We start from the raw sequence: 81,915 nt of genomic DNA, 5'->3' as shown, positions 1-81,915 counted from the left end.
CTTATCTCTTATCTCTTATCTCTTATCTCTTATCTCTTATCTCTTATCTCTTATCTCTTATCTCTTATCTCTTATCTCTTATCTCTTATCTCTTATCTTTAAAATTAGCCATTTGTTTAATGCTTAGCATAGAGAAGAAATATAAATTATCAGGAATAGATATATGCTAGATTGAAGAATCTTTAGATAAAGAAATTTTATATTTCACGGAATTGTTAATGAACGTTCGACTGTGTTATGCCAGCCAACGAAACGAAAAAAATGAAGATTTACTGCAAGATTTACGTGATATCCTGACAGAAGCTCGAAATTTCAATGACTTGAATCAAATTTGTGGCGTGCTCTATTATGCTGATAATGCTTTCTTTCAATGCCTAGAAGGTGAACAAGAGTTAGTCGAGCGATTATTTGAAAAAATTAAAAATGATCAAAGACACTACAATGTTAAATGGCTATGTACATATTCCATTGAGAAGAATTCTTTTCAGCGTTGGTCGATGAAATATGTACAGCGTAATACAAATATTGAATCTTTCTTTTTAAGTATGGGAGAAACTAGTTTTAACCCCATTCGTCTTGATGAGCAGAATTTAAAAATTTTCTTAAATGAATTATCAATTGCTGAGCAAAGCAAAATTAATACTGTTAAGAAAGTAGGAATGGTTAAGCGTGGGGTGAACCCTTTCTAGCTATTTGGCTATCACCGCAATATGGATAGTCTTGAGTTTAGGAATTATTTTAGTCATAACAAGATAGACAATAACTGAACTTGCGAGCATTAATACCACTTCTAAACTTTGGCTAATAACAAACATTGCCCAGTAAAAAAAGCTAAATAAGGCGAGACATAGTCCGCTACCTTTGAAATACCAAGTAATAAATATTCCAAAAAGTGCAGAAGAAAGCAGAAGGTTGGTTGTCTCGTTCATTCCTAGGTAGTTAAAGAAAATAATCAGTAAGCATAAAGCTAACATTGATAGTAAATATACAAATATATTTTTTGCAATAAACATTTTCTATATCCTATCTGATGACCAAAAAAGTTATCTTTCCTCTGTTTCCAGAGGAAAGATAGTACATATTAATTTTTTGAGATTCTTTTTCTATTATTAGGAGTTTTTATATTAATAAAGATAATGTTACCGATTTTCCAGATCTCTTCATTAATATTCAGCTTTCTATTTAATAGTAAAGAGTGCTTATATGTACTGAAATTAATTATAGGAAAAACAACTGGTTATGTTGTAGGTTTTAACTTGCATGGTTGTGAGAAATTGCCTACATTTGTTTGAAAAATAGACAAAATTTACAGAATAATATTTAATATATATTTATATTTAACAATGGCTTATTTGGTTTTGTTGTTAGGTTGTTTTTTACATAAATAACAAAAAGTAACATGTGTTTTAGGGAGCATGTTTCTCAAAATAAAAAATATTAGGTCATTAAATGAGTATTCATTAAAAAGTTATTTTATGAAATTATAAGAATAAGTAGTTTTTAATATAGAAAATTAATAATAAAAATTTATATGACCTAATTTATACATTAAAAAGTAGATAGGACTGGCAACCATACAGAGATGAGTAGTGTTAGCGCCATCATTTTATTAAAAATGTTCATATGCTTTGTTTGTGAAAATAATCGATTGCTTAGCCTACCCGCTAAGGCCCACATGTAAAGGCAAGGAATAGCTATAACGAAAAAAATGAAGGATAAAATTGAGACATTTATCCAGATATCTTGCCCTTGTTTTGTGTAGACACTAATCACTGCAAAAGCCATCATCCATGTTTTAGGATTAATTGCTTGCATAAAAAAGCCAGTAATGAAACCAATCGGACCTTTTTCTTTGTCTTGTTCGAAATGAATAATTGGGTTGTAGTTATATAATTTCCAAGCCAACGAGGTTAGCCAGATTAAACCAATCACTGTCATTATTTTTTGAATAATTGGGTAAGCCAGAAGGGTTGAACCCAGCCCAATGCCAACGATGAGCACAAGTAGGGCAGCCCCGATACAAGAACCTAAAATGACAGGAAACGTTTTAGAAATTTTATAACGGCTACTTAGATTTAAAATTATAAAATTAGTTGGACCGGGAGTAATTGAGGCAACAATAGCAAATAATGAAAATGCAGTGAGGTTTTCCATCTTGTCTACTTGAGTTAATAGGGAGAGATAAGATGAAATAATTAAGGTTTTTAATCTTGAAGATTTGTGCAGATTTTTCTATAGGCCGCAGGTGTTAAACCATAGCAGCGCTTAAACCAGCGACTTAAATGACTTTGGTCAGCAAAGCATAAATCTGAAGCAACTTGTGCAGGAGATATGCTTCTGGCGAGTAAATCACGCGCTCGTGTAAGTCTGAGTTGAATGAGATATTGATGAGGTGCTAAGTGAAAAGTTGCTTTAAAAATGCGGTGAATATGGTATCTGTCTAAGCCTATCATGCGAGCGATATCTTCAAGCCCTATATCTTCAAATAGATGATCATGCAGAATATCTCTGATTTGGTATGCGATTCGAGGCGTGTGAGTACAAGACGATTGGTGAGCTTTCTTTAACCATTTTCCTTGTGCGATATGATGAATAAGTAGGTCTAGACTATTATCTTTGACAATATTCATTTCTTTATAGTGCAGATGCTGGAATGCTTGAGAAGTAATAATAGCCAGCTGTTCATCTGACTTTAATGGTGCATCAATCACTAACTCGTAGTGATCAGGGCTATTATGAAATAAACCTTGGATACGTTGTTTCAACCAGTCTGGATGTAGGTAGAGCATTTGGTAGGTAAAGCCATCAGACGCAGGAGCATGTCCATCATGGATTTCTTCTGGTTCAAGCATAAAGACTTGTCCCGCATGACTATTGATTTGCTTTTTACGACAATGAAATTGTTGAATGCCGGATTCAGTTACACCAATTAAATAGCTCGAATGCCAGTGGGGATCATAAGCATGACCAGTAAAATGGGCACGGATTGTTTCAATACCTGTATTGGTATCTTTTGAAATATCCACCCAGTTACCCATAAGAATCCACCCATAAATTTTTAAGTTTTGCCCTTAGAACGGTACAAAAGAGGTGAGTATAGTTCTAGAAGATTTGTGCAAAATCTTTAAGAAAATTGAGCAATTTTTTTGAACTCAATGCAATTTTATCTATGGATAAAATTTGCCAAGCAAGACACCAAACCAAATATCAAAGCACTCAGGCCAATAACTTGAAAGAAAGTTGATAAACTTGCATCAAAATATAGAACAGCGATACTTCCGATAATAGCTACAATAATCATTCTGATGGTACCAGCTAAGATAGGGCCTAATAATCGTTTTGAACCTTGGCCTGCAAAATAAAGAGCCATACCTATACCTATTGCTCCGTAAAAAGGCGCAACATGCTGCAAGTAATTTGTTCCAGTCTGAAGGACAGATGGATCATGACTGAAAAAACCAAGCCAAATGGAAGGGAAAATACTAAAGAAAAGTCCTATTGAGCCAGTGATAAGGAATGTAATAAAAACCCCGATCCATGTGATACGACGTGCTCTTTGAAATTGCCCAGCTCCATAATTAATACCTACCATGGTCATGATTGCTGAGCCGATACCGAACATAAGCGGAACTTGCACGTAGTCTAGTCGGGAAGCAATACCGTACCCCGCGATTGCATCAGAACCAAATTGACCAACTAAGGTTGTTACAATCACAACAGTTAAATTGAGTTGAATTATTCCAATAGCGGATAGTGAGCCAATACCAAGAATATCTTTGAAGAACTGAAAGTTGATAGGCTTGATCGATAATTTGATAATGCTATGCGTTGTTCGCATGTGCCTAATTAAGCATATGATGGCAAAAATATAATAACTTAAGACAGCGAGCCCAGCTCCAGCTACACCCAATGAGGGAATGAATCCCCAACCAAAAATGAAAATAGGTGATAGGGGTAAAAGTAGTACTCCACCTAGAAGCGTTATGCGGGCCGGAGTTTTTGTATCACCTGCACCACGTAATGCGGCTGAGAGTAGGGCTACAGCCCATATAAGGGGGGAACTTATAAAAATAATATTGGAATATTTTAGGGCTGCATCTAAAGCTAAGCCAGTAACGCCCATTAAGTGATATATCATCTGGGCTGAGGTGAGCATAACAATACTAAAAACACCTCCCAAAATGCCAGCAAGAATTACACCATGCCAGACAAGGGATTGGGCATCTTCTGATCGACCTGCTCCAGAAGCCCGAGCAATTGCTGAAGCTAGTCCTCCACCAAATCCACCATTCGCTAGCATTTGCATGAGCATAAGAATTGGGAACACTACGGCTACACCAGCTATTACATCAGTTCCTAGAGAGCTAACAAAATATGTTTCTAGTAATCCAATCAGGGTTTGTACGAGTAGAACAGCTATGGTGGGTAACGCCAGTTTTAGCATTACTTGGGGAATTGGTCCGTTTAAGATCGCATGATTTAAATCATGTGTATTTAACGGCTGGCGTACTGATTGTTCCCGCATAATAATTCTCGCTTTATAAACTGCTACAGCAGCAAGGGCTGAATCAGTTTGTACCTGTACTTTTCTATCCGTGAATTGCAAAGCATTAGCTCATATTGGTAAGACAACGAGAGTTTTAGACAATATATTTATCCAATGTTTTGAATAATTATTAATAGTGACTATATTATTATATGGTCACTATTTGTCAATAATAAATAGGTGAGTTAAACTGTCATTTTCAAAAAAAGGTCAAATAAAAAATATGAATCGGGAAAAGAGTAGTTATCTTCTCCCGACGGGAGGACCAGAAGATCATGAGGTAAGAGATCAAATCCTAAGTTCTGCTACAGAGCACTTCAGTCGCTATGATTATGAGAAAACTACAGTTTCTAGTTTTGCAAAATCTATAGATTCTTCTAAGCTTATTTATATAATTTAATTAATTTATGTTTTTTAATCAGTAATTTATTGCGAGATAAGAAGACAAAAAATTATTGCACGAAATGATGCAAGAACGATGTGGTTTTGTTTGTTTTAAAAGAAAGAATTGAGTTTTTAAAGCAGTCAAAGTGACTTTCCTAGTGATCAACTTATTTATATCCATTATTTTGTAATAGAGAATTAATCATCAATGCGAATGTACTAAGGCTACTTTTTGATCTTGTATTAAGAAATTTATCGCCTTAATCGGTTTGTGACTTATTATTGATTTGGTTATTTTTAAATAGTTTCTTAAAAATTTTACAGGACGTTGGTTCTAATATGCTTTAGTGCCTTATTCCATTTACTACAATATATTTAATTCGATTATTTTCATTAAGTTGTGCTGATAATACTAAACAATACACAAATGACCCATGCGCTTTCACTGATAATATATAAGTAGGATTGGAGAGTCTTAAATACATAAATCTAAAGATTTCTAAGGCCAAGAATTAAAGCAATTAATAAGCAGGACAAAACCGTGAAAGAACAAAGAATAAATTTAATAGACTGAGACCTGTACGTTACAGAACTCAGTCTAAAAAGCCGTTAAATCAAGCCAACTAACTTTTGGGCTCAGGTCATCTAAATGTTTTTTTAATATCAATCATTAGAACTTATAGCCCATTTTTAATCCATATGCGATAGCATGATTATCTTTAAACTCCGCAACATAATTTGGTGTATTAAATTGCGCACTAGTTTGTAAGTTGGCATCACCTAACCAGAAATATTTTACCCCACCTGAAATGAACGTTTGTGGTGTTGGGCTGAATTGAGCACCTAAGCCAAGATTCCAATATCCTTCTGTCGGCCCTAATGCAGTCACAAGGTTACCTGCCCCAGAATCCCAACCTACAGAAATATTTCCTGTCCATTGGTCATTTAATTTACGGCCTATACCAATATTTGCTGACCATTGGTCATCACTATAGGCAGCTAGATCAAATCCATTTGGTTTGCCAACTGAGGGGCCTGCGATTTCTGAAGCTACACCGAATGCATAAGGGCGGATTGTGAAATCTTTCCAGTTCACCCAGCGCGCATTTGCAAATGCAACTGTATTCGCCATGATACCTGTTTGAAAATCTAGATTAACAGATTGAGGCGTAGTAATTTTTGTTTGCTCCAAGCCATTATTCATATTAATAAAAGTGCCAATATTTTGCCCTAATGTTGCAATAGAGCTCTCATTAATTGTCATTTCATGATCAATTTCAGAGCGGTAAGTAACAGATGCTTTTAATGCAATTTCTGGAATTTGATATGCAATACCAACCAACCAGCCAACACCGTCAGTTTCTTTAATGTTGAGATTATATCCACCAAAGCTGTTATTCCCACCAAATGCTAAGCCACGAAATTGAGCATCACCTTCAATTGTTTGGTAAACGGGACCTGCATAAAAATTAAAATTTTCATTTGGTTGGTAGCCAAGCAACATTGAAATACTTTGGGTTTTTACTTCAACTTCCAGTGACTCTGTACCATTGTGAAATAGTCCTAAGCCACCTGCAGCAGCTGATGCTGGGTCAGAGAGCGAGTAAGTAACATCTGCGCCAAATGGTCGGTCATAAATTAGACCAAAAGAGAAGTTGTCTGTTACTTGTAGTTTTAGCGCAGCGCTAGGGGAGTAATAATCATCCCCCATGTCACTAATATTTGTATTTTGTAAACCAATCACGCTTGGTGGAGTTGCATTTGGTGAATATTCATTACGCACTTTACCTGAAACGTTTGGATCTAATATAGAAATACCCGCTTCAAAGTAATTACCTGGTTGCAAGAATGCAGAGATAGACTGACCTGAGCGGTCTAGAGATGCAGCCAAGGTCTCCGTCATTGGTAAAGTTACTAAAATAATTACTGTACTGAATGTTTTAAATTTCATTTGTGTCTTTCCTTGAAGTGAAAATATTTGTCGGACATTTTGTGTTTATGTTTCCTAGAGAATTTGGTTAATCGAAATGAAATCATTGCTCCTGTAGGTATGAGGTTAATCCACCATCTCATTCAGTGATTTTAAATTTTTGAAATTTCATATTAATAATCATTGGGTTGCCAGCCGCCACCCAGTGATTTATAAATTGCTACAGCAGCAAGGGCTGAATCGGTTTGTGCCTGTACTTTTCTATCTGTGAATTGCAAAGTATTTGAATCTGCTTGTAATACTTCTATTCGACTGTTAATTCCTTTTTGATAGGCAATTAAAGCGATTTTCTGTGCATGGTGTAGCGCATTTTCACCATCTTGAAGTGCTACAAGTTGTTCTTGTCGTTTAGATAAAGTTGATAATGAGTTCTCTACATCTTCCGCTGCATGTAAGACGGCTAATTGGTAGGCTGCAAGCTTTTCGGCTTCTTGTCCCTTAGCTAAGCGAATTTCTGCATTAATTCGACCAAAATCAAATAAACGCCAACGTAAGCCTAATAAGCCAGCAGCCTGATTGGCTCCACTTGAAAATAAGTTTCCACTTGCTGTGGTTGCGCTACCTATCAAACCGCCTAAAGAAACCTTTGGGTAATATTCTGCAATCGCACTGCCAATACGTGCATTTGAAGCTGCCAGTTGCCTTTCAGCCATGATGAGATCTGGTCGTCTACGTAAAAGATCGCGGGGTGTTCCTGTTTCTGTAATGTTAGGAATAACTGGAATTGGTTTTAGTTCTGTTAGTTCTGCTCGGTGAGTTCCTGGTACGGTTCCAAGCATGACGTCGAGTGCATTCATGGCAATGTCTAGATTCATTCCAAGTGCGGGAACTACAGCTTGAACTTGAGCAACATTCGCTTTAGCTTGTTTGACCTGAAATTCAGATGCCAATCCTTTGCTATATAAAAGTTGAATAATTGAAAGAAGTTTTTGTTGCGTTTGTAATTGTTGCTGGGCAATGTCTAATCGAGATTGTAATCCTCGAATATTAATATAAAGATTTGCTGTTTGCGCTGCGACCATTAAGCGAACTGCTGATGCTCCTGCATTCGAAGCCTGATAGTTTGCTAGAGCACTTTCACGGTCTCTTCGAAGGCCTCCGAAAATATCTAATTCCCAAGTGGCACTTAGGTTTGCCTCATAAGAACTACCATGTCGGTCAAAATTAGGTATTGAATTTAAAACTTGCCCCAGTGGAGTTTCAACGGATTGGTAAGCTTTAGCTGCTTGTGCGTCAACAGTACCTATTGGGCGTAAAGAAGCATTGACTGCCGATAAGCCTGCCTGAGCTTGAGTCACACGGGTATATGCTTGGGTCAGATCCAGATTTTGTTTTAATGCTAATGTGACATATCGAGTAAGTTGAGGGTCATTAAAACTTTTCCACCATACTTCAATATCTGCTTTGGTTTCGTCACTTGGTGACTTTAAGCGAGCGCCAAGATATTGCTCGGGTAGAGATATACTAGGACGTTTATAATTAGGACCTACGGTACAAGCAGCAAGAATGCTGGTGAGTATTGGTAGGAGAACGATAGATCTAGATAACATATTTTCCCCAAGGCGAGATTTTGAACAATGGCTTAATTGTGACTATAATACAATTTAGTCACTTGTTGTCAATATCAGGGGTCAAGAGTTAAACTACAACTTTCACACAAAGGTTTAAATTGAAAATATGAGTAAAGAAAAAAGTAGTTATCCTGTTTCAAAGCGAGGACCGGAAGATCATGAGGTAAGGGACCAAATCGTGGTTGCTGCTACAGAGCATTTCAGCCGCTATGGTTATGAGAAAACTACAGTTTCTGATCTTGCAAAATCTATAGGCTTTTCTAAAGCTTATATTTATAAATTTTTTGAATCTAAACAGGCAATTGGCGAGATGATTTGTGCCAATTGTTTACGTGAAATTGAAGATGAAGTTAATGCTGCCATTCAAGAAGCTGAATATCCTGCTGAAAAATTGAGAGTACTTTTTAAAGTAATTGTGGAAGGGAGCCTTCGTTTATTTTCTCAAGATCGTAAGCTCTATGAAATTGCAGTTTCTGCAGCCTCTGAGAAATGGGATGCTACGGTTGCTTATGAAAATCGAATTCTTAAAGTATTACAAAATATTATTCAAGAAGGTCGTCAAACTGGTGATTTTGAAAGAAAAACACCAATTGATGAAGCAGTTAAAGCTATTTATTTAGTTATGAGACCTTATCTACATCCATTACTTTTACAACATAGCATTTCATATAACGCTGATGCTCCAGTGTTGCTTTCTAGTCTTGTACTGAGAAGTTTATCGCCATAATAAATTTGTGACTATTGACTAAATTGGTCACTTGATTAAAAATGAGTCTCCTGATTAATTTCTTCAAGGGGGGGGACTCTAATATGCGTTATCGTCGCCTTATTCCATTTGCTGCAATATATTTATTTCCTTTTTTCTTGCTAGGTTGTGCTGAAAATACACAATCTGACCCCCGTACTTCGGCACCATTGGTACGAGTCGCAACTGTGCAAGAAGAAATTACTTCTGACTCAAGAGCATTTACAGGCACGATAGGCGCACGGGTAGAAAGTGATCTTGGTTTTCGTGTCTCTGGCAAAGTAATCAAACGGTTTGTTGAAGCCGGTCAGACGGTAAAACGCGGACAGTTACTGATGCGTATTGATCCGGTTGATTTAGAACTTGCTGCCAAAGCTCAGCAAGAAGCTGTAGGCGCAGCCAAAGCACGTGCTGAACAAGCAGAAAAAGACGAAGCTCGATATCGTGATTTGCGTGGAAGTGGTGCTATATCTGCTTCCGCCTATGATCAGATTAAGGCAGCAGCAGATACGGCGAGAGCACAACTAAGTTCAACGCAAGCTCAAGCTAAAGTCGCATTAAACGCCAGTCACTATGCCGACTTAATAGCCGATGGTGATGGCACAATTATGGAAACACTGGTTGAACCGGGGCAAGTTGTAAGCGCGGGTCAAACAGTAATTCGTTTAGCTCATTCTGGTCAAAGAGAAGCAGTTATTCAGCTTCCCGAGACTTTACGCCCTGCAATAGGAGCTATTGGTCAAGCCACTCTCTTTGGTAAAGAAAATATCAGTGTCCCAGCTAAGCTTAGACAGTTATCAAATACAGCAGATCAGCTCACTCGTACTTTTGAAGCACGTTTTGTATTAGACGGAGATTTGGCAAACGCTCCTTTAGGTTCAACCGTTACTGTACGTATTGGAGCTCAAAATCAGAGTTCACAACATTTTTTACAAGTACCGATTGGTTCACTACTTGATAAAGGAAAGGGAGCAGGAGTATGGGTAATTAATGGAAAAACTCAGAAAGTAACGTGGCGTTCTGTTGTTGTAAAACAGGTTGATGATGAATATGCGTATGTAACTGGCAATATTCAGAGTGGAGATCAAATTGTTGCTCTAGGTGCACATTTACTTCGAGAAGGCGAGTTAGTCCGTATTGCATCACAGGCAAATAATCCTTCAATTGGAAATGAAGGAGGACACTCATGAGTGAGAAAGGTTTTAACCTGTCAGCTCTTGCTGTTCGTGAACGGGGTATCACTCTATTCCTGATTTTTCTAATTTCAATTGCAGGCATTGTTGCATTTTTTAAGTTAGGTCGAGCTGAAGACCCAGCCTTTACAGTTAAGGTCATGACCATTGTGACTGCTTGGCCCGGTGCAACTGCCCAAGAAATGCAAGATCAAGTTGCTGAAAAAATCGAAAAACGGATGCAGGAGCTGCGTTGGTATGATCGAACAGAAACCTATACAAGGCCTGGGCTAGCTTTTACGACACTAACCTTACTTGATAGCACACCTCCATCTCAAGTTCAGGAGGAGTTTTATCAAGCGAGGAAGAAAGCAAATGATGAAATGAGCAATTTACCTTCAGGGGTAATTGGGCCACTTGTTAATGATGAATATGCGGATGTGACTTTTACTTTATATGCTTTGAAGGCAAAAAATGAAGCACAAAGATTGTTGGTGCGTGATGCAGAAACAATTAGACAGCAGCTACTTCATGTCCCGGGGGTCAAAAAGGTCAATATTATTGGCGAGCAACCTGAACGTATCTATATTGAATTTTCACATGAGCGCTTAGCAACACTAGGCGTAAATCCACAAGATGTGTTTGCTGCACTTAATAATCAGAATGTACTTACTCCAGCTGGTTCTATTGAGACCAAAGGTCCTCAAGTTTTTGTCAGATTGGATGGTGCTTTTGATAAGTTACAAAAAATTCGAGACACACCTATAACTGCTCAAGGTCGTACCTTGAAATTGTCAGATATTGCGACTGTTAAACGTGGTTATGAAGATCCTGCAACATTCATTATTCGTAATGATGGAGAACCTGCTTTATTGCTAGGTGTAGTCATGCGTGAAGGGTGGAATGGATTAGATCTTGGTAAAGCATTAGAGAACGAAGTTGGCTCAATCAATCAAGATTTACCCCTTGGTATCAGCTTAAATAAGGTGACCGATCAAGCGGTAAATATTAGCTCGTCGGTAAATGAGTTCATGATTAAGTTCTTTGCAGCATTACTTGTGGTGATGTTTGTAAGCTTTATCAGCATGGGATGGCGAGTTGGACTTGTTGTTGCTATGGCTGTACCACTCACATTGGCTATTGTTTTTGTGGCGATGTTGGCAACGGGCAAAAACTTTGACCGAATTACACTGGGCTCTCTTATTCTTGCCTTAGGACTCTTGGTAGATGATGCCATTATTGCCATTGAAATGATGGTCGTCAAAATGGAGGAGGGCTTTAGTCGAATAGCTGCATCTGCTTATGCATGGAGCCATACCGCAGCACCTATGCTTTCTGGAACATTAGTCACAGCTGTTGGATTTATGCCAAATGGCTTTGCCCGATCTACGGCTGGTGAATATACCAGCAATATGTTTTGGATTGTCGGCATAGCTCTTATTGCTTCATGGATTGTTGCAGTCGTTTTTACACCTTATTTAGGTGTGAAGATGTTACCTGATTTTAAAAAAGTCGAAGGTGGACACCATGCAATTTATGACACACCACGATATAACCGTTTCCGTCAAATTCTTGAACGTGTGATTGCGCGTAAATGGCTTGTTGCTGGTAGTGTTATCGGATTATTTGTTTTGGCAATAGGTGGAATGACATTGGTGAAAAAACAATTTTTCCCAATCTCTGACCGACCTGAAGTACTTGTTGAAGTACAAATGCCTTACGGTACATCGATTACGCAAACTAGCGCTGCTACAGCCAAAGTTGAAGCTTGGTTATCTAAGCAAAATGAAGCAAAGATTGTGACATCGTATATTGGTCAAGGCGCTCCTCGGTTTTATTTATCCATGGGACCTGAGTTACCAGACCCATCCTTTGCCAAGATTGTGATACGAACTGACAACCAAGAAGAACGGGAAGCCTTAAAACATCGCTTAAGACAAGCTGTTTCGAATGGGCTTGCTTCTGAGGCGCAGGTGCGTGTTACACAACTGGTCTTTGGGCCATATTCACCCTATCCAGTGGCTTACCGTGTGACAGGGCCAGACCCAGAAAAATTGCGTGTAATTGCAGCACAGGTTCAGCATGTTATGAATGCTAGCCCAATGATGAGAACTGTAAATACCGATTGGGGAACTCGTACACCAGCCCTTCATTTCACATTACAGCAAGATCGTCTACAAGCAGTTGGTCTCACCTCAGCTTCAGTGGCACAGCAACTACAATTTTTGTTAACAGGTATTCCGATAACATCTGTGCGCGAAGATATTCGTACAGTACAAGTTGTTGCTCGTTCTGCGGGTGATATAAGACTGGATCCTGCAAAAATTGGTGATTTCACACTCACTGGGGCAAATGGACAACGTATTCCTCTGTCACAAATTGGCAAGATTGAAGTACGGATGGAAGAGCCTGTTATACGCCGTCGAGATCGCGTACCAACAATAACCGTTCGTGGAGATATTGCTGAAGGATTGCAACCACCAGATGTATCTACAGCAATTACCAAACAGCTTCAGTCAGTTATAAAAAATCTACCGAAGGGCTATCGCATCGTTGAAGCGGGTTCTATTGAAGAGTCGGGTAAAGCCACTAAAGCTATGCTTCCTATTTTCCCGATCATGTTGGCAATGACTTTGCTCATTATCATTCTTCAGGTGAGATCTATAGCTGCAATGATTATGGTGTTTCTAACCAGCCCGTTGGGATTAATCGGTGTGGTACCGACGCTTCTATTATTCCAGCAGCCTTTTGGTATCAATGCCTTGGTTGGGTTGATTGCATTGTCTGGAATTTTAATGCGAAACACACTCATCTTGATTGGTCAAATTCAGCAAAACAAACAAGCTGGGCTCGATCCGTTGGATGCCGTTGTGGAGGCGACAGTACAACGTGCCAGACCCGTCATATTAACGGCTTTGGCTGCTATTTTGGCTTTTATTCCTCTGACTCATTCGGTGTTTTGGGGAACGCTAGCTTATACATTGATTGGTGGAACACTGGCTGGAACCATTTTAACTTTGGTTTTCTTGCCGGCTATGTACTCAATCTGGTTCAAAATCAGAGTCAAACCAACAGCTTAACTATCAGATTCTTAAGTTTAAAAATTATTCGGAGTTCATATGTCAAACTCACAAGTAGTGGTAATTACCGGTGTTTCATCAGGAATTGGTCAAGCCACAGCAGAAAAATTTGCTAAAAAAGGCCATAAAGTATTTGGAACAGTCAGAAATAAAGTCAAAGCCCAACCTATAGAAGGGGTTGAGCTCATTGAAATGGATGTGTCTGATGAGGACTCTGTCCAACTTGGGATTCATTCTATTATTGATAAGGCTGGGCGTATTGATATCTTAATTAATAATGCTGGGGCAAGCCTGACTGGGGCAATAGAAGAGACCTCTATAAAAGAAGCAGAATTTTTATTTAATACGAATGTATTTAGTATTCTCCGTACGATACAAGCGGTATTGCCATATATGCGAATACAACATTATGGAAGAATCATAAATATTAGCTCGGTATTGGGTTTTCTCCCTTCACCTTATATGGGGGTATATTCTGCAACTAAACATGCAGTTGAAGGATTATCCGAATCTTTAGATCACGAGCTTCGTCAATTTGGGATTCGCGTGACATTGGTGCAACCTTCTTTCACCAAAACCAATCTAGATAAAAACGCACCTGTAGTAAGTTCTAAAATTCCTGAATATGACAATGAACGTAATTTAGCTGCACAGGCCATATCGAATCAGATTAATCATGGATCCCAATCGGATGCTGTTGCAGATACGATCGTTACAGCGGCATTGAATGATTGGCAAATGCGTCGTACACCATCTGGACAAGCGTCTTTGTTAAGTAAGTTACGTCGTTTCATGCCAAGTGGCCCTGTTGATAAGAGCATTAGAAAGACTTTTGGGTTGAAATAACTTATTCATTATTTTTAATATAATAAAATCTAAGCATAAATTTTATGCTTAGATTTTATTACTTTGAGTCGCTATTTAATTTTTGATTTTTAAATTCTGCCCATTCAATAAGTGCTTCCATTGAAGGACCAAGTGCTAATCCTATTTCACTAAGCTCATATTCAACTTTAGGGGGAACTTGTGGATAAACAGTACGTTTAATAATCCCATCTTGTTCTAATTGTTTAAGCTGCTGAATCAACATTTTCTGATTAACACCTTCGATAAGTTTTTCTAATGCAGAGAAACGTAGGGGTTGTTTAGCTGCAAAAAGTTGACAAAGGATAATTATTTTCCATTTTCCTTCAATAGCTTTAAGGGCTTCAGAGGTGATTTTTGCCCATACTATCCGCTGTTGAGGATCTTCACAATTCCAGTCACGTGCTGCTTTCATACTTACCTTTTAGGAATATACTTACTTTTTTGTGTGTACTTCCTATTATCTCAGCTTGTCTTTAAACTTAAAAGTGTTAACTGTATTAAATTTCTCAAAAGGCTGATATATGAAAATAGGTATTGTTGGAGTTGGTAATATTGGAAAGACCCTTGCACGTCTTTTAAAGGAAGCAGGTCATACTATATATGTTGCGAATTCTAGAGGTGTGGACGGGGTAAGAAAAATTGCGGATGAAATAAACGTAGAAGCAGTCGATATATATGGAGCTGTTAATTCTTCAGATGTTATTATTTTATCAATTCCTTTCCCAGCTATAAAAGAATTACCAACAGATTTATTTTACTCAGCAGCTACAGACAAAGTAATTATAGATACCAGTAATTATTATCCTGATTTCCGTGATCCGCATATTAAAGAAATTGATGATGGAATGACAGAAAGTGTTTGGGTATCCAAGCAGATTAATCGTCCTGTTATTAAAGCTTTTAATAATATTTTAGCTTATTCACTTGCAGAATTAGGCCAAGTTGAAGGAAGTAAAAATAGATTAGCGATAGCTGTTGCTGGAGATAGTGTACCTTCAAAAGATGTTGTTATGAGCCTTGTTAATGACATAGGTTTTGACCCTGTAGATGCCGGTAGTTTGGAGGATTCTTGGAGACAACAACCATGTACGCCAGCATATTGCTGTGATTATGATCAGCAAATGATGAGGAAAGGACTCGCTATTGCTCAAAAAGGAGAGGCCCAAAAAAAGCGTGATCGTTTACCTGAACTCTTCTCAAGCTTAGGGGCTAATCCAACGCATCAGGATATTGTTCAAATGAATCGAGATTTAAATCCAATACTCGATTAACTTTTAAAGATTATTTTCTAAAACTTAATTTTAAAAATATAAAGGGCTTATTTTTTATAATTATTAAATAAGCCTAATTGTTTGAATTAATAAAAATTCTCTATTTAATGGAGTCTGGTGGTAACTATCTAAGAATTAAAAATTTATTGGTGGTAAAGTTTTGAATAAATAAAGATTTTTTAAGAGGGCAGATTAATGCTTTTCGATTCATGATTCCATAAATTAAATATACATATTCTTGTGATGAACCAACTAATGCAAAAAGTTGATCTTGCTGATCAATACCAATAAGAATTTCATTGGTTAATTTTAACATATCAAAAGGTGAGGCGTTTTTCTTGGCCTCAACAGATATATTGAAATTTTCAAAAGTTTTCTTGATATCAAGTAATGAATAATAGAAATTTTGCTGATTTCGTTGAGCTTGCAAATAAACAGCAATACGTTCTATATCTATTGGTTTATTGTGTTTTGCAGCAACTGCTGAAGCAAGAATAAAAGAAATATTTGAAGCATTTGAGTCTATTGAGCCCACTTTAAGTTTAGAAATAGAACTCTGGATATTATCAGGTATATGTTTGACGGAAGCTGAGCACATATTTATTGACCTATAGACTGTGGTAGCTTGGGATGTATTCAGCCCTGCTAATAGTGGTATGAAAACCATGAGTTGTTTTAATTTAAGCGTCATATAAAAGCTTGTATAAAGTTTTTACTTAGCAAAACTTTAAGTTCCCGTAGCAGTTTTTGATGCCTATCTGTCCAGAGTCAATAGGATTAATAATTAACTCTCGACCCACTAATCCTCCTAATGCCTCGCCAAGTCCTACATCAATCCGCTGTTGTGTTTCGATATCCGTGAGTAAAACTTTAGGTAAGGAAAGCCACCATCCAGGTTGAGCAGCTACAGTATTTTCGAAGCTACCAGAACTTATTTTTTGCCACTGGATAGCTTGTTTTTGTAAGGATAGTGATGTGTCACTAGTAGGAATTGTTCCTGCTGCATCTTGGGCTAGTAAAATTTCATGGAAACCAGACAGAGGATAATCTTTTAATGTGGCATTACTGAGAGTTAAACCTAAAGGTAGATCTAAGATACCTAATAGTTTTAGTGGACCAGTTTTAGCGACTACATTATCCAGCGTTGCTGTTGTAGAGCGGTTAAGAATAAGCGGTTTGTTATAATCATTAATATGTGCTTCTGTAGTGATTAATCCATTTTCAATCACTACATTCTTCAGAACAGTATTCGTAAGTGTTAAATTCAAATCACCAGATAAAGAGTTAATTCCTCCTGTGTCATCAGCTAATGTTGTTAAATCTGTATTTGATCCCAATCCAAGTTTGCCTAATATGCCTAATGCCCCAAGTCGAAAGCCAACAATTTCTCGAGTAGAAGCACTGTTCGGCGATTTGATAGCAAACTCGATAAAAGGATTAGTAATAACGGCATCTGATCCTGCATAGCTACCATTTACGGGGAGGACACCTGCTAAACTAATATTTTCAATATCAATGTCACAACCCACTCCTTTAGTCCCACCGCAACCTAACTGTAAACTTTTAATATTTGCATTTAACTCTACTTGTGCTTCCATTCCGAGACGATAAAAACCTACATCTGTATTTGGATTACCATTTTGATTAGCTGCAATATTGGTTAGATTAAATAATGCTTGACCAGTTACACCAGATAAACTCTTATCATCTAAGAGGTTGAGTTCTGCTTTTACAAGTGAACTGACCAACATCAATGGTATTGTAAATAACAAAGCCTGTTTTATACTTCTAAAATTGTTCATATCAGTTCCTTTGCTTAAAGATGATTTAGCTCAAAGGAAAGTTTGCATTTCTTTATAAGCTCAATACTCTTTTGTTTTCATAGGCCTAGTATTATTAATGTCCTTTCCTAGGCAATATGGATATTTATAAGCAGCTCTATTGAACGGGAATTATGATTTGCTCTTTTGTGTGAATTAAACAACAATAAAGCATAATGTGTTCGGTGCACACATTATGCTTATAATATGTGCGCGGTGTCAACATGTCTTCTATACAATCTCAAAAATCAAATTATCATCATGGAAATGTGCGTGAAGAATTATTAGATGCAGGATTAGCCCACCTAAAAAATAGTGATGCCGAGAGCCTTAGTTTTCGAGAAATGGCGAGACAAATTGGGGTAAGCGGAAATGCGGTATACCGGCATTTCGAAAATAAAGAGAGCTTTTTAGCAGCATTGGCAGCCAAAGGATTTAAGCTCTTGCAAGAGGAGCAAAGCCAAACGTTGCAAGATGCTAATTCTCAGCCAGAGGCGTTAAAATTATTTGGTTTAGCCTATATTAACTTTGCAAAAAATAATCGAAATCTCTTTGCCTTGATGTTTAATCCTGACTTACAAAAGAATGAAGCACTTGAGTTAAAAGAGGCAGTGGGTAATACATATACTCAGTTACATCAATTAACTGCTTCAATATTGGGTGTGGATGAAAATGACGCTCAAGTTGAAGTATTAGCAATGTTGAGTTGTAGCCTTGTACATGGTCTATCTCATCTTTTATTAGAAGGGCGTTTGGCTGAATCAGAAGAAAAAGCGAATAATTTAGTCTTATTAATTATGAATTATGCTACGAGTTTGCTTACTGGAGCTGGCGTGGATAAGCATTAAAATATTAAATATAAATTTATTTTTGCCACCTAAAATTTCGGGGAGAAATGCCTTTCCAACGTTTAAAGGCTCTGGAAAATGCTGAAACTTCGGAATAGCCCAACTGAATGGCAACTTCTTCAACTGTTAAATTGGTGGTTTTAAGTAAGTCTTCGGCTAAGTCTTTACGAATGTCATCTATAAGCTGTTCATAGGTAACTCCTTCAATTGCGAGATGACGTTGTAATGTTCTGAGGTTGACCTGAAGATGGGCTGCCATTTCATCAATTCTGGGCATTTGTGAGGGTTGTTGGAGTAAAATTTTTCTGACCTTTTGGCTATAGCTGCCTAGAGAACTTCTTCGCGTCCAAAGTTGTTGGCATTCTTCTTCATATCGTGCACGAATAAATGAGTCTGCTTGAGGTAATGGTAAATCAAGCAAACTGCTTTCAAAGATAATACAGCTACGTGGTTGATTAAATTGAATTGGATATCCCGTTAATTCGGGAAATTTATCGGCATACACAGGTGCAGGTAAAGCAATATTAATGCTCATTACAGGAAACTGTATAGGCAAGACATCTCGTTGAATTGATATAACAGTTATAAGATCTCTTTCAACCAGAAAACACGCTAAGTCATCAGGTAATTGACTATGATCAAAAATCAGTAATGTATGTATATCTTCCTGAATAACTTCTAAATTGCAAAAAATGGAACTAAGTTGAAAGTATCGCATAGCAAAATGTAAGGCTTCTTTCATTGTCTGACTACTAAGAATGGCAAAACCCCATGCACCAAATGTGGTTGTATGGTGCCTTAGACCTGCTTCTATACTCAAGGGAAGTGTAGGATCTAGTAGTTTAAGTAAGTTTCGAATAACTAAAAATTCTTGTTCTGCTTTTACCTCAAAGTTAGGTTGCGACAAATCATCCAAAGAAATATGCGTGTTTTCTATACAACTTTCAGGTGTTAAACCATGTTGCTGACCTATCATAAGCAATATGCGAATAGCACTGATACTGCGAGGAAAATCCCAATATAATTGTATAGACATGCTTTATGTGTCATGAAATGTCAAGTTTGGTAGTATAAAGTCATTCTGCTAATGTTCAAAACTTTATATCTTTTCGGATAGGATCAAATCCGATAGGGATATATAAAATGCTAAATAATAAAGACGGCAAGCACGAAAGTTTAACGGCAGCTTTAAAAGCTTTATATGATCAAACTAAAGCAAAAGTTGGTGATGCAGACCTAGAACATATCAGAAATGTTGCCGCTTACTCTCAAGCTATTAAAGCGCGTAGTAATGAGTTGATCCAACAAGGTGGAAAACGTAATGCCATAATGCGTGGCGCGATATTAGGTGCATTGCATACATTACTTGAGTTTTCTGAACTTGGTCATAACATCATGCATGGTAGTTATGATCATTTGCCAAATGCAGGGTCTTTCCATTCTGAACGTTGGGTTTGGAATTTTATGGTGGATCCTTATGAATGGCGTGTGATGCATCATCAAAATCACCATCCTTTTACTAATATTGTTGGCGTAGACCATGATTTGGGATATTCCTTTTTACGCATTAAACCAGGTCAGCCATGGTATGGTCACCATACTTTGCAACTTCCACTGTTGTGGGTTTTATTATTAACAACACCTAATCTTGTATTTTCTCTTTTTACTGGAGCATCAGCCGCTAAAACAGAAGGGCGTAAAGTACTTAGTCGAACAACCATTGAACAAACCTTAAAACTGACAAAAAAATATATTGCCCAGCATTTTTGGAAAGATCCTCTTTCGGTTTCTCCTCATCGGATATTGCCGACATTTTTTGGAAATTATCTGAGTACAGTTTTGGGATATGATTTGACGGTTGCAGTCTTATTTCTGGAACACCATTCACCCAATGTTGAGTTATTTAGTGACCCAGGATTGAGTGAAACAGAAGAAGAATATTTTCGCCGTCAAATTTTAGCAACAAGTAATTTTACGCCTTATGCCCAACTTGATAATTATTTTAAAACATTGTTGGAAGAGGAAGTTAAATTCGATAATCCACCTAAATTTGATGTGTTTTATGGTGGATTGGACACCCACTTAGAGCATCATTTGTTTCCAGACTTACCATGTAATCGTCAAAGAGAAATCCAGCCCTTTGTTAAGGAAATCTGTTTGCAGCATGGCTTACCTTACAATGTTATGTCTCTTGAAGATGTTGTGCCAGATATGATGGTCAATGTACTCAAATTGGCGAGCCCTGTAGGCGAGCAAGAAAGAGGAAATTTTTTTAAAATACTAAAAAATCCTAAGGAGTTATTACGTCGAGTTGTATATGGAGCCCGATATAAACTGCCAGATAATATGACGTATTTAAATAAGCCTCGTTTTTATAATGTACCTGTTAAGGTCCTCGCTGTTTTTCCGCAAGCAGGAAATCAGGCATTAATGATACGTTTTGAAAAACCTCAAGGATGGGAGGGCGTAACTTGGGAAGCTGGTGCATTTATTTCCGTACGGGTTGACGTCGAAGATGAAAGTCTGGTTCGACAATATAGTTTGTTAAGAGACAGTCACGAGGCTGCTAATTGTTTGGAAATTGCCGTCAAACGTGTAGAGGGCGGACGTGTTTCGAATTATATCAATGATCATATTAAGAAAAATTCACATATGATTTTGGTAGGAGTACCGCAGGCCTCTCCCGATTTTGTTCTGAAAGAAGTACCTAAACAGATCGTTTTCCTTGCGGGTGGTGTCGGTATTACACCAATTTTGAGTATGTTACGTAAGGCACGACGTGAAGCTCCACATAGCCAAGTTAAGTTACTTTATTTTAACCGTAATGAGAGATCTATTATTTTTGAACAAGAATTACGTGAAGTTGCCAACTTATCTGGTTTTGATGTGCATTTTATATGTAATGAGATAGACCCTAATTATCCAATTTCAGGGCAAATGTATCAGGCGAAACTAAGTGCTGAATTACTAGCTAAAGTTGTTCCCGATATAACAGCACATGAAGTGTATGTTTGTGCTCCACCAGGATTTATTACTGCCTCAAAATCTATGTTACTGGATTTAGGATTACCTGAAATACAATTTCATACAGAGAGTTTTACCCCTCCGGTAGTAGAGCACCCAACTGATGGTAAAGATCATGTTATCCACTTTGCACGGAGTGGTATTGAGATTGTGGTTGATGGCGGGACAACGCTATTAGACGCTGCACGTTTGGCTGGCGTTAATATTCCATCGGGATGTGAAAGAGGGTTATGCCGTGCTTGTGTCTGTAATAAGCTACAAGGTGTTACTACTTTAGATCAATATAAGGCACAACCAGATTTACGAATTACCACCTGCAACAGTTTGCCTCGTTCGGATAAGTTAGTACTGGATATTTAACATCTTTGAATATGGAATTATTAATTTTTACTTTAAAGCTTAAGACTTAATCACCACAATAATAAAAACCAGCGTAAGGCTTGCTACGCTGGTTCCCAATATTGTTTAAACGAACTAACCTGAACGCTCAACTAACCAAGTACTTATTTCAGGCCAAACCGCCGTAGGTGCTTGGCTTCCTGAAACGACACCCATGTGTCCACCCGGTACGACCTTAAACGTTTTATCTTGGCTGCTAATTAAATCCATGAGTGGCTTAACAGCATCAGCGGTCACAATAATGTCCGTACTACCCCCCAGTGCTAACACCGAACATTCAATATCTTTTAAATAGGCTGTAAGTTCACCGAATTTCACTACACCGTTGGATAATTCATTATCAATCCAGAAACGAAGGATGATGTCGCGCATGACTCCACCCGGATACGCCAGCATGTTATCGATAAATGAACTAGAAGTTGCGTGGTCAATAATAAATTCTCGGTTATCGAGATTTTTAAAAAGTTCCCAATACGTTTTTAGATTTCCAATCGGGTCAGTTAATTTAAAGCCTAGTGTGTTTTGCCATCCATGAATATGAAATGCCTTACTTGGCACATGGTGGCGAATACGAAACGGCGTATGTTTGCGAACCCATTGGGCAGGTTTGGTTAAGCTGCCATAGAGTTTGCCCATATAACCAGCTTTATGCGTATCGATAGGGGAAGCTAAAATAATTAGGTTTTTAATATCTTTGTCTTTAAATAATGCGGTATAGCAGAGTGACAGTGCACCGCCTAAACTCCAGCCATGTAAAGAAAGCTGTTGCTGACCACTGTGCAAGCGGACCTGCTTTAACATTTCAGGCATAAAGACTTTAATGTAGGTGCCGAAATTGTATTTTGCTTGGTGTCGGGTGGGCACGCCCCAGTCAATCAGATATACATCAAAACCTTGTGCTAAAAAGAAACGTACAAAACTGCGAGTAGGAAACAAATCATAAATGAGCATGTTGACTGCTAGCGGCGGAACGATAACTAACGGTACACGGTGTTTAGGTGTAGAGGTATTCGTCTCATTTCTATAATGCCGTAAGCTAATAATTTCATGCTTATAAATCACGTCAAAGGGCGTTTTTCCTGACAAGGCAATTTGAGGACCTCTAAAAAATAGATCCGATGCATTGATCAGCATGTGAGGTATTTTTTGACCAGCACGTGTCTGAAGAGATTTTTTAATGGACTGTAGCTGTGGAACGTTCTGACGAACTTTAAGCAATAAACTCATTGAACATAAAACCTATAAAGATGTTGCCCAGAACAATAACGAGCTGGTCTTTTAAGGATATTAAAGGGAATGAGAGCTAAGTTCAGTGACTTAAAAGACAGGATTTTTTGCTTAAGGTATCAAGGGGTAATTATTTTTAATTAAGAGTATTTTGGACTAGATTATTGAAATTAAATAATTAACTTAAATGTATGGGGTAATTTTGTATAAAATATTTAAAAATTTAAGTTTTTCTTAAGAATCGTGAAAATTGATTGCTAGGGTAATTTTGTAAAGTTTATTTGTGTTTTTTTTACATATTAAAAAATAAAATATAATTATTTTACAATCCGTTAGGAATGTAATTAGAAAGTAGTATATATGGAATTTGTTTTTAATGGTTTTTATACACTAATTTCGGCGGTCATCGTTCTATTATTGGGCCGCTTTCTTGTTAATCGAATTGATTTTTTAAAACGCTACAATATTCCCGAACCTGTAGCAGGCGGTTTGGTTGCTGCGGTCGTCTCGCTACTTGTCCATACCATATGGGGATATAGCATTGTTTTTAGTAGCGAATTACAAACCAGCTTTATGCTCGTATTCTTTGCTTCTATTGGTTTAAGTGCCAATTTTATGAAGCTTAAAGAAGGCGGTATGGCTTTGGTTATCTTCTTAGTCTGTGTAGCATCTTTCATTGTGGTGCAAAATGCGGTAGGCATGAGTCTTGCGACGTTGCTCGGTCTTGACCCACTCATTGGCTTAATTGCCGGTTCTATTACCTTAACAGGTGGTCATGGTACTGCTGGAGCTTGGGGTGAAATTTTAGAAACTCAGCATGGTATTCAGGGTGCTTTAGCTTTAGGGATGGCGAGTGCGACTTTTGGTTTAATTATTGGTGGTGTGATTGGTGGCCCATTAGCAAAATTGCTTATCAATCGTTATAGCCTTGCTCAACCAAAAACTAATGCTGAAATCCAACAGCGTGATGGTCATGTTGAACAAAATTCTGATGATCTTGCGCCGTTTGAAAACCCTCATCAAGTTCGTTTAATTACAGCCGACAATGCAATTACTACATTGGGTATGTTCGCAGCGTGTTTGGCATTTGCTGAATTTATGACAGGCTTTAGTAAGGGAACTTGGTTTGAGTTACCAACCTTCGTTTGGGCGCTGGGTGGCGGTGTAATTTTAAGAAACATCTTAGAAAGTGTCTTAAAAATTGATATTTTTGACCGTGCGATTGATGTTTTTGGTAATGCATCATTATCACTTTATTTAGCAATGGCACTGCTTTCTTTAAAGCTTTGGCAACTTGCAGATTTGGCTGGGCCACTTGTGGTGATTTTAGGTGCTCAAACCATTACGATGGCATTATATGCTGCTTTTGTGACCTTCCGTGTGATGGGTAAAAACTATGATGCAGCAGTCTTGTCAGCAGGGCATTGTGGTTTTGGTATGGGTGCAACGCCAACAGCAGTTGCAAATATGCAGGCCATTACGAACATGTATGGACCATCGCATAAGGCATTTTTAATTGTTCCGCTTTGTGGCGCATTCTTTGTCGATTTAATTAATGCAACGGTCATTCAGCTCATGTTGAAATTCGTTGTTTAATTAAAAAAAGCCCGTCAGGGCTTTTTTTATGGATTCTTTTTCTCAAAACTAATAATCGCCCTTAAACATAGTTTCACATAGAATAAATTGCAGATAAATAAAATGAGAAATGTATGAGCGCAGAAGCACATTCAATTAGCTTGGTTGCCCCTGTGGTTTTATTGGCAGCGGCTGTAATTGCAGTCCCTATTTTTAAACGTATTGGTTTAGGTTCAGTATTAGGTTATTTAATTGCGGGTCTGATTATTGGCCCATTCGGTTTTGCTTTTTTCCAAGATTCCACCGCAATTTTACATATTGCCGAGTTGGGAATTGTGATGTACCTATTTCTGATTGGTTTGGAAATGCAGCCATCACATTTATGGAGCCTTAGACGCGAAATTTTTGGTCTTGGCACACTACAGATCATCATTTGCGCACTGGCTTTGACTGGCGTCGGACTGTTATTTGGTTTTACATGGCAAGTTGCTTTTATTGGTGCAGCAGGGTTTGTATTAACGTCGACTGCTATTGTGATGCAGTTATTGGGCGATCGCGGTGACTTGACTCAACCTCGCGGACAAAAAATTGTAGCCATCTTATTATTTGAAGATTTACTGATTGTACCATTGCTCGCTATTGTTGCTTTTATGGCACCGAATCATGTGGTCGAAAGCACATCTGTACGTTTAGAAAATATAGGCATTGGTTTAATCGCAATTGCAGGTCTTATTGCGGCAGGTTATTGGTTACTTAACCCATTATTTAGACTCTTGGCTGCTGCTAAAGCCCGAGAAGTGATGACTGCCGCAGCATTATTGGTTGTATTGGGTGCGGCGTTGCTCATGCAAGTCAGCGGTTTGTCCATGGCGATGGGTGCTTTCTTAGCTGGCGTGCTTTTATCTGAATCAACGTTTAGACATCAAATTGAAGCTGATATTGAACCATTCCGAGGAATCTTGTTAGGCCTGTTTTTCCTTGGGGTTGGCATGTCATTGGATTTATCAGTGGTTGCTCAAAACTGGCAGCTCATTGTCAGTGGTGTAATTGCCCTCATGCTTGCCAAAGCTCTCATGATTTATATTGTCGCCCGAATAACGAAAAGCCCTCATACTGAAGCGTTGGACCGTGCCTTACTCATGGCTCAGGGCGGAGAGTTTGCCTTTGTACTTTTCTCTGCTGCATTAAGTGCCCAAGTCATTGACGGTACAATTAAATCTAATCTTACCGCTATTGTTGTGCTTTCAATGGTGTTGACTCCAATTGTCGGTATTATTTTTAAACGGTTTACTCAATTTAAAGCGAATGTTTCGTTAGAAAACGTCAATATTGCCGAGGGTTTAAGCGGTAGCGTTTTAATGATTGGATTTGGGCGCTTTGGACAGGTCACCAGTCAATTATTATTGGCAAGAGGGGTAGATGTCACCATTATTGATAATAATACGGACATGATTCGAAACGCTGAAAAATTTGGTTTTAAAATTTATTATGGCGATGGCTGTCGCTTAGATATTCTACATGCTTCTGGTGCTGCAACAGCACAAGCGATTGTGGTGTGTGTAGATAGCAAGGAAACAACCAATAGAATTGTAGAACTCGTCACACATGAATTTCCTTTAGCGAAATTATTAGTCCGTTCATATGACCGCGAGCACTCACTGCATTTAGTCAAACAAAAAGTAGACTTCATGATCCGTGAAACGTTTGAATCTGCGATTAAGTTTGGGGGAGTAATTTTACAAGAACTTGGTGTAGATGAAGACGAAGTAGAAAGAATTACTGAGGAAATTCGAGATCTTGATAATGAGCGCTTTGAAACTGAAATCGCAGCAGATGATGTAAATGCGGGAGTAGGTATGCAATATACACATACGCATCCACGACCAACAGCACCATTGATTCGACCAAAACGGGAAGGGCGGATTTTAAATAAAGAAGATAGCTCAGATAACGATTCTTGATGAGTATAAAGTTCAGTAAAAGCGCTCTTTAGAAGAACTTTTACTGAACAATAAACCCGATGCGCCTATCAACCAAACCATCTTAACTGAGTGAGATTAGATTTTTAGTCACATTATAAGCCTGACTACAAATGCTCTAAGGCTGTGCCTTTAACGGGGTTTCTACGCCAGTAATAAGGCTGCAAAAATCTAAGAAAAAGCTTCCATGGCGTGATCCAAGCAATGCGTCGGTTGGCTTTTTTATTTTGAATAATTTGTTTTGCTAAATATGCACAAACGACTTCTGGCGGGTCAATCACAAAGAAAAATAACCGTTTCATCTTTTTCCAGTTTTGGATGTTGCCATTGGTCCACGAAGAAACTAATAGGTCTGTTGCAACCATGCCCGGGCTGAGTGTGCCAGTTAAAATAGCTGTCGATTTTGTCTCTTTATAAAGTGCTTTACTGAAATAACTTACGGCCCGTTTTGTGGTTGCATAAGGCGTCATGCCTGCACTCCATTCGCCGTTGCTTCCCCAACCTTCCATATTAAAGATTTGACCATAACCTTGTTTGAGCATGCCTTTTAACGCGACTTGCGAACCCAACATCGTGCCTAAAATATTAGTTGAAACAGCCGCGTTTAACTCTTCTGGCTGAAGGTCGATAAAGTCTTTGGTTGGATGACAGCTTCCTGCGTTATTAATCCACACATCGACTTGCCCAAAACGCTCAATTGCACCATCCCATAGGGTTTGCACATCAGACACTTGAGTCACATCGCAACACAAGCCAATGAATTTTTCTTTATTGAAATGAGTTTCTAAATGAGAAAGAGCCTGTTTAAGATGCTCTGGGTTACGTCCAGCAATGACAACTGAACATCCAAGATCTAAAAAAGCATGGGCAAGGGCTAAACCAATACCTTTTGTACTGCCTGTAATGACCACACTGCAAACTTCAGTTTTGGGTAAACTCATTGCACTCTCTATATAAAATCTTTAAAAATAGTTACATGAATGGCTGTAAGTTAATTTAGCTCATTTAATAAGATGAGATAGACAATAGATAAACTTATCATCGAAAGATTCATCACGATAGGGTTGTAGGGCAAGATCAGGGTAGAGGGGATTAAAAAACCAATTAAAAGAAGCAGCCCAAGCAAACCCAAAATGCTTAAATAATGAATATATTTATGTGCAGTAAAGAGAAAACATAAACCAAAAATCATTTCAGCTATTCCACTTGCATGGCCTGCAAGTTTTGCGTTTTCGAGTGATAGTCCTAGCCATTGCCATACAAAAATTTCATCAGAATTAAGAAATAGAAATTTTGGAACGAGACCTTGATAAAACCATAAAAAGACTAGCACAAGGTTTATAAATTTGAAGATATTAATATTTTTCATTGAAATTACTTTAAGAGTTTAAAATTTTCTTTAGATTAGGTTTGACCTATTATCTTTAGGTTCATTTCTTTCTTCAAGAGATGAGATATAAAAGGAATATAATTTCTAAATATTTTAAAAAGATATTCGCTTATTTTCTGATATTTTATACAGATCTGGAGATAAAAATTAGCTATTAAATTAATAGGATAAAGTATGTTAGTTATGCTTGATAAGCAACAACCTAAACATGCATTGATTAGCATAGATGTATACGTTCCTTTTTCTATTGAGTTTTCTGAAAATAAGTTGGCCGATATATATTGGCGATGCGGAAATGGAAAAACTTGTTTATTCTAAGTTAATTATTTTTTAATTAAACTTAACACCTATTATTCTTAACTATCAAATTAAATGAAAAATATATTAAAAAAATAGCGACACTAAAGTCGCTACTTTTGTGAAAGAACTTTGCTTCAATCAGGCTATATCAGGGTGTTTATCTGCAAGCTTTTGACGTTTTTGCTGAAGCTCTTCAATTCTCTGATCAATATTTTCAATTTTTTGCTCAATAGTTTCATGAAATTCTTCAAGTAACTCCTGCGCTTCCTCTATGTTATTGGCAATAGGCACGCCACCAATTAGAGGCTTATTGGCTGTTTCCTTCAAATATATTGCAGTAGCAATACCCACCACACCACAAATCATCAAGTAATAGGCCGGAACCATCAGATTATGGGTAGTTTCAACTAGAGTTGCGGTAATAGTTGGGGTTAAACCAGCAATAACGACTGAGAAATTAAAGGCAATACCTAAAGCGCTATAACGGATTTCAGTTGGAAATAGGGCGGGTAAAGTTGATGCCATCACTCCGATAGACATATTGAGGGATAAAGCAAGAATAAGTAAGCCTATAAAAATTTGATAACTTACCCCAGAGTTAAGTAATACAAAAGCAGGATATGCCAAGAAAACAAGGGAAAAGCTTCCAATAAAAATAAATGGGCGGCGACCAAACTTATCACTCAAATAACCAATCACGGGTTGTACAAATAACATCCCAACCATAACGGCAATGATAATAAGTGCGCCATGTGCTTCTGAATAGCCTAAGTTATGCGAAAAATAGCTTGGTAAATAAGTTAGCAACATGTAGTAAGTGACGTTAGTGCTGATTACTAGACCAATGCACACCAATAAACTACGCTTATGTTTAACAAAAATTTCTTTGAAACTAAATTTTTGAGGTTTGCTTTTTAGTGCTTGCTGCTCTGCATGCTGTTGATACACAGGGGTTTCTTCAAGGCGGTTTCGTAAATATAAACCGATTATGCCCAGTGGTAGAGCAAGAAAGAAGGGAATACGCCAACCCCACTCGGCAAAGCTTGCTTCACCCACGGCGTGTGTGATCAAAGCGACGGTTGCAGCACCAAGTACAAAGCCCGCTATCGATCCAAAATCAAGCCAGCTTCCCATAAAACCACGTTTTCGGTCTGGAGAATATTCAGCGACAAAAATCGCAGCACCTGAGTATTCACCACCAATGGAGAAGCCTTGTACAATTTTTACAATGAGTAAAAGAATAGGTGCCCATAAACCGATTGTTTCATAAGATGGAATAAGGCCAATACCAAAGGTACTGATGGACATAATAATGATAGTAATGGCAAGAACTTTTTGACGCCCGTATTTATCACCTAAATGTCCAAAGTAAACACCACCTAATGGGCGAAAAATAAAAGGAACTGAAAATGTAGCAAGTGCAGCAATCATTTGCACGCTTGGTGAAGCATTTGGAAAAAATACTTTACCGAGAACGTATGCCACATAACCATAAACACCGAAATCAAACCACTCAATTGCATTACCTAATGCAGCCGCAGTAATCGCTTTTTTGGTTTTTTCGTTCTCGATGATATTGATATCATCAATCTCAATAGGTTTTACTTGTTTTTCAGATGTGCGCATATTTAGCCTAAGAATTGAATCTCAGTATTTAAAGTGAACATATACGGTTTTAAATACTGAATTAAAAAATTGCAGAATAAAGAGGCAGAATAACGATGAGTTATTCAAGAAAAGGAAATTAAGAGATGTCCTCTTAATGATCAATAAGATAGCAAAATATTTTTAATTGTTTGTTTATGTTAAGGTTTTAAATTGTGAAGAAATTGTATGGATAAAGTTACATAACTTTACTTAGTGGTAAAACTGAATTATATGGCAAAATTTTTATAGAAAAATTGATAAAAGACATGATATTAGCGTAAAAGTTAAGCGCTATTTTTTTGAATTTAAGAGAGCAAATTTTTTACTTTTCATATACAAAATCTCAACTTGCCTTTAATTTGCACCATAATTTCAATGTTGGGGCAACACTCCAAATATAATGAAGTAGATTTATATTAGGTTTTGATTAATCGAACTTCTTTGCTTCTGGGATTAACTCTAAATAATCAAAAAATTGTTGTATCTGTTCTTCAGTTTCCCGCGCTGTAGAAATAGGAATAATTCATCTTTACCAAGGTAACCGACCTAGGGTGTTTCAATACTTATGTAACGATTGATAAGTATTTTATAAACCTAATTTAACAATAAGTTATTCATTATTTATCCTTACTTTTTAATGATCTATTTTAAAACAAATGTCATTTTGTATGCTTGACTGTAATAGGGTAGAGCACTATCCTTTGCCTGCTGGCCTACATTGCCAGCCGGTTTTAGCAGACCGAGAGCGTATAGCACATCAAAAAAGCAATTTTTTGGTGGCGAACTCGTTCGTCCCCCTTCGTAGCGGTAGGACGGAAGGGGGACGCCTTGTGCGTGCTGGTTCTATATGCCCAGTCTGCTAACCCCCTTTCGTTCTGCCACCATCATTTAGCAGTGATTGGCAGAAATTTTATGCATATAGGAGTTCGCTCATGCGTACTATTTCTTCTTATTTTTTGGCCTTTGCCAAGCTCTCTCTATCCATACCGCTCAACTGGTCTTTAAAACGGTTTAAACATTTATAGGTTTAGCCTTTAGATCGTTACGACTAAAAAATCATATCAACAATAAAGCTTGAGATAGGTTAGCGCATCCTTTTTGTGCAGCTTTCGCATGCCTGTTTTTAGCACTCATTTTAAGAGTGAAGGCCTTTCTATCTCTTTTATATACAACAAAAAATTATCTTTAAGCAGAATATTTATGCCAAATTTAGAAAATTCATTTAGAGCATTAAGAGTGCTCCACGCGGCAAGAGACCTATTTAATCAACATGGTTTTCATAATGTAGGTGTCGACCGAATTATTGCTGAAGCCAGAATTTCCAAATCCACTTTTTATAATGATTTTCACTCCAAAGAAAAGCTCATCGAGATGTGCCTAACTTTTCAAAAAGATGCATTAAAAGACGAGGTGTTTTCAATTATCCATTCATATCGTGAACTCATGTTGTTCGATAAGCTCAAGAAAATTTTCTATTTACATGCAGATTTAGAGGGCTTTTACCATTTGCCATTTAAAGCAATTTTTGAAATTGAAAAGCTGTACCCAACCGCCTATAAGGTCGTAATTGACTATCGAAATTGGCTCATTGATGAAATTTATAAACTACTTTTAACACTAAAAGATACGGCCTCAATTGAAGATGCTCACCTGTTTTTATTTGTGATTGATGGCGCCATGGTTCAGCTTTTAGGGGAAAATCAGGTAGATGACCGAGATAGATTATTAAATTATTTTTTAACTATGGTTAATTAAGAATCGGCGAATGAAAAGCTCCTTATTTAAGGAGCTTTTTTAGATCTGAATTTATATATTTTATTAAAATATGCATTCGGCTTGTATTTATTTATGGTGAATTCAAGCTTTTCAAATAAAGATCAGCGCGCTGTGCATGACCAAAGCACCAATCTTCTGCGCTATTTTGCACAATCACAAACATGACATCTTGTTCTGGGACATCAAAATTCTGTTTAAGCTGTGCTGTAACATGCAGCATTAAATCTGATTTTTGTTGCGCCGTTCGGGGCTTGCCTGAGGTGATATAAAGCAAGATGAACTTTTCAGTACGTGCGTTTTTAACCCAATAATGAGAGTCAACAAAAACCTGTCCTTGCGGTATTTGTTCAAAAATATGAAAACAATCATTTTTAGGTGTATCGAAATAGTTTTCCATACAAGTTTGCACAACTTTAGATATTTGCGCTTTTTCTAAATCGGTATATGGATAGCTGGTTGTAAAACGAATCATGGGCATGACCATATCTCCTCTGGCATATGTTCAAGTGCTGAAATAGCGGTGGGCAGTCCTGCATAGAAAGCAAGATGGGTAGTAACCTCAATAATTTGTTCCTTAGAGATCCCTTGGTTTAGGGCATTTTTAATATGCCATTCGAGCTGTGAATAGCGACCCTGCAAAATGAGCGCCGAGATTGTAATGAAACAACGTGTTTGCGTATCAAGGATGGGTCTTTGCCAGATATCTGCAAACAAATAATCTTTGCCGAGCTCATAAAGTTTGGGAGCGACAGTTTCTAGATTGTTGATATCAATTTTTCTAAACATCTTAAAACTCTGCGTTGGGGATGTTGTAGCGACTATGGCAGTTTGTTATATTTTAAAAAATCAAAACTTTTTGAACCTATAGTTCAGTTTTTATGAATGATTATGCGAAAGTACCCACTAACCTTGACTTAGATGCCTTACGGGCATTTGTAAAAGGTATAGAGCTAGGTAGTTTTTATTTGGCTGCTCAAAACTTATGTCGTTCTCCGGCTGCGATTAGTGCTCAATTAAAAAAATTAGAGCAGCAGACTGGCTGCCAATTATTAAGAAAAAACGGAAGATTGTTAGAGTTAACGCCGAGCGGTGAATTATTATTTAGTCATGCAAAAAGTGTGTTGGCAATGAATGACAGGGTACTTTTACAACTTCATCAGACTCAAGCGAAAGGGGTTATTCGCTTTGGATTACAAGAAGATTTTGCTGAAGGCACGCTCCAACAATTAATTGCTCAGTTCATGTTGCAATATCCTAAAGTGCAGTTTCAAATTCAGGTCGATCGAAATCTTAATTTATTAGAAAAAGTACAAAAACAAGAGTTAGATTTAGCGCTTATCTGGCAACAAGATGAAGCCCGTGAAAATTTTTATGAATTGCAGAATGTAGATACAGAGTGGTTATTTTGCTCTCATCCACACATCCAGCAGATTCTTGAAACTGGATCTTCGATTCCATTGGTTGTTTTACAGCAGCCTTGTATTCTAAGACAAATGGCAATTCAGGCGCTTGAAGAGAAGGGCTTGGAATGGCACATTGCCTATGAGTGCAATTCTGTTCAAGCTTTGTGGCCTGCGGTACGTGCAGGCATTGGAATCAGTTTAAGGTCACTATTTCAAATACCTTCAGATATCAAGATCTTAAAAAGTACTGAATTACCTCTACTTAGATCTTTATCGTTTGGGCTTTATTCCAGTTCAAAATTAGAATCTGGTTATATTGTTCAGCAATTTCAAAAATATATTGAACAGCATCTTCAATAATTTATCTGTCTAAAAAGTTGAATTTAATTAGATAGTCTTTGGTTTAATTTGTATTTTCATTTAACTTGGTAGCAAAGAGATTCTCTATAAATTATTTTGGGTAGCAGTAAAATAATCAAAATTTTCATTTTTCTTCTATCTTTCTTAACTTGAATGTTGATATACCAATGCTATAAGTTAAATTTTTGGAATGATATTTGCGTGTTAGGAGTCATTGTTTTAGGTAAAACAAGCACGTTGAAGAATGTAATCAAACTATAAATTTCAGAGTATCACTATGAAGCTTAAAGAATTAGCAGGTTGTGAGGAGTGCGATACAGTCTATCGTAGAGCTCCGCTTGCTTATGGAAAAAGAGCTTATTGTGTTTGCTGTGGTGCAGAACTCTATCGGCACACCAAACCTTTTTCAACGTTGTTAGCTTTGATTTTAACTGCCTTAATTGTATTTATTCTTGCCAATAGCTTTCCCATCGTAAAAATTGAATTACAAGGAAATACTTCCGAGACTACTTTACTGGGGGCAGTCTGGGTGATGTTTCACTTTGATCGGGCATTCGTTGGTGTACTCATCTTAATCACTACTTTCATTGTGCCGCTTTCCTATCTTTTATTACTTAGCTATGTGCTCGGTACAGTGAGTATCTTGAAAAAGAGACCAACGTTTTTGGTGATGGCCTTACGCACACTTTTCTTTATGAGAGTGTGGGGAATGGTTGAGGTGTTCTTAATCGGAATTTTGGTCACGCTTGTAAAGTTAATGGGAATGGTCTTGGTGATTCCCGAAATTGCTTTATGGGCATTTGCGATCTTAAGTGTATTGTTGGTCTATATTACTTCCATAAAGGTAAGTGATATATGGAACGAAATTGATAGGTCACTGCCATGAAAACAATAAAAAATGTGACCCAAGCAAAAAGCTCGCAACACGGATCGGTACTTAAGCAATATCCACGAGCTAAAGATCTCTCATTAATTGTGTGTCATTGCTGTGGTGTCGTAAATTCTTCTCAAAATGAAAAAAAACGACGAGATAAAAGCCATCAAGTTTTACGTTGTATTAGATGTAATAGCGTGCTGCATTCACGTAAACCAGCGAGTTTAAATCGAACCTTTGCTTTGGTAGTTGCTGCAACAATTCTCTATATTCCAGCCAATGTACTGCCAATGACGGTGACTGACTCACTTTTAGGTAGCCAGCAAGATACGATCATGAGTGGGGTAATTTACTTTTGGCAAAGTGGAGACTATCTGGTTTCAGTCGTTATTTTCATGGCTAGTATTTTTATTCCCATGTTGAAACTGCTGATTTTGTATTTTTTATTATTTGCTGTATATCTACAGAAATCGGCAGGTTGGAAATTTTTACCTGAGCAATGCGTTAAGTTATATCGAATTGTCGAGTTTATTGGGCGCTGGTCAATGATTGATGTTTTTGTGGTGGCACTTTTAACAGCCCTCATTCAGATTCAATCGCTTGCTACAATTTTAGCAGGGCCGGGTTCGATTGCTTTTGGCGCGGTTGTAGTGTTAACCATGTTCGCATCACTTAGTTTTGATCCACGTATTATTTGGGATAACTTCTATACATCTCAAAATACAAACAAACCGTCTTCTGTTGCTTCTGAAAAAACAACGATTATTCAGGCAGAACATCCGCCGTTGAATAATGATTCTATTAATCCCAGTCAATAAAAGAACAATGAGTATGTCTGAAAATGAAATAACCACTGGTAACTCAGATCGTCGTGATACAGATGTTGAACTGGATAGCATGAATGATTTACCAGAGCCTCAAGAAAAGAAGAGTCGGTGGAAGCCTTTATTAATTTGGCTTATTCCATTGATCGCGCTTTTAATCGCACTGTCATTAGCTGTAAAAGCGCTATTGTCTCATGGCCCTACAATTGATGTGTCTTTTAGAACGGCTGAAGGGTTAGTCGCTGGTAAAACAACAGTCCGTTATAAACAGGTGGATATTGGTGTAGTACGGCAGATTGATCTTTCAGATGACCGTTCACACATTATTGCCAGAATTGATTTGCGTAAAGGTGCGAGTAACTTTGCAGCAAAAGATTCACGATTTTGGGTCGTGCGACCACGTATTGGGACGGGTGGAGTTTCTGGAATAGACACCTTATTGTCAGGTTCATATATTGAAGTGGATGGCGGAAAATCAGAAGAGGATAAGTTTGAATTTACTGGATTAGAAGTGCCACCGGTCATATCTTCAGATGTTCCCGGAAAAGTATTTTTCTTAAATGCAGATGATCTTGGTTCGTTAGATATAGGTTCTCCAATTTATTATCGTCGAATTAATGTAGGGCAAATTACAGCCTATAAATTGTCTGATGACGGTAAAAATGTTGAACTACAAACGTTTATCCGTGCCCCGTATGACAAGTTTGTAACCACCGATGCACGTTTTTGGCAGGCGAGTGGGATTGATGTGACCTTAAATGCTTCAGGCTTTAATTTAGACACTCAATCGCTGGCAAGTATTGTCGCAGGGGGGATTGCTTTTGGTTACCCTGAAAGTTCACATGCCACGATGGCAGCGAATCAGAGTCGTTTTAATCTTTGGGACTCAAAAGGTGATGCATTAAAAGAACCTGATGGTCAACCACGTGGCGTGATTATGTATTTTGATCATTCATTACGCGGGCTTACTGTCGGTGCACCGATTGATTTCATGGGTATTGAAATTGGTAATGTTAAATCAGTAAATGCCGAGTTTTATGACCACTATAAACAGATTCGTATGCGTGTTGAGGCAGTCATCTATCCTTCACGAGTTGAAAATGGTCAGGCACTTAACCCGAACAGTGAAATTTTTAAAGATTTTATTGAACATGGTTGGCGTGCTCAAATGAGAACTGGGAATCTTCTTACTGGACAAAACTATATTGCTTTAGACAAGTTCCCTAAAGCCAAACCAGCCACATTACAGATTCTAGGTGATAACCGTGTGGTGATTCCAACTACACCAACCGAATTGAGTGGCTTACAAGCTCAAGTTTCTCAGATTGCTGACAAGTTAACGAAATTCCCGTTAGTTGAAATTGGCCAAGATGTGCGTAAAACGCTTAACAATATGAACACAGCGATTGAGTCTACCGACAAGCTGGTTAAACAGTTAGATGGCAAAGTTGCACCTGGTTTACAAGCAACCTTAGACGATGTTCGTAAAACTGTAAGGTCATCTGAGTCTATTTTGTCGAGCGATGCGCCGTTGCAACAAGACGTACGTAAAGCATTGCAGCAAATGACACGTGCCGCTGCCTCTTTACAGTTAATGTCAGACTATATTGAACAACACCCTGAATCAATTATTCGTGGTAAGACACCAGAGACCGATGATGAAAAATAAAAACCATCTATCTTTTCAACATCCTAAAGCAGCCAAATGGCTGCTTGGGAGTGGCTTGTTTTTATCGGCAGTTGCTATGACAGCATGTTCGAGTTCACCAACGCCAAACTACTATACGCTTACACCTAAAGTCACTCCGGTCACCAGTTCAACTGTGCAGGTGATTGAGGTGTTGCCAGTCGGGATTCCAGACAGATTAGACCGTGCACCTTTAGTGCTCCAAGACAGTAGTGGTAAATCTACAGTGCTAAACAACGAACGTTGGACATCGACCATGGGTACGCAATTACGCGATACTCTGTCGGCGGGTTTGCAACAAAAATTAGGGGCAATTGACAGTTATAGCAGTGGGCTTGCTGGAAACAATCAACCGTTATATCGAGTTTCTACAGACTTTTCTCATTTTGATATTGTAGATCACAGCAATATTAATATTGCTGTGTCTTGGGTGGTGAAGCGTCAAATACCGCCTACTCAATTAGAGTCAGCTAATGCAAAAGTCATCACGAATGCGGGATCTCAGCTGAATTGCAGAATTGCTTTTAAGCAACCAATTGATCAAAAAGCTAAAAAAATGGAAGCCATTGTAAGTGCATCAAGTGAGGCGATGACTCAAATTATTAATACGGTTTCTTCTTCAATCGTGGCGCTCGATTCAAACAAAAAATCGGTGATTAGCAATGGGGTTTGTTCGTAAATCAAATCGCTTTGAATTAACCCCTTTATTTGTGCAAAACAGATAAAGGGGTTTTTCTTTTAATTACCTCGATAGGTTGAATAGCCATAAGGGCTAAGTAGTAGAGGAATATGGTAGTGATTTACGCTTCCATCCACTTTAAAAATAACGGGTACTTCGGCAAAAAAAGTTTGTTGTTTATTCTTTTTGAACCAGTCTTCAGTTTTAAAGGTAACTTTATAAACCCCTTGCTCTAATTTTTTATTTTCTGGATAGAGCGCAGTAATACGACCATTTGAATCGGTCACTTGCTGGTTGAGTTTAACCCACTGGTTATTTGTGTTTTTTTCTAAAACGACTTCAACCTGAGAAGAGGGCAAACCCGTTTTTAGATTTAACACATGCACACTTAGCGGATTAGTTTGTGCAAACGTAGCCGAAGCAACAAATAAAGAAGATAAAGCAATAAATGATTTAGGCATGATGAAGTTCCTTATGAATGAAAAACGGTTTCAATGGCTTTGCTTGCGCATTGATTGTCATTTTGTGCGCCGCCAGCACCAGCAACCCCAATCGCTCCGATCACTTGGTTCTCAAAACGAACAGGTACGCCGCCGCCTAATAAAAGTAAATTTGCTACGGTGGTTAAATTTTTTGCATCGGGGTTTTGGTTACTGTTTTGACTTAAAACTAAGGTCGATGTTTTGGTAGATAGCGCCGTATAGGCCTTTTTCTCGGCAGCGATTAAATTATGTGGACCCACCAGCTCATGCCGTTCGGCAGTTAAAGGGTTACCACCACGGTCAACAACAACCACTGCAATGTTTTGATTTAATTTTTTGCACGCCTCTTTCGCACTGTCCGCTAATAGGTGCGCAGTTTTAAGATCTAACGAATAGACTTGATTCAAAGCAGGGGGCTGTGCAAAAGTACTATTACCCAATAGCACGGCTGTTAGCATCAGCCAGTTCAATTTGTTCATGATGATTGCCTCTATGTCGCTTTGAAAATCTTAAACAAATTGAATAATTCCAAGCATGACAATCACATTACAAAGTTGTCATCTTTCAAATGAGTCTCTACAAAATGCGTATCCTTATTATTGAAGACGAGATCAAAATCGCCACTTATTTGGTCAAAGGATTAAAAGAGTCTGGATATCAAGCAGAATGCATTCATTTAGGACTTCAAGGTTTGGAAATGCTAAAGAGAGATCAATACGACTTGCTTATTCTTGATGTGATGTTGCCTGACATAGACGGCTGGAGCGTATTACAAGTACTACGCCAGTTCTCCAAAATTCCGGTTATTTTCTTAACCGCAAAAGATCAGGTGATGGATAGGGTCAAAGGGTTGGAGTTAGGTGCAGATGATTACTTGGCTAAACCTTTTTCTTATATTGAATTGTTAGCACGTATTAAAAGCCTGTTAAGAAGACAGCAATATCTGCAAGAAAATGAGTTGTCTATTAGTGATTTAAAAATGGATTTGGTCGGACATAAAGTATGGCGTAATGGCAACTTAATTGAACTGAGCAAAACCGAATTTAATTTATTGCGCTATCTATTGATCAATAAAGAGCAAATCGTGACACGCAGGCAAATTGGTTCCGAAGTTTGGAATATTAACTTTGACACCGATACCAACTTTATTGATGTCGCTGTACGTCGTTTACGAAGCAAAATTGATGAAGGATATGAATTAAAACTCATTCATACCATCCGTGGCTTGGGCTATAAAATTTCGGTTAGCTTATGAACTTTAAATTTCTGCGTTCTCTTGAAGTCCGTATTACATTACTGGTCACGCTCTGTTCTGCCTTAATTTTATGTTCCGTCGGCTTTATGACCTATTTAGGTATTAACCAGATTTTATTGAAGCAGCAAGATAAAGCTTTAGCAGACAGAATTAACCGTTTGGAAATTTTGCTACAAGATAGCGAAAATGTAGAGCAAATCATTGCGCGGCCAAAGCTGTACCAAAATATGCTCGGCAACCAAGACAATTTGTTTCTGCTTATTCATAAAGACAAAGCTTTAATTAATATTAATCCGCTCCATATTCAGTTACCTGAGCTTGCACAGCGCAACAGTCTTCAATTTCAAGACTTAGCCAACAACCTATATCCAACGCGAATTGCTTGGAAAAGCATAAAAATTAATAACGAGCCTTATCTGCTTATTGCAGGTAAACAGTGGTCGGAACGCATCAATATTCTTTTACCTTTTCAAGAAAGTCTCTTGATGTATGTGGTAGGAGGCGTGTTTGCAATCTTTGTGCTTTGTATTTTAGCGTGTCACCTAGGTTTAAGGTCGCTACAACAGCTTCGCAAGCAAACACATTCTATTAACGTAAATCAGCTCCAGAAAAGATTAAATCTCTTAAATTCACCTTTAGAAGTTGTGCTGCTTTCACAAGATATAAATCACATGCTTGAGCGTATTGAAAAGGGTTATACGCAGCTCAACCGTTTTTCTGAGGATATTGCTCATGAGTTTCGGACTCCTTTAAATAATCTGATTGGGCAAACCGAGATTGCTTTAACTGGCGAACGCTCAGTTGAGCAATATGAAGATTTGCTGGTGTCTCATTTGGATGATTACCACAGATTAAAACGCATGATTGATAGCATGCTTTTTTTAGCAAGAGCCGATCAGAAAATGGTTCTTGTAAACAAACAAGAAATAAACGTCCAAGATGTTATAGATGGGCTATGCCAGATTTTTGAATATCAGGCCGATGAACAAGAGTGTCATTTTAGTTTCAACTTAGAAGCCCAAAAGTTATTTGCAGATCCAGAGCTATTTCAAAGAGCAGTCTACAATCTCATTTTAAATGCGCTCGTACATGGTGGTGACAAGCGAACTATTTATATCGCAACTAAAAATAAGATGATTGAACATAGGCAATGGGTGAGTCTGACTGTGGTAACGGGAGGTATTTCAATTGCTGATCATCAACTTGAGCATCTTTTTGAAAGATTTTACCAATGCCACTCAAGTCGAAGTGATGAGAACCAGACAGGTGGATTAGGGTTATCGATTGTCGCTTCAATTATGGATCTACATCATGGTTCATATCGGGTTTATAACACGCTTGAAGGGGTATGTTTTGAACTGAATTTTCCAATTGCAGATGCTCCAAAGAAATACAATTAAATCCTTATTAATGTTCCTTAATTTTTAAAATTCACACTTTGTTCACAACCCTCTGACGTATGTTTAAACGCATGAAATAAATAGAAGAGGGTAGTTATGAAATTATTATTTAAGTCACTTGTCATCAGCAGCGGTCTTGCAGCGGTTAGCTTAACGCTTCCTTTGAGTACCTTTGCTGACACAAATACGAAACCAGTGGCTGTTGAATCTATTGATATTAATAAATACGCAGGTAAGTGGTATGAGATTGCGCATTTACCTATGTTTTTTCAGCGTAATTGTGTAGCCAATACAACTGCAAACTATTCCATTAACGCGGACAAAACCGTTGGTGTTTTAAATAGTTGTACCAACAAAGATGGCAAAATGATTTCATCTGAAGGTGTGGCCTATTCGCAAAATGAGGGCAACAGTAAATTAAAAGTGAGCTTTTTGCCTTCAGGCCTAAGATGGATTCCTTTTACAAAAGGCGATTATTGGGTTTTAAGAGTTGACCAAGATTATCAGGTCGCTTTAGTAGGTGGCCCAAGCCAGAAATATTTATGGATTCTTTCTCGTAGTCCTCAAATTGATGAGGCGACATATCAGTCTTATCTACAAACCGCAAAAAGCTATGGCTACGATGTTTCTAAACTCATTAAGACAACACAGTCTAAATAGCGAAGTTACTGGTTGCGTAGATGCTTATATTTATCTCTTAATCGTGTGAACTTCACATAAAATTCATTGCGCATTTTCTAAATTAGAACCAAAAGAAATGCTTTAGATCAGGAAGAATCAATGTCTAAATTTTTTCTGCGCTGGATCGATAGCTGGTCAGATTCAGAAAATGCGCAAGTGGGTACTTCTAGCGAATATGTCATTGAAAAGAAAATTCAATGGTTAAGAATAATTCCTTTTATTTTATTGCATATCGCTTGTTTAGCTGTGTTTTGGGTGGGCGTATCTTGGTTTGCAGTTGTCTTTATGCTGGGTTTTTACTTTCTTCGCATGTTTGCAATTACTGCTTTTTTTCACCGCTATCTTTCACATAAAACTTTTCAAACATCACGTATTGTCCAGTTCATTTTTATACTGATAGGAACCATGAGTGCACAGCGCGGACCGTTATGGTGGGCAGCGCATCACCGTTATCATCATCACTTTACCGACACCGATCAGGACCCACATTCAGCGAAAGCAGGCTTTTGGTATTCCCATGTAGGCTGGTTTTTGAATGAGCAGAATTTTGCTATTCGAAAAAAAGTGATTAAAGACTGGTTGAAATATCCTGAGCTGATTTGGCTGGATCGATTTAGTTTGCCTATTGTGATTTTTACAGCTTTGGCAATTTATGGTTTTGGTTCGTGGCTTGCGCAACATTTCCCTGAGTTGGGAACTAATGGCTTACAGCTTTTGGTGTGGGGATTTGTGATTTCTACCGTTCTATTAACGCATGCAACCTTATGTATTAATTCACTCGCACATCGTTATGGTTCACGAGAGTTTAATACCCCAGATGATAGCCGTAATAACTTTTTACTTTCTTTAATTACCTTAGGTGAGGGATGGCACAACAACCATCACTTTTACGCGGGCAGTGTGCGTCAAGGTTTTTATTGGTGGCAGATTGATATCACCTTTTATGTGCTCAAACTGATGTCTTTATTTGGTTTGGTGTGGGGGCTAAAGCCAGTACCAGCGAAGGTCTATCAATATAAAAAGATTAAAGATCTACCGATAGAAAAAATTGAAAATGGGGAAGTGTTATGAAAATTGCCATTGTGGGTTCGGGTATATCGGGACTTTATGCTGCATGGAAATTGTCAAAACAACATCAAGTTACCGTATATGAAAAAAATAACTATTTTGGTGGTCATACTGACACTCATGAGTTGGATATAGAGGACACTAAAGTTGCGGTAGATAGTGGTTTTATTGTGTTTAATGACTACAACTATCCGTTATTTACCGACATGCTTAAAAATTTGGGAGTTGAAACTCAAAGCAGCGACATGAGTTTTTCGGTGAATAATCTGGTCAGTGGGCTTCAATATAACCCCTCAAAAAAATGGTCGCTCTTTGCCCGTCCGCAGAACTTTTTAAACCGTAAATTTCTACAAATGCTCTCAGATTTGCTACGTTTTTATGATGATAATAAAAATATTGATGTAGCAGATTTTGACCCTAATTTATCTATTGAAGACTATTTAGACCTACACAAATATAGCAATGAGTTCCGTTATGAGCATCTTTATCCGATGTGCGGGGCATTATGGTCGGCTCCGGTTGAGCAGGTAGGTCAGATTCCATATCGATTTGTGGTGAGCTTTTTTCAGCATCACCGCATGCTACAGCTAAAAGAGCGGCCACAATGGCAAACAGTCAAACACGGTTCAGCAAGTTATATACATGCTATTCAACAAAACTGTCCATCTATTGAGTGGAAGTTTGCAGAAGTAAAAGGTGTGAGCCGTTCACAAGAAACTGTGTTTATCGAAACGACTGAAGGGCAAGCCGAATATGACTGGTTGATTTTCGCAAGCCATGCGGACGATAGCCTAAGTTTAATTAAAGATGCTTCATCGCTTGAACGAGAAATACTAAGTCAATTTAGCTATCAAGATAATCACATGGTGGTTCACCGTGACACTTCAATTATGCCTAAAAGTCGTTTGCAGTGGGCAAGTTGGCATGTACATGTAACGCCAACATCGCAAGTTCAAAGCAATGAGTCCGACATACATTATGGTTTTACCTACTGGATGAATAATTTGCAGAATTTACCCTGTAATACTCAAGTTTTTTCTACTTTAAATCCGAATATGAAAATTAAAGCCGAAGACATATTGGTTGAACGCCAATATCGTCATCCTGTGTTTGATACTAAAGCGATTCAAACTCAATCTCGTTGGCAAGAAATTAACGGACAAAACAGAACTTCATTTTGTGGAGCGTATTGGGGCTGGGGTTTCCATGAGGATGGTGCCCGCAGTGCAGCACGTGTTGTAGAGCAAATTTTACACTTTTAAAAATAGGTAAGGAGCTTTTCAAATGTTATTAAATAAACTTGCTATAGCTCCTACACTTATTCGTCATCGACGCTATAGCCCGAAACCGCATCAATTCACATCGACCCTAAATTATTTATGGTTTGATCCAGATCAATTAGATGATATTACAAAAGATTGCTCACTTTGGGCGACTGATCATTGGAATGTCTTAGAACTATCCAAAAATGATTTTTTAAATATGTATCACGGTTCTATAAAGGAAAAAGTAGAAAAAGCGATACTGCAAAATAACAACTTACATATTAGGCCAGACTGGCAAATCAGAGTATTGGCTTTACCTCGTTGTTTGGGTTTTAGATTTAATTCGGTCGTCTTTTATTTTGTTTTAAATAAAGCCGGAAAACCCGTATTTATTGTCAGTGAAATCACCAATACCCCTTGGAATGAACGAAAAGTTTACATACACGACTGTATGAATCAACACTCCCATGTAGGCGGTTATGAAAGTTTTGATTTTAACTTTGAAAAATCATTTCACGTCTCGCCGTTTATGCCCATGCAGTTGACTTACCGTTGGCGATTTAGTTTTTCAGACCAGCAAAATGTCATTCACATGCAGCTCTTTGAAGAACAAAAACAAGTGTTTGATGCAACTATGCGGTTTGAACTTGTGCCCATCACATTTCCTTCACAGCAGTATCGATATGCTCTTATGAACAGCCTAGCCCCTTTTAAAATGTTGTTTTCAATATATTTAGAGGCATTTAAGTTGTGGCGAAAAAAAGTTCCATTTTATCGTCATCCTAAAAAGATCAAGGTAGATAAGACATGATAAAAACATTTCTTTATGGTGAAGATGACTCACTACCGTTACTGCTCAAGAGTCTTCTCAAACTACGTCATGGACAGATCACTTTTCAGGGCGCGTGGAGTGGTACGGTTGGCGAGGTTTCAGACTTACATGCTGTGATTGAAGTTCGCAATCCTTTGCTGATGGATCTCATTTTAAAAAATGGTGTTTTAGGAGCAGCTGAAGGCTATATCCGTGGTGATTGGAGCAGCGAACAACTTGTAGAGTTGGTTCAGATATTGGCACGTAATCGAGATGTATTAGACCAGTTTAACCAGAATGTTATTGCACAGGCGAGCCAGTTTTTTCTGAAGGGTTGGTATAAAAATAGAAAAAATTCTATAAGCGGGAGCCGTAAAAATATTGCTGAGCACTATGACTTAAGTAATGACTTTTTTAAATTATTTTTAGACCCGTCGTTAATGTATTCGAGTGCTGTTTTTGAAAATGAAAACATGTCACTCGAAGACGCATCTGATTTTAAAAAAGAGCTCATCTGTAAAAAGTTAGATTTAAAACCAATGGATCATTTGGTTGAAATTGGAAGTGGGTGGGGTGGTTTTGCAATTTATGCAGCCCAACATTACGGCTGTAGAGTGACCACCATTACCATTTCACAAGCTCAATACGATGAAGCCGTTACTCGTGTAAGTGAAGCTGGGTTGGCACATCGAATTGATGTGCAATTAAAAGACTACCGCTTGCTCGAAGGAAAGTTCGATAAGTTGGTTTCAATTGAAATGGTTGAGGCCGTAGGTGCGCAGTATTTGTCGACATACTTTGACCAATGTAAAGCGCTGTTAAAACCGAAAGGTTTGGCATTTATTCAAGCCATTACCATTGAAGATTTTCGTTATAAAAAAGCATTAAATACAGTCGATTATATTAAGCGTTATATTTTCCCTGGTAGCTTTATTCCTAGCGTGAGTGTATTGACTCAAACCGCCTCTGAAAGTGGTTTAAGGCTAAAGCATTTAAATGACATCGGTTTAAGTTATGCAAAAACAATTCATCACTGGCGAGCACGGTTTTTAATCGCACGAGAGGAAGTATTGGCTCTGGGATTCGATGAAAACTTCATTCGCATGTGGGATTTCTATTTATGTTATTGCGAGGGTGGTTTTAAAGAAGGCGTGATAAGCAATGTTCACTTGTTGTTTGAAAGTACCAATTACTAACTCAAACACATCAAGCAAGGAGACTGCTCATGTTTTGGAATTTACTGATTCTAGATTTAATGATCATGTTGCTGAGCTGGTTACTTGCCACTCTAAATGGCCGAGCTGGAATTGTAGATGCCGCATGGAGTTTCTGTCTGGCAGTAAACATTATTGTGTCTTCTTTACTCATTTCAGTTGCTCCAGTTGAAGTGCGACTTTTTGTCGGTATTTTTAGCGGCTTATGGTTTTTAAGATTATTTTGGCACCTGTTAAGACGTTATCAATCTGAACACAAAGAAGATGGTCGTTACGCGAACATGCGTCAAGCCATGGGTAAGTTCCAGCACGTTGGCTTTTTATTATTTTTTATTTTTCAAACCCTTTTGGTGCTTTTGTTCTTTTTTCCGATGTGGACGCTACTCAATGTAGAAGCAATTGAATGGAGTGGCGGATATAAAATCGCTTTAGTGATTGCTGCTGTCATCATGGTGATTGCCTTTATTGGAGAGCAGCTCGCTGATCAGCAGTTGTACCGATTTAAATTAAATCCGGAACATCATGGCAAAACGATGGATCAGGGTTTATGGCGTTATTCACGTCACCCAAATTATTTTTTTGAATGGTTACACTGGTTTGCCTATCCAATCATTGGTTTAGCTGCGGGCCAATATTTATTGTGGATTTATCCGTTACTGATGTGGCTATTTTTATACTACGTCACGGGTATTCCATTTAGTGAAAAACAAGCAATTAAAAGCCGCGGCCAAAACTATCTTGATTATCAACAAAAAACATCAATGTTTATTCCGCGAAAACCCAAAAAATAGGTGCGCATATGGATTTTATTGTTCATCAGTCTTTAAAAATTGTTGAAAGTGGTGTGATTCCAGATCATGCAATTCGGGCAGCAATTCGTGCTTTAAGCAAAAAACGCTTAATTCAAGAAGGGCGTTATGACCCTGAACAAGGGGCACAGCGCTATATGGATGTGCTTAATATGCTGAAACGGAGCGAAATCGCCGTTGAAACGGACAAGGCAAATGAGCAGCACTATGAATTGCCGACTGAGTTTTTTCAGGCAGTGCTTGGAAAAAGACTCAAATACAGTGCTTGCTATTTTCCTACTAAAACAACAACTTTAGATCAGGCAGAGGAGCTCGCACTTCAGCTTTACTGTGAAAGAGCACAACTTAAAAACGGCCAACATATTTTAGAGCTAGGCTGTGGATGGGGTTCTCTAACATTATGGATGGCAGAAAACTATCCGCGCTCACAGATTACTGCTGTTTCAAACTCTGCAACCCAGAAAAAGCATATTCTTGGGCAAGCAAAGTTGAAGGGTTTAACGAATCTTGAAGTGCTCACATGTGATGTGAATGTGCTCGAATTAGACCAAGATCAGTTTGATCGGGTTGTATCGGTTGAAATGTTTGAACACGTTCGTAACTATCAACGTCTTTTTGAGAAAATTCAGGGATGGTTGAAGGCAGATGGGCTACTTTGGTGTCATATTTTTTGTCATCGCTTTTTACATTATCCTTTTGAAGTAAAATCAGATTATGATTGGATGTCCAAGTATTTCTTTACAGGCGGTTTAATGCCTGCGACGTCAACTTTTTTGCATTTTCAAGAGCATTTAGAGTTGGCTCAACAGTGGCAGTGGTCGGGTGAGCACTATATGAGAACCGCAAATGCTTGGCTTGATAATATGGATAATCAAGAAGTTGAATTGAAGCCTCTGTTTAAAAAAATCTATGGAAAAGATGCCAATATTTGGTGGCAACGTTGGCGTATTTTCTTCATGGCTTGTGCTGAGCTGTTTGGTTTTGAGCAAGGACAAGAATGGGTAATTGGTCACTTTTTATTTAGAAAGAGATCATTGTAATTTCTAGAGCCTACCTCGGCGATAAAGATATGATAAGAACTCGACATGATGGCAAATCTAGTCATCCATTAGCCAAAATGTTCAATCGATATTATTGGTTGCAGATTGGCCTGATTGCATTATCGATCGTGGTCGGGTTGGCTTGTAGTGCATGGGTCATTAAAGGCTCTTTACTTAAAACCGCTTTAGAGCAAGAAATGGAGCATTACTGGTTACGCATAGAACGTGACCCAAATGCAGATTTACCGGATACGAAAAATTTATATGGATATCGGTGGAATACAGAGATTGCACCTCAACCTTTTCGAGGTATGCGTTTAGAAAGTGGGGTGCACCGAGTATTCGTTGATGGTAAAGAGCGAATGACAGTCTATGGTGAGCATAATGGTCAACATGTTCTGTTGGTATTTGGCGAGAGCAATGTCAATAAGCTGATCTGGCTATTTGGACTGGCTCCGCTCATGTTTAGTTTGTCTGTGCTATATAGCTTCTTATGGTGGTCAAATCGAAAAGCCAGACGCTATTTTTCCCCAATTACACGCTTGGCAAATGCTTTGGAAAATATCGATTGGGCACATCAAGATACCCAAGCATCTCCTTTTAGAGATATTAATACCAATGGCAACATGGAAGCAGAATATCTCAAACAAGCTTTGGAAAAATATCATCAAGTTTTAAGTGATTTTATTCGACGTGAAAGGGAGTTTACGGGAGATGTGAGCCATGAGCTACGTACTCCGTTAACCATTTTGAAAGGTAATGTGCAACTTTGTCAGGCGAGATATGGAGATGATAAAGCCTTAGTTCGTCTTCATAATACGATTGAGGATATGCAGTTATTAGTTGATACCTTACTGGCGATTGCACGTAATACAGTAAAAAGCTTACCGTCTGAAAAGAATTTTTTATCTAGAATTGTGAAGGATCTAGTCGAAAGTTTACAAGCAGTGAGTGAGAGTAAGGGAATACATATTCATATTCAACCCGACCTTTCTGAACAGCCACGCTGGTTATATCCCTCTATGACTAAAATGGTTTTAAGCAATATTTTACGTAATGCGCTGAATTATTCTCAAGGCTCACAAATTGACATTATTCAACAAAAAAACAGCCTGATTATTGCTGATAATGGAATTGGAATTTCTCTACCTAATGATGTGAAAGTACAAGAGCTCAGTGACTCCCAACTTTCTTTAAAAGTTAAAGGCCACGGAATTGGTTTGCAATTGGTGCAAAAGCTTTGCAAACAACTAGGATGGCGAGTTGAGTTGTTTGATCGGCAGTACTATTTAGCTACTCATCCTGAGTTGGACTTAGAACAGGCAACAGGTTTAATTGTTGTGGTCTATTTGAGTTAACTTGCAGAACTGTCTAAAGCAATTTTTAAACCGACGCCTGCCACTGTATGTAATAGTTTAGGGTCAAAAGGTTTATCAACCATTTTTCTTAAATTATAGATATGACTACGTAACGCATCACTTTCAGGTTCTTCATCGCCCCATAACTCCATCATCAGTTCTTGTTTGGTCACTACTTTTGGAGATTGACGCATCAAAATTTTTAATAATTTAAATTGAATAGGCGGCAATTCGATATTATTTCCGGCACGAATAACTGTCTGGGTTGCGCTATCAAGAATTAAGTCATGAATCTGAATTTTATGATGAGTAACTTCGCCAGCTGCTCTTTTAATTAATGCACGAATCCGCATCACTAGTTCGTTAAAATCAAAGGGTTTTACTAAATAATCATCTGTTCCAGCGGTAAAACCTTTAAGTTTGTCATCTAAAGTATCTCTTGCTGTCAGCATAAGGACTGGAATATCAACGCCTTGTTCGGTGCGTAGCCAGTTACATAGGTCATAACCTGAGCCGTCGGGTAAGTTTATATCGAGCAGCAAAAGATGATAATGCTGCGATTTGAGAAAAGTCCGTGCAGCATCTAAATTACGCGCATGATCGATGATATAACCATGCACTTCAAGAAATTCGCAGACGGTTGCTGCAAGTTCAAAATGGTCCTCAACCATGAGGATAAAATGATTACCCATAAGATTTTATTAAGCCATTAATTTAATAATTGTTGTTTTAATTTAGCATTAAATGGTTCACTACCAAACCAGATTTTAAAATATTGATTTGCATTCGGATTGTTTAAAGAACCGAGTAGCTTCTGGTTTAATTTTAGTTCTAGTTTTTGATTTTCATGTTGGTAATACAAACTATATAAATCTCCATTTTTGATGGGTCTATAAAGTTCATTAATATGATTAAGCGGAGATTTTGCATCAAATCCACTAATATTCTTTTTCAAATAATGGGTTGCTGCACGTTTAAAAGCCCACTCGGGAATATCGCGGTTATAGCTAAAGTCCATTTTGATGCTTTGACTCTGCCAATTTTTTAAGCAATCTTCAGCAAAGTAACTGACATTTCCCACTTTCTTACTCGTTACCATCAAAGGTGCTGAACTACATTTTTTCAGTTCAGCCGCGTTAGCTTGAGATACGATCAAGATTCCCAGAAATATTAAGACTCGACTTTTTTGAACGGTAATATCCATTTATAGACTCCTCCAAAGATTGGTAAAGAACGGTAGAGACCATTCGCCGGATCCCAATAATCTTGCTGGAAAATAATTTTTTGCTGATCATTAATCTTAATTTGACTCATTCCATAAGAAGCCATGGTTTTAGAGCGGCCTAGCATTTTAAAGTCATAGGTCATGTACCAATGGATATAGGCTGTATCTTGGTGATGAGTTGCACTAATGAGTTTTACAGTGACATTACTCACTCGGGCATTCATGCCTTCAAAATGTTTGATCAGATCTGTTTTCTGAGAGAACTGCGAGAGTGTGTCATTGATATACAGCTGATCAGCGTAAAGTTTACTCGCGTTATTCACAAAAGAAGGGGTGCCAAGCGTATTAAATGCGGCAACAAAACGATTGCCAATATCTAGCGCTTGTTGGTCATTTAATTCTATTCCAGTAATTTTTTGTTCGGCTTTGCCGTAGTCACCTGAGTAGCTAGGCACACTTTTACACGCTGTTAAACCTATCAAGGTAATCAGCCCTAGGGCTGTAGTTATAATTTTCATGTCTATATCCGAGCCAACTTTATAAGATTAAATTAAAGAGCTGGTCGTGAAGTTTGCGTGAATTCTTATGTTTTATGATTTGGGTTTAATGCTGGTTTCTTTGAGGCAAATAGATCTTCACTAACTTAAAGTTTTTTATAGTAATACTTTATTTTTTATCAAAGAAATTACAGATCTTTTTTGAAAAAGATAACATCCATATTCATGTAACTAGATGAGTTTGTTTTTTCAAAACCAAGTTTATTTAATAAGTTGTGGGCAGGTAAATTATGTTTTTCTGAAAAAGCGATCACATGCTTAAAGTTTCGATTTTTCATGTCTTCTAGTAACTTAAGTGAAGCTTCAACAATATAGCCTTTATTTCGTTCACTTTTAATAAGTCTAAAACCTAGCTCAGCTTCTGTTTTGCCATCAACCTCACAAGTTTCAAAACCACAATAACCAATAATTTTATGGGTATCTCTTAATACGATAGCCATTTTGCCAAAATTATGATTTTTATAGTGCTCTAAAATTTCTAAAAATCGGCTAGTTGCTGCTTCAATCGATAAAGCACCGTAGGGTGAAAAGGCCATAAAATCTTTGTTTTGAAACATCTCGATCATGATGGGTAAGTCTTTATCAAGGAATGGTTTTAAAATTAAGCGATCTGTCTCTAACATAGTGTTCTTATTAAATGGTTTGAAAAGTATTTTTATCTATAAAGATTTTTTTGAATAGCTCAAATGCTATCTTTAAAGGTTCTTCATTTGTTAAAATCCTTTGGCATTTTAAGTTTATATATAAAGGAAATCTGTTTCTAATTTTCTTTTCTTCATTCCCTGAAGAGCAATTTAAATACTCTCTTTGTAGTTGTCTTCTTACAATTTCCTTCACGCAAATTTCAAGCTCGAAAGAAGGTAAAAGTAAAAAGGTCAAAGAACTTTCTTCAATCTGAGTCTTTATCTCCTCATAACTATCCATAAGTTCATTAGGGTAAGTCATAAATCCTGATGAACATACAATTATATTTACAAGATCAGGGTTTAGAGTTGTTATTAAATTTCTATATAACTCAATGTTTTTAATAGCATATTCTTTATAACTATATTTAGCTATAAATTGAGAAATATCTCCTATTTTAAGCATAAAGTGCTCATCTAAATCATAATAAATAGCACCGAAATCTATAGCAAATTGTTTAGCAAGACTTGTTTTTCCAGCTCCACCCGGACCTATGAAATGTATAAGCAAGAGGCAACTTCCTTTATTAATTCAGCCTTATTTCACCAATAAATATAGTTTATGTTTTCACCAGAAATCTGTCTCATAGCTGCGATGAGTAATCTTTCAATTATCTTATCAAGAGCTAGATAATTTGGAGGAAAACTCTCTAACGTAATAACATCGGTACTTATTTCCCATAAGTTTTCTTTAACTCTCATACTCTTTTTTATTTGAATAGAATTTATTTTTTGTTGAAGTAAATCAATACAATCATTTATTGGAGCTTCTACAAATCCTACTATCTCATTATCTTTCGGCTTGAGCTCGGATAAATCAATATTTAAAGGCAATAAAAAGATATGTTGAAATTCATTTGCAATGTAATTTTCTGCTATATGGCAAGCCGTTTGTCGAATTCCAATAGAAATTAATTGATTAAATCTCACATCAATTCCTAATTCTTCTTGGCATTCTCTTATGCCATCTTCAATGGTTTCACCTGCCTCATAATGGCCGCCTACAGAGATATCAAGAAAACTTTTTCTGTCGAAAGTATAGTTATCAGAATTTTTTAGCTGAAAATAAACATATTGAGTTGATGGGTTGTATACAAGGCAAGTAAAAACCCTATGCCATAGTCCCAATTGATGCGCTAATTTTTTATCAATAACGCCCATGTATTCGTAATTATCATTAAATATATCAATATCCATGTTATTTTTTAATCGACTATAAAGTTTAAGAACATATTTTATGTGGTTTATAAGATAGAAATTAAAAGAAAGCAATTTTATTCTAGCTGCGCTTTACTCATAAGAGATATAGATTACATTTGAATAAATAGGAAGTTTAAATAATGAAAACAATTGGTTTATTAGGCGGAATGAGTTGGGAATCTACAGCGCTTTATTATCAACAAATTAATAAAATGGTTCACGGTAAATTAGGAAAATTGCACTCTGCTAAAGTAATTATTAATAGTGTTGATTTTGAAGAAATCGCAGCCTTGCAAGCGAAAGGCTTATGGCAAGAAGCTGGCGCATATTTAGCTGAGCAAGCACAAAACTTAGAAAAAGCTGGGGCAGATTGTATTTTGGTGTGTACTAACACAATGCACAAAGTTGCTGCACAGATTGAAGATTCAATTACGATTCCTTTCTTACACATCGCTGATGCAACTGCAAAAGAAATTTTGAGTCAAAACATTTGTAAAGTTGCACTGTTAGGAACAGCTTTTACAATGGAGCAAGATTTTTATAAAGCTCGATTGCAGGATTATGGAATTGATGTCGTTATTCCAAATGAAGCCGACCGAAAAATAGTTCATAACATCATTTATGAGGAACTGTGTTTAGGTGTGATCAACCCAGATTCACAGCAAAAGTACATAGCTATTGTAGAGAGACTCATAGCTGAAGGAGCAGAAGGAATTATCTTAGGTTGTACCGAAATTTGTATGTTGATTGGTGAGGTTGAGTTTTCGGTTCCTTTATTTGATACGACTGCCATTCATGCAAAAGAGGCGGTGAATTTTAGCTTAAATGAAAATAAAAATTCTAATAGCGCCAATCTACATAGGTCTGCTGCAATTGCTGGGAGTATTCTTTAGCAATATTTCAAATATCCTTTGTCATTAATCGTTAAGCCTGTGTCGTCAAATGTAAAGTGGCACATATCCTTCTTATTGTAGTTTTAGGTATTGCTTTTATAGGCACTTAATAAAAAACCAAAATATGGGATAGGACATGACGTTGACGAAAGCTATACGTTTCTATGGAACAGGAACGCCAGAAGTAATGCGCTATGAAGATGTAGAAGTAGGAGACCCAAAAGCAGGGGAAGTACGCCTACGTCATGTGGCAGTCGGTTTAAATTATGCCGATACATATTTCCGTAATGGAACGTATAAAATTCCAATGCCTAATGGCATGGGCGTCGAGGCTTCGGGTGTCGTCGAAGCATTAGGTGAAGGAGTAACTCACCTCAAAGTAGGTGATCGCGTCACCTATACAGGGTTTTTAAATACGTTAGGTGCATATAGCACCAACCGTCTAATTCCAGCAGATGCTTTAATTAAATTACCCGAAGAAATTTCTTGTGAAACAGCGGCAGCCATGACCATGCGAGGGTTGACCGCTGCTTATCTGATGCGCCGTATTTATAACTTTAAAGCAGGCGATTCAATTTTATTACATGCAGCCGCTGGTGGTGTTGGGCTGATCGTTTCTCAGTGGGCCAAATTACTTGGCTTGACCGTTATCGGTACCACATCTTCAGAAGAAAAAGCTGCCGTAGCAAGAGCTTATGGTTGTGATCATGTCATTAATTATAGCCATGAAAATGTTGCCGAACGTGTACGTGAGTTAACAGGTGGCGTTGGTGTAAATGTCGTTTTCGATAGTGTCGGTCAAGCTACTTTCATGAGCTCATTAGACTCCCTAAAACGCCGTGGTTTGCTGGTCTGCGTAGGTACGGCTTCGGGTCCAATCCCTGCTTTTGATCCGGTATTACTTGCAGTCAAAGGTTCATTGTTTGTGACTCGTCCAGCTTTGGCCGATTACATTGCAGATCCTGCCGAGAAAAAAGAACTGGCAAATGAATTATTTGATCACGTTCGACATGGACGAATCAAAATTGAAATTAATCAGCGCTATGAGCTAAAGGATGCCGTGCAAGCTCATCGTGATTTAGAAGCACGCAAAACAATAGGTTCATCAATTTTTGTAATTTGAAGGGATTTCTTATGCAAATTGAACAGCTAACTTGCAATATAGGTGCAGAGTTAAGTGGGGTAAAACTTGCTGATGCTATTTACGACGATGGTTTATTTTCTGAAATTCGCACTCAACTGCTTAAACATCGTGTTTTGTTCTTGCGAGATCAGCATTTAACCCGTCAGGATCATGTCGCATTTGCAGAAAAATTTGGACAGTTAGAAGATCATCCAGCGGTCGGAAGTCATCCTGACCATCCGGGTTTAGTACAGATTTATAAACACCCAGAAAGTCCAATCGATCGTTATGAAAATGCTTGGCACAGTGATGCGAGCTGGCGCAAAGTTCCACCCATGGGATGTGTTCTGCATTGTGTTGAATGTCCGCCTGTAGGTGGCGATACGATGTGGACCAATATGGTCATGGCCTATGAATCTTTACCTGAAGATATTAAGGATAAGATTGCAGACTTACGCGCTTACCACAGCATAGAAGCGAGTTTTGGTGCGGCCATGCCGCTTGAAAAGCGTTTGGACTTAAAAGCAAAGTTTCCCGATGCCGAGCACCCAGTGGTGCGTACTCATCCTGAAACGGGCGAGAAAATTTTATACGTCAACGCATTTACCACCCATTTCAGCAATTATCACACTAAAGAGCGGGTCAGATTCGGACAAGATGCCAATCCAGGCTCAGCCGAACTTTTACGTTATTTAATCTCTCAAGCCTATATTCCAGAGTTTCAAGTGCGCTGGCGTTGGAAGCCTAACAGTATTGCAATCTGGGATAACCGCAGTACACAACACTATGCCGTGATGGACTATCCGCCATGTCATCGAAAAATGGAACGGGCCGGCATTATTGGTGACGCAACCTATTAAATCTACAGATTAAAAAATTCTATCTGATTGAAAATTCATAAAATATAAGGAGATGCACATGCAATTCTTTGACGATTCTTTGCACCCAGAAAATATGGAAAAAGTGGTAATCACGGTTGCGCCGTATGGACCGGAATGGATGCCTGAAGACTTTCCCGAAGATATTCCTGTGACCATGGATGAGCAAATACAAAAAGCGGTTGAGTGTTATGAAGCGGGTGCTACGGTGCTGCATTTACATGTCCGTGAACTTGATGGCAAAGGCTCTAAACGCCTCTCAAAATTTAATGAACTCATCGCAGGTGTTCGTGAAGCTGTGCCTGACATGATTATTCAGGTAGGCGGTTCGATTTCATTTGCACCAGAGAGTGAAGGTGAGGCAGCTCTATGGCTAAGTGACGACACCCGACATATGTTGGCTGAACTTACACCAAAGCCCGATCAGGTCACGGTGGCAATTAACACCACACAAATGAATATTATGGAATTGCTCTATCCTGAATATTTAGAAGGGACTTCATTGGCACATCCGGCGACTCAGGCGGCATATGCGGAGATGACCGTGCCAGCAGGGCCTGCATGGGTGGCCGAACATATTAAGCGCTTATGTAAAAACAATATTCAACCGCACTTTCAATTAACAGGAATGCACGGACTTGAAACTCTAGAACGTATGGTGCGTAAAGGGTTGTATATGGGGCCGTTAAACTTAACTTGGATTGGAATTGGTGGTGGTTTTGATGGTCCAAACCCATTTAATTTCTTTAATTTTATTCATCGCGTACCTGATGGATGTACTTTGACATCCGAATCTTTGCTCAAAAATGTATTGCCTTTTAACACCATGTCGATGGCAATGGGTTTACATGCTCGTGTTGGAAATGAAGACACGATCATTGATCATCACGGACGCCGTTTTTCATCTGTAGAGCAAATTAAGCAAACTGTTCGAATTGCCCATGAATTAGGTCGTGAAATTGCCTCAGGAAAGGAAGCTCGTGAAATTTATCGTATTGGGGTGCAATACAACAGTATCGAAGAAACCCTAATCGCAAATGGTATGGCACCCAACCGTAAAGTAGGGCAAAAAGGCGTTCCTCAGCGTAACTAATGTGACAAGGTCTAATGGAATTTAGACCTCAATTGTAGTGCAGCTTATTTGCATTGATTTTAAAGACGCAATGCTGCACTAGCTAAATAGAAATTATAAAAAATACAAGGAGGTCTTATGAATGCGCATCAGTATTCAGATCAGATGAGCGATGTTGATACGTCAATCAGTATACCTCGTCGTTATGCATGGCTTGTTTTTGCTTTGACATTTGGCTTGCTCATTTCCGATTACATGTCACGGCAAGTATTAAACGCTGTCTTTCCATTGCTTAAAACTGAATGGTTACTGAGTGATAGTCAACTAGGTTTGCTCAGTGGCATTGTCGCCTTAATGGTAGGTTTATTGACTCTGCCGTTATCTTTATTAGCAGACCGTTTTGGACGAGTTAAAAGCTTGGCCATTATGGCGGCATTATGGAGTTTGGCGACTTTAGGGTGTGCACTGGCTGAAAACTATGAGCAAATGTTTATTGCTCGTTTTATGGTTGGTGTGGGTGAGGCAGCTTATGGCAGTGTTGGTATTGCAGTGGTTGTTGCTGTTTTCCCTAGAGAAATGCGTGCAACACTCGCAAGTGCTTTTATGGCTGGCGGTGTATTCGGTTCATTTTTGGGTATGGCTCTAGGTGGTGTTCTGGCACAGCACTTTGGCTGGCGTTGGGCTTTTGGCGCCATTGCTTTATTTGGCCTCATTTTAGCTTTTCTATATCCAGTTCTAGTCAAAGAAAAAAGAATAGCTTCTTCACATCAAAATAAAAATCGTAGCAAAACCCTGCACATTCAAAGCCCTTTAAAAACTTTATATTCAAGTCGTTCAGTTATTGCCACTTACATTGGTAGTGGCTTGCAATTATTTGTTGGCGGCACAGTCATTGTCTGGATGCCGAGTTATCTCAATCGCTATTACGGCATGAGTACCGACACAGCAGGCGTAATGGCAGCGGTCATTGTACTGTGTAGTGCAGTAGGCACAATTCTATGCGGCATGTTATGTGATTATTTGGGCCGTAATTGTCCTGATCGTAAGGTCAGTTTAGCTATTACATACTGCTTGGTCAGTTGTGTACTTTTATTAATTGCTTTTGCTGTGCCTACGGGACGTAGTCAATTACTTCTCATTTGCCTTGGAATGTTTATTGCCCTAGGAACCAATGGCCCATCTAGTGCCATGGTGGCCAATCTCACACATAACTCAGTTCATGGTTCTGCTTTTGCAACGCTCACCTTGGCTAATAATTTTCTTGGCTTAGCTCTTGGTCCTCTGGTCGTTGGCAAAATATCTGATGTGATTGGATTACATAGCGCATTTCAACTGATGCCATTGGTCAGTATTGCAGCCGCAGCCGTATTTTTTTATGCCAAACGCCATTACCACAAAGATATTGCACGCTTTGAGCAGCAAGGAATGACTGAGTTTAAAAATCACTCAAGTAACCAAATACAAAAATGCGGGATGAATAACAAATGATGATTCGGCAATTACACATTGATGTATTTTTTGATTTTATTTGTCCTTGGTGTTTGATCGGAAAACGTCAGTTACTGATCGCTATAAATAGATTTTATCAGCTTCACCCTAGCGTCAAAGTTGTCGTGCATTGGCGAGGTGTTCAGCTCATACCGGACTTGGCAGTTGAAGGTGTACCTTTTCAAACGTTTTATTTGAAAAGATTAGGTAGCTTGACAGCAGTTCGCATGAGACAGGAACAAGTCAATAAAGCCGCAAATAAAGTTGGACTCAAGATCGATTTTGAACAAATTAAACGTATGCCAAATACAGCTAAGGCTCATCGCTTATTTGATAAAGCTTTAAAGATAGGCACTCCTGAGCAGTGCAATATGCTGTTAGAACAACTCTTTGCCGCATATTTTTATGATGGCTTAGACATTGGAAATACCACCACTTTATACAAAATCGCGAAACGTTGTGGCTTCTCACCTGAGCTAATCAAAAATTTACTTATTCAAGATCATCAAGATTTTATCTCTGCAAGTACAGGCGGTAATGGTGTGCCTTACTTTATTTTTGATCGGGCTTCTGCATTAGTTGGAGCGCAATCAGCAGATACACTTTATCAAGCGATGCATGAGGCACTTGTTGTTCAGGGAGAATTAATGTGACTACTCGATTTGAAGTGCCCCTAGACAAAATACCGAATTCAGGCGAACGGGCTTTTTTAAAAGTCGGAGATAAAACTCTTGCGCTATTTAATATTGCGACTCAATTTTATGCAATCGATGACAGTTGTCCTCATCAGGGCGCATCACTATTTAGTGGACGTTTGGAAGGACGGGTGATTCAGTGCTGTGCCCATGGTCTACGCTTTGATTTAACAAATGGCTGTTTAGTTAATTCTTCTCAGCTCAAAGTTGCAACCTATCCCGTAGAAATTGTTAATGAAAAGATATTTATTGTGATGGGTTCTGGGGAAAATCATGGCTAGTTTAGTTTTGAAAAATTTTACCCAGCGTACAAGAGAATTAGCACCAGGCTTTGTGGTCAGTTCGGTCGTTGCTGCTGCTGCCTGTTTTTTATCTGAGCACTATGGTGCCCCAGTCATGTTATTTGCCTTACTGCTAGGTATGAGTCTAAATTTTTTAGCAGCCGAAAGTAAATGTAAGGTAGGTATCGAATTCACCGCACGTACTGTGCTCCGAATGGGTATTGCCTTACTAGGCATGCGTATAACTTTAGGACAAATCACTGCACTAGGGTGGCAGCCTGTAGCCTTAGTCATAACTCTGGTTATTGTAACAATCGCCGTTTCAGTGATTGCAGCTAAAATTTTAGGTTTCCAAAGGTTATTTGGTATGTTGACTGGTGGATCAACCGCAATTTGTGGTGCTTCAGCTGCGCTAGCATTGTCAGCTGCCTTTCCTAATCATCCACAAAAAGAAAAAGCGACCTTGTTTACAGTCATTGGGGTCTCTGCACTTTCAACATTAGCTATGATTGTCTATCCAATGATTGCGAAGTGGTTAGAGCTATCGCCACAAGCTGCGGGTGTCTTTCTTGGAGCTACCATTCATGATGTAGCACAAGTGGTGGGAGCTGGTTATAGCATGTCTACCGAAACAGGTGATACTGCGACTGTGGTTAAGCTCATGCGTGTAGCAATGTTACTTCCAGTGATTGTTTGTGCAGCCATGATTACCCGCATGCAAGGTGCAGATACAATGGGGGAGCGTCCACCATTACTACCTTGGTTTGCAGTTGGCTTTTTAATACTCGCTTGTATTAACAGTACAGGATGGGTGCCAGCGATGGTTCAAAATGGCATAAACGATTTATCACGCTGGTTTTTAGTCATCGCAATTAGTGCTTTAGGAATGAAAACTCAATTAAAAGAATTAGCTTCTGTTGGGATTAAACCAATTCTTCTCATGGTCGGTGAAAGCATATTTTTAGTGGTATTAGTCTTAGCATTAATGCACTTTTGGTTTTAACTTAATTTTAAATCTTTAGAGGAGGTTTTGGGTTATTCACAAAACTTCTTCTTTTATTTAAAGCTGCGTTTGAATCAATTCATCTTCTTTACTCTAAATACACACGTGCTTAATTCAGTAGCGATTTGTTATGACTACGCCACATATTCGGTGACATCCCAAATTGACTAATGAACCAACGAGTAAAAGAACTCGGCATTGAGTAACCTAAAATATCAGACACTTGAGCGAGTGAATAATTTAGATTTTTTAAATAGCGAAATACTAGATCTTTACGTACTTCATTGATTAAATCACTAAAACTCGTCTGCGCCTCTTCTAATCGACGCTGTAAGGTCCGGACATGAATACCATGTGTTTGAGCGACTTGATCAATCGTAGCGCGGCCCATTGGTAAAAGAAGATAAATACTTTTACGAATATCAAAAATCATGGTCGATTCATTACTATTCTGTAAAATATCTAAATAACGTTGTGCATGGTTGGCCATAGCCAGATTTGCTTGAGGATTAGTTGTATCAAGTTCGGCTGCGGTACAAACAATGCCATTAAAGTCACTGCCAAATTCTAAGGCACAGCCAAAAATCCGCCGATGGAGGGTTAAATCACTTGGTGGATTATGGGTGAAGTGAACACTTAATGGTCGCCATTTTTGCATCATGAGTGCTGCACAAAAACGATGAGTGATCCCTAAAGCAAGTTCGGTTGCTTGGCGACTATACCCGCAAGTTGTTGTCACAACTTCTTCTCGAATAACTACTGTATCGTCAATTTCTTCTATATATATTTCAAGTGAGTTATTGAGTAAATTCCTATAACGAACAATCGTTTGTAGTGCTTCTCTCAAAGTATATTGGTAACTTAATAATAGGCTCAGTTCACCAAAATCCGCGATTTCGCGTTGCTCTGCCATATGTAAACCGAAAACATCGCAACTACTCATTTGGGCTGAGTCTTCAAGCAAGGTAATGGCTTTATCTACAGGAATACGTTGTTTGAGATCATTCAATTGAGTTTGGCTAAGACCAACACGTGATAACAAATGGTAGGGGTTAATATCGAATTGTTGAGCAACTGCCAAATAATTTTTTAAAGAGGCCGTATGCGCAAGAGGTACCATTTTATTATCTCCTTGTTCTTAATCAGCCATATTCCTTACGGCTCATCTTTACTTATAACCAAAATATACACATTACAAAAGCTTTTATTTAAGAGCTTAACTGTTAAGTACGCTTAATTTGAAACTTCTTGTTTTAACTTAATTGTAATTACAAAAATTATTTAATGAATTTACGAAATTTTAAAAAGATGTGTCGTCAAATGAAAAGTCCGTGACGCCTTATGTACACCATTAACTGAAATGAGCCTTTATTGTGAATGGAGTTTTATAAAAATCCTTATGCATCCTAGATGGCAAAGTTCACAGGCGTCAAAATGGAAAAAATACAAACCAACGCAACAATTTTAATTATTCCGGGATTACGCGACCACGTTCCCGAGCATTGGCAAACGATTTTAGAGACAAGGCTAGCGAAGGTTCGCTCTGTACCGCCTGTACAAACCAATAAACTCAATTGTGAAAATAGAGTTGCTGCCATACAAGCACAACTCGAAAAAATAAACGGACCTGTCATTTTGGTTGCACACAGCGCGGGTGTGCTGATGACTATACACTGGGCTGCCAAACATCAACGACTAATTCAAGGTGCTCTACTTGTTGCTCCACCTGACTTAAACGAAAGTTGGCCTGAAAATTATCCGAGCCCAGCCGTACTTCATCAAGAAGGATGGAGCCCTTTACCTCAGCAAAAGTTACCTTTCCCTAGCATTTTGGTTGCAAGCACCAATGACCATTTAGCTCGCTATGAAGCTGTAAGTGATATGGCAGAAAAATGGGGTAGTCAACTCGTAAATTTAGGTGCGGTGGGACATTTAAACCCTGCATCTGGCTTTGGGTATTGGCCCTTAGCTGAGCAATTTATTCAACAGTTAGATCAGGTGGGACAACCTGCGTAGTACGAAAAAACATCTGCTTATATAAACCATTTAAAAGCCAATGGATGGCTTTGAGTAATAAGCAATAAATAAGAACAATCATATTTATAGGGAGATAATATGATGAGGCATTACGTATATTTAAATCAAACAAACCAACATATTTTATATATTCAAAAAATAGGTGTTTCATTAAGTCTGATTTTATTCATGTCTAAAGCGAATGCAGCTAGTTTTGATGTTGATAAAGACTGGAAGTTCGATACAAAAACGACATTAAGCTTAGGTGCCAGTTGGAGTACACAAGATCCATCCGTTTCATTACTTTATCGGCCTGATGCAAACAAAATTGGTAAACAAGGCTCAAGCATTGATGTGAATGGTGATGATGGGCGCATGAATTTTAGTAAATATGACACTATCTCACAGATTATCAGAGGCATAACCGAAGTTAAGCTAAATGGAAAACAGCAGGGTGCGGTCATTAGCACTAAATATTGGTATGACCATGCCTATGAGACAGGAGAAGGAGACTTTAAACCCTTTAATGATTCAGCGTGGCCAAGGCTCGCAAAGTTCAAAGAAATTGATTTATGGAATGCCTATATATGGAAAGATTTTGAACTTAACGATGGACGAACCATAAATTTAAAATTAGGCAAACAGACTTTAAATTGGGGGAAATCTCAGTTTTTCCAAAACGGTTTAAACTCGGTGAGTGCATTTGATTTTGCTGCAATCAACCGACCGGCTGGTGATGCAAAAGAAAGAATCATTCCAACTGAAATGTTTTCATTCGATACAAGCATTAATAAAAATCTGAAAATAGAAGGATTCTATCAATTTAAATTTAGGCCTTCAGTTGTTGATGGCAGCGGGACTTTCTTTGAGATTTCAGACTTTGTTCCCGAAAATGCGGGTCCAGTTCTGATTGCTGGAGGGGGTGATAAGTTATCTGATACGGCAGTGCGTTTAGGTAGTTATATTCCACGTGCAGAGAGCAGAAAAGCAAAGGACAATGGCCAATATGGTATTGCTTTAAAACAGACATTACCAAGTTTAAATAATGCTGAGTTAGGTATTTACTATGCGAATTATCATAGCCGTAATGCAAACTTTGATGGAACGGCAGTAACAGCAACAGGGCCAGAGCACTTTAATACCGCAAGTTATTTTTCTATTTATCCTGAAAATATCAAAATGTTTGGATTAAGTCTGACTGGTAAAGTTGGCACAACAACAGTTTTCAGTGAATTAACACACAAGCCCAATCAACCTTTGCAATTAAACGGTACAGATATTGTCTATGCTCAAGTGTTATCAGAAGGCACACCATTTGCGCCGCCGGGGGAAACTGTTCAATTAGGTCAATATATTCAAGGTTATGTACGCTTACCTGTAACACAATTTTCGGTCGGAGCAACTGACAGCATATTTAATATTTTGGGCGCAAATTCACTGACATGGTCTACAGAGTTTGCCTTAAATCATATTGCAGATATTGCTAATCATCGGATTGGCCGGACAGGAGCATTTGGTCGTAGTGAGCTTTCAACAGGTGCTTATAATCCAGAGACAGGAGCATTTAAATGTACGCCGTATGGTACAGCTCATCTTACAAATACAGAAATTGACAACTTAAATGAACGTTTTTGTAATAAAAAGGGATTTTTTAATGAATGGTCATTTGGTTACCGATTACGTGGCGCATTAAGCTATCAAGATATTTTACCTTCTACAGTTATTACTCCAAGTCTTAGTTTTCGACATGACGTTTATGGTTTTAGTCAAAACTTTCAAGAAGGGCAAATGAGTGTAAGTGCAGCGTTATCTATGACTTATCAGCAAAAGTATACAACTGAGATTGCCTATAATAACTTTTTTGGTTCTAATGAGTTTAGTACTATAGATGATCGAGATTTTATATCTTTAACATTTAAAGCTAATTTTTAGTTCAATTATTTTCTTAAAAAAATTATAGAAAGACCCGTTATAAATGAAATTTTAGAATGGAGGATAACTTTTGAAATTTAGATCAAAAATTGATTGGTGGATTTTATTAATATTTATTGTTATCACGGCCAATATCATTATGAAATTTTATGAAGCAAATCATCATTATTCTTTAGCTTCAAATTTTCCGCATCTTTTCATTTATAGTTTAATTATTTTTGTCATTTGGCTTCCAATTTTTAACACTTATTACGTAGTAGAAAATGACACATTAATTATTAAGAGCTTGGTATTCCGATGGAAAATTAATATTAATGATATTACTCAAATAGAACCTACTCATAATCCACTTTCATCTCCAGCGCTCTCATTAGATCGACTCAAAATTTATTATATGAAAAATGGAAAAATTACTTCAGTGATGATTTCGCCAAAAGATAAAGAACGTTTTTTTCAAGCCATAAACAAAAGACTCCATTAAAGTTGCTTGTTTAATTGCAAACATAAATTACGCTATTTCCATGATGACAAAAAATAAATGGAGATAACCCATGACGACACGTTTTTTACTGCCGATTTTTGGCACTACGGTTTTAATTACATTAGCTGGATGCGCTTCATCCTCTCAATATCCAATTACCGACAGTTATGGGCCAGATCCAAAACTTCCTGAGCCTAAATCAAGCCTATTACCAACCGTTAATATAGCTCCAGCAGAAGGCTGGCCGAGTGGGGTAATGCCAAAACCAGCGGAAGGTTTAAAGGTCAAAGCATTTGCCAAAGGACTTGAACACCCACGCTGGCTTTATGTATTACCAAATGGTGATGTATTGGTTGCTGAAACAGATGCCCCGCCTAAACCAGAAGACGGCAAAGGGATTAAGGGTAAAATTATGACTTTCGTGATGAGACGTGCAGGATCATCTCATCCGAGTGCCAACCGTATTAGTTTGCTTCGTGACACTAATGGAGACGGCGTGGCCGATCAGAAAACGGTATTTCTCAAAGATTTGAACTCACCATTTGGTATGGCACTAGTAGGTAATAATTTATATATCGCCAATACGGATGCACTTGTGCGTTTTCCTTATCAAGAGGGCGAAACTCAAATTACAGCAAGTGGAACCAAAGTATTGGACTTACCGGGCGGTCCTTTAAATCACCACTGGACCAAAAATGTGATCGCTAACCCAGCAGGGAGTAAGCTGTACATTACTGTTGGTTCTAACAGTAATGTTGCTGAAAATGGTATGGATAAAGAAAAAGGTCGCGCACAAATTATGGAGTTTGATATTGCAAGTGGTCAGTCACGTCCATTTGCAACGGGACTACGTAATCCGAATGGTATGGCTTGGCAACCTCAAAGCGGCAAACTTTGGACGGTTGTTAATGAGCGCGATGAAATTGGCAGTGATTTAGTACCTGACTATATGACTTCGGTTCAAGACGGTGCTTTTTATGGCTGGCCTTATAGTTACTATGGTCAACATGTAGATGTACGAGTAAAACCACAAAATCCTGAACTGGTCGCACGTGCAATTAAACCTGACTATGCGCTAGGTAATCACACAGCCTCTTTAGGTCTTGCATTCTATGCAGCTGAACTCATGCCGCAATTTAGAGGAGGTGCATTCATTGGTCAGCATGGTTCATGGAACCGTAAACCGCACAGTGGTTATAAAGTAGTTTATGTACCATTTAGAAGTGGTCAACCATCTGGTCCTCCACAAGATGTTTTAACAGGGTTTTTAAGTGATAAAGGCAAAGCTTATGGGCGCCCTGTAGGTGTGGCAATTGATTTCTCGGGCGCCGTGTTAGTTGCAGATGATGTTGGCAATACCATTTGGCGCGTTTCACCAGTTGCTGAGACGACTTATGAAGCTCCAATGAAATATGCTACTGGAACCCCGCCAGGCACACCATAAAGTGTATTAACGATCATTTATTAGCATGGGCGGCCTTTAAGCTTTATAGAGGCTCGTCCAACTGGCTATTATTTAATTTTTAAATAATTGAACGAAAAAAATACTAATTGGACTTTATAAGCCAACTTCTCAAAAATGAATATGTGAAAACAACAATGATGTTTAAGGATAAAACACATGAATACACATATTCGAATTGCCGTGGTTGGTGGCGGTATTGCTGGTCTGGCATTAGCAAGTAATTTAAGTAAACACGCTCATTTAGATGTCCAAATGTTTGAATCCGCACCTCAGTTTTCTGAAATTGGGGCAGGGATTTCTTTTGGTGCTAATGCAGTCAAAGCGATTGAACTGCTAGGTTTAGCCAACGAATATCACGCAATTGCAGATAAGGTATCTGCACCATTTCAAGATGTTTGGTTTCAATGGCGTAATGGTTATACCGATGAATATTTATCTGCATCGGTAGCGACAGGTGTAGGACAGTCTTCTGTTCATCGTGCAGACTTTCTAGATGCAATTATTCCTCACATGCCTACGCAAAATGTCCACTTTTCTAAACGACTTGAGTCTATTGAAGAACAAGAAGATCAAGTCATTTTACATTTCAATGATGGCAGTCGGCACGAATGTGATTATTTGATTGGGGCTGATGGTATTCGCTCTGTTGCTCGCCAATATGTTTTAGCTACTCATCATTTACCACCTGTTCATCCACGCTTTTCAGGAACTTGGGCATATCGTGGCATCATTTCACATGCTTCATTTAAAGAAGCTTTGCAGCAAATGCAAGGTGATACAGACCTAGCTGATATTCCACAAATGTTATTGGGTAAAGATAAGCATATTTTGACGTTCCCAATTCGTAAGGGTGAGCAAATCAATATTGTTGCCTTTTGCTCAAATCGTGAAGATATGATACTACCAACAGATACGCCGTGGACACGTCCTGTCGATAAAGCTCAAATGCTTTCTGATTTTTCAGACTGGAGCGAAAGTTGCCAAACATTACTGGGTTTAATTGAGCAACCCACCATTTGGGCCTTACATGAAATTGAGGAGCTTTCGACTTATCAAAGTGCCTCGGGTCACGTGATTCTCATGGGCGATGCTGCACATGCCATGTTACCTCACCAAGGTGCAGGAGCAGGCCAAGGTCTTGAAGATGCATTAATCCTTGTGGCCTTATTGTCGACAAAAAACTTACAAGCAGATCAGTTAACCGATGTGTCTTCAATATATGAAAAGCTCCGTTTAAAACGTGCTTGTCGTGTTCAGCAAACCTCTCGTGAGTCTGGCGAAATTTATGAGTGTTATTCAACTCAGTACCCAACGTTTGCAGAAATTGGCGAGCACCTTGAACATCGTTTTGACTGGTTGTGGCAACACGATTTAGAGCAAGATGTTACGGATGCACAGCAACAATTAAAACAGCTAGGAATGGCGACTATTTAAATCATGTGATGCTTTATAAACAATTTGCTAAGGAAAGCAATTATGGAAAAACTAAATGCAAATCAATTGATTGATGAAGCAAAATTAACGCCATTGCATTGGCGAGTGATTTTGCTGAGTGCACTTATTATTATTTTTGATGGGTATGATCTGGTCATTTACGGTGTTGCATTACCTAAGCTCATGCAGCACTGGCAGTTAGATAGTATGACTGCTGGGCTTTTAGGTAGTGTTGCACTATTTGGCATGATGTTTGGTGCAATGCTGTTTGGAAGTTTAGCGGACAAATTAGAATCTTATGGCTTTAGCCGTAAACGCCTTATTATGTTATGCATCATGATTTTCAGCGGTTTTACTGTGTTATGCGGTCTTGCCGATAGTCCAAAAGCGTTTGCAATATACCGTTTCATTGCGGGTTTAGGTTTAGGCGGCGTAATGCCCAACGTTATTGCCCTAATGACAGAATATGCCCCCAAAAAGTTAAGATCTACATTAGTTTCACTGATGTTTAGTGGCTACGCCATTGGGGGTATGGGCTCGGCACTTTTAGGCATGTGGTTGGTGCCTAGTTTTGGTTGGCAAATCATGTTTATTTTGGCAGGTATTCCGTTGGTTCTATTACCGATTATTTGGAAATATTTACCCGAATCGATTGATTATCTAATTCGCCAGAAGAAATGGGATGAGGTACGACATTTACTTCAACAATTGGCCCCAGAACAAAATATAAGTGTTCAGACCAATATTGTTTTACACCAGGAAAACCAACAAGTTGCTGCTCGTCCTTTGGTTGCCTTGTTTACTGAAAATCGTGCCCTAGTTACCATCTTTTTTTGGCTCAGTGTCTTTATGGCTTTACTTATGGTGTATGCCCTAGGTAATTGGATACCAAAGTTAATGGTAGAAGCAGGCTACGATCTATCAACCAGTTTGGTATTTTTACTGGCATTAAATTTAGGGGGAATGCTGGGTGCAATTGGTGGTGGTTTCTTTGCTGATCGTTTTCATTTAGGTAAAGTCATTTGTTCACTATTCTTAGCGGGTGCAATTTCACTTTACTTATTAAGCTATGCGTTACCTATGGTTATTTTATATCTCTGCATTGCTGTTGCAGGTGCAGCTTCTATTGGAGGGCAAATTTTATTACTGGCTTATATGGCTCAGTTTTATCCTTCCCCAATTCGTAGTACAGGCATTGGTATGGCCTTAGGCGTGGGGCGTATTGGCGCTATTCTGGGACCGATTTTGTGTGGTTGGCTTTTAAGTTTGCATTTACCAATTGAATATAATTTTATTGCTCTAGCCATTCCGTGTGTGCTGGCAACCTTAAGTGTTATTGCCATAAGTATTTGTAATCGAACCAAGCGTGTAATGCTAAATTCAAGCATATCCCCATAAGTGTTAAGCATTTTTTATCCCGATAAAACAAACTAAACTCTAAACAAAGAAGCTAAAGTCTTTGTTTAGAGTATTTAAAGGATCAGAACCATGGATTTAGGTTTGATTAAAGTTTTTGTCTGTATTTATGAATCTCGTCATATTAGTAAAGCTGCTGATAAATTAAATTTGAGTCAGCCTTCGGTGACTTATAATTTGAACCGATTACGCCGTCAGTTGAATGATGAGTTATTTACCAGAAGTCGAGGAGGAGTGGAGCCAACAAAAGTTGCACATGAACTCTATCCAATTTTCCATCAAGCGATTTTTAATATTGAATCGGCGATTGCTCAAGCACAGGAATTTCATCCTGAAAACTCAAATAAAACTTTCCGAATTGGACTGTCCGATGCAGGTGAAATTTGTCTATTGCCTAGTCTTATGGCTTTTTTGCAAAAAGCAGCCCCACATATTCAAATTGAAATTGAAGAGATTCGATCAGATAAGGTTGAGCAGTGGCTCATTGATGGTTTTTTAGATCTGGCTGTCTTTAATAGTACGCAGACAATAATGCCGAAAATAGAAACACGTACTCTATTTGAAGAAAGATATGTATGTATTGCCAGAGCTGACCATCCGAGGCTACAACAGCAACTGACTTTAGAGCAATATTTGCAAGAAGATCATGTTGCCATTAAATCATCGACAGGGCATATCCAAGTTGAGCAATATTTAAAAACAATGGATTTGAAGCGACATATTCGTTTAGAAGTCCCGCATTTTAGTGTTTTGCAAGGCGTTTTACAGAGTTCAGATATGTTGGTGACATTACCGTCACGAGCAGCTCGACATTATCTCGCTCATGGTAATGTCCAAATGTTTGAATTACCTTTCGCTATGGATTCTTTTAAAGTGAGCTTGAACTGGTTTAATCGTAGTGATGATATTATTGCCAGAAAATGGCTGATTCAATCTGTCGGTCAAATATTTGAAGTTTTATAAGAACTATTTATAGCTATTTAAAATTTCATTTTCAGATTAAGGGCTTGATCTGAGAAGTTAAAGTTCTTTCCAATTTATTATTAAATTTTGATAGCATTCGCTACATACACAATAAGAACTGTTGATACGAATTATGACTGATCAATTAAGGGCAAAATTTGAAAATTTAGAACTTAACGCAGGTTTAGGGAAAATCAGCGCCTTTATTTCAATGTCACTCAGCTTACTTTGCTTATTTGGTGCTTTATGTTTTTTATTTCCCAGTGTATTAACGACACCAGAACTTCGTCCTCTTTACGCAAAGCACTATAATCTTTTCTATTATGGTTTGATCACTGGCATTGTGATTAGTGCTGGTTTTGGTGCATTTAGCGCGATTGTTCGTCAAAACCGATATGGGTTCTACGGGCTATGTTTTTCACTTGTGGCAGCAGTTTTGGGTTGCGGCGTAATTGAAGCACCAGTTTTACCAAGTGTACCGTTTTATGCAGGTATCGATTATTTTGTACTGACCCTATTCATTTTAGCTTTTGTCTTTATTCCGCTTGAAGGTTTTTTTGCTAAAAATCCTGAACAAAAAATATTAAGAGTCGGTTGGGTGACCGATATGAAATATTTCATGGTTAGCCATGTTGGGATTCAACTATTCAGCTTTTTAACGGTTATGCCAATTCAATATTGGATTACGCACCTGCCTGATAACCCGATTGTGCCTTATGTACAAGCTCAACCAATTTGGCTTCAATTTATTGAGTTACTGATTGTGGTGGATTTTACGGTGTATTGGTTGCACCGCGCTATGCATGAGGTTAATTTCTTATGGCGCTTTCATGCGATTCATCATTCGACTGAATATATGGATTGGTTAGCATCTTCTCGTTTACATGTAATTGAAGTATTAATGACTCGCTTTATTGCGACTTTACCGATTTTCCTGTTGGGTTTTCATACTTCGGCTGTTTTTGCTTATTTAGTTTTTATTTCATTTCACGCTATTTTTATTCATTCCAATGTACGTTTTCGCTTTCCATATTTACGCTGGATTATTGCAACACCAGAATTCCACCATTGGCATCATTCTTCAGAAAAACCAGCTATTGATAAAAATTACGCTGCTTTTATCCCACTCTATGATGTTATTTTTAAAACTGTCTATATGCCAAGCCACTTAGCAAGTGTATATGGAACAGTTGGCTATAAAATTCCAAATAGTTTTGTGAAACAATTTACTTGGCCTTTTAAAAAGTATGTAAAGCGGTTTTTAAAACCTTGGCGTGATCAGTAAATCTTAAGTTTTAGCTTAATAAATGTAGAATGCTTAAATGATATGTTTAAGCATTCTTCTTGGCATCTGCCGCTGCAAAATGAGCCATTTGGTCAGCATACGCTTTTTGAAAAGAAGGGCGTATAGTCGCTCTCTGAACATATGCGAGACAATGGGGAAATTCTGTCAACCCATCAAATTTATTCACCAAACGTAATACGTCAGCCATAACAATATCGGCAATAGAAAACGACTGAGCTAACCATTCACGCTCTGCAAGAAACGACTCCATATGTTGAAGGCGAGACTGAAGAAAGGCATCAAATTGTTTGTGTGCGGGAGTATCTGTCTGAGCATTAGAAAATCTTAATAAAGCCCAAGGAAGACTCGCCATTTCTACTGAATTAAGTGCTGCAAATAACCATTCTATAACTTCATTACGCTGTTTTGGATCTGTAGGTAAAAGTACACGACTACGTTCACCCAAATAAAATAAGATAGCGCCACTTTCAAAAATTGAAATATCACCATCTGTTAACCAAGGAACTTGCCCAAAAGGTTGGTGAGCAAAATGATCAGCTCCTCGCTCATAAAAAGATACGCTATTTATTTTATAGGGCATTTTTGCCTCTTCTAATGCCCATCTTATCCTTATATCTCTTACAAAACCTCGTGGTAATTCTGGAACCCAGTCAAAAGTTGTCAAAATGAAATTATTCATAATAAATTTCCTTATATTTTATAATGATAACTCAAACGTACTTTTGAGCCTGTTACTTATTTTTCATCTAAATTCATCTTGCGATTGAATCTTGATATTAAAAATAGTCTAACGAATTTGAATAGATATGAATGTAGCAATCAGAAGCTAAATTATTTATTTAAGTATTATTTGTTTTTAATTGTTTAAGTCAGCTTCATTTGAGGCTGACTTTTTAACAAATCATTATTTGCTTTTAATATTTTTAAGAATCATTACAAGGGCAATCAGAGCAAGGCCAATAATTAAACTCATATAAATATTAGCACTGTTCATAAGTCCAATTTTACCCACAAAATAACCTGCAAGAATTGCCGGAATACTAAAAGCCAAATAGCTTTCAACAAAAAATGCAGCCATAAGGCCTGCGCGTTCTTCTGGTAACGCAAGCGGCATGACTGTGCGAATTGCTCCCATAAAAGCGGTACCAAAACCTACTCCAGTAATAATAGAGCCTAAAAATAAAACCACTGCGCTTGTAAAATTAATCGCTAAAAATAAAACGGTTGCTCCAATAATGATGGATAAGGTACCCGTGAGCAAAATACGAAAATTTGTAGATTTTCTTAGCGTTAAAATACCTGCTGCACCTGAAAGAGCAAGCGCCATAAACATAATCCCGTTTAACCATGCAGAAGAGGTTTGAAAAATCTTTGCAAGTAAAGAGGGCATAAGTGATAAGAAAAAACCACTGACCATCCAAAGTGCAATGTTAATAGGACTAATGCTTAATAAAGCACTTCTTGCTTGATGAGGAATAGCCATGTTGGGTTTTAAAGAAGCAAGTGCACCCGATCTTTTTTGTGCAGTTTCAGGATTAAAGAAACTTAAAATGAGTTGAAATGCAAAGAGAACACATAAAAGCTCAAAAACGAGCTGCAAGGGTTGTGATGAAAATTGCAAAATAGTACATGTAATAAAGATGCCAGCTGCCATACCGACCATTGGAGCAATACTATTAATCAAGGAGCCCTGATGTTTGCTGAAATCTAAAATTGCGGCTCCTATGGCAGAAACAGCAAGTCCGGTCGCGATGCCTTGCAGCCCACGAGCAATAAATAGCATAGAAACATCTGAGGCAAAAAGGAAAAAGCTCATTGAAACAATTTGCAGAAAAATCGCTGAAAGAATGACAGGTCGACGTCCAATATAATCAGATAAAGAGCCAATAATGAGTAAAGAAGCAAGTAAGGTAAACGCGTAGGTCGCAAAAATTAAGGTTAATGTAACAGGCGAAAATTGCCATGCTTGCTGATACAAGCGATATAGAGGAGTCGGTGAGCTGGACGCGGCCATAAATGTCATGAGCGTGATCGTGTTTAAGGTCAACGCAACTCTTGAATCTAACTGAAAAACAGATCTAGACCGTTTCGAACTTGAATTGTTCATATAAGATGAATAACATAAAAGCGAATATTTAGCTTTTATACATTATTTTTACACTAAAGCAAATCCTTAGCTTTAGTGTATTTTGTATATGCAAATAATATTTTAATTATTTTTATTGAAGTAGAGCTGATTAATGGCAAAAGTTGTTACTGGGTTACGACCGGGCGGCCGTAGTGAAAGAATTCAAACTGCGGTACACCAAGCAGTCAAAGAGCTTCAAAAAACATTGGAGCAAAGCCAAATCACCATACCCATGATCGCTCATGAGGCAGGAGTAACACCTTCAACAATTTATCGCCGTTGGGGAGACATTAATCAGTTATTTTCAGACGTTGCTCTAAATGAACTCAAACCTGATATGGAGCCAAAAGATTTAGGTTCATTTCAACTTGATGTTACCGCATGGGTCGAACAGTATTTTGAAGAGTATTCTTCTGAAGTGGGACAGGTCTTACTACGTGATGTGTTATATGCAGCTGAATCTTCAAATGCCCGACAATGCGAAAGCTTAATTATTCAGCAACTCGATATTATTCAAGCTCGATCAAAACTACGTCATGAACCAACCATATCGAATCAAGAAATTATCGAAGCAGTCATTGCTCCAATGTTGTTTAGAATCTTATTCACTGACCACACCTTATGCTTAGACTATGTCCATATTTTATTAGAGCGGTTATTTAAGGCTCATCCCAATTTTAATTAATTTATAGCGGCCTATTAGTCTAAATATTTAACAAGAAATAGACGCGGTTTCTCATTAAAAAAATATATATCAGTTTTTCTTATTATTTTTAAAATAAATTTTCATAATTTATAATTCATATGTTTTACACAAAATCATTTATTTAATAAATGGTTGGCTTGAGGTGGATAAACAAGTACTCATGGCGGGTTTTATCACTTTTTATGGTGTAAAATTTTAATATAAATAATGGCTTATTTAAAAAATTAACTATTTTTTTGATATTTAAAACTTAAAAATAAAAAGTATTCTATACAATTTAACGCATGATTTTTGAATTTAACATTTTTTAAATTTATGACACAGGGTGTTTTTTATTCTTTACAATGGCTTTTCCTTGTTAAAGCAGCTTGTGGTGCTTGCTTTATATTTTATTTTTTTATCCCCATCGAAAAGGTATTTAGATAATGGATTTCAATACCCTTGACCAAGAAGCAGTACAGAAAAAACAGAAATTTCACCAAATTTTGTATGTACAGGTCATTTTTGCAATTATTTTGGGCATTTTAATTGGTCATTTTTACCCAGAACTTGGCGAAAGTTTAAAACCACTTGGTGATGCATTCATCAAGATCGTTAAAATGATTATCGCTCCCGTCATCTTTTTAACTGTTGTTACAGGCATTGCCAGTATGACAAACATGAGCCGAGTCGGCCGTGTAACTGGTAAAGCTATGCTCTACTTTTTAACCTTCTCAAGCTTGGCACTTGTGGTTGGTATGATTGTGGCAAATATTATCCAACCGGGTAAAGGCCTTAACATTGATCCAGCTACCTTAGTCAACGACAAAGTAAATACTTATGTTGAAAAGGCGCATGCAACAAATATTACCGACTTCTTCATGAATATTATCCCGCAAACATTAGTCAGCCCTCTGGCTGGTGGCGAGATTTTACAGGTGTTATTTGTAGCGGTGCTATTTGGTATTTCTTTGGCTGCTTTGGGTGACCGGGCACGTCCAATTACCGATTTCTTAAATAACTTAACAGCTCCAGTTTTCTACTTGGTTGGTATGTTAATGAAGCTTGCCCCAATCGGTGCTTTTGGTGCAATGGCTTTTACGATCGGTGCATATGGAATCGAATCAATTGGTAATTTATTACTGTTAATCATGACGTTCTACATTACTGCTGTGTTATTTATTCTAGTGATTTTAGGTGCAGTAGCTCGTTATAACGGTTTTTCAATTATTCATTTAATTCGTTATATCAAAGATGAACTTTGGTTGGTTTTGGGAACAAGTTCTTCTGAAGCAGCTTTGCCATCTTTGATGGACAAAATGCAAAAAGCAGGTTGTGAAAAATCAGTTGTAGGTTTAGTCATTCCAACAGGTTATTCATTTAACCTTGACGGTACAAATATCTATATGACTATGGCGGCTCTGTTTATTGCACAAGCTTGTAATGTAGATTTATCAATTAGTGAGCAAATCGCATTGCTTTTAGTGGCAATGGTCAGTTCTAAAGGGGCAGCAGGGGTGACTGGTGCAGGCTTTATTACTCTAGCTGCAACTTTATCGGTTGTACCAGCCGTTCCTGTCGCAGGTATGGCTTTAATTCTTGGTATTGACCGCTTTATGTCTGAGTGCCGTGCTTTAACAAATCTAGTGGGTAATGCATGTGCAACAATTGTTGTGGCACGTTGGGATAAGGCTTTAGATAAAGATCTTCTTGATAAAGCATTAAAGAACCCTAAAGCAGATTAACCTTACAAAAAAATCTGTAGCTAAGGGCAATTTGGGAGAATAGCCCAGCTACAGATTTTTTGTTTAATATCTAAAAATATATTTTTAATTAAGCCATTCTAAAGTTCTGCAACATTACTTATCTTTCAATAAAGACCAGACAGTAATTTAAATCAAGTCGTGAAAAATTATGCTTTTAAGTGATCCTCAAACTCTTCACCTAATTGCATAGCTAATGAATTACCTGCTAACTCACAGGTCACCAAACCATATTCTTTTTTAAAACTAAAAGTAAAACCTTTCCCGTCAGCAAGATTTTTAACTGAATATCCTAACTTTTCTAACCAAATACGAAACGCAATCAAATTTTTAGCTTTAACAACCTTTTTCACGTGAGAACTCCTTCTATCCGTGGCATTACATCTTATTTATTAATAGGGTTTTAATTAGATTTTTTAAAGGGGTAAAACTTTTTTTTATTTTTCAACTTGTAAAAAAGTAAGAAAAGATTTTATTTTTATAAAATCATAAGTGCGTTATATTACTAAAAAATAATAACTTTTTATTTAAAGAGCTATTTTCTTGAGTGTTTTTAAAAAATATAAATTCAACGTTGTTTTTAGAATAATGAGCAAATAAAAAACAGAGTAAATGTAAAAAATAATTACAGGCAACAGGTAATAAGCAAAAAGATACAGTTCTTAAATGAAACCATATCTTCTTTGAAAGCTTAATTTTAGAAATTATCTTTAAGAGCACGCAGGTGGGCGAAGTCTTCAACACTTTCTGCGCGAAGAAAGGGGTTGGTTGCTAATTCAAGTTCAATCGTGCTTGGTAGGGTGATTAATCCTTGTTTACGTAGCTCACGGACTTCTTCAGCTCGTTCTAATAAGGCATGGTTATGCGGTTCTACTGTTAAGGCAAATTCGGCATTTGAAAGCGTGTATTCGTGCGTGCAATATACTTTTGTATGGGTTGGTAATGCTGCTAAACGGCTCAGTGAGTGATACATTTGTTCAGCTGTGCCTTCAAATAATCGACCACATCCCATTGCAAATAAGGTATCACCGCAAAATACAGCCTCTAATTCTTCAATAAAATATACAATGTGCCCTAAGGTATGACCTGGGGTTGCAATAATTTCTACTTTTAAATCATTAAATTTTAGATGATCATCATGTTGTAAGGGGTGAGTAATTCCCGAAATTTTTGTGAGCTCATCACGTGGGCCATACACAGTAATATTTTGGGCAGCAGTTAAATCAGCAACACCCCCGATATGGTCTTTATGCCAATGAGTAAGCCAGATTTGTTTCAAATTTAACTGATGGTTCTGACAAAATTGAGTTACCAGTTCTGCTTCTGTTGGGTCGACTGCAACAGCTTCTTGGGTTTCAGTATCTTCTAAAATCCAGATATAGTTTTGGAGGGCATTCTGCACATCAATAAAATGAATTCTATAACGCATTGTTTTATCCTGAAACTAAATCCAAAGAGTAAATGAATAATGACTAATTCTGATCATACCAGAAAATGGTATTGAGCCATGCACTCAACTGTCTTTAAGAACAGGGTGATATAAAACAAAAAAAGCCCCCTAGAAGAGAGCTTTTTTTTGTATGGATGACTTAACGGAGCTTGGCGAGCCAGTTCCCTAGCGTCTGTACAATCTGTACTAATAGCAATAGGATAATGACTGTTAAAATCACAACGCTAGTATCAAAACGTTGATAACCATACGAAATTGCTAAATCACCAATACCACCTGCGCCAACAGCACCAGCCATGGCGGTTGCACCAATAAGACTGATTGTCGCTGTGGTAAGGTTTAAAATGAGTGAGCTGCGTGCTTCCGGCAAAATAAAGCGAGAGATAATTTGCCAAGGTGTAGCACCCATCGCTTGAGCAGATTCAATAATTCCTTCATTTACTTCAAGCAATGAAGTTTCAATCAGACGTCCCATATAAGGGCCAACATAAATAGTCAATGGAACAATAGCTGCCCACGTACCAATTGAAGTACCTACTAATAGCTTAGTAAGAGGAATCACTGCAATGAGTAAAATAATAAAAGGAAGAGAGCGTAAAGCATTTACAATTGGATTAAGTAAATGATAAATCACTTTATTGGGTAAAATGCCTTCTGGACGGGTAACTAATAAAATAATTCCCTGAATAAATCCCCAAATGCCGCCAAACAAAAGTGCGAAGAAAACCATATGAAAGGTTTCTTGTAAAGCTGTTACGAACTGATCAATAGAAAGGGAACTATGCCAGAAAGGTTGAGTGAGTTCAGTTAACCACTGTACGATTAAATCTCTCATACTTGATCTCCTGATTGAACTACACCCACTTCATTTTGTTCCAAAAACTCAATAGCCTGCTTAATGAGCTGAGGATCACCTAAAAGCTGCACAAACATTTGACCAATGACTGTGCCATTAATTTCAGTCATGTTGGCAAATAAAATATTTAAGCTAATATCGAATTTTTTAATCAGTGACTGAATTACAGGTTCTTGAGCAGAACGCCCTAAAAACTGTAAACAGTAAATACTATGATGATGCTGGTTTTCGAGCTGATTTAAAATATTCACAGGCAACTGTTGATGTAAAACAGTTTGAATGAAGTTTTTAGTGGTTGGATGTTGAGGTTTACTAAAGATATCAATCGTTGAACCTTGTTCAATGACTTTACCTGCTTCCATCACAGCCACATGATCACAAATAGTTTCAATGACATCCATTTCATGGGTCACCATAACAATCGTGATTTTTTGCTCTTGATTAATTTTCTTGAGTAGTTCTAAAACTGACTTGGTTGTTTGCGGGTCTAGGGCAGAGGTTGCTTCATCACATAAAAGAATCTTTGGATGATTTGCCAAAGCACGGGCAATACCGACACGTTGCTTTTGTCCGCCAGAAAGTTCATCTGGATAAGCATCTTTTTTATGCTTAAGATCAATGAACTCCAACAACTCATTTAAGCGCTTTTCACGTTCTACTTTATTGTAATTCAGTAGTCGCATTGGCATTTCAATATTTTCAGCAACCGTCTTGGTTTGTAGCAGATTGAAGTGCTGAAAAATCATGCCAATACTTGCACGTTCCTGACGTAATGAGCGTGCATCCAAAGCGGTGAAATCTTTCTGATTAATAATGATTTGACCTTCTGTTGGTCGCTCAAGTAGGTTGATCAGGCGGATTAAGGTACTTTTACCTGCACCACTATAGCCAATGATGCCAAAAATACTGCCCTCTGGAATCTCTAAATTGATTTGGTCGAGTGCGCGTATGGTTTGACTTTTGAGCTGATAGTGCTTTGAAATGTTTTTAAATTGAATCATATCGTCAGAAGCTATGCTGGAAAGAAAAAACAGGCAAAGAGAGTTTGCCTGTTTCACGTTTCCGCTATTATATTACTATTTAGCTTCTGAGAGATAGCTGATTGGTTGATCTACGTCAACTTTTGTTCCACCAAAACGCTCTGTTACATACTTTTTAGCTGCTGCACTGTGATATAGCTGTCCAACTTTTTGCAAAACAGCATCATTTTTACGTGAATCAGCAGTTGCAAGAACGTTAACATTAAGTCGTGTGCTTTGATCAACAGGCTCATAGAAAATAGAATCTTTGAGTACGTTCAAACCACCTTCCATTGCTAAGGTGTTACCTAATACAACGGCATCAACTTCGTCTTTAATACGTAATGCAGTTGCCATTTGGATTGGTTTGATATCGATCTTTTTACTATTTTCGATGATATCGTTTGGACTGCCTTGAGCTGGGTTAAAATCAGCTTTAAGTTTGATTAAGCCAGCTGTTTGTAATAAAAGTAAAGCACGAGCTTCGTTGGCAGCATCATTTGGGATTGCAATAATTGCACCCTCTGCGAGCTCATCAATTTTTTTATGTTTACTTGAATAGATACCCATTGGTTCAAGATATGTGGTAGAAACCGGTGCAATTTTATCTTGGTTTGATTTATTAAATGCAACAAGATAAGAATAAGATTGGAAAGCATTCAGATCTACTTCTTTGTTTGCAATGGCTGCATTCATAGAAACATAGTCTGTGAAGTTTTTCACTTCTAACTTTAAGCCAGCAGCTTGGGTTTCAGGCAAAGTTGCGATATAACGCCAAATATCAGCATCTGAACCTGTAGAGGCAATTACTACCGTTTGTAATTGGGAGCTATCATTGTTTTGGTTTGTTTGTGGAGCACTTTCTTGTTTACCACATGCTGCCAATAATACTACTGACATACTTAAAAAAAGACTGATCAGCTTTTTCATTTAAAAAAGTCCTGATTGAGGAGATATAGAAAAATAAGTATTGATCTATATCTATATGAAATGGGAGGAGTTGGAATTACAACTGGTTTAAACTCTGGTATCTTTTGGTGGGGTTTCATAATTTGCTTGCATATTTTGGCGGTAGGAGAGGGTAATTGTTTTATAAACAAAAACTGTTTCCCCAAACAGTTAATCCCCAAACATTAGCCAAACGAGTGTTCATAAACTTAGAACATTAAAAAACTCTCTACAGTTATAATGTGTAGAGCAAGTCGCTATGAAAATTATTAAAACAGCAGTGTTTATTGACAGTTCCAACGTTATGCTAATCATATCAATAAAAGTGTGCTTGATATAGGGGGCTTCTTTTTTATTTATTGATATCTTTAGAAATATAATAAAGATTTATACGATTTGCTTATATTGTGTCACATGATAGAAAAGCCTCTATATAGAGGCTTTTCATTAAAGTTTTAAACTTGTGAAGTTTTTAAGCTTTTTCACGTGCAATTGCGCGGTAGCCAATGTCGCTACGATATTGCATACCCGTAAAGTTAACTTGTCCGCATACTTCTAGCGCGTTAATTTGTGCTTCCAGAACGCTGTCGCCTAATGCTGTTACACAAAGAACTCGACCACCAGAAGTCACAATGTGACCATCTTCACGAGTTGCAGTGCCTGCATGGAAAATTTTAGTATCTTCAGGTGATTGTCCGATACCTGAAATTACATCGCCTTTGCGTACGCTATCAGGATAGCCTTCTGCTGCGATTACAATACCGATTGACTTGCGTTCATCCCATTCAGCTTCTTTTGGTAAGTTACCAGCAATACCAGCTTCTACCAATTCAACAAGAGATGACTTTAAACGCATCATGATCGGTTGGGTTTCAGGGTCACCAAAACGACAGTTAAACTCGATCACACGTGGTTGACCTTGCTCATCAATCATTAGGCCAGCATATAAGAAACCAGTGTAAACATGTCCGTCAGCAGCCATACCTTCTACGGTTGGGTGCATGATTTCAGACATAACACGTTCGAAAATGTCAGAAGTTACAACTGGAGCAGGAGAGTATGCACCCATACCGCCAGTGTTAGGACCTTGATCACCTTCAAAAATACGCTTGTGATCTTGTGAAGTTGCCATTGGTAAAATATTTTTACCATCAATCATACAAATGAAAGAAGCTTCTTCACCTGCAAGGAACTGTTCAATCACAACGCGTGAACCAGCATCACCAAATTTGTTGCCTGCAAGCATGTCATCAATTGCTGCAAAAGCTTCTTCGTTGGTCATTGCAACGATTACACCTTTACCGGCAGCAAGGCCGTCAGCTTTAATTACAATTGGCGCACCATTTTTTTCAACATAAGCTTTGGCTGCATCTACTTCAGTGAAAACGTCATAGAAAGCAGTTGGAATGTTGTGACGCTTTAAAAAGTGTTTGGCAAATGCTTTTGAGCCTTCAAGCTGCGCTGCATATTGAGTAGGTCCCCAAATTTTTAAACCTGCTTCACGTGCAGCATCTACCACACCATTAACTAATGGCGCTTCTGGACCAACAATAATAAGATCAACATTATTTTCTTTAGCAAAAGCAATGATTGCTGTGTTGTCTAAAATATCAAGCTGAACATTAAGACATTTGTCTTCTGTCGCAGTTCCAGCATTACCTGGTGCAACAAAAACTTGAGTAACATTGGTATCTTGCGCAATTTTCCATGCTAAAGCATGTTCACGACCACCACTACCTAAAACTAAAATATTCATTTTTAATTTGTTCCTTAACTTTAATCCTTTTTCATCCCCCTCTATCCCTCAAGGTGGAGAGTTAGCTCCATTATTGTGGAAAACCCTCCTGAATGAAAGGAGGGTTAGGGAGGACTAAATTTAAATTAGTGGCGGAAGTGGCGCATACCAGTGAAGACCATTGCAATACCAGCTTCATCAGCTGCTGCAATAACTTCCTCATCACGCATAGAGCCACCTGGTTGAATAATGCATTTAATGCCAGCTTTAGCCGCATTATCAATACCGTCACGGAACGGGAAGAATGCATCAGATGCCATTACAGCGCCTTCAACAACCAAACCAGCATGTTCAGCTTTAATGGCAGCAATACGAGCTGAGTTAACACGGCTCATTTGA

General features: G+C 37.9%; 78 protein-coding genes and 1 pseudogene (1 of these 79 cut by a window edge). 44 read left to right on the top strand and 35 right to left on the bottom strand.

Annotation, left to right across the window (positions count from 1 at the left end):
* Nucleotides 1-218 precede the first annotated feature (218 nt).
* On the top strand, nt 219-689 hold the full coding sequence (locus ACLBWE_RS15780; protein WP_004643428.1) for an AnBLUF65 family BLUF photoreceptors: 471 nt from the start codon (nt 219-221) through the stop codon (nt 687-689).
* Here the strand turns inward: ACLBWE_RS15780 and ACLBWE_RS15775 are convergent, their stop codons facing one another.
* The 6 genes from ACLBWE_RS15775 to ACLBWE_RS15750 form a co-directional block, all read right to left on the bottom strand.
* Nucleotides 690-1,013, bottom strand: coding sequence for a hypothetical protein (locus tag ACLBWE_RS15775; protein ID WP_447603957.1), 324 nt, complete (start codon nt 1,011-1,013; stop codon nt 690-692).
* Nucleotides 1,014-1,548: 535 nt separating this feature from the next.
* Nucleotides 1,549-2,154 (bottom strand): LysE family translocator, encoded by a 606-nt coding sequence (locus tag ACLBWE_RS15770; RefSeq protein WP_447603956.1) that lies wholly within the window; start codon nt 2,152-2,154, stop codon nt 1,549-1,551.
* Between the two features lie 50 nt (nt 2,155-2,204).
* Complete coding sequence (locus ACLBWE_RS15765; RefSeq protein WP_005039439.1) at nt 2,205-3,038, bottom strand: AraC family transcriptional regulator; 834 nt, start codon at nt 3,036-3,038, stop codon at nt 2,205-2,207.
* Nucleotides 3,039-3,163: 125 nt separating this feature from the next.
* A complete protein-coding gene (locus tag ACLBWE_RS15760; RefSeq protein ID WP_447603963.1) occupies nt 3,164-4,525 on the bottom strand; it encodes an MATE family efflux transporter in 1,362 nt (453 codons plus the stop codon).
* Nucleotides 4,526-5,600: 1,075 nt separating this feature from the next.
* A complete protein-coding gene (locus ACLBWE_RS15755) occupies nt 5,601-6,881 on the bottom strand; it encodes an OmpP1/FadL family transporter (RefSeq protein WP_045430288.1) in 1,281 nt (426 codons plus the stop codon).
* Between the two features lie 152 nt (nt 6,882-7,033).
* Nucleotides 7,034-8,470 carry an efflux transporter outer membrane subunit gene (locus ACLBWE_RS15750; RefSeq protein WP_447603954.1) on the bottom strand — a complete coding sequence of 479 codons (1,437 nt, stop codon included), beginning with the start codon at nt 8,468-8,470 and terminating at the stop codon, nt 7,034-7,036.
* Between the two features lie 127 nt (nt 8,471-8,597).
* Here ACLBWE_RS15750 and ACLBWE_RS15745 point away from each other — a divergent pair, with 127 nt between their 5' ends.
* The 4 genes from ACLBWE_RS15745 to ACLBWE_RS15730 all read left to right on the top strand — a co-directional run bounded on the left by ACLBWE_RS15745 (nt 8,598) and on the right by ACLBWE_RS15730 (nt 14,334).
* Nucleotides 8,598-9,218 carry a TetR/AcrR family transcriptional regulator gene (locus ACLBWE_RS15745; protein WP_004643418.1) on the top strand — a complete coding sequence of 207 codons (621 nt, stop codon included), beginning with the start codon at nt 8,598-8,600 and terminating at the stop codon, nt 9,216-9,218.
* Nucleotides 9,219-9,301: 83 nt separating this feature from the next.
* A complete protein-coding gene (locus ACLBWE_RS15740) occupies nt 9,302-10,426 on the top strand; it encodes an efflux RND transporter periplasmic adaptor subunit (protein WP_447603952.1) in 1,125 nt (374 codons plus the stop codon).
* Nucleotides 10,423-13,488 (top strand): efflux RND transporter permease subunit, encoded by a 3,066-nt coding sequence (locus ACLBWE_RS15735; protein WP_017388017.1) that lies wholly within the window; start codon nt 10,423-10,425, stop codon nt 13,486-13,488. The genes ACLBWE_RS15740 and ACLBWE_RS15735 overlap by 4 nt, the downstream gene beginning before the upstream one ends.
* A 39-nt stretch (nt 13,489-13,527) precedes the next feature.
* Nucleotides 13,528-14,334, top strand: coding sequence for an oxidoreductase (locus ACLBWE_RS15730; protein ID WP_017388018.1), 807 nt, complete (start codon nt 13,528-13,530; stop codon nt 14,332-14,334).
* 58 nt (nt 14,335-14,392) lie between these two features.
* On the opposite strand, the gene ACLBWE_RS15725 is transcribed toward ACLBWE_RS15730, so the two are convergent.
* Nucleotides 14,393-14,767, bottom strand: a complete 375-nt coding sequence (locus ACLBWE_RS15725) for a winged helix-turn-helix transcriptional regulator (RefSeq protein WP_013197269.1) — start codon at nt 14,765-14,767, stop codon at nt 14,393-14,395.
* A gap of 109 nt (nt 14,768-14,876) precedes the next feature.
* Between ACLBWE_RS15725 and ACLBWE_RS15720 the strand changes: the two genes are divergently transcribed.
* The gene (locus ACLBWE_RS15720; RefSeq protein WP_205468818.1) at nt 14,877-15,626 is read left to right on the top strand and encodes an NADPH-dependent F420 reductase; all 750 of its coding nucleotides are present in this window, start codon (nt 14,877-14,879) and stop codon (nt 15,624-15,626) included.
* Nucleotides 15,627-15,750: 124 nt separating this feature from the next.
* Here ACLBWE_RS15720 and ACLBWE_RS15715 read toward each other — a convergent pair whose 3' ends face one another.
* Nucleotides 15,751-16,224: a hypothetical protein gene (locus tag ACLBWE_RS15715; RefSeq protein WP_017392012.1), complete on the bottom strand. Its 474-nt coding sequence runs from the start codon at nt 16,222-16,224 to the stop codon at nt 15,751-15,753.
* Nucleotides 16,225-16,342: 118 nt separating this feature from the next.
* Entirely contained in the window at nt 16,343-17,428 is a 1,086-nt protein-coding gene (locus tag ACLBWE_RS15710) for a hypothetical protein (RefSeq protein WP_080027454.1), read from the bottom strand.
* Nucleotides 17,429-17,670: 242 nt separating this feature from the next.
* Here ACLBWE_RS15710 and ACLBWE_RS15705 point away from each other — a divergent pair, with 242 nt between their 5' ends.
* Nucleotides 17,671-18,294 (top strand): TetR/AcrR family transcriptional regulator, encoded by a 624-nt coding sequence (locus ACLBWE_RS15705; protein ID WP_080027453.1) that lies wholly within the window; start codon nt 17,671-17,673, stop codon nt 18,292-18,294.
* Between the two features lie 16 nt (nt 18,295-18,310).
* Here ACLBWE_RS15705 and ACLBWE_RS15700 read toward each other — a convergent pair whose 3' ends face one another.
* Nucleotides 18,311-19,330, bottom strand: a complete 1,020-nt coding sequence (locus ACLBWE_RS15700; RefSeq protein WP_205468820.1) for an AraC family transcriptional regulator — start codon at nt 19,328-19,330, stop codon at nt 18,311-18,313.
* Nucleotides 19,331-19,437: 107 nt separating this feature from the next.
* Here ACLBWE_RS15700 and ACLBWE_RS15695 point away from each other — a divergent pair, with 107 nt between their 5' ends.
* Nucleotides 19,438-21,678 (top strand): fatty acid desaturase, encoded by a 2,241-nt coding sequence (locus ACLBWE_RS15695; protein ID WP_447603946.1) that lies wholly within the window; start codon nt 19,438-19,440, stop codon nt 21,676-21,678.
* 114 nt (nt 21,679-21,792) lie between these two features.
* Here the strand turns inward: ACLBWE_RS15695 and ACLBWE_RS15690 are convergent, their stop codons facing one another.
* Nucleotides 21,793-22,944, bottom strand: coding sequence for an alpha/beta fold hydrolase (locus tag ACLBWE_RS15690; RefSeq protein ID WP_017392017.1), 1,152 nt, complete (start codon nt 22,942-22,944; stop codon nt 21,793-21,795).
* Between the two features lie 360 nt (nt 22,945-23,304).
* On the opposite strand from ACLBWE_RS15690, the gene gltS reads away from it, so the two are divergent.
* Both gltS and ACLBWE_RS15680 read left to right on the top strand, forming a co-directional pair.
* A complete protein-coding gene (gene gltS, locus ACLBWE_RS15685) occupies nt 23,305-24,540 on the top strand; it encodes a sodium/glutamate symporter (RefSeq protein WP_003650798.1) in 1,236 nt (411 codons plus the stop codon).
* Nucleotides 24,541-24,653: 113 nt separating this feature from the next.
* The gene (locus ACLBWE_RS15680) at nt 24,654-26,480 is read left to right on the top strand and encodes a monovalent cation:proton antiporter-2 (CPA2) family protein (RefSeq protein ID WP_004643402.1); all 1,827 of its coding nucleotides are present in this window, start codon (nt 24,654-24,656) and stop codon (nt 26,478-26,480) included.
* A 125-nt stretch (nt 26,481-26,605) separates the two neighbouring features.
* Here ACLBWE_RS15680 and ACLBWE_RS15675 read toward each other — a convergent pair whose 3' ends face one another.
* From ACLBWE_RS15675 to ACLBWE_RS15660, 4 genes and pseudogenes are all read right to left on the bottom strand, one after another.
* Nucleotides 26,606-27,439 (bottom strand): SDR family NAD(P)-dependent oxidoreductase, encoded by an 834-nt coding sequence (locus ACLBWE_RS15675; RefSeq protein WP_447603943.1) that lies wholly within the window; start codon nt 27,437-27,439, stop codon nt 26,606-26,608.
* Between the two features lie 50 nt (nt 27,440-27,489).
* Nucleotides 27,490-27,867 carry a DoxX-like family protein gene (locus ACLBWE_RS15670; RefSeq protein ID WP_003650801.1) on the bottom strand — a complete coding sequence of 126 codons (378 nt, stop codon included), beginning with the start codon at nt 27,865-27,867 and terminating at the stop codon, nt 27,490-27,492.
* 459 nt (nt 27,868-28,326) lie between these two features.
* Nucleotides 28,327-29,814: a glycine betaine/L-proline transporter ProP gene (gene proP, locus ACLBWE_RS15665; protein ID WP_056481080.1), complete on the bottom strand. Its 1,488-nt coding sequence runs from the start codon at nt 29,812-29,814 to the stop codon at nt 28,327-28,329.
* Between the two features lie 448 nt (nt 29,815-30,262).
* Nucleotides 30,263-30,399: pseudogene (locus ACLBWE_RS15660) on the bottom strand (ADP-ribose pyrophosphatase); the annotation flags it as partial.
* Nucleotides 30,400-31,035: 636 nt separating this feature from the next.
* Between ACLBWE_RS15660 and ACLBWE_RS15655 the strand changes: the two are divergent.
* On the top strand, nt 31,036-31,590 hold the full coding sequence (locus tag ACLBWE_RS15655; RefSeq protein ID WP_447603940.1) for a TetR/AcrR family transcriptional regulator: 555 nt from the start codon (nt 31,036-31,038) through the stop codon (nt 31,588-31,590).
* A gap of 91 nt (nt 31,591-31,681) precedes the next feature.
* Here ACLBWE_RS15655 and ACLBWE_RS15650 read toward each other — a convergent pair whose 3' ends face one another.
* Both ACLBWE_RS15650 and ACLBWE_RS15645 read right to left on the bottom strand, forming a co-directional pair.
* Nucleotides 31,682-32,089, bottom strand: coding sequence for a tautomerase family protein (locus ACLBWE_RS15650; RefSeq protein WP_447603938.1), 408 nt, complete (start codon nt 32,087-32,089; stop codon nt 31,682-31,684).
* Nucleotides 32,080-32,397, bottom strand: a complete 318-nt coding sequence (locus ACLBWE_RS15645; protein WP_017392023.1) for a carboxymuconolactone decarboxylase family protein — start codon at nt 32,395-32,397, stop codon at nt 32,080-32,082. Before ACLBWE_RS15645 ends, ACLBWE_RS15650 begins: the two co-directional genes overlap by 10 nt.
* Before the next feature lie 92 nt (nt 32,398-32,489).
* On the opposite strand from ACLBWE_RS15645, the gene ACLBWE_RS15640 reads away from it, so the two are divergent.
* The 5 genes from ACLBWE_RS15640 to ACLBWE_RS15620 all read left to right on the top strand — a co-directional run bounded on the left by ACLBWE_RS15640 (nt 32,490) and on the right by ACLBWE_RS15620 (nt 37,438).
* Nucleotides 32,490-33,374, top strand: a complete 885-nt coding sequence (locus tag ACLBWE_RS15640; RefSeq protein ID WP_447603936.1) for a LysR substrate-binding domain-containing protein — start codon at nt 32,490-32,492, stop codon at nt 33,372-33,374.
* A 277-nt stretch (nt 33,375-33,651) separates the two neighbouring features.
* Complete coding sequence (locus ACLBWE_RS15635) at nt 33,652-34,260, top strand: paraquat-inducible protein A (protein ID WP_045430345.1); 609 nt, start codon at nt 33,652-33,654, stop codon at nt 34,258-34,260.
* Nucleotides 34,257-35,066, top strand: coding sequence for a paraquat-inducible protein A (locus ACLBWE_RS15630; RefSeq protein WP_447603933.1), 810 nt, complete (start codon nt 34,257-34,259; stop codon nt 35,064-35,066). The genes ACLBWE_RS15635 and ACLBWE_RS15630 overlap by 4 nt, the downstream gene beginning before the upstream one ends.
* Before the next feature lie 7 nt (nt 35,067-35,073).
* Entirely contained in the window at nt 35,074-36,741 is a 1,668-nt protein-coding gene (locus ACLBWE_RS15625; protein ID WP_447603931.1) for a PqiB family protein, read from the top strand.
* The gene (locus tag ACLBWE_RS15620; protein ID WP_447603962.1) at nt 36,731-37,438 is read left to right on the top strand and encodes a PqiC family protein; all 708 of its coding nucleotides are present in this window, start codon (nt 36,731-36,733) and stop codon (nt 37,436-37,438) included. The genes ACLBWE_RS15625 and ACLBWE_RS15620 overlap by 11 nt, the downstream gene beginning before the upstream one ends.
* A gap of 59 nt (nt 37,439-37,497) precedes the next feature.
* Here the strand turns inward: ACLBWE_RS15620 and uraH are convergent, their stop codons facing one another.
* On the bottom strand, nt 37,498-37,899 hold the full coding sequence (gene uraH, locus ACLBWE_RS15615; RefSeq protein ID WP_447603929.1) for a hydroxyisourate hydrolase: 402 nt from the start codon (nt 37,897-37,899) through the stop codon (nt 37,498-37,500).
* An 11-nt stretch (nt 37,900-37,910) separates the two neighbouring features.
* A complete protein-coding gene (locus ACLBWE_RS15610; RefSeq protein ID WP_447603961.1) occupies nt 37,911-38,378 on the bottom strand; it encodes a GlcG/HbpS family heme-binding protein in 468 nt (155 codons plus the stop codon).
* A gap of 125 nt (nt 38,379-38,503) precedes the next feature.
* Between ACLBWE_RS15610 and ACLBWE_RS15605 the strand changes: the two genes are divergently transcribed.
* The 10 genes from ACLBWE_RS15605 (at nt 38,504) to ACLBWE_RS15560 (ending at nt 48,821) form a co-directional block, all read left to right on the top strand.
* On the top strand, nt 38,504-39,175 hold the full coding sequence (locus ACLBWE_RS15605) for a heavy metal response regulator transcription factor (protein WP_447603927.1): 672 nt from the start codon (nt 38,504-38,506) through the stop codon (nt 39,173-39,175).
* A complete protein-coding gene (locus ACLBWE_RS15600; protein ID WP_447603925.1) occupies nt 39,172-40,575 on the top strand; it encodes a heavy metal sensor histidine kinase in 1,404 nt (467 codons plus the stop codon). The genes ACLBWE_RS15605 and ACLBWE_RS15600 overlap by 4 nt, the downstream gene beginning before the upstream one ends.
* Nucleotides 40,576-40,671: 96 nt before the next feature.
* A complete protein-coding gene (locus ACLBWE_RS15595; RefSeq protein ID WP_447603923.1) occupies nt 40,672-41,235 on the top strand; it encodes a lipocalin family protein in 564 nt (187 codons plus the stop codon).
* Nucleotides 41,236-41,355: 120 nt separating this feature from the next.
* Nucleotides 41,356-42,327, top strand: a complete 972-nt coding sequence (locus ACLBWE_RS15590; RefSeq protein WP_198079856.1) for an acyl-CoA desaturase — start codon at nt 41,356-41,358, stop codon at nt 42,325-42,327.
* Nucleotides 42,324-43,586 carry an NAD(P)/FAD-dependent oxidoreductase gene (locus ACLBWE_RS15585; RefSeq protein WP_447603920.1) on the top strand — a complete coding sequence of 421 codons (1,263 nt, stop codon included), beginning with the start codon at nt 42,324-42,326 and terminating at the stop codon, nt 43,584-43,586. The genes ACLBWE_RS15590 and ACLBWE_RS15585 overlap by 4 nt, the downstream gene beginning before the upstream one ends.
* 22 nt (nt 43,587-43,608) lie before the next feature.
* Nucleotides 43,609-44,400 carry a DUF1365 domain-containing protein gene (locus ACLBWE_RS15580; RefSeq protein WP_447603918.1) on the top strand — a complete coding sequence of 264 codons (792 nt, stop codon included), beginning with the start codon at nt 43,609-43,611 and terminating at the stop codon, nt 44,398-44,400.
* The gene (locus tag ACLBWE_RS15575; RefSeq protein ID WP_447603916.1) at nt 44,397-45,596 is read left to right on the top strand and encodes a class I SAM-dependent methyltransferase; all 1,200 of its coding nucleotides are present in this window, start codon (nt 44,397-44,399) and stop codon (nt 45,594-45,596) included. Before ACLBWE_RS15580 ends, ACLBWE_RS15575 begins: the two co-directional genes overlap by 4 nt.
* A gap of 29 nt (nt 45,597-45,625) precedes the next feature.
* The gene (locus ACLBWE_RS15570; RefSeq protein ID WP_209733983.1) at nt 45,626-46,405 is read left to right on the top strand and encodes a DUF1295 domain-containing protein; all 780 of its coding nucleotides are present in this window, start codon (nt 45,626-45,628) and stop codon (nt 46,403-46,405) included.
* An 8-nt stretch (nt 46,406-46,413) separates the two neighbouring features.
* Nucleotides 46,414-47,463, top strand: coding sequence for an SAM-dependent methyltransferase (locus ACLBWE_RS15565; protein WP_005046228.1), 1,050 nt, complete (start codon nt 46,414-46,416; stop codon nt 47,461-47,463).
* Nucleotides 47,464-47,492: 29 nt separating this feature from the next.
* A complete protein-coding gene (locus ACLBWE_RS15560; protein ID WP_447603913.1) occupies nt 47,493-48,821 on the top strand; it encodes a sensor histidine kinase in 1,329 nt (442 codons plus the stop codon).
* Here the strand turns inward: ACLBWE_RS15560 and ACLBWE_RS15555 are convergent.
* The 6 genes from ACLBWE_RS15555 to ACLBWE_RS15530 all read right to left on the bottom strand — a co-directional run bounded on the left by ACLBWE_RS15555 (nt 48,818) and on the right by ACLBWE_RS15530 (nt 52,483).
* Nucleotides 48,818-49,513, bottom strand: a complete 696-nt coding sequence (locus ACLBWE_RS15555) for a response regulator transcription factor (protein WP_003652559.1) — start codon at nt 49,511-49,513, stop codon at nt 48,818-48,820. The two genes, ACLBWE_RS15560 and ACLBWE_RS15555, sit on opposite strands and share 4 nt — an antisense overlap.
* Before the next feature lie 17 nt (nt 49,514-49,530).
* A complete protein-coding gene (locus tag ACLBWE_RS15550) occupies nt 49,531-50,025 on the bottom strand; it encodes a chalcone isomerase family protein (RefSeq protein ID WP_004643374.1) in 495 nt (164 codons plus the stop codon).
* Complete coding sequence (locus tag ACLBWE_RS15545) at nt 49,992-50,564, bottom strand: nuclear transport factor 2 family protein (RefSeq protein ID WP_198495478.1); 573 nt, start codon at nt 50,562-50,564, stop codon at nt 49,992-49,994. Before ACLBWE_RS15545 ends, ACLBWE_RS15550 begins: the two co-directional genes overlap by 34 nt.
* 167 nt (nt 50,565-50,731) lie before the next feature.
* Entirely contained in the window at nt 50,732-51,226 is a 495-nt protein-coding gene (locus ACLBWE_RS15540) for a GNAT family N-acetyltransferase (protein ID WP_447603910.1), read from the bottom strand.
* A gap of 10 nt (nt 51,227-51,236) precedes the next feature.
* Nucleotides 51,237-51,797 carry a shikimate kinase gene (locus ACLBWE_RS15535; RefSeq protein ID WP_447603908.1) on the bottom strand — a complete coding sequence of 187 codons (561 nt, stop codon included), beginning with the start codon at nt 51,795-51,797 and terminating at the stop codon, nt 51,237-51,239.
* Nucleotides 51,798-51,829: 32 nt separating this feature from the next.
* Complete coding sequence (locus ACLBWE_RS15530; RefSeq protein WP_424607358.1) at nt 51,830-52,483, bottom strand: NUDIX hydrolase; 654 nt, start codon at nt 52,481-52,483, stop codon at nt 51,830-51,832.
* A 143-nt stretch (nt 52,484-52,626) separates the two neighbouring features.
* Between ACLBWE_RS15530 and ACLBWE_RS15525 the strand changes: the two genes are divergently transcribed.
* From ACLBWE_RS15525 to ACLBWE_RS15490, 8 genes are all read left to right on the top strand, one after another.
* Nucleotides 52,627-53,379 carry an aspartate/glutamate racemase family protein gene (locus tag ACLBWE_RS15525; protein ID WP_447603906.1) on the top strand — a complete coding sequence of 251 codons (753 nt, stop codon included), beginning with the start codon at nt 52,627-52,629 and terminating at the stop codon, nt 53,377-53,379.
* Nucleotides 53,380-53,515: 136 nt separating this feature from the next.
* Nucleotides 53,516-54,502: a quinone oxidoreductase family protein gene (locus ACLBWE_RS15520; protein ID WP_447603904.1), complete on the top strand. Its 987-nt coding sequence runs from the start codon at nt 53,516-53,518 to the stop codon at nt 54,500-54,502.
* A gap of 11 nt (nt 54,503-54,513) precedes the next feature.
* Nucleotides 54,514-55,362, top strand: coding sequence for a TauD/TfdA dioxygenase family protein (locus tag ACLBWE_RS15515; protein WP_004643366.1), 849 nt, complete (start codon nt 54,514-54,516; stop codon nt 55,360-55,362).
* Nucleotides 55,363-55,420: 58 nt separating this feature from the next.
* Nucleotides 55,421-56,473, top strand: coding sequence for a BKACE family enzyme (locus ACLBWE_RS15510; RefSeq protein WP_304396032.1), 1,053 nt, complete (start codon nt 55,421-55,423; stop codon nt 56,471-56,473).
* Nucleotides 56,474-56,590: 117 nt separating this feature from the next.
* Nucleotides 56,591-57,940 carry an MFS transporter gene (locus ACLBWE_RS15505; RefSeq protein WP_447603901.1) on the top strand — a complete coding sequence of 450 codons (1,350 nt, stop codon included), beginning with the start codon at nt 56,591-56,593 and terminating at the stop codon, nt 57,938-57,940.
* Entirely contained in the window at nt 57,937-58,593 is a 657-nt protein-coding gene (locus tag ACLBWE_RS15500) for a DsbA family oxidoreductase (RefSeq protein WP_447603899.1), read from the top strand. The genes ACLBWE_RS15505 and ACLBWE_RS15500 overlap by 4 nt, the downstream gene beginning before the upstream one ends.
* Before the next feature lie 14 nt (nt 58,594-58,607).
* Nucleotides 58,608-58,916, top strand: coding sequence for a Rieske (2Fe-2S) protein (locus ACLBWE_RS15495; RefSeq protein WP_447603960.1), 309 nt, complete (start codon nt 58,608-58,610; stop codon nt 58,914-58,916).
* Nucleotides 58,909-59,919, top strand: a complete 1,011-nt coding sequence (locus ACLBWE_RS15490; RefSeq protein ID WP_004643359.1) for a YeiH family protein — start codon at nt 58,909-58,911, stop codon at nt 59,917-59,919. Before ACLBWE_RS15495 ends, ACLBWE_RS15490 begins: the two co-directional genes overlap by 8 nt.
* A 109-nt stretch (nt 59,920-60,028) precedes the next feature.
* On the opposite strand, the gene ACLBWE_RS15485 is transcribed toward ACLBWE_RS15490, so the two are convergent.
* Nucleotides 60,029-61,039, bottom strand: a complete 1,011-nt coding sequence (locus ACLBWE_RS15485) for an AraC family transcriptional regulator (RefSeq protein ID WP_003652537.1) — start codon at nt 61,037-61,039, stop codon at nt 60,029-60,031.
* 290 nt (nt 61,040-61,329) lie between these two features.
* Here ACLBWE_RS15485 and ACLBWE_RS15480 point away from each other — a divergent pair, with 290 nt between their 5' ends.
* The 8 genes from ACLBWE_RS15480 (at nt 61,330) to ACLBWE_RS15445 (ending at nt 70,911) form a co-directional block, all read left to right on the top strand.
* Nucleotides 61,330-61,935, top strand: coding sequence for an RBBP9/YdeN family alpha/beta hydrolase (locus ACLBWE_RS15480; RefSeq protein WP_447603896.1), 606 nt, complete (start codon nt 61,330-61,332; stop codon nt 61,933-61,935).
* A 102-nt stretch (nt 61,936-62,037) separates the two neighbouring features.
* Complete coding sequence (locus ACLBWE_RS15475; protein WP_447603959.1) at nt 62,038-63,867, top strand: DUF1302 domain-containing protein; 1,830 nt, start codon at nt 62,038-62,040, stop codon at nt 63,865-63,867.
* 70 nt (nt 63,868-63,937) lie between these two features.
* Entirely contained in the window at nt 63,938-64,348 is a 411-nt protein-coding gene (locus ACLBWE_RS15470; protein ID WP_447603894.1) for a PH domain-containing protein, read from the top strand.
* Nucleotides 64,349-64,418: 70 nt separating this feature from the next.
* A complete protein-coding gene (locus ACLBWE_RS15465) occupies nt 64,419-65,792 on the top strand; it encodes a PQQ-dependent sugar dehydrogenase (protein ID WP_447603892.1) in 1,374 nt (457 codons plus the stop codon).
* A gap of 177 nt (nt 65,793-65,969) precedes the next feature.
* Entirely contained in the window at nt 65,970-67,247 is a 1,278-nt protein-coding gene (gene salA, locus ACLBWE_RS15460) for a salicylate 1-monooxygenase (RefSeq protein ID WP_447603890.1), read from the top strand.
* Between the two features lie 42 nt (nt 67,248-67,289).
* Nucleotides 67,290-68,645 (top strand): MFS transporter, encoded by a 1,356-nt coding sequence (locus tag ACLBWE_RS15455; RefSeq protein WP_348948110.1) that lies wholly within the window; start codon nt 67,290-67,292, stop codon nt 68,643-68,645.
* 90 nt (nt 68,646-68,735) lie between these two features.
* Nucleotides 68,736-69,626: a LysR family transcriptional regulator gene (locus tag ACLBWE_RS15450; RefSeq protein ID WP_447603888.1), complete on the top strand. Its 891-nt coding sequence runs from the start codon at nt 68,736-68,738 to the stop codon at nt 69,624-69,626.
* A 133-nt stretch (nt 69,627-69,759) separates the two neighbouring features.
* Nucleotides 69,760-70,911, top strand: coding sequence for a sterol desaturase family protein (locus tag ACLBWE_RS15445; RefSeq protein ID WP_005039565.1), 1,152 nt, complete (start codon nt 69,760-69,762; stop codon nt 70,909-70,911).
* A 46-nt stretch (nt 70,912-70,957) separates the two neighbouring features.
* Here the strand turns inward: ACLBWE_RS15445 and ACLBWE_RS15440 are convergent, their stop codons facing one another.
* Nucleotides 70,958-71,611: a glutathione S-transferase family protein gene (locus ACLBWE_RS15440; protein WP_045430435.1), complete on the bottom strand. Its 654-nt coding sequence runs from the start codon at nt 71,609-71,611 to the stop codon at nt 70,958-70,960.
* Between the two features lie 225 nt (nt 71,612-71,836).
* On the bottom strand, nt 71,837-73,039 hold the full coding sequence (locus tag ACLBWE_RS15435; RefSeq protein ID WP_447603885.1) for an MFS transporter: 1,203 nt from the start codon (nt 73,037-73,039) through the stop codon (nt 71,837-71,839).
* Between the two features lie 133 nt (nt 73,040-73,172).
* Between ACLBWE_RS15435 and ACLBWE_RS15430 the strand changes: the two genes are divergently transcribed.
* Both ACLBWE_RS15430 and ACLBWE_RS15425 read left to right on the top strand, forming a co-directional pair.
* Nucleotides 73,173-73,745 (top strand): TetR/AcrR family transcriptional regulator, encoded by a 573-nt coding sequence (locus ACLBWE_RS15430; RefSeq protein ID WP_447603883.1) that lies wholly within the window; start codon nt 73,173-73,175, stop codon nt 73,743-73,745.
* A gap of 446 nt (nt 73,746-74,191) precedes the next feature.
* A complete protein-coding gene (locus tag ACLBWE_RS15425) occupies nt 74,192-75,490 on the top strand; it encodes a dicarboxylate/amino acid:cation symporter (protein ID WP_003652519.1) in 1,299 nt (432 codons plus the stop codon).
* 167 nt (nt 75,491-75,657) lie between these two features.
* On the opposite strand, the gene ACLBWE_RS15420 is transcribed toward ACLBWE_RS15425, so the two are convergent.
* From ACLBWE_RS15420 to purH, 7 genes are all read right to left on the bottom strand, one after another.
* On the bottom strand, nt 75,658-75,861 hold the full coding sequence (locus ACLBWE_RS15420; RefSeq protein ID WP_003652518.1) for a hypothetical protein: 204 nt from the start codon (nt 75,859-75,861) through the stop codon (nt 75,658-75,660).
* Between the two features lie 344 nt (nt 75,862-76,205).
* A complete protein-coding gene (gene gloB / locus ACLBWE_RS15415) occupies nt 76,206-76,937 on the bottom strand; it encodes a hydroxyacylglutathione hydrolase (RefSeq protein ID WP_348948097.1) in 732 nt (243 codons plus the stop codon).
* A 160-nt stretch (nt 76,938-77,097) separates the two neighbouring features.
* A complete protein-coding gene (locus ACLBWE_RS15410; RefSeq protein ID WP_003652516.1) occupies nt 77,098-77,793 on the bottom strand; it encodes a methionine ABC transporter permease in 696 nt (231 codons plus the stop codon).
* Entirely contained in the window at nt 77,790-78,815 is a 1,026-nt protein-coding gene (locus ACLBWE_RS15405; RefSeq protein WP_003652515.1) for a methionine ABC transporter ATP-binding protein, read from the bottom strand. Before ACLBWE_RS15405 ends, ACLBWE_RS15410 begins: the two co-directional genes overlap by 4 nt.
* Nucleotides 78,816-78,890: 75 nt before the next feature.
* A complete protein-coding gene (locus tag ACLBWE_RS15400; RefSeq protein ID WP_005039576.1) occupies nt 78,891-79,763 on the bottom strand; it encodes a MetQ/NlpA family ABC transporter substrate-binding protein in 873 nt (290 codons plus the stop codon).
* Nucleotides 79,764-80,253: 490 nt separating this feature from the next.
* On the bottom strand, nt 80,254-81,537 hold the full coding sequence (gene purD / locus ACLBWE_RS15395) for a phosphoribosylamine--glycine ligase (protein ID WP_447603879.1): 1,284 nt from the start codon (nt 81,535-81,537) through the stop codon (nt 80,254-80,256).
* A gap of 125 nt (nt 81,538-81,662) precedes the next feature.
* On the bottom strand, nt 81,663-81,915 hold the final stretch of the coding sequence (gene purH, locus ACLBWE_RS15390) for a bifunctional phosphoribosylaminoimidazolecarboxamide formyltransferase/IMP cyclohydrolase (RefSeq protein ID WP_035361157.1). Its footprint extends 1,322 nt past the window's final position; 253 of the gene's 1,575 nt are visible here — the last part of the coding sequence; its start codon lies beyond the right edge, outside the window; it ends in the stop codon at nt 81,663-81,665.

Source organism: Acinetobacter sp. M5A5_2a, from assembly GCF_053345265.1.
This window is presented reverse-complemented; position numbering and strand designations above follow the sequence as displayed.

Coding starts and splice junctions, on each gene's coding strand:
- ACLBWE_RS15570 (WP_209733983.1), top strand. CDS start 45,626: ATGTTTTGGAATTTACTGATTCTAGATTTAATGATCATGTTGCTGAGC.
- ACLBWE_RS15520 (WP_447603904.1), top strand. CDS start 53,516: ATGACGTTGACGAAAGCTATACGTTTCTATGGAACAGGAACGCCAGAA.
- ACLBWE_RS15585 (WP_447603920.1), top strand. CDS start 42,324: ATGAAAATTGCCATTGTGGGTTCGGGTATATCGGGACTTTATGCTGCA.
- uraH (WP_447603929.1), bottom strand. CDS start 37,899: ATGCCTAAATCATTTATTGCTTTATCTTCTTTATTTGTTGCTTCGGCT.
- ACLBWE_RS15445 (WP_005039565.1), top strand. CDS start 69,760: ATGACTGATCAATTAAGGGCAAAATTTGAAAATTTAGAACTTAACGCA.
- ACLBWE_RS15680 (WP_004643402.1), top strand. CDS start 24,654: ATGAGCGCAGAAGCACATTCAATTAGCTTGGTTGCCCCTGTGGTTTTA.
- ACLBWE_RS15475 (WP_447603959.1), top strand. CDS start 62,038: ATGAGGCATTACGTATATTTAAATCAAACAAACCAACATATTTTATAT.
- ACLBWE_RS15755 (WP_045430288.1), bottom strand. CDS start 6,881: ATGAAATTTAAAACATTCAGTACAGTAATTATTTTAGTAACTTTACCA.
- ACLBWE_RS15655 (WP_447603940.1), top strand. CDS start 31,036: ATGCCAAATTTAGAAAATTCATTTAGAGCATTAAGAGTGCTCCACGCG.
- ACLBWE_RS15530 (WP_424607358.1), bottom strand. CDS start 52,483: ATGGATATTGATATATTTAATGATAATTACGAATACATGGGCGTTATT.
- ACLBWE_RS15450 (WP_447603888.1), top strand. CDS start 68,736: ATGGATTTAGGTTTGATTAAAGTTTTTGTCTGTATTTATGAATCTCGT.
- ACLBWE_RS15675 (WP_447603943.1), bottom strand. CDS start 27,439: ATGAGTTTACCCAAAACTGAAGTTTGCAGTGTGGTCATTACAGGCAGT.
- ACLBWE_RS15605 (WP_447603927.1), top strand. CDS start 38,504: ATGCGTATCCTTATTATTGAAGACGAGATCAAAATCGCCACTTATTTG.
- ACLBWE_RS15750 (WP_447603954.1), bottom strand. CDS start 8,470: ATGTTATCTAGATCTATCGTTCTCCTACCAATACTCACCAGCATTCTT.
- ACLBWE_RS15595 (WP_447603923.1), top strand. CDS start 40,672: ATGAAATTATTATTTAAGTCACTTGTCATCAGCAGCGGTCTTGCAGCG.
- ACLBWE_RS15555 (WP_003652559.1), bottom strand. CDS start 49,513: ATGGGTAATCATTTTATCCTCATGGTTGAGGACCATTTTGAACTTGCA.
- proP (WP_056481080.1), bottom strand. CDS start 29,814: ATGCGCACATCTGAAAAACAAGTAAAACCTATTGAGATTGATGATATC.
- ACLBWE_RS15435 (WP_447603885.1), bottom strand. CDS start 73,039: ATGAACAATTCAAGTTCGAAACGGTCTAGATCTGTTTTTCAGTTAGAT.
- ACLBWE_RS15780 (WP_004643428.1), top strand. CDS start 219: ATGAACGTTCGACTGTGTTATGCCAGCCAACGAAACGAAAAAAATGAA.
- ACLBWE_RS15440 (WP_045430435.1), bottom strand. CDS start 71,611: ATGAATAATTTCATTTTGACAACTTTTGACTGGGTTCCAGAATTACCA.
- ACLBWE_RS15590 (WP_198079856.1), top strand. CDS start 41,356: ATGTCTAAATTTTTTCTGCGCTGGATCGATAGCTGGTCAGATTCAGAA.
- ACLBWE_RS15525 (WP_447603906.1), top strand. CDS start 52,627: ATGAAAACAATTGGTTTATTAGGCGGAATGAGTTGGGAATCTACAGCG.
- salA (WP_447603890.1), top strand. CDS start 65,970: ATGAATACACATATTCGAATTGCCGTGGTTGGTGGCGGTATTGCTGGT.
- ACLBWE_RS15720 (WP_205468818.1), top strand. CDS start 14,877: ATGAAAATAGGTATTGTTGGAGTTGGTAATATTGGAAAGACCCTTGCA.
- ACLBWE_RS15510 (WP_304396032.1), top strand. CDS start 55,421: ATGCAATTCTTTGACGATTCTTTGCACCCAGAAAATATGGAAAAAGTG.
- ACLBWE_RS15455 (WP_348948110.1), top strand. CDS start 67,290: ATGGAAAAACTAAATGCAAATCAATTGATTGATGAAGCAAAATTAACG.
- ACLBWE_RS15735 (WP_017388017.1), top strand. CDS start 10,423: ATGAGTGAGAAAGGTTTTAACCTGTCAGCTCTTGCTGTTCGTGAACGG.
- ACLBWE_RS15430 (WP_447603883.1), top strand. CDS start 73,173: ATGGCAAAAGTTGTTACTGGGTTACGACCGGGCGGCCGTAGTGAAAGA.
- ACLBWE_RS15505 (WP_447603901.1), top strand. CDS start 56,591: ATGAATGCGCATCAGTATTCAGATCAGATGAGCGATGTTGATACGTCA.
- ACLBWE_RS15405 (WP_003652515.1), bottom strand. CDS start 78,815: ATGATTCAATTTAAAAACATTTCAAAGCACTATCAGCTCAAAAGTCAA.
- ACLBWE_RS15640 (WP_447603936.1), top strand. CDS start 32,490: ATGAATGATTATGCGAAAGTACCCACTAACCTTGACTTAGATGCCTTA.
- gloB (WP_348948097.1), bottom strand. CDS start 76,937: ATGCGTTATAGAATTCATTTTATTGATGTGCAGAATGCCCTCCAAAAC.
- ACLBWE_RS15540 (WP_447603910.1), bottom strand. CDS start 51,226: ATGTTAGAGACAGATCGCTTAATTTTAAAACCATTCCTTGATAAAGAC.
- ACLBWE_RS15630 (WP_447603933.1), top strand. CDS start 34,257: ATGAAAACAATAAAAAATGTGACCCAAGCAAAAAGCTCGCAACACGGA.
- ACLBWE_RS15410 (WP_003652516.1), bottom strand. CDS start 77,793: ATGAGAGATTTAATCGTACAGTGGTTAACTGAACTCACTCAACCTTTC.
- ACLBWE_RS15485 (WP_003652537.1), bottom strand. CDS start 61,039: ATGGTACCTCTTGCGCATACGGCCTCTTTAAAAAATTATTTGGCAGTT.
- ACLBWE_RS15625 (WP_447603931.1), top strand. CDS start 35,074: ATGAGTATGTCTGAAAATGAAATAACCACTGGTAACTCAGATCGTCGT.
- ACLBWE_RS15670 (WP_003650801.1), bottom strand. CDS start 27,867: ATGAAAAATATTAATATCTTCAAATTTATAAACCTTGTGCTAGTCTTT.
- ACLBWE_RS15550 (WP_004643374.1), bottom strand. CDS start 50,025: ATGGATATTACCGTTCAAAAAAGTCGAGTCTTAATATTTCTGGGAATC.
- ACLBWE_RS15400 (WP_005039576.1), bottom strand. CDS start 79,763: ATGAAAAAGCTGATCAGTCTTTTTTTAAGTATGTCAGTAGTATTATTG.
- ACLBWE_RS15730 (WP_017388018.1), top strand. CDS start 13,528: ATGTCAAACTCACAAGTAGTGGTAATTACCGGTGTTTCATCAGGAATT.
- ACLBWE_RS15500 (WP_447603899.1), top strand. CDS start 57,937: ATGATGATTCGGCAATTACACATTGATGTATTTTTTGATTTTATTTGT.
- ACLBWE_RS15480 (WP_447603896.1), top strand. CDS start 61,330: ATGGCAAAGTTCACAGGCGTCAAAATGGAAAAAATACAAACCAACGCA.
- ACLBWE_RS15580 (WP_447603918.1), top strand. CDS start 43,609: ATGTTATTAAATAAACTTGCTATAGCTCCTACACTTATTCGTCATCGA.
- purD (WP_447603879.1), bottom strand. CDS start 81,537: ATGAATATTTTAGTTTTAGGTAGTGGTGGTCGTGAACATGCTTTAGCA.
- ACLBWE_RS15715 (WP_017392012.1), bottom strand. CDS start 16,224: ATGTGCTCAGCTTCCGTCAAACATATACCTGATAATATCCAGAGTTCT.
- ACLBWE_RS15490 (WP_004643359.1), top strand. CDS start 58,909: ATGGCTAGTTTAGTTTTGAAAAATTTTACCCAGCGTACAAGAGAATTA.
- ACLBWE_RS15620 (WP_447603962.1), top strand. CDS start 36,731: ATGAAAAATAAAAACCATCTATCTTTTCAACATCCTAAAGCAGCCAAA.
- ACLBWE_RS15770 (WP_447603956.1), bottom strand. CDS start 2,154: ATGGAAAACCTCACTGCATTTTCATTATTTGCTATTGTTGCCTCAATT.
- ACLBWE_RS15705 (WP_080027453.1), top strand. CDS start 17,671: ATGTCTTCTATACAATCTCAAAAATCAAATTATCATCATGGAAATGTG.
- ACLBWE_RS15690 (WP_017392017.1), bottom strand. CDS start 22,944: ATGAGTTTATTGCTTAAAGTTCGTCAGAACGTTCCACAGCTACAGTCC.
- ACLBWE_RS15565 (WP_005046228.1), top strand. CDS start 46,414: ATGGATTTTATTGTTCATCAGTCTTTAAAAATTGTTGAAAGTGGTGTG.
- ACLBWE_RS15740 (WP_447603952.1), top strand. CDS start 9,302: ATGCGTTATCGTCGCCTTATTCCATTTGCTGCAATATATTTATTTCCT.
- ACLBWE_RS15645 (WP_017392023.1), bottom strand. CDS start 32,397: ATGTTTAGAAAAATTGATATCAACAATCTAGAAACTGTCGCTCCCAAA.
- ACLBWE_RS15610 (WP_447603961.1), bottom strand. CDS start 38,378: ATGCTAACAGCCGTGCTATTGGGTAATAGTACTTTTGCACAGCCCCCT.
- ACLBWE_RS15635 (WP_045430345.1), top strand. CDS start 33,652: ATGAAGCTTAAAGAATTAGCAGGTTGTGAGGAGTGCGATACAGTCTAT.
- ACLBWE_RS15765 (WP_005039439.1), bottom strand. CDS start 3,038: ATGGGTAACTGGGTGGATATTTCAAAAGATACCAATACAGGTATTGAA.
- ACLBWE_RS15465 (WP_447603892.1), top strand. CDS start 64,419: ATGACGACACGTTTTTTACTGCCGATTTTTGGCACTACGGTTTTAATT.
- ACLBWE_RS15650 (WP_447603938.1), bottom strand. CDS start 32,089: ATGCCCATGATTCGTTTTACAACCAGCTATCCATATACCGATTTAGAA.
- ACLBWE_RS15695 (WP_447603946.1), top strand. CDS start 19,438: ATGCTAAATAATAAAGACGGCAAGCACGAAAGTTTAACGGCAGCTTTA.
- gltS (WP_003650798.1), top strand. CDS start 23,305: ATGGAATTTGTTTTTAATGGTTTTTATACACTAATTTCGGCGGTCATC.
- ACLBWE_RS15515 (WP_004643366.1), top strand. CDS start 54,514: ATGCAAATTGAACAGCTAACTTGCAATATAGGTGCAGAGTTAAGTGGG.
- ACLBWE_RS15700 (WP_205468820.1), bottom strand. CDS start 19,330: ATGTCTATACAATTATATTGGGATTTTCCTCGCAGTATCAGTGCTATT.
- ACLBWE_RS15425 (WP_003652519.1), top strand. CDS start 74,192: ATGGATTTCAATACCCTTGACCAAGAAGCAGTACAGAAAAAACAGAAA.
- ACLBWE_RS15545 (WP_198495478.1), bottom strand. CDS start 50,564: ATGAAAATTATAACTACAGCCCTAGGGCTGATTACCTTGATAGGTTTA.
- ACLBWE_RS15710 (WP_080027454.1), bottom strand. CDS start 17,428: ATGAACAATTTTAGAAGTATAAAACAGGCTTTGTTATTTACAATACCA.
- ACLBWE_RS15725 (WP_013197269.1), bottom strand. CDS start 14,767: ATGAAAGCAGCACGTGACTGGAATTGTGAAGATCCTCAACAGCGGATA.
- ACLBWE_RS15775 (WP_447603957.1), bottom strand. CDS start 1,013: ATGTTTATTGCAAAAAATATATTTGTATATTTACTATCAATGTTAGCT.
- ACLBWE_RS15560 (WP_447603913.1), top strand. CDS start 47,493: ATGATAAGAACTCGACATGATGGCAAATCTAGTCATCCATTAGCCAAA.
- ACLBWE_RS15575 (WP_447603916.1), top strand. CDS start 44,397: ATGATAAAAACATTTCTTTATGGTGAAGATGACTCACTACCGTTACTG.
- ACLBWE_RS15745 (WP_004643418.1), top strand. CDS start 8,598: ATGAGTAAAGAAAAAAGTAGTTATCCTGTTTCAAAGCGAGGACCGGAA.
- ACLBWE_RS15600 (WP_447603925.1), top strand. CDS start 39,172: ATGAACTTTAAATTTCTGCGTTCTCTTGAAGTCCGTATTACATTACTG.
- ACLBWE_RS15760 (WP_447603963.1), bottom strand. CDS start 4,525: ATGCGGGAACAATCAGTACGCCAGCCGTTAAATACACATGATTTAAAT.